The following is a 115,343-nucleotide window of genomic DNA, read 5'->3' as shown; positions in this document are numbered from 1 at the left end:
TGCTCAGGTACTTGTAATCGTTGATAACAATGAACATGTCTATCGTATGGGATACGGAGACATTGAAGCAATGAACAGGGTCTTTCAATCTCCAATCACCGTTCAACACAAATCAGGTCTTCGTGTGGGATTACTGGTGGTTGATAACAGGGCCTGGAGTTTTACGCCAACAGCGCTCTATATTGAACAGGAAACGCAATCCGACCAAACACCGAATGCTATTCGTATTGACCGTATTTTCGATTTGAAGAAAAAGCTGGATGGTGTGCTCCCTGATCCCTTTGATTCCACTGTACTTCCGGTGGGTGCAACCGATTCAGATGCAAAAAACGAACTCGCTTCCATCGCCGATCATATCAATGCATCACCCGTGCAGGAACAGGACCTCAAGAACGTTCAACAAAGCCTTGAACAAGCGCCACCCCTGCCCTTTAATGTTTGCAGGCAGGTACAGGTTTTTCAACCTTATATACAATATGTGCAAATATCTCTGACAGGCTGTGCCATTAACAGAAAACGGATTAATATTCCTGGAAAAATTCAAAATATCGGCAGTTCAAGTCTCTTACAAGAACGCCTGAATACCACAGTTGATCTCATTGATAAAAACAGCAAATTGTCATCAAAGTCCATTGAAGAATCATTAAAGAACATTCGTGATACCTACACCCAATCTCTGGGTGACCCCTGGGGACGAGTTGTATTACGGTCCAAAAAGCATTTACTCGAAGAAAAGTTATCAGAACTGGAACAAAAAATAAAAGAATTTAAAGGCCGGGTCCGCAATGAACTTGAAACCGAATTAAAGAGGTCCTTTGACGAGATCATCAATTATTATGCACCTATCATCATGAATGATCCTCCGGCTGCTTTTAAAGTACAAATCATTCAAGAAATAAACTTAGAGACTGCAAAAAAATATGTTTCGACAGTACTCGAAAAAACATTTCCAAAAGCAGATTCACTCATATCTGATATGAAACTGCAAGTCCAATACAGAGATGTGACTTATGAAACCCTGAATCAAAATAAATTTGCAAAAGCGCTGCAAAAAGCATATCCGATTATCAATTGGGAGAAACCATTCAATGAATTTCAGGCATTGCCGCAAACAACCCAACAAGCAAGTTTTCTGGACAAAACGGACAAATCCTAAATGAACTATGACGGCAAACACAACATCTCGCTTCCCGGCTGGGTTGAAAATCCATATAAAATTACCGGAGGTTTGGATTTACTCGGCTTGCGAAAATCCAGTGCAGGCGATTGGTAATCACTATTTAAACGGAATTACCACAATCAGCCCGCAAATCCGATATTTATCGCTTCGGGCCTGGATCCTCAAAAAGTATATCGATTTAAAATTAAAAGCATCTTTGAGATCCATGCAGGAATTTGCAGCCAGGATTGAAGCCGCGCTTGTGATGGGGACTATACTGAACAACAATAATACTATGCAATTAGTAGGCTCTGAAAAAGCACACCAATTGCTTAAAGACTCAAATGGTACGGTATCCCTGGAAAAATTAGTCAATCAAATCGCGTTCAGCCTTTATGCAAGTCCTGCTGAGCAATTAAAAATCGGCATCACTGATCCTGAAAGCGGTCTTCCCGGTCTGTCCAAAGAACGCGGTATTCCCCTAGCAGAGAGTATTGAAAATAAATTGGTGCAAACTGCTTTTTATGATAAACTTGTACACAATCCCGATATTGATAAAGCAGGAGTGGATGAACTTAAAGAGTTTGCCCAAATACTTGATATCCACCATATCCCCGCTGATGAAAAAGAGCTGTTGATTAACTGTATAATTCCCGGAATACCGCAAATTGATGAAATCAATCGCGTGGCCACCTACACATTATTATTGCAGCTCGCTCAGGATAAAAATCAAATGCTGGAGGTTGATGATATCTTGTCAGCTTCAATGAGACCTCAAAAATATGACATGGAGCTGTTTCATAATATGAAAAACGGCTGGCTGGCCTATTTAATCCGGGACATGTTGGCCGTTGTTCATGAAAGTACATTCCGGCTGGTAACAAACATCATTCATAAAATAAAAGACAAGCAACCGCCGCATTATCGAATTGTTTTACAGGAATTATTTTCTCATCAGAACGAGCTCATTGATCAATTCGATGAATTGCATATATTGAATGATGAAAAAGATTTACAAAATTTTTCGTTTATTGAATTTGAAAAACAAATTGACAAGCAATTGACCAATAAATCATATCATGCAGGCCTGGCCCGTTGGGAGAACGGTTTGAATGAATTACAGATCATCGAGTCATCTTTACATTCAGATTTTTACAATTTGCTTTTACTGCCCGCATGTTGGGTCTTGGCAGCCAGGCGAATTGATCCCGAAACCCAAACGGATTTTAACCAACAATTGAGTATACGGGGTGGGCGCTTTGAACTAACAACCATCCTGTCAAAATTGGAACAATATCGAACTGAGAACTGGAAGCTTTTGGATGTTTGCACTGATTTGGTCACCTCAACTGTCCAACAGCATCTAAACATTGTAATGAGCCGTATGCAAAATCGTTCCGAAAATGTTGCAGTCATTTATAAAGAAAACGAATGCTGGCTGCCTGTAAATGATAAAACATTCGAGGGTGGTCGTACAGTTTCCCGTTTCAAGCAGGCCATTGGCTGGCTGCATCAATTGGGGTTAGTGGATGAGAAAGGCATAACCGGGAACGGAATAAACATTTTGCATAAAGGATTAAAATTATTAAGCGAGTATAATCCACATGAATCCAAGTAAGTTTTGCAACACAAACTACGAATCCTTCATCTTTTTGACCTATAATCTGGATTTGAATTTTTTCGAACATAAAGTGTTGTTTGATTTGAGTACAACAACAAATCACACAATGGTCCTGGCGGATGGAGAAGCTCTATTTCAATATCTGGAACAAAACAAATTTCAATCAAAAAGATTAGGAAGCAATTATTATCTATGCCGTCAATTTCCAAAGGGGTGTTTTCATTGTAAAATAATCCTAAAGTTCGGCGAAAAAGGCGGTAAACTCTGGATCGGTTCCGGCAATCTAACCCTTGGTGGCTGGGGGCTCAATGATGAACTTGCCGCCGTATGGGAATTTGATCAATCAATGGGGGGACAATTTAAAAACATATTTGATCAGATCCAAAACTATATTGACGAAGATCTGGCATTAGAATTAATCGAAAAGATGAGCAAGTATGAATGGCTATCAAAAAATGATTCAACACCTGATGCTTCTCCCATACTTATCACACCTCCCGACCGGTCACTCGCAAGCCAATTGGCAGAACGCTGGAAAACAAAACAATTTAAAAAAGCAACGATATTTACCGGATCAACGGATGTAAAGGGTGCATTTTTAGACTGGTGCAGCAAAAAGTTCGGCATAAAAGAATTTATTGTTTGTATCAATCAGGACAATTGCCAATTTGATCCGCAAGAATTTCAGAACAAGGAATATCAATTGACCCTTGCACTTTATAAAGATAAAAGATTGCACGGTAAATGTTATATATTCGAAGGATCAAATAATAGCGCAATGATTATGGGATCAGCCAATTGCTCCAAAGCAGCATGGCTACTGCCGCCTCACCAGGGCGGAAACGTCGAATCCATAGCGGTGTATGATGAACTCAATCTTAAAGATATTTCGAATATCATTGCTAAAGTCCCATCAAATACTATCGGGATCAAATCATTCAATCCTGTCAAAATCAAAGAAATGGATCAAGAAAAACATGAAAAAGATAAATTTAATAAAAATTACTATATAAAATCGTTAAACCTGAACTCAGCATATGATCGTATCGAAGCTGTTTTTTCCAAAGATCCTCCCTTGATAAGGGAAGCTTGGCTTGATATCAATACCGACAGGATTCTACCCTTTAAATATATCCAAAGTGAGAAGAAATGGCACCTGGAATTGGACCTGGATTCGGATTTCATTGGCTCCAGTCTTTTAAAAATATCATTTAAAGACAATAAAGGAGAAACATATTCGGATTCCCGCTGGATCGACCGACCGGATAGCTTGTTGTATTCAGATCATAAAAAACGCGCAAAAATTGCAATAGAGTCTTTGTCAAATGTCAATATCAATCCAGAATACAACAAAACCATAAAGCTTATCTCACAAATGTGTGAGATTTTAATAAACAGAAGCCATGATTTTCCGGAATATATGGCCCGGGAAAAATCATTACAAAAACCTGAAAATAAAGAAAAAGCCGGCATTGTAAATTCAGATGATTTGATTCGTTCTCTTTCAGAGGTATCAGGAAAACGCTCGACATTAAAAGAGTCGCATTTTTATTACTCTCCGTTATCCCAAATGATTACCCTGTTTTTCAAAAGTGACCATATTGATGATGATGATTCCGATGCCATTACAGAGGATTATGATTCCAGACATGTTGAGAAAACAAAAAACCGAAAAAAGCCAGGCAAAAAACAACAGGAGGATTTCCGCAAAAAATCGGTAAAACAAATTGACTCTTTTTTTAAAAAAATGGCAACGGAATCCTTTGCTGAAACGTGCGGCAGTATTCAATTGGTCGAGGCATCAATCTGGGTATCCGCCTTGTTTTACAAATTATATCAAAACGATAAATTTTTTCATGACTATCTTGGAGATTGGATTGTCAAAGTATTCAAAATACTTTTTTTCAATGCAAACGGACCTAACCAAACAAATGGATTGCTGGATTATGTTCAGGAACGATATAAAGAAAGAGATCTATCCAATATCTATGGGGAAGGGTCACTCTACTTTGCGTTATTTCTGCTTTTGAAATTAGATATCTGGAAAAACCATAGAGATATAATCCTCAGGGCAATCCTTCTCAATACTTTGAAAAATAAAGCCTCAATATACAAAAATTTGAAACCGAGGATCATTCATTACTATATCCAAAATCTGGACATAGAAAATCTGGAGGAATGGATACAAAAAGCGATTGAAATAAACAACGTGTATATTGATTTTAAAAAATATTTTGATCAAAACTATGACCAATTAATTGCGAGCCAAAAGTCAATACATTTCCAAATCGGTGATCTGGTCTATTACAACCATCCGGGATTTGGCATCGTTGAAAAACCATCTGATAAAAAATATGAAAATAATAAAGCCTATTGTTTTCTGTTTTCAAAAGGCATATGTGTAAAAGCATTATTGGATCGTTTTTGTATCCTGAATGAGGGGTTTTTCGAAAACAATAAAAAGATTTTTGATTATGTTGTCAAGTTGCGAGAATTATAAATTATTTGTTCTCTGTGTTAATGACTCCATTCATAAAACATAAAAAACAAACTCGTTATTATGAAAGGATTAAAATTAAAGCGTGCGATTATCACACGTTTACCATCTTGTTCAAAACACCACCGAGTCAAGTCATATGAAATAGTAACTCACATTTTTTTGTTGCATTTTTATACTATATATGGTATATTTACATGTCAAAGCTGGAGAAAACCCTCGCAAAGTGGGCATCAAAACCGAGAGAAGTGAACAAGAAAGAAATTTTTAGTGTTCTCAAACGTTACAATTTCGAAATTGATCAAAAACGGGGATCGCACGTCGTGGTACGTCATCGTTGCTTAATCAATCAAAAGAATTTTGGCGCCGAGGGTGAATTTACGGTACCGGTGAAAAGCGGCCAGGTCGTCAAAGGTCGCTATCTGAAACAGATCCTAAAAGCGATTTCCCTGATCGAGGAGGAAGGTGAATGAAAAAACTTGACTATTATATGAATCTGAATTATCCCATAGAAATACAAAAAATCCCGGAGGACCAGGGCGGCGGATATCAGGCCTGCATTCCGTTACTGGGCAAATATGCATTTTTAGGAGACGGTGAAACCGTTGAAGAAGCGCTTGAAAATCTGAACGAGACAAAAGAATATTTATTCAACCGGTATCTGGAACGCGGCATTAAAATTCCCGAGCCGGTAACGGAAGAAGAAAAAGAATACTCGGGCCGGTTTGTCCTGCGCATCCCCAATGAACTGCACCGCAGTCTGGCGTTGGAGGCGAAGAAAAACGATTCCACGCTGAATCAGTTTTGTCTGTATTTGTTGACCCGCAAATCCTATTTGAACACCATACAGGAAGAAGTCAAACTCATACATCAACAGGTCACGGATATATTCAATCATATCAAGGAAATCAGCTACGACGTGGAGCAACTCAGCTGGCCCCAACATGAAAAATGCGCGAATGTGGTGGACATGAACCATTACGAATATCCCCAATGCGGATGAGGACTGCTATGCCAAACATCTCACCGGAACATTATCGCAAAACCCTTGAAACCATAGAACTTCTGAACATCAGCTGCATTAAAATGAGCGCCCATATCTCTCATGAACTTTTGACGCCACAGATGAATATATCCATCCGCGACCAGGCTTCGTTTGAAAATATCGATCAGGGGTTCAAGGTTGAAAACAAGTACACCCTGACCTCGAAAAACAATGAAAAGAAAACAGCGATCAAAATTGAATGCGTTTATCTGATCACATTCAAATCCAGCAAAGATATTGACGAGGATTTTTTCGATATTTACAAAACCCACAGCCTGCCGCTGAACGTCTGGCCGTTCTTCCGCGAATATGTGAATTCTTTGACCTCGCGGATGAATATTCAGCCGCTGACGCTGCCGTTGATGAAGCGGTAGTAGGGGGAGATTTTCGGGGCGAGACTGATAACCCCATACTCCTGACTTAAAGACGGTTTTTTGAATACGTATTATCTCTTATGCAATGGAATAGATGTATATTTTTTAATATATTTCAATTTGAGCATAGGTTGTATAAAGTAAGAAGAAAGAAAAAGCCAGAAATGTTAAGCCATTCTGAAAAAATTTGAAAAATAACTTGCATTTGGATGACAAAATTGCTTTATTCAAATACCGGGGTTTATACGACAAGCGGAGCGGTAAAACAAAAAATTGAGAATTGGGTAAATCCCGCAAACGAGTTTATAATTTTTTTAAAATGAACAAAACATTTGGGTTCCCTGCAAGGGGTAAAATAAAACATGCAAGAATCCAACGACCTTTATATTTTACTCGCTATACTGGGTGGAATTGTATTGATGATCATTTTCACCCGGATCATTAATGCACATTCTCAGATCAAATACCAGTTCAAACCGATTACCCTTTCCAGAACACTGTATACGGTTCTGTGCCTTTTACTCTTTATAGCAACCGTCTATGTGGATGATCAAACAGCTTCTCTATCCGATAACCCGGCAACCTGGACAGGGCTTTTAGCCATGACCATGTCGATTGCCTTATTGATCTATCTCTGCATAAAGGCCCATATTCTTCTTGGGGTACCCTCTTTTGTCCTTTTACTCGGGTGGGGATTTTTATCCACAGCGGGTTTGGTTTTTGTGTTGGCGTATTTGATTTATCGGATGATGGGAAGGGATGTGGAGGAATGACTAAAACATTTTAAGAGGATTATTATGTCTAGAACAAAAAACATTAATCTTTTAATTTTATTCTTTACAATAATTTCAAGTCTGTTACCAGCTTTTTGCTATGAACAAAATGCTGTTATTTTTAATAAAAGCAAAAATCTTTGGGTATGGCACACAATCAAGGATGTGTATATTTATTGGTTGGATACCGAAAAAGCCAGCTATTATAATATATATTGGAAAGAAATTGAATCTGATAAATGGAGTAAAATAAATAAACAATTTATTACTCAAACACAATTTACACTTAATATTTCAAGTATTAACAGCAATTTAATTGATATTCGTGTACAGGCATTAACAAAAGAAAATACAATCTTGATAAATTATATAATTAAAAACATTGAAATCGATTTAGGATCAAAGGAAAGTCTAAAAAAGCAAAAACTTACTGAATATTCAAAAAATTATGTAACATCAAATGATGACTTTTTAAATTATCAATCAATGAGTATTAGTGACATTCAATATTTTCTGGAAAATGTTGTGAATGGAGGGAGTTTTCTATCAGATTTTAAAACAGAAGATATTGATGGTGTAGTTAGAAGTGCTGCTGAAATAATTTTTAACGCATCTCAAAATTATCACAGTTATGACATAACACCTGATAAAATTAATCCTCAAGTTATAATTACTACTCTTCAAAAAGAACAATCCTTGATCTACATGAATTCTAAACCTGATGATAGAGTATTATTAAAGGCAATGGGTTATGAAGATCCAAGTTTCTATGGATTTGCACAACAAATAAATGCTGGAACATGGCAATTAAGAAAAAACTGGCAGGAAATTGAAACATTCGGACAAAAAATTGGATGGGGAGTTGATATTACAAAACTTTCTGAAGATGGTATATTTGTAACACCAACAAATATTGCAACTGCAGACTTGTATGTTTATACTCCATATGTCGGAGCTACCTGGGGAGGCAGTTATGGTGGCAATTATCTTTACTCTTATATTTTTTATAATTCATTTAATTTTGGGAGTTCTGCACAAATACCTACCGTAGAAACTAAACCTGCATCGGCGATTATTAAAACCGCTGCTATTCTCAATGCCAAAATCACAGATAATGGCAGCTCAAATATAACTGAAAGAAGATTTGATTGGGGAACAAGTGAAAACGATAATAATTGGAGTTCAGATAATTGGGTATCAGACGATCCTAGCTCAAGTTATTATGGTGATATTAATGTGTCTGGCGATTTATTTTGGTTTAATCTCTCAAATCTCAATCCTGGAACTCAATACTATTTTCGTGCATGGGCAAAAAATAACAGTGGATGGGCAGAGGGTGAAATACTAAGCTTTGAAACTATTGCATCAATAAAGCCAGTGTTATTATATCCTAATAATAACAGCCATCAATCCTGCAAAATTACTTTCGAATGGGAACCAGTACCTAATGCCTCAAATTACAAAATATACATCAAAGCACCAGGATGGACAAGTTTTGAATCTGGTTCTTCTAATGGCAATACAAGCTACGACTATCATCCTAAGGATGAGGGTGAATTCCAATGGAAAGTCAAAGCCTACGTAAACGGAGAATGGTCGGATTATTCTGAAGAATGGACTTTTTATTTTGATGGTTTGAATGCCCCCGAATTAGAATTTCCAAATAACAATTCTAATATCTCGGAAACTCAACCCACATTTCAATGGAATTCAGTTTCCTGTGCAGAAAACTATCTATTTGAGATAGCAAAAGATATTAATTTTAGTAATAAAGTAAAAACTCAATATGACATTTTAAATACATATTTTCAAATCGACGAGAGTCTGAATCCAGGGAATACCTATTATTGGCGCGTCCGTTCAGGTAAACCCATAGGTAATTGGTCAGATATTTTTAGTTTTTCCATTGAGCAAGAAGAATATGTTACTGTACCCAATCGTCCAAGCGGCCCCTCAACCGCCAAAGTCGGACAACCCCTGTCCTTCTCAACCGGTGGTTCCAGCAGCAATCTGGAAAATCCAGTCGAGTATCAATATAAATGGGGGGATGGGAATACATCTTCCTGGGGTGCGTCTTCCCGCAATCATTCGTATAACAGCTCCGGAAGCTTTCAAATTCAGTCAAGAGCCCGTTCCCAGGTCAATACAAACGTGGTTTCTGACTGGTCGAGTGCAAAAACCGTATCCATATCATATTGCAATCTAACCATCGCCGTTAATCCGGCCGGCAGTGGAACGGTTGCCAAATCACCTGACAAGACAAATTTTGAATACAATGAATCCGTAACACTCCAGGCCTTTGGTGCCCAAGGATATCAATTTGACCACTGGGGTGGCGATTTAAGCGGGGCTGAAAACTTTGAAACCGTAATCATGGATCAGGATAAACAAGTGACAGCCTATTTTGATGAAACCATGGAAACAGTTTCCACCCCCTCAACACCGACAGGTCCATCCACCGGTGAGGTCGGAGAAAGCCTGTCATTTTCTACAGGCGGTGCGGCAAGCAATTTAGACCATAGTGTAGAATATCAATTCGACTGGCATAATGGAACTCTTTCGAGTTGGGGTTCTTCGACGCGGTCTCATAGCTTCACCAGCCCGGGAAGCAAAACCGTCAAAGCCCGTGCCAGGAGTCAGCATAATACCAGTGTGGTGTCTAATTGGTCGAATACAATAACAGTGCAAATCAGTCAAAATGATTATATCACATTAATCCAACCCAATGGTGGAGAATCCTGGCAAGTCGGACAGCAAAAATTGATCGAATGGGAATCAAGCGGAACGAGCGGTACAGTCAAAATACAATATTCTACAAATGCGGGTGCAAACTGGTCAATTATTACATCAAGCACATCGGATGACGGGCAATACCGCTGGACGATTCCCAATACACCTTCAACAAACTGCCTTGTAAAACTATCAGACACTGATGGTAGTCCTGTAGCGGAGAGCAGTGAATATTTTGAAATCACCTCAGAACCTGCTATTTCAATCACTAGTCCCAATGGTGGTGAAACCTGGCAGGTTAAAAGTCAGCATTCTATCAGATGGGATTCAGAAGGAACAAGCGGGGCGGTCACAATACTATATTCGACAAATTCTGGAACAAGTTGGCATACTATTGTATCAGGCACATCCGATGACGGGCAATATCTATGGACTGTTCCTAACGAACCATCATCCAACTGTCTGATTAAAATATCTGATTATGATGGTTTTCCTATTGATCAAAGTGACCACTATTTCACGATTACATCGGCGCAGGAAGATCCGGAAATTTCCCGATCGCCGCAAACGTTGAATAACACCTGTATTGTGGGTCATAACGCTCTGGATCAAAGCTTTGAGATCTCGAATTCAGGCGGCGGTACGCTGTCCTATAGCATCCGTGATAATTGTTCCTGGTTATCCTGCACTCCCAATTCAGGCGTATTGGCAAGTGAAAGCGACATCATTACCATTCATTATACTACGTCCGATTTGTCGCCGGGAAATTACAGTGCTGTTATTACCATAAAAGATTCAAATGCGTCCAATAGTCCTCAGACTGTATCCGTTTCGTTGACCGCACGACCAAAACCTGAAACAAATATAATCACTAATCTGTCACCAGGCACTTATATTGCTGACTCTTTGGATGAAGGAGATCCATATTACATTGACCGCGACTATACTATTTCGAACATTCCCGCAGCCTTTGAAAAATTGCTTTGGATTCAAACAGCGAATGATGACAAGGAAGAAACATCGAATCCGTTTATTTCATTTGATGCCAGTCGTGATGTTACTGTCTATATAGCCTATGATGGCCGGGCAATCAGCAAACCAAGCTGGATTACACAGCAATTCTCCAATACAGGTCAAAGCATCGGTGTTTCGGAAGTTAAAGTGGAACGCTTGTATCTATGGGAAAAGGAGTTTCAAAGCGGTACTATTCAACTTGGCGGAAACAAAGCCTCGGGGGCTGTCTTTGATGGTACACATATCAGCAATTATGTGGTGCTTATCAAAGCCAGAGAACTTGATCCGCCCGATATCGCTGTTTCACCATCAAGTTATCATTTTGGGATTGTCAAAGTTAATGAAACAAAAGATCATTCATTTTCAATTCATAACACGGGTGAAAAATCTTTAAATATTTCCAGCGTTTCAATCGATGGAAATCAATCTGACCAATTCTCCATAAAAGAGGGGGCTGGTTCTTTTAGCATTAATCCGGATTACACTCATGAATTAATTATTTCATTTCGTCCGCAAACAGCCGGTGAAAAAACTGCATATCTCAAAATTTACAGCAATGATCCGGATGAAAATCCCAAAGTACTGACTCTTGTTGGAACCGGAGAGGCTGAACCACCGGAGATTTCCATTAGCAGATATGAAATAAATTTTGGAGAGCTTGCAATCGAGGAATCCAGAACAGAAATGCTCTCTATTCTGAATGCCGGTGGCTCAACACTAAATGTAACAAGCCTATCAATCTCGGGCGATCACTCGGATCAATTCAAGTTTTTCAATAATCATGCCAGTTTCTCACTATCTGTCAATGAATCACATGATTTGCACATCCAGTTTTCTCCGACATCAGCCGGTGAAAAACATGCCATACTGAATATCGTCAGTGACGATCCGGACGAAAGTAAGGAAGAAATTGCATTAATTGGCAACGGTATTGAGTATGTTCCCGAGGTTCATGTTGTTCCTACGGCCTGCCAGTTTGATAATACAGCGATTGGCAGTTCTCAATTCAGCGCTATTCACATCCTGAACAGCGGTAAAGCACTACTCACCGTTTCAAAATCACAAATAACAGGAGCGGATTCAAGTCAGTTTTTTATTCAAAGCGGGGCAGCTCCATTCAATCTGGAACAGGACTCCACTCATACTATGAACATTGGATTTTCGCCCACCTCAGCGGGTGATAAAACGGCATTATTAAATCTGGCATGCAATGATCCGGATCATTCACAGATCAATATTCCTTTACAAGGCAGTATTGCTACCTCTGTGGAATTTATTCAATTTAATGCAGAACAAGTTGGCGAACATGTTAAATTACTCTGGACAACCCGTTCGGAATCGAACAATGCCGGATTTGATATCCAGAGAGCAAATGATAAAAAAGGTGGAGATTGGGAAAAGCTCGCCTTTATAAAAGGCAATGGAACCTCTAATAGCATGATTGTGTATGAATATATGGACGAAACTATCAGTGAACCCGGTGAATATATATATCGTTTGAAACAAATCAATCTGGATGCTTCTTTTTCCTATTCGCCTGTTACATCGCTCCGGGTAAATCCACCCGCAACTTTTGCACTGCATCAGAACTACCCCAATCCATTTAATCCGGGCACGATCATAACATACCATCTAACAAAAGCAACTCATGTGCGACTAGAAGTCTATAATATCCTGGGTGAAAAAGTAGCAACACTTGTAGACGAATATCAAAAACCCGGTTTTTACAGGCAGGAATTTAATGCAGAGCAATTGCAGGCCGGCATTTATGTCTACAAAATAAAAGCTGGAGAGTTTACCCAGATGTGCAAAATGACATTGTTGAAATAAATACAATCAAGAATAATAAGGAGAGCATTCATCGAATTAGTCAGTCACTACCTTTTACTGTTTATAATGCTGAAAAGAGTATTTTAATTTCTGGTATCCAAAGCTTTAAATAATATCAAAATACCATGGATGGTTTAATCTGATCGTATCACTTTACCGGATAAGTAACATTTTCTTTGTTTCTATAAAATTATTTCTGAGCTTTAATTTGTAATAATAAATACCACTCGGAATATTATCCGAATGAAAATTCACTGAATATATACCCGTCTCTTGAAATTTTTCTACTAATGTTTGAACTTCTCTTCCAAGTAAATCATATACTTCCAAAGTAACGAAACCTGGATTTGATATTGTATATGAAATTACGGTCGAACTGTTAAATGGATTCGGATAGTTTTGATATAAAGAATATTTAGATGGGGCCATAGTAGAACTTTTAGTAACTTCAGTTATTTCGCTATATAAGGTCTGAACCTCTCCGTCTGACAAAGCTCGCTTGTAGATTCGAATATCGTCAATAGAGCCGCAAAAAAAGTTAGTATATCCATCTAATTTTCTATATGCTCCTATCACTGTTTCAAAATATACGTCAGGGGTATTAAAACCAGGCGAAGATTCGAATATTTCTACTAATTGACCGTTTATGTAAGCCCTTAGTATGCCTAGACTATCTTTTGAAACCGTTATTAAGTTCCAAGCATTATTAATTCTCTCATCAGTTATTAAAATCTGATTAAAATTCTCGCGATATCTAACATGGTATTGAACTTGATAGGAATCATATATAAATAATAAATACTGACCAAAAGGCCATATTCCAGAGTTAGCAGATGAGAAAATTGTTCCTCTATAACCTATAATGGTATCAACCTTGATCCATGTTGAAATAGTCTGTTCTTGTTCGTGATCAAAATCTAGGTTTTGGTCAAGTTTAATATAATCGTCCAGACCATCAAACTTAAAAGCGAAATCCGCATTGCCAAATCTGTCGGTCGTCAAAGTAGCACCATACACAGAACCATCATTATCGTGTCCACTTTCGTCATTAGCATTGCCATTAAAAGGATAATAAGCAACAAGATCAGAATTAATATTTGTGTGTTCGACAATAATTATGGTTGAAAGTTCTTGTACTTTCCATAAAGCATTGCCAAAATCAGATTTATTAGCTTTGAATCCTTGCCCTGTGCGATATCCTGGGTCATTTAGATATATATGATTATCATCATAACCATAAACAGTTATCCAATGGCTAAAATATTCTGTTACATCATCTCTGTAATACATTGGAGCCACAAGACAAATACAAGGTTTCCCTTGGTCTAGTGCATTTTGAATATTATTTATGCCTGTTCCATCATTTAGACAATCATATCCTGTAAGAGTACGTGATTCTATACCCTCAAATGAAAGAGCATTCTGAATTTGGGCAGTTTTGGCCCCTGGAACAGACCAATCTGAATTCTCAAACCAAGTTGAATCACCGTGGTGTCCGTTACCTTGACAATAATTCCACCTCGCATAGCAATGGACATCCGGGTAATCAATTGAGATGACTTCATGATAAGTAGTAGTAATTCCTCTATTTTTTAAGTAATTAATTACCATTGCAGCTGAGGCGGGCCCACAATTATGATTTGTGTAGTCTGGATAGCCTTGAAATTGATACAGCCACCAATCTGTATTTGAATTACTATAATCTGGACATGGGATCTCTACTTGGCCTATAACTATACTCGTTGCACCGAATTTAAAGAATAAAAATGCTAATAGAACAAATGACCTCATAAGTTTTTTCATATCCTGACCTCCTCACATTAGAACAGTTAAGCTTTATACCACATAACCAGTAAGTATAAAGTTTCTGATGAGAATTCAAAAGAAACTATTCAAAATAGTTTATAAAATCAATAAAAATATTTGCTTTTTTCAAATAAATTTTTTCCGCTTGAGTGCTAAATAGATCGTTTAGCACTTCAAATTTAATGATAAACGAAAACAGGGGTGCTAAACATACCGGAATCCATCAGAAAACATTGCCTTGAATATTTAAAAAATAATAAAATAACAGTTGATAAAATCCCGTCTTTTCTAAAGTGGCTGCGATATTACCTCGTTTTTTGCGGTAAATATTCACAACATGCTAAAAATAAATCCAATATTCTTGCATTTATTTGCTTTATGGTTGTGGTTTGCGTTTAAGCAAAGCTATCAATCTACGCGTACATAATTTTGATTTTGACAATGGAACACTCACCGTATTTGGCAAAGGCCGCAAGTTTAGAAAAGTCCTATTGCCCAAAAAAATTATACCGGATCTGCAGGAGCATCTGCGTCGCGTCAAAGAACTGCACAAACATGACCTGTCGAAAAATTATGCCGGCGTATTTATGCCCGATCAAATGGAACGAAAATACAAAAACAGCGCCAAAGAACTGGCCCGGCAGTTCTTTCTTCCCGCCAAGCAGTTAACCCGCATTCCGGACACGGAAACTTGCCGTCGTTATCATTTGCATGAAACGCATGTTTACCCCGTGAGATAGGTTGTATTGATTACAAATGAGATCAAAAAGTTTACGTTTAAAAAAAATATATTCAGAAAAAGGAAATGCTTACTTATCTCATGGGGTAAAGCTTTGCAACGCACTTGCTCAAAGCCGGATATGACATCCGCACCGTTCAGGAGCTTTTAGGACACAGTGATGTGCGAACCACCATGATCTATACAAAAATGCTGGAATGCCCACATCCCAAAGAGATCATCAGCCCACTCGATATGAATCCTGACAATCCCTGGTCATCAAAAACCTGACATATCAAAGAACGTCATTCATCTATGAGCAAAACATGTCAACTATTTTACCTGCTTGAGCTTTACTAAAAAAATTAGAATTATTTTCATTTCCCGTATTTTTCCCACACATTTCCCAATAATGTTGCAACCATAATAAACTATTGTTAAATAAAGCTATGCCGCCCCCCATTAAAATAGATTAAAATAACGCGGATGCTGCACTGCAAAAAAATCACTCCGAAACTCTGCGGGAATGGGACATTACTATGGATTCCGGCACTGCTGTATTTTGCATCTGCTGTGCGATGAAAACGGGCTGTAAAAAGACAAACGGGCCGAGCTGAATAAATTAGGCGGGAGGAAACCCTCGCAGCAGGAGCCCCCTTGTTTATCCATACATGATCATTTTCCCCGTGACATTACGTATAAACACTCTTGTTCATTACGTATTCTTTTGAATAATTTGATATGCGGGATGGAGTACAGAGTCGGGGCGTGGGGTATAGAGGCCGTGTAAAGGGAGACAAGAAACAAAGTTTCTTGTGCAATGGGTTCCCAAATGAAATTTGGGAACCAGTGAGACCAGTGAGAGTATCAGGGGGCTATAATTTGTGAAAATCAAAAAGGAGATCCATTCTGAATCTCCTTTTTACTCTAGTAGCGCGGGCAGGATTTGAACCTGCGTCCGCCGGTTGGAGGACTTGTCCGCCAACCGGCGGATATGAGCCCAACGAGCTATTTTGATCGCGCTAAAGGCCTGTGGCAGATTGGCCTGGCTGGCCTTTTTAACCGTTTTATGTTGTAAAGATACTGTTGAATAAGGTCACTGATTCAACAGTTTTTTGAATCGTCTTTAGAAATCTTGCCACATGATAGCTGTAGATGGTAATGGTACGTTCGCTGTAATTGAATAACGACAATTCAATCTTTAATTTTTCTACGAGCCTTGACATGATAATCCTCCTTTGATGTGTGATTGTTAAGAGTTAGGTAATTCAATCTAAATCAGAAAGAGGTTTATAGCAAAATGTATTCAGTTGTCAAAGAACGATTTTTTATCTTTTATGCTACCGCGAAGCGGAGATGCATAAAACCGCAGGGTCAGAGATAAAGATGAAACAAAAATTCTATCCGATAATTATACTGCTTTTTGTTTGTGTGGCTGCAGGCATTTATTGTGCACCCGAAAAGCCAATTGCCGTCCCAAGGACTGCAATGGGGGAATACGCATGGCGGAATCCGTAATTGTCAGGCATCCGGATAATGATTACAAATGAGATTATGTGACCGGCACGGTTTTGCGATGATTTGAGGAATTCTGGCTATTGACCGGAGAACGTAAATATTTCAAGTATATCAAATCCAGTGTTGATTTTTCGGTAAACCCGGACGGCTCGATCGATGATTATGATCTTGATGATTACAATATCGATGAAATCAATGAGGGCCGCATGCTTTTGTTTCTGTACAAGGAAAGCAATGATGAAAAATACAAAAAAGCCGCAGACCTGCTGTACACACAATTGAAAGAGCAGTCGCGTACCTCGGAGGGCGGATTCTGGCATAAAAAAAATATCCGTACCAGATGTGGCTGGACGGTCTGTATATGGGCGAGCCGTTTTACGCGGAATATGGGAAATTGTTCAAAAACCCGAAATATACGATGATGTCGTGCTGCAATTCAAATTATCGGAAACACATACCCGCGATCCCTGGACAGGCCTGTTATATCACGGCTGGGATGAAAAAAGACCCGGAAATGGGCAGATGCCAAAACCGGCCAATCCTCAGAGTTCTGGGCGCGCGCGATGGGATGGTATGCCATAGCGCTGGTGGATGTCATAGAAATCCTTCCCAGAGAGTACGAGCAGCGTGAAGAGCTGATTGATATTTTGGCCCGACTGGCCGAGGCCATTAAAAAAACTCAGGATAAAGAAAGCGGAGCCTGGTGGCAGATCATGGACAAACCAAAGGAACCGGGGAATTATCTCGAAACTTCCGCTTCCTGTATGTTCACCTATGCCCTGGCCAAAGGTGTGAGAAAAAAGGATATCTGGACGACTCTTTTCACCAGGTGGCAGACCAGGCTTATAAAGGAATTATCGAGCAGTTTGTCAGTGAAAATCCTGACGGAACACTAAATTTGAATCAAATCTGTCGATCAGCCGGACTGAGCTACGGCCTAGATGGATCTTTTAATTATTATGTCAATGAAGAGGTTGTTAGCAATGACGGCAAAGGTGTCGGGCCGTTCATTACAGCAAGTGTTGAAATTCACAAGCTTATGCCTTGATCGAAGCAAGGAGGTGTGCTTTTGATATTTCAGGATTAAATCTTTTATGGCAATTTTCTAAATACATTAAAGTTTGTAGAATGATAGTTTGAACCTTGGAAAAAACAAGCGACTGGACTTGGCAAATTTTTTAAAAAAGGAAAAATGTCGTCCCCGAATGTTTTTATCGGGGACCCACCCGTTTTCAATTGCTGAATGATACTCATCTTGTTCAAAGTTCACTTTAATTTTACCAGACTGTTTAAATACTTTTCCAAATTGGTGTACCCATCACCATTGAAATCACCGTTGCGGTCTTTGGGATTGTTAATATCCAATCCGTTCTCTTGCTCCCAAACATCTGGCATGCCGTCATGATCTGTGTCCGCAAGCGCATTTTTGGATCGAAGCACGGGCCAACCGCCGACTTGCGTTTGAGAATCGATAATTCCTGTGTGCTCTCCCCAGATGCCTCCGAATTGTGCCGTTCCGGACCTGACCTCTTCGACAATGCGGCGATCCACTGCATCGCGTTTTGGTAAAGTGGCTCCCGCTTGAGCCAACACCAATTGAAAGGCTTCTTCAGCGTTTTGTTGTATAATAGCAGGCGCAGGGAAGGAATGATCAACCCGAATCGAATTTAAATTTTTGCCTTGAACACCCCCGGACCAGTTGTTCATTGTGATTTCTGGAAATCCAAATATATAATTATCAGCAATATACCATTTGCCCAGGTTATCCCAGGGTTCAACAATGCGGAATTTCAATGAATCCTCTTTTGTGGCAGGACCTGCCTTGTAATAGTTGGCGACCAAATTCTGCTGTCCTTGTTCGCCACCATAGCCACTGTTAAATCCCCAATTATAAATCACATTGTTTCTAAAGTCAACCAATTCTCTTTCCGGTTTTCCATGATAGCGGCTTCCGTGAAAACGCGGATTTCGGCTGGTATGATGCGCCAGAAGATTGTGATGAAATGACGCGCCCATACCGCCCCAGATGCCGCCATAGCCATGATCGCCTTTGTGATGCGAGGAATGGTGGAGGCTTTCACTGATCATGCACCACTGCATTGTGGCGTTCACATTGTCACGCACGGTGGCCACTTCATCATTGCCCCAACTGAAAGAGCAGTGATCGATCATGATATCTTTTTGAAAAATCGCAGAGAGCGCGTCTCCTTCTTTCTGCTTTTCATCACCAGGTCTAAAACGTAAGTAACGCACAATTACATTGTCCGCATTTATGTTTACTTGATAATTCTTGATACAAATGCCGTCTCCAGGAGCTGTTTGCCCGGCAATGGTCAGGTCGCCGTTTTCAATAATGAGTTCGGATTCCAGGGGGATCGTTCCAGAGATACAGAAGACAATGATTCGCGGACCAACTTTTTGAGCGGCCGCCCGAAAACTTCCTGGACCCGAAGCGTTTAAATTCGTAACCTCGATCACTCGTCCACCACGGCCACCGGAAGTATACTGGCCAAATCCCTCAGCGCCCGGGAATGAGAGTTGTTGTCCATTGAGTATGATTGCTCCGATGAAAACGAGGGTAATTGCTATCAAAGGGGAATTTAATTTATTGTTAAATACCATTTATCGTTACATCCTCCAAATGTAAATCAGTCACATGATTCAGTAAATTGCCTTCAATAAGAATGTTCTTGCATTGATAAAACTGAATAAATTTGGGCCTCAGATAGTGATTATTTCCAAAAATCCTTTGTTCAACCGCAATACCCTTTTCAGCCATTTCAAACAAACTGTCACGATCCTGTCGTTGGCATGGCATTCCCTCTTTCCACCCGTATAATGTCTTACCAGCCCACGGCCACCATGCTGTGCTGTCTGAGTTTCCATCTAAAATGCCTTCTCCGCTGATTGCGATATTTTCCTGATTGTGGGCATATATAAAAGGAGAAAAGTTCATCAACTCAACACCTTCAAACCGTGTAAACACCACAGGCAGATATTTATTGATATCTTGGTGAAATAATACCGTCGCGCCTTTTTCAATATGTAAATTGACATTGCTTTTCAAATGAATGGCGCCTGTTAAAAAGACATCAGCAGGAATACGTACTCGGCCCCCACCCGCAACATGACAAGCATTTATAGCTTTACGGAATGCTTCCGTACAATCAGTAACGCCATCTCCTTGAGCGCCAAAATCAAAGATTACGAATTCCTGATTGGGAAATTCAGGGGCAACGATTTGATTCAAGATGGCGGGAAGTTGATGCCAACCTGCCCTGGAATCAGGCGGCGCCTGACAGGAAATAATAATGACACCGAATAATACAAAAAGCAAAAGCAGGCGAAAATTAAAGAGACCGGATTCCTTTTTCATAGAATTTATCCTTGATTGTACTGGCAAATACAGGTTCAAAATTTTCTTTGCGACTCATAGAGTTCAACAACCTGGCGTATATAAAAAACCTGAGAGTGTCCAATAAACGGCACTCCCAGGCTTGGTCATTTTGGACAAAGAAAGAACATGCAACTTATTTGATTAGCATCATCTTTTTAACACTTGTAAAATCACCACATACCAATTTGTAAAAATAAACGCCATTGGAAAGTGATGATGCGTCAAAATTGAATTCATGATATCCGGCATCCAATCTTTCATTGATCAGAGTGGCAACATGTTGTCCCAGCATATTGTATACGCTTAAAGTTGCCATATCTGATTTAGGCAGATTAAAGCTGATTTTCGTTGATGGATTGAATGGATTTGGATAATTATTTTTCAGTATGAATTGTTCCGGCATGGATCTTGAGTCTTTTACGGAAACGGTAATATCGCTTTCCCATTCAGCTTTTTTATCCGGGAACCAGTTCAGATCACCTGCCGGATAATCGTTTTCTGCGCCTGTATAGGCAGCCGATCCTGTGGCATAGGAACAGTCGAATGTGTCGCGATAATAAACCAGTGTTTGACGGTCCATATCATCCGTGGTCTTGTCAAAATTATCCGTGACTTTGGACTTGTTGCCGCCATTTGGATCTTCATACCAGCGCATTAAATTGGTCATCATATCGGGTATATCGGAAAGTTGAATGTCGATTTGTGTAAAAGCATCCGCGGCAGCAGCGCCTAATTTGCCTTTAATGTGATCCGACAGCCGAGGCGCCGGACCAAAATCAAAGTCATCCAGGAAAGCCTGACCCGAATCACTGATAGCAAAGTAGTTATTGCTGATATCCCACTGGGTGACATCATTGGGAGCACTGAAAATCCAGGTAATCTTGTTGTTGCCGTTTGCATAAACTTCACCGGTGTTGGCCCATTCAGCCGCACGGGAAGCATCTGTGGAATCTTCACCCAGGCCAAAGGCATCGATAAACAAATTGTTGGTGATTTGCATGGAAGCGCCTACATTACCGAGAGAAAGCAGGCCATGATAGCCCATGCCATTCACGATGGTATTGTGATTAATACGCCCTTTATGAATCAGGCCGGTACCTTCGAGAGGATCTCCCCAATTGTAATGACGAACCACTCGGTCCTGATAATTGACAAACGTATTGTTTTCCATGATAAATTCAACGATTTCGCTTTCGCGCAAATCAATCCCTTTGCCGGCGCCCAAATTAGAGGTGAGCAAATATCCAAGATCCGCGAAGATACAATTGGTCACACTGACAGTCACCGCGTTCTTGTTGACTCGCATGACCTGACCTCTGACACTTTTGAAAATACAACCGTCCAAGAAGAAAGAGGCACCTTCAACATCATTTCTAAGCAGACCGCCCTGAATGTTGTCCAATTTTTCCGGTTCATACTCATAATAACCAGAGATAGCGATATTTGTTAGTTCAAGATCGCCACCTTGTGTACGAATGAAATATCCGGGAGGACGTTCAGGATTATCACCTGTGCCTGTTTCCCACATATAAACTTCCGGCAATGGGCCGTCGCCATCCTGAGCGCGCAAACGAAGGGTTTCGCCGGGTTGTGCCATCCTCAGAGTAGCATTGACAAGATAAACCTCACCTCTTTGCAGTTCGTAGACACGATTTGGCAGTAAACCACCGGTGGCCGTTGTGTCGGCAACAATCTGCTCGTTGAGAAAGGTGCCTGCGCTGCCGTCGGATGGTTCAAGCACAACCACATCCTGTGCGAACAAAGATGCGGATACCATGAGCATAAAAATGATAATCATTTTGCCGTTTTGCATTTCAATTTCCTCCAGTTAATGAATAAAACCTTTTCAGTGTTTTGTAATGAACTCTCAGATCTCCTTTTTTTTAATGAATAAAATAATTTATGTGTTTTTTAATTTTATTCCTCCTTTCCCTTTATTGATTAGTGCCTGGTTTATTTTCTTTTGGATTAAAAATCAATCACTGTTTATAATTCCGCAATGACCCCCAAATCGATGGTCCTTCCGTATCTCTCACTGTTGCTGAACTTTCGAAGATCATATTCGCCATATTTACGATCAATGGCATCTTCAAAATTCGTGAGATTGTTCACATTGAAAAATACTGAAAAACTGTCATTAATACGCTGTCTTAATGCGATATCCACACGTGTGAACGCCAGGTTGATCCTGTAATCTTTGGACACGATGGAATTGTTGTATTCCGCCTGATGGAAAACAGACACCCGGCCTGAAAAACCGCCGATATCATACCCCAAAGCAATATTGTAAAAGAATTCAGGCTGACCTTCCAGCTTGGTCATCGTTTCTTTTAAAGAATTAGAATATTTCCATACGCCGCCAATGGGCCCTGGAGGATCGACAAAAACTGAATCCAATTGCGGCACATAAAGCTGGGTTTCCGAACGGACTGCAGATGCATTATAAGACAGTACGATGCCGCTGAGATAGCTCGGCAAAAAATGGAAATTAATCTGATGTTCAAACTCAACGCCCCACACTTTGGTGGGTTTATTGGAATTGTAAGGAATCGACAAATCATAAGATACATTGCCCATATTGCTCTTCCAGTTGCTGCCAAAGAATTGCAGCGCATCTTCACCCGATGTGCCGAATTGACTTAGCATATGGTACATGTTTTCAATTTCCTTGTAATAGGCTGACAGGGAGACCAGACCCAGATTATTTTGATAGACAGAAGTATTAATTTCATAATTCCAGGCTTTGGCTGTTTTTAAATTGATATTCCCGACCTGCACATTAAAGGGAGATCCCATCACGGCGCCTCTTCCACCCACATATCGGTCGATACGCATGTTAAAATCCGGCCTGGCCAATGCTTTATAAGAAGCCAGCCGAATTTTTAAATAATCCGTGGGTTCATAGGCCAAATGAAAATTGGGCAGGAGAACCAATTGGTCAGCTGTGGATGTGGTGTCAAACAACACGTTTTCAGCCAGTGGAAATCCGCCGACTCTGGATTTCATATAGTACCCCAGATAGTCGTTATTCTCATACTCGGACCGCAATCCACTGGTAAACGTAACTTGCGGCCCCAGTTTCAGGGTGTTCATGATATAAAAAGCATTCACTTTTTCTTCAATATCATAATCATTCACGCGAGTAAGCGGATTGCCCCATACTTCTTTCCGGTTGCCTGTGGGATCGACACCGTTTTTATTGAGTTCATGCCACTGTTTCAAGCGTTTTTTATCCACGATTGGTGATAATTTATAATCATCGTAAACATCCCTTGTTTCGACATCCGAGAAAAAATGTTCCAGCGGCATGGCTCCGCCATTCGCTCCGGCATTGAACCAGTCTTCAAAGTAAGTTCCGGTAAAATCCTTTGGCCTGACACTTCCATCCGGCGCTAACTCGTCAAACTTCCATTGTCCATCCAGATAATAGGGCGAGAAATCTTCCGATGTTTTATTGGTGCGCTTTCTGTTTTTGAATTTTGCGCCGACTTTTAGCTCACCGGTGATATTGTTTGAGAACCTGTACGATTTGGCAATATTAATGAAAGAGGTGAGTTCCTTTTCAACGTTATCCTGATTCCGGTAATATCCCCAGGCTTGCCAGGCTTCAGTAAAATTATTTCTTGCGAGAGGAATCACTTTATTCGGAACATCATCATAGTCATAAACGAGAGGATACGGGGCCTGCATGCCGTTAATCTCATAAAATATCAATTGATAATCAAACGGATAATCGGATTTTGACTCTGCGTAGGAGACACCCCAATTGATGTCCAGTCCCAAAAGATGATTGTCCCCGTGAATCGAACTGTTAAAGGTATTGATATTCTGCTCACGCTGGCGGTAATCATACGTGGTTTGATCTCCGTTCAACGGATAATCTTTGCGATGCGTCAAATAATCTCTTTGGGTGCCGCCATACACATTATTAAATCTTATCGAACCGCCATCCGGTGTATTGACATCCAATAACAGACTCAGGCCATTTCGCGAACGGATTTCATCGACATATTGGACATCAAAATTTTCCATCACGATTTCCTGAAGCGGTTCTTCCCATCGGGAACCGCTGACACGAATGCTCTCATTGCTTCTGATTTTTTTATCGAGATTGCCTGACAACTGAACACCGAGTATGTCATTAAAAAAACGTTCCCCGTAACGAAATGAAAGATCATATTGATTTGCGGAATTCGTTAATTCATTATAATTTCCTTTAATAGTGGTTCTTAAAAGCCGTTCTTCCGGCGCCTTTTTTGTCACCAGGTTAATGGTTCCGGATAAAGCGTCGCCATCCATATCCGGCGTAACGGCTTTGTAGAGTTCGATACCGGCCAGAGAGCTCTGGGAAAGGGTGCTTAAATCCACGCCCCGGCTGTTCTCTTCTGTCGAGGGGATACGTACACCATCGACCGTGACCGGGGAAAATTTTGCCTGCATCCCTCGAATCAGGACCATGTTCGCTTCCCCGCCGCTTCTCTGCAATGATATCCCCGGCAACCGGCCAATCGCTTCAGCGGCATTGGCATCCGGGAGCTCCTGAATTTTTTCTTCGGAAATAACATTGATAATAGTATTCGAAGTGATCTGCTGGTTGATGGCCGCCACCTGACCTTCAGCCTGTGCCGTCACGGTCACCATTTGTCCCTGAATTGTTTCATACGTCAGTTCAGCATTGAGCACAGCGGTCTGATTCTGCTGAATCTGAACGGTGTAAGACTTGGTTAAATAGCCAATATAAGACACCTTTACCTGATAGGTTCCGGGAGGAATGTTGGTGACGCGATACTCCCCGTCTATATCCGCAGCGGCGCCAAAAGCCATACCCTCAAAATAGACATTGGCCCCGGGCAACACGCTTTCCGATGACGAATCAATCACAACGCCCTTTAAAGTGCCCTGTCCAAATATTAATCCAGTACAAAAAAACATAACTGCGACCATAATGGAACAAGAAAGAAATCGGTTCATAGGATCACCTCAAAATAAATTGAAATAGTTTGAGACTATTAAATTCGAGTTCAATATAAATGCCATTTATTCACAATTAAAGTTAAAAACGGTGAAAAACTGTTTTCGACATTAATCAACATTACTCAACATTGGTGTCACGCAATTTCCAGGTATTTGAACCGCTGGAGTTTCTGCCGGAGGTGACGCAGCACATACCGAATAAGGGGCAGCATTTGATCCGCAATTATAGCTGGTATTCGAATATGAAAGGGGGATAACTTTTTGATTTGGCCGGCAATTTTGATGATTTTGAGACGAATCGTATTGAAATCAGCTGTGGCAAAACTGGTATTTTTCAGATGTCATTTTCTGAAATAATGCAGAAGCATATATGCCAAATTGAAAAAAATCAATCTGAATTGATTAACCATAATAAAATGACTTGATGTACGATCACTGCGAAGCTGTCTTTTGTGTTCTTTGATTGGATGTTCGGGAACGAATCTGCCACCCATTCTGATGAAACCTGCCGGTCATTACTGTCAAAATCGGTGATCAATGGTGGATGGCGCGAAAATTAATATCCGCGCCCACTTTTGGACAAGTGGATATTCGGGATTGGGGACAGAGTCGGGGCGTCAGGGCGCGTGCGAAAGGAGACAATAAACAAAGTTTTTTGTGCAATGGGGAAAATACGATTTGCGAACCAATAGACCGGGCAGCTAGACGGTCTGCTATTGCTATTTCAAAAAGGTAAAAAAAGATCGCCCCGGATATCGATCCGGGGTGCACAAGGAACCGGGACATCTGTCCGCTCGCAACACATATTGCTCATACCCCTCTCGTGTGATTCGCGGCTGAATCCCGGAATTCAAAACAGGATTTCGTAGTACAACTGCTTTTTGTTGTGCTGCGAATGTTCGGGGCAGGTGCTGGACGGGCAACCGGGCTCTCCGGGCAGGCCCTGCACGGCAGCATCACGGATGATGCTCTCCAAACCAGACCTCGTCGTACAATTCCCCGATTGTGCGACGAGTGGTCGCGGCAAATTCCTGAAAAAGGCTGCATCCTGCCCCTCCCATTTGTCGCACAGCAGGCGAGCTGTACGACAAAGATCCGGAAAAGTCGTAGCTTGATATATACACAGAATATAACACAGCAATTGGCGGGGCCGGCTTATAAAATAGAACTCGGGTCCACGTCCACAGCAATGCTGACGTTGGACCGGCGCTGATTTTTATGAAACGTCTCCAGTCCGGTTTTCAGGGACTGTTTCATGATGCGTCCGGACGCGTCTTTTTCCTTTTCTCCCATAAGCAGGATCTGCCAGCGATAGTTGTTCTGAATCCTGGACAGCGGCGCCGGCGCCGGACCCAGCATACGGAAAGACTCGTGCGCTGGTATATATTCTGCAACTCGAACAGCGGTTTGCTCGACTTTGGCCTCGTCTTCACCGCGGAACAGGACGTTGATCACGCGGCTATAGGGCGGGTAATTGAGTTTACGACGGTCAAATAATTCGGATTTGAAAAAATTGTCGTAATCGTGTTTTTTGGCATATTGCAGACTGTAATGATCCGGGGAAAATGTCTGGATGATCACTTGACCCAGTTTGTCCTTGCGTCCGGCCCGTCCCGCCACCTGGGTTAAAAGCTGAAACGTGCGTTCAGCCGAGCGGAAATCGGGGAACAGCAGCTCGGTGTCTGCTGAAATCACTCCGACCAGCGTGACATTGGGAAAATCCAGTCCTTTGGCTACCATCTGGGTGCCGAGCAGGATGGGATATTGTCCGGACGCGAATCGCGCCAGCACCTTGTCATGCGCCCGGCGGCCGCGTGTGGTGTCCACGTCCATACGCAGACAGTCGACGCCCGGAAACAGGGTGTGCAGCTCCTCTTCCACGCGCTGCGTGCCGATGCCGCGCAGAAACACGTCGGTGCCGTTGCATTCGGGACAGGTGTCCGGCGACTTGCGAGTATAGCCGCAGTAATGGCATTTCAGCAGCTGGCCGCGAAGATGGTACGTCAGAGTAATGTCGCAGTGTTCGCATTTGGCCAGGTAGCCGCAGTCTTTGCATTTGAACAAAGTGGCGAATCCGCGCCGGTTCAGGAAGAGAATAATCTGTTCGCCCTTGTTCAGTTTTTCTTCAATTTTTTCACGCAGCATACGGGAAAAAATAATCGGATCGGTGCGGCCGATGATGCGCGGTTCGCGTTTCATATCCACAATGCGCACCTCGGGCATGGGCACATTGTCGATGCGCTGCGGCAGTTGCAGCAGATTATATTTTCCGGAATGCACATTATAATACGATTCCACGGACGGTGTGGCGGAGCCGAGCAAGCACACCGCGTTTTCAAGCACCGCCCGCATCACCGCCACATCGCGGGCATGATAGCGCGGCGACTGATCGGTCTGTTTGTACGACGGTTCATGCTCTTCATCGATCACAATGAGTCCCACGTTGCGCAGCGGCGCAAAAATTGCCGAACGCGGTCCGATCACCACAGTATGTTCGCCTTCCCAGGTTTTGCGCCAGGAATCGTAGCGTTCGCCGGCGGACATTCGGCTGTGAAACACGGCCACCTTGTCGCCGAAATGGGCGCGAAAACGCCGAACCGTCTGGGGTGTCAGGGCGATCTCGGGCACCATCACGATGGCGGTCTTGCCCTTCTTTAGCGCGTGATGCAGGGCTTCAATGTAAACCTGGGTCTTGCCGCTTCCGGTGACGCCGTAAAGCAGTAGAGTCTGAAACGATCCGGTGTCCAGGGCTGATTTCAGAGTGCTTAGACTCTGCTGTTGGTCTGAATTCAGAGTCAGGTCGACCGGCTTTTCTACCTGCATTTGGTCGTAATAATCGCGCAGTACTTCGCGTTTTTCTTCGCTGATATATCCTTTTTCAAGCAAAGATTTGAGGCTGGACCGGTTGACACCTGTCGCCTGATACAGATCGCTGCGCGCCAGTTCATGTACCTCCATGGCCATCAGGCATTCCAGCACCTGCGCCTGTTTTGGCGCCTGGCTATGAAGATCATGTATGATCCCGCCCATATCATCGTAGGAAATATCGGATGAAAGTTTAACAATGACTTCATATTTGATGCGCGCTTTGGGTCCGGGCAGAGACAGTTCCATGCGCACCAGCCCCTTCTGGCGCAGGGTTTTCAGCGGTGAATAAATACTGATTCCCATGGCTTTTTCCAGACGGCGGACTGACATGGAATTTTGTGCAGCGAGACGCAGGATGATTTCCGCCTGCCGGGGCGCGCGCGGCTGCAGGAATTCAGCCAGCTCATCCGGTTTGGGATGCGTCAAACGGATCAGACGTTCCGAGTCGATATTGATTCCCGGCGGCAGCGCCGCTTTCAACGCTTCGCCCCAGCCGCAAAGATAATAATCCGCGATCCATTTGGCAGTCTGCAGCACCGCCGGAGTGAACAGCGGCACAGGGTCCAGCACTTCCTCGATTTCTTTGAGTTTTGTTTTCGGAACATCAGTTGTATCCACACGGTCAATGACAAAGCCGGTGGTCTTGCGGGGTCCAAACGGGCACAGCACACGCACGCCCGGCAATGCATCCTCGTAAAAACGTTCCGGAACGATATAGGTAAAAGCGCGCTGAACCGCGACAGGAAACACAACCTGAGCGAAGGGTTTTGGGGTGTTGTTCGGCATGACTTAACTTAGCGGTTTGCAGGGGAAATAACAATAAAAAGTTCAGGCGATTTTAATCCGAATACTGCGCATGTCTGTACACTCAAACTTTCAATTTGAAATCGTGCGGATTTTTTATACATTTAAGAGATGAATTGAGGTGAATAACGATTCGCTTGATTTGAAAACATGTAAGAGGAGAAAACCTGATTATGAAAAAGCTTTTGCTAACCGGATTAATGGTAGCGCTGTTTGCAGCTGCCTGTACGGAAGAAAAGAAAACAACACCCGCCACAGAGTCAGATGAAGCGGTACAGGCGGACAGCGTTCAGACGGCATCGGACTCTCCCTGTGAGCCGGTATCTCAGGCCGTAATTGACAGTATCCAACAAGAGGCCCAGGAAACCAAGGTGGAACAGGTCGCACAAGATGAATATGCGATTCTGGAAACCAGTATGGGAGATATTGTTGTAGAGTTTTTCCCGGATGTGGCCCCGCAGCACAGCCGGTCGTTCAAGCGCCTGGCAACAATCGGCTTTTTCGACTGTACTTATTTTCACCGGGTCATTGAGGATTTTGTTATACAGGGCGGTGATATTATGACCCGTGATGACTCGCCTCTTAATGACGGCACCGGTGGTCCGGGATACAATATTCCTGCTGAATTCAATGACATTCCGCATGACCTTGGCGTGCTCTCCATGGCGCGCAGCCGTGATCCCAACAGCGCCGGCAGCCAGTTTTTCATCTGTCTGTCCCGGGAACGCACCAAACCGCTGGACGGCAAATACACGGTGTTCGGTAAAGTGGTCAAGGGACTGGATGTGGTGCAGGAGATCGGCAGCGTGGAAGTGAAAGAAAATCCCGCAACCGGCGAGCCGTCTTTTCCTGTGGAACCCGTCTATCTTTATAGAGTTTACATGATAAACAAAACTGATCTGTAAAAAAAACAGGGTTTCGCATGAAGAACTATCTTGTATCTTTCTGTCTGCTGTTGATCGCAGGTGCTACCGCTGTTTCCGCTTCTGAAAAAGTCTGGATTTTTTTCGAGGACAAAGGGCCGGCTTTGAAAAAGAGCGGGTGGACGCGGGTGGCAGCTGAATTGTCAGAGCGGGCCAAATCCCGCCGGGCCAAGGTCACTCCGACCGGCAGACGGCTGGTGGATCAAACCGATCGTCCGGTGTATCAGCCGTATTTGAACAAACTGACCGAGTTTGATATCCAGCCCGTAGTGGTTTCCCGCTGGCTGAACGCGGCCAGCGTCCGGGTTTCACCGGAACAGAAACAAAAACTGCTTTCTGAAACATTTATTTCTCATATTCAGCCGGTTCTGCGCGGCCGCCGCAAACCGGTCGCCGCAAAACCGTTGTCCAAATCTCTGAAATCGATGCGTACATTGTACGAATACGGTCCCTCGTTGACCCAGAATGAACTCATCAACGTGCCGGAAACTCATACACTCGGATTGACAGGCAAAGATGTGCTGATCGGGGTGTTTGATTCAGGATTTAAAACCGATTTGCCGGTGTTTGAACATCTGAATATTGTAGACACCCGTGATTTTATTTACGGGGATAATATTGTAGAAAATGAATCTGTGGATGTATCCAGTCAGCACAATCACGGCACGTCGGTGCTGTCGCTGATCGGCGGGTTTCACGAAAACTGGCTGATCGCCCCTGCGTTTGAAGCTTCATTCCTGCTGGCCAAGACGGAAGATATAAAAAGCGAAACCGAGGTTGAAGAAGATTTTTGGATTGCAGCGGCTGAATGGGCCGAGCAGCAGGGCGCAGATATTATTACCACCAGTCTCGGCTATATTGACTGGTACGAACCCTCTGATGCGGACGGGGATACGGCGCCCATTACCCGGGCTGCAGATCTGGCCGTGAAAAAAGGAATTGTTGTGATTGCCTCGGCGGGCAATGAAGGTAACGATCCCTGGACGATCGTTACCCCGCCTGCGGACGGCGACAGCGTGATTGCCGTCGGTGCTGTTGACCTGAACGGAATGATTGCCGGATTCAGCTCAAGAGGTCCGACCGCGGACGGGCGTATCAAACCGGATGTGGTGGCCATGGGATCGAACTGCACTCTGGTGAGAGCGAGCGGCGCCTATTCGAACAACGGCTCCGGAACCAGTTACGCCGCGCCTCAGGTCGCTGCAGCCGTTGCGTTAATTTTGCAGGCGCATCCGGAACTGACGCCCATGCAGGTTCGTCAGGCCCTGGTGACCACAGCCGACCGGTTTACCCGGCCGGATAATATTTACGGATTTGGATTGATTGATGTGCTCAAAGCTGTCAAAGCCTTTGGGCCTGTTGCGGGATTGCCGGATACCACGTCATTTGTCAGTCAATACCCGAATCCTTTTTATCCCTTTCAGCACGGAAGCGCAAAATTTATGATTGACGCCAAATCACAAATACCGGTTACGATTGATATACACAATATTCTGGGTCAAAAAATTGCATCCTTACATGAACCCGGTGTGCTCGGAGCAGGCCAGGTTTTGATGTGGACACCTGAGCGTACGCCTGCCAATGGTATTTATATTTACCGGGTCAAACTGGGCGATCAGACATCCACTGGAAAATTTACAGTATTAAGAAAGCAAAGGTGAGTATTCTGCTAAAACGACCAATTGGTTTGGCCCTCGGGGGAGGCGGGGCAAGAGGGTTTGCACATCTCGGGGTGTTGCGGGTTCTGGAGCGCGAAAAGATACCTATCGATCGAATCGTGGGCACCAGCATGGGAGCAATTGTCGGCGCCATGTACGCGCAGTCCGGTTCCATTGAAAACGTGATATCCAATTTTCAGCAATATCTGGAGCAAAACAGATCCGACCCCCCGGCCCGGAAAGAAAAAAAGAATAAAAAAAGCGAATCACAGCGCTGGTTTGACACTCTCGCCACCCGGTTCCGGGACCAGGTGCTGCTGGGCAAGGGGTCCAAAAAGACTCATCTGGATCCCGAAGATATGATATTTGCTCTGGAAATTTTGCTGCGGGAACAGCCGATCGAAGAAACCCGGATTCCCTTCGCGGCCGTGGCCACCGATGTATTGACCGGCGATGAAGTGATACTCAGTAGCGGACCCATAACATCTGCGGTTGCAGCCAGTTCTGCACTGCCCGGTGTGCTGCCGCCTGTGGAATATGAAGGCAAACTGCTGATTGACGGAGCGGCAACCTCTTCCGTACCTGTACGTGCCGCCAAAAAGTTAATCAAACACAAAAAAATTATTGCCTCTGATGTATCCGCAGAGCTGTCCGAAAAGCCCCGACTGGACAACGCCGTCGATATCGTCATGCGCAATTCCCGAATCACATCAAAGTACTACCGGGATGAACTCGTCAAAGAAGCAGATGTCCTGATACAGCCGCAGGTGGGTAATTTTCACTGGTCTCACTTTGATCACTTGCAGGAATTTATCCGACAGGGTGAAAAAGCAGCGGAAATAAAACTTTCCGAAATCCGTCGCGCTGCACGCTGGTTCTGATATTTTTTATTTTTGATTTGAATATGATAAAAAAGCTGACGTTTGAAGAAATACAGGAAAAACAACCCGACCTGGAGCGTTTACGCACCCTGGAGCGCTGTCCGGTCGTCGTGATTGCGGATAATATACGCAGTCTGCATAACGTCGGAGCTTTGTTCCGCACCAGCGATGCGGTGCGTCTGCAGCATCTGTATTTGTGCGGAATCACCGGACAACCACCGCGCGATGAAATTCGAAAAACAAGTCTGGGCGCCGAGGAATCCGTTCCCTGGAGTTATGTCCCTGATGCGAATCCGCTTATTGCCACGTTGAAACAGCAGGGATATCAGATTGTTGCCCTTGAACATACGAATTCAAGCTGTGATTTCCGCCGGCCGATTTATCGGTTCCCGGTCTGCCTGTTGATCGGTCACGAATATCAGGGCGTGGGGCAATCCCTGCTGGACAAAGCCGATGCCGCGGTTGAAATCCCCATGCACGGCATAAAGCAGTCCCTGAATGTTTCCGTTGCGTATGGGGTGATGATCTATGAGCTTTTAAGACAATATGAACAACTATCGGATATACATGAATATGATTAATTTATGGAATCGATTTAAATCTTTGAATAGTCTGCAAAAACGGGGCATCATCTATATAAGCATTGCGTTGTTGATGATGGCCGGAGAATTAATACTGTGTTCAGCGCCGCGCACCCTTGTGCTCATGCTGTGGGGCGGTGTATTGGGTATTGGGATTCTGGTGTTTACAGGTTTTCGGAGCCGTCGAAAATGAAATTTTTGCGGGTATTATATATCGGATGGGTTGTGGTCTCCGCTGCGAGCGCTGATGGTCTGCATCCGGAAAAACCGACCCAGAATTCGCCCTCTCTCTTTCTTTCTGAACCTCTTTCGAACCCTGTCAATGTACTCCATTATGATGTTCATCTCGCAATTTTCCCGGAACAACAAAGCATATCCGCAAGAGTTGAACTTGAATTGAAACGCACTGATGATAACAGTGAAAACTTTACACTTGATCTGCTCGAGTTACATGTCGATTCCGTTCATCTGAACGGACAGCCGGCTCCCTTTGAACAAACATCGGAACATGTCATTATTCCGTTTTCAGGCGAGACCGAGTTTAAAACCACAGTGTTTTATCACGGCCACCCAGGAAATGACGGAAGCGGCGGTTTCTTTTTCAAAGACAGCGTGATTTATAGTTACGGGGAGGGGTTGAATTCAAATCCTCCGTCCATGCTTCGGTATTGGGTGCCTTCGAATGATATTCCTTCGGACAAAGCGACGTTGGACATGACGGTTACCGTTCCCCGGCCGTTTGATCTGGTGGCCAATGGTGAACTGATTTCAATCACAGAATACGATAGTACCCGAACCTTTCACTGGTACGAAGACGATCCGATTGCAAGCTATCTCATTGCGTTCGCCGCTGCCGACTATGATACATTGAAAACAACCTATACGTCTCTGGACGGACGTGAGATTCCTCTGAAATTTTATATTCTTCCGGGATTTGCACAAGCTGCGCAAACCGACTGGCAGAATATAGGGGATATGATGCGTATTTTTGAAACTCGTTTTGGCCTCTATCCATTCGAACAGTACAGCATGGTGCAGGTTCCTCACAGAGGAGCTATGGAACATCAGAGTATGACCACTTATTCTTCGTCATTAATTACCGGAGATTTGCGTTATGAATATGTAATTGCACATGAACTGGCGCATCAATGGTGGGGAGATTGGGTTACTTTGTCTGACTGGCGGGAAATCTGGCTCAACGAGGGGTTCGCCTCTTACAGTGAAGTGATCTTTATTGAAGATTTTTACGGGCAGCGGTCCAAAAATGAGCATTTGCAGCGGCAGTTTACGCTTTATAAACGCGAAACCCTGCAGCGCGGGCATTTTTCCATTTATGATCCGGAATTTATGTGGGGCGGTACGGTTTATAATAAAGGATCCTGGGTGCTGCACCGGCTGCGCTGGCACACCGGCGATGAGCGATTTTTTCAAATCCTGAAAACCTACGCTTGCCGCTATGCTTTTGACAACGCAACGGTTTTCGGATTCCGATCAGTGGCTGAACAAATTTACGGCCGGTCTCTGGATGATTTTTTCTCAACCTGGCTATGGGGTGCCGGATATCCGCAGCTGCGGATTGCCTGGGATTACCAAACAAGCGGAAATGCTTATAGGACGCAAATTGAAACCGATCAGCTGTTGTTTGATGTGTTCCCGCACCCGTTTCCGCTTGAAATTGAATGGACGTTTCCGCATCGGACTCTGCGCGACACATTGTTTTTTACCCATAAACAACATATTTTCGAACGGCGTTTTGAGGCCCGGCCCGTGAAATTGACTATTGACCCGGATCAGGCGTTGCCTGGCGAATTTGACATGATTTCTGAGCCGCTTCCGTTCGGCTTTGAGCATGAATTATCCGGTTTGGCTCCGATTTATCCCACCCCGGCCCGGCTGGGTCAGAACGTGTATGTGAACTATCATGTTTCCAGCAGAAAAGAGCCGCTGCCGGTAGAGGTTTCGGTGTATAATGTATTGGGCGAACGTATCAGAACTCTGGTTAACCGGCTGCATCTGAGCGATGTGTATAAAATATCCTGGGATGGAACCGCCGGCGATGGCGCTCTGGTGTCCAGCGGACTGTATATCTTAAAGATGCAGGCCGGAGATCGGACACTAAGCCGCAAATTTATCCTTGTAAATCCGTAAATAAAGGAGCCCTGTCATGACAAAAATGGACTGGTTGGGATTAATCGCCTCCTATTTGTATGCATTTGGTATTCTGGCATTATTTGAAAATGTGGGAAAAAAATATCAGTTGCCTCAATTTTTCACCCGAAAACTGACGCATCTTTTTGCCGGATTGTGGACCTGGGGAGTGTTGATGTTGTTTGAGAACAAACTGCCCGGTTTGATTCCGTATGCAAGTTTTATTATTCTCAATTATCTGTTTTACAGAAAGCAAACCTACGGCCATATGGATTCAAAGGAAGATTCTCCGGGTACGGTTTATTTTGCTGTTTCCATTACCCTGTGCATGGCGTTCCTGTGGAACCCCCATGGACCGGCCGATCATGTGTCTATCGCTATGGCGGGCATCATGGCCATGACCCTGGGAGATGCAATGGCAGCGTTAATAGGACGTTACATGGGCAAGCACAGCTTTACATGTTTTAATGCCACAAAAACGCTTGAAGGGTCTGCGGCTATGCTGGTGTTCAGCGCCATTGGGATCTTCATATCGCTTTGGGTGATTCCGGGCTCACCGATTGCGCCGGATGCACCGGTGTTTTCGTTTTCAACCCTGCTCGTCGCGACCGGTGTCGGAGCGGTCGTCGCAACTGTGATCGAAGCCGTTTCTTTGAAAGGATTGGATAATCTGACCGTCCCTTTGGCGACGGCTGCGTTGTTGTACCTTTTATGGGTTTAAAAACAAGGCCGGACTCAAGTCCGGCCTTGCACGGGTTCAGGATTTGGTGTATTCTTCCCAGGTGCTTAGAACCTCGCGTGTCCGGTTGGGCCGGGAAGGTCCGACCAGCCCCTTTTCTTCCATAGCCTCAAGCAGATGATTGACACGGGTGCGTCCCACACCTAATGCTTTTTGCAGGCGTGTTACCGATGCACTCTGTTCTTTGAGCACCGATTCGACTGCTTTGTCATACAACGGATCAGCTTGCTCTGTTTTTGTCACCTCTTGGGTATCCGGTTTGGCTTGTTCAGGTTCTTTGGGTGATGGTGCCGGTTGGGTTTTGCCTGATTTGGGGCGCGGCCGGATGATGAAAAGAACCAGGGCAATTAAAATAAGTAGAATACCAATGATCAAGGTCCACCAGCTGTTCCGGTGTAACTGCTTTATCTCCTGTTCACGCTCCGCTAATTTTTGTTGTTGTGCATTCAGACTGTCTTGACGTGCGGCAAGCTTTTGTTGCTGAGCATCAAGCTTTTTAGCCCTCTGCTCAAGCGTTTGTTTGCGTTGTTCCAATTCTTCTATTTTGGCTTGCAGGGCCACAGAATCCTGTACAGGCTGTTTTATAATCTTTTGTTCTTCCCGGGCTTTTTGTTGTTTTTTTTCAACAGCCGGGGTCCGGCCTGGTTCCTGTTCAGCGCAAAATACTGTGAATACAAGTAAAAGCGCAAAAAATCGTAAAACTTTCATACATCCTCCTTAATCGACTGCAAAATTGATACTATGTTTCTATTTATAGGTGCGTGAATATTAATAACTATAACTTTAATAATAAAAACAACAATTACCAAGGAAATATTCAAAGAATCAGCGGAATTTTACCATGAACAGGACTCTGATAGCCGGTTTTTTGTTATTTTACTCTTTATGCTTTGCGACCGTTGCAGACGGACAATCGTTATTAACCTGGGATCGTGTGAAACAGGATACCAGCGATCTATCTAAAGACACCCCGCTGTATTATCAGGTTTATCGTAAATCATTTCCGGGGTTTGTTCCTGCGGCTGAAAATTTTATCGGGGCTACGCTGGATACCGTATTTCAATTGACAGATTTGGATACAAGCCGCAGCTGGTACTACAAAGTCACCTGCACGGACAGCTGGGGAAACCGCTCCGGTTATGAGAGTTCTGTTTCCAAACTACCATATATCACCACTGGGGTACGCGTGTTTTTGCAAGGCGTCATAACGGGTCAGGACAGCATGCAAACAACGCTTTCTTCAAATCAGCTTTTACCCGCTGATTCGCCGTACACCGATGCTCCGCGGAATCTCGATTCGCACCCGGATCATATTGTCGATTGGATCAAAATCGGAATTTCAGGATTCTTTAAACGCGACACCGCGCGCACTGCATTCATTTTTGCTCAGATCGGACGGCCGCGTTGTGGAACCTGACGGTTACACAACCCAAATCGGCTTGCCGAATGTGCTGTCCGGAGAGTATTATCTGCATGTGTTTCACCGCAATCATAAACACATTATATCCTCGGCAAAGTTAACAATGAACAGTTTATCTGATTCTGTCTATGATTTTACAGTCTCTTCAGACAGGTATTACAATGAACAGGGTTGCGTGTCGGTGGGATCAGAGAGATGGGCGCAGCAAGCCGGAGACCTGGATCATGATCATGATGTTGATCTGGATGATTTTTTAATATGGTATAATCAGGCAAAAAATGGATTATCAGGATACAGAATATCAGATATAAATGGCGACGGGATGGTCACAACCCGCGATTATCAATACTGGTACAATGCGTTTTACAGGAATTCACCGGAACATGGCTTTTAAACTGCCCCAGGTATGCCGGGAACTGGAGGTCTGGGTGGAAACAGTGATCAGCTCGCCGTATTCGCTGACCGTGCCGTTCGAATGAACGATCTCGAGTTTATAATAAAAAGTATTCCCCTGACTCTTGAAAATTTTATCGTCCACATAGGTGTAAGTGTGTTCGCCTCGATCATTGTATTCTGCAGCAACCTTGTCAATTTCTTCAAAACTCGTTTTGTCGAGGCTGCGCAGGATATTGTATTCCTTAACGTTATATTCACTCTTTACCGTCCATTCCAGTTCAACCTGATTCAAACTGGTATTGGCCTTGAAATTATCAATAACCGCTCCGGAAAAAACGGTTCCGGTGACGATAAAAAGTGCTATTACTGTAAATCCTGCTCTTTTCATATCCTTAAAAACCCTTTCCTATGATCATATTATATTAAACTATCGTCTAAAAATCAAGTCTTTTTTTCAAAAATGTGATCAATCCCTGATAAACCGCGTCAGCCATTTGTCGGGTTGTTGTTTTATCAGCCAGTTTGATCTCTTGATTCGGATTGGTTAAAAAGTCACCTTCAAGCAGAGATACAAGAAAATCCGGAGCTCCGGTCAAAAAATACATATTATAGATTTCTCCATAGGGATGAAAACCAATGTCCAGCATTTCAGAAAAAATACTGGAGCACAACGCTTCGTTCTGATACAGTGAGAAATAGGTACTGGTACCCTGAACGCGGGTCGGATCGCTGCCGGCACCCACCGCATTGTTGTGCAACGATAAAAAGAACAATGCATCTGAAGCGCGCGCCATATTCAGACGCTCACGCAGGGAAACGGTTGTGTCATTGCTGCGTGTCAGGACAACCTTGGCGCCATTGTCCATCAGTTTTTCAGTGAGCTGTAACGCCCAAAGCAGGTTGATATCTTTTTCTGTGAACCCATAAGGTGATACCGCGCCTTGTTCATCACCGCCGTGTCCCGGATCAACCGCGACGGTGAGTCCGGCTAACGGATGCTGCGGATCGACTGTCGGAGTTCGGCGTATCCTGAATCGCAGTACATTGCCCTCATAGAACGCCTGATATCCCCATAAGTATTCCTGATTCAGGGTTACTGTACATTCACAGACATGGCTGTACGGATGAGAAAAAGACACGCGCTTGACGATATCGGTTTGCGCCAACCGGTACCAGTGCGAAGCCTTGTGGGCGCCGTACAGGGTGAGCACCACTTTAACGGGCCGATCATCCGATTCAAGTTGAAAAGGAACAGCCTGTTCAACCGACAGGCGCAATTCGATCCAATCCCGGGTAATGCGGAGTGTCGGCGCTGATACTGCTGTCCGCGGAAGCGGCGTGCCGGACGGGAGCAGGGTGACATCGTCGCAGGAAATATAAGCCGTTTGCGCGGGTGACAGTTTGATTTTGTAACGATTGTTGATGCGTCCCGTGATATGCAAATGCACTCCGCCGCTGCAGCGGGTTAACGGGGAATAGCTGGCCGATGCAGTGTGTAAAAGCGATTCATGCCGGGTCTGACCGATGACCGGAGTGGTGTCGGATAAAATAATCAATTGACCCGCTGCGGCTGCTGTACGTTTTGTTTTTTTTGTTTCAAGTGTATATTTGATTCCAAGTGGCCGGTGCGGCGGCAGATTCTTCAGCGTTACGTCTGCGTGGTATATGCCGCGGATTCCGCCGGTTTGCGAGGTCGGCAATTCAAGCATGGGAATATTGCCATTCATTTTCTCTATCCTGCATGCGGCATTTGCTCCCGGACTGCCTTTAAACTCGAGAGGGATCATATCACCATTGACCGCCCAGATGTTGTCACGGGGAGTCAGGGTTTCGTGCTCAATGGTGAGCGGCATAGTTGGCGATGTTTTCAAATCCGGCTGCCGATAGACGTACAGAATATTTTGGTCACTTTGCAATCCCAGATAAGCCTGAATGATGATTTGATTCAAGTGATCCTGAAGCGCAACCCGGGTTACAAATGAACCCTGAGGAAAGACCGATACTTTTTGGTCGTTGACAAATACCCGGGCGCCGGAAGGCACCCGGCCGGTAATCCGGAGTTGATCGACGCTGAACGTATCATATCTTGCCGGAAAAGTGATATTCAGGTTCAGGCTGGTGTCCGACGGAGCCGCAGTCAGGACAGCAGAATAGAACAATATAAAGAGATACAGCTGTTTTAATTGGATCATAAGTTTTTCCTGTGGTTATAATTCTTTCCTCAACATACAAAATTTTATGATTTATGCAAGCATGTTTTGTCTGCATATGCTAATAATTTTCATGAAATGATTTATTCAATGGCGGGAACGTAACAAATGAATAAAGTTACCGTATAGTGTAGTGAAAAACATGAGAACCGTGAACAAATGCGGGAGGATGACTTTGAAACGAAAAAGACGGACAAGATGGGTTGTCTGGAGCGTGACGATACTGGCAGTTGCAGCTTCTGCATATATTTTCTGCTCCGGCGGCAAAAATGAAGAACAAGGGCGAAAAACGGTAAAAGTTGAACGCAAAACCATCATAGACAAGGCTCTGGCCGTAGGCGCGATAGAGCCGGTTGATGAAATTGCCGTGAAATCCAAAGTCTCGGGTGTCGTTGGAAAGCTTTATGTAGAAGAAGGCGACTTTGTGGAAAAAGGCTTCGTTGTCATGGATGTTCGCCCGAACCCCACTCCCCTGGAACTTGCGCGCACCAAACGCAATGTCGAAATGGCCGGGATCGAGAAAGAGCAATTGTTAAAAGAGCTCAAGCGTAAAAAACAGATGAAAGAAAAAGGTTTGATGTCCGATCAGGAATACGAAGAGATCAAACAGCGATATGACCAGGCAGCGCTACAGTATCAAATCAACAAAGAGCAGCTGGACCTGATTGAAAAAGGCAAAGTGCGAATTGATGATCGTGATATTGAAACCGTGGTAAAAGCTCCGATTACCGGATTTATTCTGGAACGTCTGGTTAACCAAGGCGATCCGGTGGTTCCGTTAACTTCCTATCAGGCCGGCACACCTCTGCTCAGCATGGCCAATATGTCCAATCTGGTGTTCAAGGGAACGGTCGATGAAATTGATGTCGGCAAGATCAGCGAAGGTATGCCTTGTCAGCTGAAAATCGGTGCATTGCCGGGACAACAGGTTGATGGTCATGTTAAACTGATTTCCTTAAAAGCGGAAAAAAAGGACAATACCACGGTGTTTCCGGTTGAAATTGCCATTGACGACACGCACGGTGCACAGCTGCGAGCGGGATTTTCCGCCAACGCCGATATTATTATCGCGCAAAAAGACAGCGTTTTGTCGGTTCCGGAACGGGTTGTGACATTTGAGAATGATTCGGCCTACGTGATGATACCCAGGGGTCAGGAAGAGTCGGAAAAGGTGTTCATTGAAACCGGCCTCAGTGATGCCATTCAAATTGAAGTGACCTCCGGTCTTGAAGAAGGTCAAAAAATATTGGAAAAAGAACCCAAAGAAATCATTTAGGATCAAACACATGGCTCAATTTCGTGATACCTTACGGGAAGTTTTACTCTACCTGCGCCAATACAAAGCCCGTACATTGATGACGATGTTCGGCCTGATATGGGGGACACTGACGGTGGTTTTTTTGCTTTCTTTTGGTGTCGGAGTGGAAAAGTCAATGAAAAAGAATATGCACGGTATGGGTGAAGGAATCGCCATCTTGTGGCCGGGCACCACCACCAAAGTGTTCAAAGGCTATAACCGCGGCCGTTCCATACGCTTTCGCCCCGATGATGTCGAATATCTCAGAACTCAGGTTCGTGCGTTTAAAGCCATCAGTCCGGAATATATTAATTACAACACACCTGTTCGTGTGGGCGAAACGGTGAACAAGACAGCGATCACCGGTATCACACCCGAATACGGACCCATGCGCAATGTGATTGCTCAAAAGGGCGGACGCTGGCTCAATCAACCGGATTTGGACGAACGCCGGCGCGTGGCGTTTATCGGATATGAACTGCGCGACCTGTTGTTCGGCAAAGGCGCCGATGCGGTAAACAAACAAATCTATATTTATGACACACCGTTTCTGGTGATTGGCGTGCTCAAGGAAAAAACGCAGCCTTCCAGTTACGGGGTGCGTGACCACAGTCGGGTGTTTATTCCCATTACCACACATGAATCGTTATTGGGTCGACGCTATTTAAATGATATTGTCTATCAGGTCAAAGATCCCACACGCTCCAAGCAGGTTCAGGATAAAAATTTATGAGGCGTTCGGCAAACGCTTTAAATTCGATCCGTCGGATCAGAACGCTCTGGGTATCTGGGATACGACGGACCAGGATAAATTTATCCATTTTTTCAGTCTCGGATTCAAAATTTTTCTGGGAGTGCTGGGTTCGCTCACCCTGATGGTCGGCGGTATCGGACTCGCCAATATCATGTATGTGGTGGTTAAAGAACGGACGCGGGAAATCGGTATCAAGCGTTCGATCGGCGCGCGCCGCAAACAAATTATGACCCAGTTTCTCGTCGAGACCTTTTTTATTATCGGTATCGGTGCGGCTATCGGGTTTGCCCTGGCGCTCGTTTTGATTAAACTCGTCAGCATGCTGCCCATAGAGGAGTATGTGGGACACCCCGAAGTGTCATGGACTGTTTTATTGACGTCCGTATCGATTTTGGCTCTGGTTGGTTTTCTGGCCGGATTTTTCCCGGCGCGCAAAGCATCGCGGCTGGATGTGGTTGAATGCTTGCGTTATTAGATGATAAACTTTTGGAAGACATATGAACAGCTTGATCATGTTAAAAGAATTTTTTGCCGACATTAAGCAGCAAAAGCTGCGGGCATTTTTGACAACCCTGGCCATTATCTGGGGTACTTTTTCCATTATTTTATTAATGGCGTTTGGAAAAGGGCTGGGGTTCAGAATGCGGGAAAGTTTTTTGAATGCCGGTGATATGATTATCAGGATTTACGGCGGACAAACCACACAAAAATATAAAGGCCTGCCGGTGGGCCGTCGTATTCGGCTGGTGGAAGAGGATATGTGGCTGTTAAAAAAATCGATCCCGGAAATTGACGGTGTCAGCTGTCAACACAACCGGGGCGTGCATTTGCGCAACGGTGATAAAGCCGCACGCACACATATGGAAGGCGTGTTTCCTGAATTCGAGTGGCTGCGCCGGATGCCGCCCGCCTTTGGAGGCCGTTTTATCAATCGGAATGATGTGGTCGAACGCAGACGCGTTGTGTTTCTCGGCGGCGAGATTGCCGGAGAACTGTTCGGACGACCCAATCCGGTGGGAGAAACGGTCCAGGTGGACGGACTGCCGTTTACGATTATCGGCACTATGCCGAAAAAGACGCAGACGTCTATGAACAACGGTCCGGATGACCGGCGCGCCATTATCCCGTTCAGCACCTTTGAAAGCATTTACGGCTATCATTACATCAGTGAATTGATTGTCCATCCGGTGACTCCCAAGGATGCCGAGTATGTGGAACAGCGCGTTCGCGAGATTCTTGGAAAAAAGTACAAGTTTGACCCCTCGGACAAACACGCTGTGCCCATGTGGAATTTTGTCGAGCAGGAAAAACAATCGTCCAAGGTGTTTACGGGCTTGAATATTTTTCTCGGCTTTATCGGCGCCATGACCCTGGTCATCGCCGGCGTTGGAGTCGCCAATATTATGTATGTGGTGGTCAAGGAACGTACCCGGGAAATCGGCGTCAAACGCGCCATCGGCGCCAAGCGCCAGCATATTTTGTCCCAATTTATTTTCGAGTCCCTGCTGTTTGCCCTGATTGGCGGTGGTGTGGGGCTGCTGCTCGCTGCCGGTATCATCAAACTGGTGCGTATGATTCCGTCCGGAGCTGACGGGCCGATGCAGTTTCTCGGCAATCCCGTCATGTCTCCGGTGATCGTATTGATCACCATCAGTCTTTTGGCTGTCATTGGTTTGCTGGCCGGATTTTTCCCCGCCCGAAAAGCGGCCCATGTAGAACCGGTCGAAGCGCTTCGTTACGAGTAAACCTCCCAAACCGGAATAGTCGATTTGCTCCCGGCTGTTCCGGTTGTTCCCCAATAAAAAAAGGGTGTACCAGAGTATACCCTTTTTTATTGTTACACAGAATTTTTAAGCGTCAGCGGCTGCTAAACAGCATCTATATATCTGTTCACAGCTTTTGCAACCAGCCGGCCCTGATAAATGGCCTGAACCACCAGTGAAGCTCCCATCACGGTGTCACCGCCGGCAAAGACGCCGGCATTCGAACTCATATAGTTCGAGTCGACCACCACATTGCCGCGTGCATCTGTTTCCAGATTCCAGTCTTTAACAAGAGGGCCGGGATCCAGATGCAGAAATCCCATAGCCAGCAGGACCAGATCTGCCTTGAGTTCAAAGCCACTTCCTTTTTTCTCCTGCATCTGCCATTTGCCGTTATCATTTAGAGTCCAGTCCAGTTCCACGCCGCGCAATGCGGAAACCTGTTTGTCGCCTTTGAGTTCTTTGGTCAGCAGGCTCCATTTGCGTTCACATCCTTCCTCGTGAGAAGAAGAGGTGCGCAGGATGTTCGGCCATTCGGGCCACGGATTACGCTCGGTCCGCGTCAAGGGCGGTTTGGGCAAAAGTTCGATCTGGGTCACGGATTGGGCGCCCTGGCGAATGCTGGTCCCGACACAATCGGACCCGGTATCGCCGCCGCCGATCACCACCACTTGTTTTCCGTTTGCCGATATTTCCGGGCGTTTTAAGGATTCGCCGCTGACTCGACGGTTCTGCTGCGCAAGAAATTCCATGGCAAAGTGCACACCGTCGAGATCGCGTCCCGGAACATCAAGGTCCCGCGGAATTGTCGCGCCGGCGGTGATCACAATCGCGTCATAAATTCGGCTTAGATAGCGAGCGGATATATCGCGACCGGCCTCCACCTCTGTCTCAAATTTCACCCCTTCTTTTTGCATTTGCTCCATACGCCGATCGATCAGCCATTTTTCCAGCTTGAAATCCGGGATACCGTAACGCAAGAGACCGCCGATCTTTGCATCGCGCTCCATCAGGACAACCTCATGACCGCTTCGAGCCAGCTGCTGGGCAGCAGCCAGTCCCGCCGGGCCGGATCCGATCACCGCCACTCGTTTGCCTGTTTTCTGAACCGGTAGTTCAGGCTGAATCCATCCTTGTTCAAATCCGCGTTCAATGATTTGCAGTTCGATCTGCTTAATACTGACCGGCGGCTGATTAATGCCCAGGGTACAGGCGGTTTCACACGGAGCCGGACACACCCGGCCGGTGAATTCCGGAAAATTATTCGTTGAATGCAGAACCTCGAGAGCCTGCTTCCATTGCCCCCGGTAGACGAGATCATTAAAATCAGGAATCCGGTTTTCCACCGGACAACCGTAGGAATGACAGGAGGGAACACCGCAGTCCATGCAGCGGGCCGCCTGTACGGTCAGTTTTTCCAGAGGCAGACAACTCGTAAACTCTTTGTATGATTTAATTCGCTGATGCACCAGCTGTTTGGGCGCCTCTTCGCGTTTGTATTCAAGAAATCCAGTTGCTTTAGCCATCAAACACCTCCTCAGTAGCCGCCACAGCGTCTCGTTCGGTTTCTTCGTGTACCCGCATGCGTTCCAATACCTTTTTATAATCTATGGGCATCACCTTGACGAAAAGCGGAAGTTGCGCTTCCCAGTTGTCCAGGATGAATTTTGCCCGTGCGCTGTTTGTATAGTTGTAATGATTCTGAATTAAATTCCACAATTGCTCCCGGTCGGTCTGGTTCCAGACGCTTTCCAGATCGACCATGTCCAGGTTGCAGCGTGTGTCGAACATTTCGGTTTCGTCGTACACATAGGCGATACCGCCGCTCATACCGGCGGCAAAGTTATTGCCGGTTTTACCCAGAATAACCGCCACACCACCGGTCATATATTCGCAGCCGTGATCGCCGACGCCTTCGACCACCCCGACCGCGCCGCTGTTTCGAACCATAAAGCGTTCGCCGGCCATACCGTTTACATACACTTTACCGCCGGTGGCGCCGTACAGGAGCACGTTTCCAACGATGATGTTTTCATGCGGATCAAAGCCGGCGTTTTCCGGCGGAACCACCACAATGCGGCCGCCGGACATGGACTTGCCCATGTAATCATTGACGTCGCCCTTTAGCATGATATTGACACCCGGCGCCAGAAAAGCCGCGAAACTCTGTCCGGCGGAACCGTTAAAATTGATCGTCATGGGATTTTTCTCCAGTCCGCGCGGACCCAGGTGTTTTACAATATGTCCGGACAGCTCGCGCGCAGACGGTCCGGTGTATGTTCCGGATCGGTATGCTGATGTTGATGCGTTCGCCGTTTTTGATCGCCGGTTCGCTTTGTTTAATCAGTTCCTGATCCAGCTCTTCATAGGGATTGGCTTCCTGTTCACGTATTTTGTGTCGTGAAACACTGTCATCCACTGTATAATCCAGCAATGGATTCAGATCCAGAGTTTTGGCTTTCCAATGCGTTTTGACAGCTTTATAATTCAGCTTGTCAACCCGGCCCACCATGTCCTCAACCGTCCGGAATCCCAGCATGGCCATATGTTCTCTGAACTCCTGAGCAATGAATCGCAGAAAGCGTTCGACGTAATCAGCGCTGCCGCCGAAACGTTCACGCAGGCGTGGATCCTGTGTGGCCACGCCGACCGGACAGGTGTTCAGATGGCATTTGCGCATCATCACACAACCCAGACAGATCAGCATGGACGTGCCGAATCCGTACTCTTCAGCGCCAAGCAGGGTGGCGATCGCCAGATCTCGCCCGGTTTTCAGCTGACCGTCCGTCTGGATGCGGATGCGGTCGCGTAAATGGTTGTTCATGAGGGACTGGTGGGTTTCCGCAACCCCCAGTTCCCAGGGAAGTCCGGCGTGCTTGATCGCAGTGAGCGGTGAGGCGCCGGTGCCGCCGTCGTGACCGGAGATCAGCACTGTATCCGCTTTTGCCTTGGCAACTCCCGAGGCAATGGTCCCGACACCGACTTCAGAGACCAGTTTGACAGAGACATTCGCGTTCGGATTCACCGCTTTTAAATCAAAGATCAATTGGGCCAGATCCTCAATGGAATAGATATCGTGATGCGGCGGTGGTGAGATCAATGTCACGCCCGGCGTGGTGTGCCGCACGCGTGCAATTTCTTCATTCACCTTGTGTCCCGGCAGCTGGCCGCCTTCCCCCGGCTTGGCGCCCTGGGCCATTTTGATTTGAAGCTCGTCCGCGTTCATCACATATTCCGTGGTCACACCGAAGCGCCCGGATGCGATTTGTTTGATGCGCGATCGTTTGCTGTCGCCGTTGGACAGCGGGATGTAGCGCGCCGGGTCCTCGCCGCCTTCGCCCGAGTTGCTGCGCGCTCCCAAACGGTTCATGGCAACGGCAATGGCCTCATGCGCTTCCTTGCTGATCGATCCGTAGGACATGGCGGCGCCTACAAACCGTTGTGTGATGGACTCGACCGGCTCTACCTCTTCAATCGGAATGGGTTTGCTTTTTTTAAAGCTCAGTAAACTGCGCAGCAGGGTCATGGATGCGGCTTGATTGTCAAGATAACTGCTGTATTCTTTGAACAGGTTATAATCGTTTAAACGCGTCGACATCTGCAGTTTGTAAATCGCTTCCGTGGTCCACATGTGCTGTTCGCTGTTTTTGCGGATGTGGTATACACCGCCGGGATTCAAAAGACTTGGTATTTTACCCTTTTCGGGAAATGCGATCCGATAGCGGCGTTTCACCTCTTCAGCAATTTCCTCCAAACCGATACCGCCGATCCGGCTCGCTGTTTTGCAAAAATACTGATCAATGACCTGCCGGTTCAGACCGACTGCTTCGTATATCTGTGATCCGAAAAAGCTGTGCAGGGTAGAGATACCCATGCGGCTCATGGTTTTTAAAAGACCCTTTTTCACCGCAACGATATAATTATCCATAGCCACTTCGGCTGTCGGCACATGTTCCAGCCAGCCGCCGGAGGCCAGTTCCTTGATGGAAGCCATGGTTACATAGGGACAGATCGCGTCGGTTCCAAAGGCAATTAACAATGCAAAATGCATCACTTCTCTCACTTCACCGGTTTCCACAACAATTCCGGCAGAGGTACGCAGTCCCTGCTTGATTAGATAATGGTGCAGACCGGATGCGGCCAGCAAAACCGGAATCGGGGCGCGCTCCACAGACATATTACGGTCCGTAAGAATGATCAGAGTAGAACCGTTTTTAATGGCTTCCTCGGCTTGTCTGAAAATACCGTCAAGCGCGGCGTTTAAAGACTTTCCGCCGCCCTCCAGGGAATAGAGCATATCGATTTCCGTGGTCTGGATGTACGGATTGTCCTGTTGCCGGATTCTGGAAAGATCGCTCGAGGTCAACACCGGATGCTGCAGTTTCAAACCGCGGTAATGTTCGGGGGTTTCTTGCAAAAAATTTTTTTCCCGGCCTACAAAACTCTCCAGTGACATGACCAGTTCTTCGCGGTACGGATCGATCGGCGGATTGGTCACCTGAGCGAACAGCTGTTTGAAATAATTAAACAGCAGCTGGGGCTGTTCGGACAATACCGCGAGCGACGCATCATTCCCCATCGATCCGACAGCTTCCTGTCCGCGAACCGCCATGGGGGAAATAATCATTCGCATTTCTTCATCTGTATAATTGAATGCCAGCTGCAGCTGACGCAGTTTTTCGGTATCGATATGCGGCACCCGAGACGGAGCAAAAAGACCGCGCAGTTCGATATGGTTTTGTTTCACCCAGCGACGATACGGCTTTTGTCTGGAAATTTTTGCCTTGATCTCATTGTCCGGAACGATGCGTTTTTGTTTGAGATCGACCAGAAACATTTTGCCCGGTTGAAGTCGTCCGCGCATCATAATGCGCTCCGGTTCAAACTCAAGTACACCGGTTTCGGACGCCATAACCACAATACCGTCTTTGGTTACCGTATACCGGGCCGGGCGCAGACCGTTCCGGTCCAGGGTGGCGCCGATATAACGGCCGTCAGTGAACGCAATGGCGGCCGGTCCGTCCCATGGTTCCATTAACGCAGAATGATATTCATAAAACGCGCGCTTGTCTTCACTCATACGAATCTTGGGACCATGCGCTTCCGGGATCATCATCATCATGGCATGCGGCAGGGAACGACCCGCATGCACCAAAAGTTCGAATGCATTGTCAAAAACGGCGGAATCACTGCCGTCCTCCGCGATAACCGGTTTCAGATGCTCAATGTCGTCTCCAAACAGCTCGGACTGTATTTTGGCTTCGCGCGAGCGCATACGGTTGATATTGCCGCGCAGGGTGTTGATTTCACCGTTGTGAGCCAGCCAGCGGAACGGTTGCGCGAGTTTCCAGGTCGGAAGCGTGTTGGTGCTGTAACGCTGATGCACCAGAGCAAATGCGGACTTTAACAGTTTGCTGTTCACATCTTTATAGAATTCGGTCAATTGAGTGCCCGTGATCAGTCCTTTATAGACAATCACCCGGCTGGACAACGAGACAATATAAAAGTGGCTGGTGTCTACCTGCTCCCAGCTTTGAATTTTCTTTTCCGAAATGCGCCGGATTACGTACAGCGTCTGTTCAAAGCTGTCATCGTTGGCATTTTTTTTGATAAACACCTGCTCAATGACAGGCTGGGTGGATTGCGCCAATTGACCCAGACCGCTCCCGTCCACCGGTACGGTCCTCCACCCCAGTACGGTACAACCCTTGTCGGTTGCGGCTTTTTCAATGATGGACCGGCAGTCCTGCCGCAGACCACTGTCCGTGGGAAGAAAAATCATCCCGGCTGCATAGTCGCCCGCTTCCGGCAGACTGAATCCCAGTTTGGCCTCTTGGGAACGGAAAAATTCATGCGGCAGCTGGAACAGCAATCCGGCCCCGTCACCTGTTCCCTTGTCCCCGCCGATGGCTCCGCGGTGTTCAAGATGTTTCAGGATATTGATTCCGTCCAGTACGATATTGTGATGGGGTTTGGCATCCAGGTGCGCGATAAATCCGACACCGCAATTATCGTGTTCAAATTGGCGCTGGTATAATGCAAAGTCCGGTGATTCACCGGCTGCATTTCGTTTTACGGGTATAGCGTGTTTGGTTTTTGGCATAGGCTCTGTCCTTTTATTTCAATCCCGTTTGCAGACAATTCTTTGATTGGGTACGGTTTGCCCTTTATAGAATCAAAGTTTTACCAGGAATTTACGTCAGACGGGACGCAAAACATTCAATCGCATGCGGAAAGAATAACAGTAAACGGTCTGTTTCGCAGTTAAATGACGATCCATTGTATCATGGGATTCATTTAATCTGCAAATAAAATGCCAGTCATGCTTTACCATTTGAATTTAAGGGTACTGTTATTATTAGACTTGGTTGAATATGAACGACGCGGTGTAAAGGTGTTTACTTGAAAGATACAAATATGTGTTAAAAAATAATAAAAAATACAAAAAAGAAAGATTAAAATGATTCAATTTTGTGGGATGGTTTGAGGGTAAATCGAGTAAATATCACATGCTTTCTCTTGTTTTATAGTGAATTAAGCTAACTTGATCCTTTCCGACAACTTTGTCTGTAAATATTACAAAAATGAAGGCATAAAGTCCATAAAACAACAATAATGTATGTATAAAATTTGTAAAATTTAGGCCTGGAATATTTTTCCGGCTTTTTTTTGTTACTCTATTGGTTTTAACAAAAGGAGAAAACTATGACAAACAGAAGATCATTTATTAAAAATTCGGCTCTGGCAGCGGGAGCCGCGGTTGCCGCCACCGGACTCTGGGGTGACGAGAGTTTTGCCGGTACTCCGGCAACCAATGAACAAGGCGAATATGTGCTGCCGCCGCTGCCGTATGATTATGATGCGCTGGAACCTGTTATTGATGAGCAGACCATGCGCTTGCATCATGATAAACATCATGCTGGCTATGTCAGGGGGCTGAATGCAGCGTTAAAGGCATTGGAAAAAGCCCGTCAAAATTCTGATTATAGTCTGGTCCAGCATTACACGGGCAAAGCCGCTTTTGCCGGGTCCGGTCATATTCTGCATGCGATTTTCTGGAGCAATATGAGTCCAGAGGGCGGCGGCCAGCCCGCAGGTGAACTGGCTGCAAAAATTGATTCTGATTTTGGCAGTTTTGAAACATTCAAACAGCAATATATTGCAGCTGCTTCAACTGTTGAAGGAAGCGGCTGGGGTGTTCTTGCCTTTGAACCGCTGGGTCAGAAGCTTGTGGTGCTTCAGGCTGAAAAACATCAAAATTTAACCCAGTGGGGTGTCGTACCCTTGTTGGTGATTGATGTATGGGAGCACGCCTATTATCTGAATTATCAAAACCGGCGTTCAGAATACGTTGAAAATTTCTTTAAAATCATCAATTGGGATAACGTACAAAAGCGGTATAAACACGCCGTGTCCTGATCATTCTAAAAAATGCACCCGCTTCCGGGTGCATTTTTTATTCCATTTCTACAAAAATTTTCTTACCTTGATCATTGGAAAAAAATGCTATTAACAGGAATCTGGTTATGAAAGCTTCGGTTATTATACCGTCCTATGATCAAAAACATGTCATATTTGACGCCCTGACCTCTGTCATGCGTCAGAGAACCTCGTTTGAATATGAAGTTATTGTAGTCGAGTCCACCGGAGATGATACGGCTGATTTGATAGAGGAGCGTTTCCCCGAGATCCGTGTGATTCGGCTGCCGCAGCGTGCCTTTCCCGGCACTGCCCGCAATCAAGCCATCAAGGTAGCCCGGGGTGACTATCTGGCGTTCACAGATACGGATTGTATTGTGCATCCGGATTGGCTGGAACAGTTGCTCATGAGCCATGAACGCGGTTATCCGGTGATCGGCGGCATGGTTAAAAACGGCACTCCCGGTGATATTCTGGGGACTTGCGATTATCTGCTCGAATTCAGTGATTTGATCAAACCCAAAGAGACCCTTGACAATACTCATTTTGGAACCTGTAATCTCTCATTCAGCCGGGATGTGTTCAGCGAGCACGGTTTGTTCATTGATCAGGTCAAGGGCAGTGACAGTTTATACTGCCGACAAATCGAGCGCAAGGGCCTTGCGCTCTTTTATCAACCGGAAGCTGTGATATGGCACAAAAACCGGACCAATCTGAAAAAAATTATGCGCAATCAGTATGAACTGGGTTACGGCGCTGCGATCAATCGACACCGCTATCATCTAAAGGGAAAAGTGTTTGTCAATGTCCCGTGGCTCATCCCATTTTTGCCCGGCGTTCGCATACTTGCGATCGGTAAACGACTTTTGAAAAATAATTTGATGTTATTCGCACAATTTTGTCTGTTGTTTCCGCTGATTCTGACAGCGCTGCTGGTGTACACAGCAGGTTTTATAAAAGGACGCGAGTTTGCATTACGAGGATAAATACTATGAAGGATAATAATAACGCAGGGGTTACAAATTCAAAAATAAAGTTTTGTGATCTGTCCTGCGAATATGCCGAGTTTCCGTCTGAAGAAAATATTGACGGCGCAAAAAGCTGCCGGACGTTTGCAGCCCTGTATTGCACAAAACTGAATCGGCTGGTCACAAAAAATGCCCCTTGTGCGGTGTTGTTTGGAGCCCGCCGTCCAAAGTCATCAATATAACAACACCACCACAGGGATATCCCTGCGGTGGATGTAATCAGTCTTCTTTAACATATCCTTCACGCTGTGCGTATTTTTCCAAAATACGCTGTAACATGCGTCTGCCGCGGAACAACCGGGACATGACCGTGCCGCTGGGCCGGTCGATGATTTCAGCAATTTCCTTGTAGGAAAAACCTTCTACATCCGCGAGCAATACAACCATACGAAAATCATCCGACAGCTGTGACAAGGCAGACGTAATCTCATCATCAAACAGTTCCTTATACTTGTCCTTGTCAAAATCATCCCACTCGCCGACATCTTCATCGGCATCCGAGTTTTTGTCTTCCAGTCCGTATTCAACTTTTTCCAGCTGGACTTGTTGCGGGGTCCGGACTTTTTTTCTGTATCGGTTGATAAATGTATTCGTCAGGATTTTGAATATCCAGGCTTTGAAATTGGTGCCTTTTTCAAATTTGTCAAAGAATCGATAGGCTCGAAGATATGTATCCTGTACAAGGTCTTCAGCTTCCTGGGTATTATGCGTATACCGCAGTGCGGTGCTGTAAAGAGAATCCATGTGTTCGAATGCAATCTCTTCGAACGCCTGTTTTTGTCTTTGACTTTCATTCATCATCATCATCCTCCCAAAGACTCTACTCTCTGCTGCCACTAATCAGGGCGCGAGTCAAATAGTCTATTCATCGGCAATAGATCAGCCTGTTATTCTCCTTCGCCTGCGGGAGCTCTTCTCTGGCCCAATTGTGCATCCAGCATCAACAAGCCCTGTCCGGACGTTCCGATACGGTCCAGTTTGTCCAGAATGCTGTTCATCGTCGCTTCTTCTTCAACCTGTTCAGTGACATACCAGTCGAGAAACGTCTTGGTGGCGTGGTCGTTCTCTTTCAGCGCCAGATCAATTAGTGAATGGATTCGACCGGTGACGTATTTTTCATGTTCAAAAGATAGCGTAAATATCTCTTTGACATCTTTGAACTCGGCTTTTGGTTTTTCGATGGCATCCAGGATAACACGGCCGCCCTGCTCATTGACATAGCCGTAAAATTTCATGGCATGTTCAACTTCTTCCTGAGCCTGGGCCTTCATAAAGTTGGCCATGCCGTCCAGACCGTCCGCTTCCAGAAAAGATGCCATGGATAAATAGAGATATGATGAATATAATTCTTTATTAATTTGTTCGTTTATTGCTTTTTCCATCTCTTTTGAGATCATGAGGGGTCTCCTTTGTTGTTCACGACAATAGAGTTGCTAAAAGATAATTATTATTTATTAATTTGCAAATCTTTATTTATTTGATTCAGAAAAATATTAAAAGATTCAAAATTATTGAAAAAAACGCGTCTGACCGCTTGAAGATTTTGCTTTTTTCGCGCCAAGATCGTATATTTACAGAAAAAACGACAATGGTTGTGTGAATAAATTTAAAACGATAATCCTTTCTTTGATCTGGCTCTGTATCCTGTGTCTTGAACTGATTGTATGGAACGTAACCATACGTAGCGGGCTTTTTAGTGTCAATGCAGTGACGGATATGGGCGCCAGCTTGCTTTCCGATGTGATCTGGATTCCTGTGGCGCTGCTGCTTCCGTTCATTGCGGTTGGGCTGATCAGTAAACAGCGTCCGATCCCGGTCAAAATGCTTCTGTATGCGCTTGCTGTTTGCATTGCGCTGGCCGGCCTCTTGTACCTGCCGACATTTTTCAGATACCTGTTTGTTTTACTGATTTTATATTTCGTCATTCTCTTGTATTCTGCATACAGGGAAAGTCTATCCGTTCATCATTTATTTTATACGCTGGTGGTGCTGTGTTTGGTTTATCATTATAATACTCAGCTGCTTCCTCCTGTCAAACCGGATGCAAAAGCACCTCAGAATCTAAGAGTGATGAGCTGGAATATCGGTATGGATGCAGAGCGGATGGAATCCGAGCAAATGGTCGGGTTTATCAGGCGAGAAAATCCGGATATAATCTGCATCCAGGAATTTCAAACCGGGCAGCGTCGTGTATTCGTTGACCAATTATCCGATCAATATCCCTATCAGAAATGGTCAAGACGTGTGTCGGATTATGGTGGCGGCGCCATTTTGTCCCGTCTCCCGTTTCTTCATTCCGAGCTGGTGAGCATTAATTCAGAGTACGACCCGGACAGCCCGATCACCATTACGCATGCCTCGGTCAGCTGGCGTGACAAACAAATTGATGTGTATAATTGCCATTTACATCACAGTGCCAATTATCTCCTCGAACAGTTTATGGGCAAACGGGACTTTAAGTTGTATAATCATGACGCTCAAACCGGTTACATGCGTCACCGCGACGAGGCTCGTCAGCTGGCTTCCAGGTTATTTCCGGTGGAGCGGCCCTTAATTGTCACCGGGGATTTTAACGATACCCCCAACAGTTGGGTCTATCAATTGTATTCAAAATATTTAAAGAATAGTTTTGCGTCCGCCGGGTGGGGGTTGGGAACTACTTTTGCAGAATATCGTATAACCGACAAAGTGCCTGTACCCGTCAAAGCGGAAAAAATCAACATTTTGCGTATTGACCATATTTTTTATTCTCATGATTTTCAGGCTTTTGAAACGCAAGTATACAATACGGTTGAATCCGGGCATAAACCCCAAATTGTGACTCTGGTGCCTTTGTTTTAAGCTGTCGGTAGTGAGGGGTACAAATATTTTACAATTTTTTCAGGCCAACGGCATACTATGTGCTATGTGATATGACTCTATTATCTCTTTTTGAATGCGATTAATTGACTGGAGCCTAAAATGGCAAACAAATTATTATTATTATTAATATTATTATCACCGTCTCTGCTTGCCGCCCAGGTTTCCATCGGCGGCGGCAAAGGATTGATGCGGATTTACGAAGCGGATGCCATCGAGTATGGCCGGTTTTACACAAGTTCGGTTTTTCAGGGCTATGCTACGCAGCTGAATACAGAGTCATCTCTCAGCGAATTGTATACCTGGCACCTGGGTTTTTCTCTCGGTCTGCCTTATGCAACCGAAGTTTTTCTTCATGTGATCCCGTATCATGATGATCAGAGGCATATTTTTGCACCTCCCGGAGATACAAAAATCGGTTTAAAGCATACCCTGGCGCAGCCAACCCCTTTATTTTCTCTGGCTGCCGCAGGGTATCTGGAGGCTCCAACAGCCGCAATCCACCCGATTCCCTTTGAACCGTATAGCGAAGACGGACTGGGATGGGCGATGCTTACAGCGGCTTCCTTTAATTTTAAAGAATCCAATTTGAATATACCGCTTAAATTGAGTTTGAATTTGGGCTATAAGGATCATAATATAAGCAATGATGTGTTTGCCGGCATCACGGATCAATTGATAGGCGGACTGGCTGTCAAATACGCTGTGAAAAAAGTATTGATTTACAGTGAACTGAGCGGCGAATATTTTTTCAATAAAACAGACCTGCCCGCATCTTATAACTCGGTTCGATATACCCAGGGTGTAAAATTTTATGGACCTTACCAGATTCTCTTTGATGTGGCCGGGGATATTGATCTTTCGCAGTCTAAACGGAAAGCCGGCAATCAGTCACATCGGTTTTACGAAGATTATGCAGACTGGCGAATTATGTTTGGAATGACCTATTCTTTTCATTTATTTTATAAAAAAAACATCCAGGAACTGGAACGCGAACAGCTCAAAGAACAAAATATCAACGAAATTCGGCGGCAGCGGCAGGACATCAACAAAGAACTTGAAGAATATCGCAAAAAACTGGAAAAAGAAAAGGAAAAAGATCTCCCGTTTTAATGCAGAGGGTGTCATTTTAGGGCATGAAAAAGAGAATAAACATTAGGGTTGCAGTGTATTGCCTGGTTTTCCTGACCGGCGTGGTTGAATTGCAGGCTCAGGAAACACAACAGGCTCAGGTGGAAAAAGTATCGAACAAGATGTTTTTTCAGGCCCTGCAGCTTTATAAAGAAATGAAATTCTGGGATTGCGCACGTGAACTTTCCATTCTACTCGATTTTAATCCGGGTTATTCACAGATGGATCATGCTCTGTTGATGCTGGGCAATTGTCTGTATGAAGTGAATCTGCATGAAGGCGCAGAACGGATTTACAAGTTTATGCTGCGAAAACATGTAAAAAGTGAGTATTTGCCGGAAGCCATTCTCGGTATCGAACGAATTCACTATGACCGGGGCAATTATCGTTCCTGTATCGAATATTTTAAAATTCTGCGTCGATCCAATCCGGCTCAACGCATACTCAATTACGCTGGTTATTATGCCGGTCTGGCCTATTATCATCTGGGAGATTATCCCGCCTGCAATGAAACGCTGGAGCTGGCGAATTCAACGAGCCCCTATTATGAACATACGCTTTATACCCGGGGCGTCTCTTTGCTGCAAATGAAAAATATCGAGCAAGCACTCGAAATATTGCGCGTCCTCTCGGAAATGCCACCCACTGATGACGAACGCCAGTCTATTCTGGATGAGACCCATCTTACCCTGGGTTATGTCTATTATGAAATGGGGTACTTTAAGGATGCTCTGTCTCATTTTCGGACGGTCAGTCCCAGTAGCAGCAAGCACCCTGATGCCCTGCTCGCGGCAGGATGGACAGAGGCCAATCAAAAAAACTGGAACAAAGCCGCTTCCCTGTTGACGCTCCTGTACAATAATTATGAAAACAGCCCTCAGACCAGCGAGTGCCTTTTTCTGCTGGGACGCTGTTATTTGAAACTGGGGAAATATGACAATGCCGTTGAAATCTATGAATATCTCATTGAACATCATCAGGACTTGCAGTCATCCGCGCACCGGGATTCCCTGCAGAAGGAGCTGCTGTTTGAGAAACAGCGGATCCAGAAACGCAAAATGGAGCTGCTGTCCCTGGAATCCAAGCTGGTCAAATCAATTTATAATCAGTCCGAAAATTCTTACAGTCCGTTTGAACAGCGGAAAGGCAACATGACCAGCACCCATTTTCAGTTGTTTCGCGATATTGAACGTGAGCGCAAGGAAATGAACCGCCTGGAGCAGGAAATCGATCAGCTAAAACAGCAAAGCCGACCGGTTAAGAGTGAACATAACTGGATTGCCTATGCAGAGTATGGTATCACCCGGGCCAAATTTCTGAAACGTCAAACATTACGGCACCAACAATAATTATGATCAAATTCGTGACCCGACATCGTTTCACCCTTTTAGTATGCTGTCTGTTCTCCGGCGGTTTTCTGTATGCTCAGGAGAGCGGGGTGGTCAATGCCATGATTGAGGAGGCGGGAGGTGATCCGAGTCATCTGGAGCAGATCATTAACGAACACGAAACGTTAATTGAAAAATATCCGGACGGGGCGTTCGTCCCGACCGTGATGTATCAACTGGCTGAACTGTATTCAGAACGCTCCAGGTGGCTGTACGAGCAGGAAATGCAAAATTATGAACGCAAACTTGAGCAATACGACCGTGGTGAGCGAAACACTGAACCAGATATGCCCGTCAGACGCATTGAAAAAACAGTCTACTATTGTCAGACTCTGTTGGACTCGTTTCCGGACATTGCGTTCGCCGACCGTGTTATGTATACACTCGGCATTACCTTTCTTCAGGGCGGCAACCCGCAAAAGGCGCAGGAGACGTTTTCACAGCTGGTGCAACAGTTTAAAGGATCCGATTTGGCGCTTGAAGCCCGGTTCCGGATCGGCGAGTATTATTTCAATAAACGTGATTTTAAAAATGCCATTGTGCATTATAAAAACCTGCTGCAGCAATGGGATAATCCGTATTTTGACATGGCCTTGTATAAATTGGGGTGGTCGTATTATAACCTGGAGCGTTATCCGGATGCCATCAGTTCATTTTTGACGCTCATTCAGGATCTGGAGATGCTGGAGCGGGTGGAATCTCAGGAATTAAACGTACCCAAGACAGATCTTCGTTCGGAAGCCATCTATTATATCGCCAGCGCGTTCACCGAGTACGCCGAGCCCTCCACAGCCGGAAACTTTTTAAAATCTTTAAAAAACCGGCCTTTTACACAGCCTATTCTACAAACCATGGCCGGTTTGTATGAACAGCGGACATTCTATCTGCGAGCGGTGCAAACCTATGAGATTATTTGTGATTTTTATCCTTATGATCCCGAGCTTTCGCAAATTTACGCCGCTATCATTCAGAATTATGAAAACGCCGGGGATATCCAACAGGCCAACCGAGTCCGCCGTTCTGCGATTGATCTTTTCGGCCCGGGCGGTGAATGGTCGAGCCATTATGCGTCGGATTCGCTGTATGAGCACGGAATGGCGGTGGCCCGAAAACACCTGGTGTATCTCGGCACCTACTACCAGTCTTTGGCCTCCCGAACCGGTGAAAAACAGAATTATCATTCAGCGATTGATCTGTACACCGAATATATCGATGCCTTTCCGGACCAGGCCAATACTGATACCCTGCATTATTATCTTGCAGACTGTCATTATCAGCTTGATGATTCTGAAAAAGCTGCGGAAATTTACAAGACGGTGGTTGACCTTTACCCGGATTCGCGCTTTCGCGAAGAAGCTGCGTTCAACCGCATTCTGGCGCGTGTAGACGCCCTGCATCAGGATGAAGAACAGCCGCCGTTCATCACACGAATCGTCAATTTTCTCGCCACACCGGACACCCTGTCCATACGGGTGTCGTATGAGTCCGATGCTCAGCTGCTTCAGGCCTGCAATGAATTTATTCTCCTGTATCCGGCCAGTGACTGGGTGGATCAGGTGTATATGAAATTCGGGGAAACTCTGGCGTCGCTCGACCAGCATTTAAAAGCAGTGCAGGTCTACAATCAAATCATACAGGAGGGCAGTTCACCGTATCTGGTGACCGCATATATGAACGCCGGACACGCTTATTTCAAGGCCAAAGAGTACAACAAGGCCGAAAAAATGTTTGATAAAGTATCGGTATCCGATTCCACGGACCGTGCCAGGCAGGCCTCTCAGATGGCGGCCTCGGCAAAATTTAAAAAAGCCGATCAGCTCAGCCGGCAGGGACATTATGTGCAGGCCGGTGATCTGCTTTTGTCCATTGCAGAAACCTCGAATGACAGTGTGTTTCAGGAACGTGCGCTTTACAATGCCGCCGTACAGTATCAGAATGCCAATCGAAAGAGCATGGCCGCCAGACTGTACGAACGCCTGCAGCGCGAGCATTCCTCCTCATCCATGGCGGACAAAGCGCTGTATCAGGCCGCTGTTCTGCATGAAGAACAAAAGGACTGGATATTGTCCGCATCCGATTTGATCCGGCTTGTGGACCGCTACCCCGATTCCCCGTTTAATGCGGAATCTTTGAAAAAAGCCGGTCTGCATTACGAAAATTCCGGAAATCTGGCTGCCGCTCAAACGGTGTATCAACGCTATGCGGAAACCTTTCCTGACCGGGTGGAGAGTGTAGAGTTTTTATACAAAAGCGGACAAATGGCGTACCAGCGGTTTCAATATCCCCGGGCGCGCCAATTGTTTCAACGGGTCATCGCGGCTTATCAAAACGGCCGGAATGCTGATATTTACTATGTGGCCGCATCTCAATTTATGCTTGGAGAGATGTTGTTTGAAGATTATAAAAAGCTCAATATAGAGCCCCCGTTAAAGACAAATCTTGAACGCAAAACCGCCAGTTTTCAGCATGTATTAGAGGCCTACACCGGAGCGGTACAATACCAGGTGGCGGAATGGACCACCGCTTCACTGCATCGGGTGGGTATGGCGTTTGAAGAACTGGTGCGGGCGTTCGAAGAATCACCGTCTCCCATGCATTTGGATGAGGAACAGCAGAAACTCTACCGGTCGAGGCTCCGGCAGTCGGCGTTTCCGTACAAGGAAAAAGCTCTGCAGGCGTTCCAAAAGAATGTGAGTCAAGCTGAAGCCAACCAGATCAACAATATCTGGGTCAAACGCAGCCGCAGCCGAATAAAAGAATTGACGCTTGAAATTAATTCACAATCTATATCCAGCAATGATCCCTGAGGCAGGTATGTACACCAGAACAATGATTGTTTTTCTGTTTATCATGATAAACGCGCTTTCGGCGCAAACGTTGACAGACAGCGCCCGGCCGGACTCGCTGTCGGCAAGTGATTCACTGGCCACACATCCGGATGTAACCCGGGATGACACGCGCCTGTTTATTGATAAAATTGAGGTCAAGGGAGAACTGGAAAAACCCCAGGCTGTTTTTTTTCTGCCGGGCCAGACGCCTGAAATTGATGATATCAACATAGAACGGTCTTTTTTTAATGAAATTTTTCGCCCGATTGATAAACAGTCGGTGGTGGAAACCAAATACATGTCCCCGGGTACACAGATCCGCCGGGATGTGATAGAATGGTAATGATTTTTAAACGCGGAGGTTTAATTTGCAAAGCATAATCAGATTTTTTTCCCAGGGCGGTCCTGTCATGTTTATCATTCTGTTCGCCCTGCTTCTGGGATTGGTCATCATTATTGAACGGTTGATCGTAATCCGGTTCAAAAATCGAATTGATTCGGATACCTTTATGAACCGGGTGGGTGAGTTGTTGAAAAACGGCGATGTTAAAGGCGCTATCCAGTACTGCAATCAGTCTTCTGCGGCCCTTCCCACTATCGCCAAAGAAGGCCTGATGGCAAGCCACAAATCCCCGAAAGATATTCAAAACGCTCTGGAAGTCGCCGCCATGGTGGAAATGCCCAAATTGGAAAAACGCACGCATTATCTGGCCATGATTGCCAATGTCGCCACACTTTTGGGCCTACTTGGAACGATTCTGGGATTGATCAACGCCTTTGCCGCGGTTGCACATGCGGACGCAGCGGATAAAGCGGCGCTTCTGACCGCAGGCATTTCGATCGCCATGAACACCACGGCGTTCGGGATCATCACCGCCATTCCCTGTTTGATCGGATATACCTTTATCCTGGAAAAAACCAATGAATTAATTGACGAGATTAACGAAAAAGTTGCAAGATTGTACGCGTTCCTGACATCGAGGAATTCATGAATCTGAAACAGACCCTGAACCGTAAGCTGCGCGGACACGTTCGCGATGCGGATGTGAATTTGACGGCGGTGATGAACATTTTCCTCATTTTGATCCCGTTTCTGCTGCTGACAGCCACGTTCGTCCGGATTGCCGTGCTGGAACTGTCTCTTCCGAACCTGGATCGCTCCGGAGAGGCCCGGGCCACATCCAGGCCGGCTCAACCGGCTGTGCTCAATATTTTATTGATCCATCCGGATCATCTGCAGATAAAAAGCCCGGATTTAAAGTTTGATCCCATCCCCCAAAAAAATGGCAGCTATGTGTGGTCTGAACTCAGGATGCAGCTGGATCAGGTTAAGGAAAAATATCCGGATATTGATGACTTTATCATCTCTCCGGAAGACAACATCGAATATCATATAATTATTACTGTTATGGATAATTGTAGGCAAGCCGGATTTCCAAATATTTCCATTTCCGGTTAGGACAGGTGAAAGCAAATGGATATTGAAAGAGACAGCACATTAAAACTGGCCACAGGCACCAAACGCCTGGGCCGAGGCACGTTCGGGTTGCGATTGACGTCCATGATCGATATGTTTACGATCCTGTTGGTCTTTTTACTGAAAAGTTACAGCGCTGAAGGCCAGATCATGACCATCACGCCGGACCTGCGCCTGCCGGAATCGACATCTCAGCAGGCGCCCACCACCATGTCGGTCATCGCCATCACCCAGGAGTGGATTCTGGTTGATGGACGGCCGCTTCAAAGACTCGACGCCGTATTATCCGGTGAAGAGCTGGTGCTTTCGTCGCTGCAGGACGAACTGCTTCGTCTGCGCGAAATGACCGAAGGCATTGGTAAAATGTCTGCAAACATGCAGGGATTCCGCGGCTCGATAGCGATACAGGGTGACCGGAATATTACATTTGATCTGCTGAAACGTATCATGCTGACATGCGGACGCGTGGGATACAACAATATGCATCTTGCCGTCCTGGAAAAAGAATGATTAACCGATTGAAATAAATGGCAAAACCGAAACACAATCATATCAAAGTTGTTATTCAGGACTCGGGAGGTGAGGTTGAACACATCCTGCGTCCGAACGATGCGTTGACGGTCGGCAGGACACCGAACAATGATGTGCTGGTGTACGATCATCGGTATCCGCGCTCGCAGTCTCTGATTCATCTGAAAAAAAATCAGTGCCATATCCTATTGCACCCGGCTATGGGCGGGCATTTGCGCTACCGGGAGTCCGAAATCTCGCTGCAAAGCCTGATTATCCAGGATATTCTGCCCAAAGAAAAGGGAATGTATCAGCTCAAAGTGGAACCCGGACATACCGGTACGCTGCAGGTGGGAGATAAACAGGTTCATTTTCAATATGCATCTGCGCCGGCCCGTACGCTTTTCTATCATGATTTTTCCTGGCGCTCGGCGGCGCGCAAAGCTCTGTTGAGCGATGGAATTTTTAAACTGTTGCTGATTCTCTTTCTGGCGTTCGAAGGCTGGTGGGTCTGGCATATCAATCATACGGAATTGCCGCCCGAAGAACCGCCGCAATCCCAACAGGCTCAAAAACGTTTTGCCCGCTTTATGATTCGTGAACAGCAGCCGGAACCGGAAACCCTTGCCAGCTCGCAAACCGGACAGCAGAGTTCCGCTGCAGCTGAGGAACAGGAAGCTGCCTCCGGAGAACAGTCCGAAGAACGGCGCTCCGGCAGACAATCAGAGTCATCCGCAGGATCCGATCAGACGGTGGAATCCGCCGGACTGCTGGGGCTCATCGGCGGTTCCGGCGCTTCCCATCAGTCCAGCCAGGCTGTAGATTTTTTAATTGATAAAGGGGTGGCTGAAAATCTGGATAAAGTCATGCAGACCCAGCGGCTGCAAACGGGCAAACGCATCGGCTCCGGTAGCGGAGACGGGACCGGAAGCGGCGGTGATATGGATGCACTTGATGAGCTGCTTGCCATGGGCGCTGCCGGTGATGTGGACGATATCATGTCATCCAATTCGGATATTGAAAGCGTAGAGCTGGAGAAAAAAGGAGAGATCAACATACAGTCTCCGCAGAGCATGCGCGGCTCTTCTCAGGCCAGAGCCGACCGCTCGGCACAAAACGTAATGTCTGTTATCAATGCCCAGCATGGCCGCATTATGTATGCGTACAACAAATACCTGCGGCAGGAGCCGTCGCTCGGCGGTAAAATCTCTCTGGATGTGACCATTGAGGCATCCGGACGGGTCAGTCAGGTACAGATTGCAGAAACGTCGATTTCCAATCAGTCTTTTATCACCGAAGTGATCGGCATTATTAAACGCCTGCGCTTCAAACCGATCACCAGCGGTTCGGTCACTGTGAATTTACCGTTTGTTTTTCATCGGCAAAGTTAAACGGGATAGCGCTTATTTGCATGAAACCTGTCGAATTTCAGGTTCAAATCATTTCAATCTCTAATGCTTCCATCACCCGGTCAATCGGATTGAAAAAACTCAGTGTATCCGATCCGGCCATGAGCAGTCCCGCCGCCCGGTTCTGTTCATCCACCAGCAGCGAACCGGAATCTCCGCCTTTTGATAGAGCCCAGGTTGCCAGCTGACCATCAAAAAATGCACGATGACGGCCATACGTGACCTCGGTTTCTGTATCGATCAGAACGATTTCCGATTGTGTTAATCCAGTGCGGCAGCCGCTTTTTTTAACCGCATCTCCGGCGGTCAGTTCCGCCGTACCCGCACAGCACCCATGTCCCTGATTTCGTCTTTCAGCATATCCTCGCTCAAAGGCCGAGCCACTGCCGCATCCACGAAATTGATTGGTTTGTTATAAACCGCTTTTAACCGGGTTTGGCAGCCAATCAGGACGGCCGGTGCGTTCAGCACGGCGGCCATGCATCTGGCAATTTTACATTCAGACGGGCTGCCCGTACTGGCGGCATCTGTTTGAAAATACAGCGGCACAAAACGCACCAGATGCGCAAGAGTATCCTCATCCGGTTCTCCGCCGTCGGCATCTCCCGGCTGCAGGATAAGGTCTCCGGGTTCCGCATTGTTGTGATCGGCCAGCACGTGATTGCAGGACAAAATCAGCCGTTCACCCGTGGCGGCATCGCGCACCACGGCGCCCAGGGTGCCGAATGCCACATTCGGATGACCGATACTGATCCCGCCTTCAGCCGGTCGCAGGCGCGTCCGGCGGCCGGACTGTGCAACCACCTGACCCGCCTGAATCACATCCGTTTCGATGCCGTTGATGCGTTTTGGAATCCGGTTGCGCCGCGACAACTCGCTCTCGCGTTGCTTGCGGCTTACCAAAATCACCAGACTGGGCTTGTCGGTTTTTTGTCCGCCGGTGTGCTTGAACCCCACTCCCATGCCTGTGATATTTTGTTTGCGGTAAAGCGCTCTGGATTTGCGTTTTAATTTTGAAATATCTTTAAATGTGGCCATTTGCACCCCTGACTGTTGCTCAATCCTGTTATTTGTCGTTTAAATGATACTCAACGCCGCCGAAAAATGCAAGGAAATTAATAAAAATATTGATTTTCAGGCTGGAAATCATAACATTAGGGTTCTGAACAAAACAAGAGAACTATAATGCCCCTACGCAAACTGACTCGAATTGTCGTTTTATTAACGCTGACTTTGATTATTCAGTTGTTCGGATTGCCGCAATTGATCACCGGTCCGCTGATCAATATGATGCTGCTCATTACGGCGTTGATTTTGGACCCCCTGAGTGGAATCCTTCTCGGAATGCTCACACCGCTGGTTGCGTTGTTTCGCGGTCAGCTGCCGCCACTGCTGGCGCCGATGGTTCCCTTTATTATTGTCGGTAATGCGATTTGGGTGGGAGTGTTTGCGCTCATTCGGCCGTCCGTCAACCGGAATTTATTGTCCTCAGTGCGAACCTGGATTGCGCTGCTGACCGCCGCACTGCTGAAAACCCTGTGGCTGTTTGCCACCGCGCGTTTTCTGCTGCCGCTGCTGCTGGGCAAACATCTACCGGACGCATTGATTGCAGCCATGTCCTTTCCCCAGTTTATCACAGCTGTTGCCGGAGGTGCCTTTGCGCTGGCGCTTTACAACCTGCTCTATTCCCGGGTTGGTCTGCGCGGATCCGGGTGATGTTTGCAAGGTTACGGCAGTACGGTGATGTCGCGTTTTGCAATTCCGACTTTATCAGAATGCTCGTCTTTAATTCTCAGACCCAGCGTATAATCACCGGGTTCTAAAGACAATGTGATGATGTTGCGCGCCTGCCCCAGTTTCCGCAGTTCAGCCTCGTCTGCCCGCGTGACCTGACAGGGCAGGCTTTGATCGGTCACCATTTCAAACTCATCATCATACACCACAACATGTTCCACATACTGAATATGTGCCGCCTTGTTCATTTCCACCCATGCCATCTGATCAACCGGAAATGAATAGGATACGGTAACACCGTTCGGGGCCGGAACTTTTTCCTCGAGTGTCACGTCCACCAGATCGAAATGGCGGTTCAGATCAAAGAAAAATCGGGGAGTAAATATATATTTTTCATAGAGATCTTTAAGCGAGATGCTGCTGCGTTCCATATCTTTTCGGGACATGCCGCGATATTTATGAATGAAAATACCCCGCCCGAAAATATTGGTTACAGACAAACGCACATAAAAGCTGATCTGATCCATGCGATTGTATTCCCAGATCTCTCCGTCCTGCACTTTTAGCCGGGTGTCCGGCGGACCGTATTTGATCAGCAGTTCGCCGCGCGCATCCCAGGGTGCATAAAAAAAGTCGTCCAGTTCATCATAATAACTGAACCGCTGATGCGCCTGAAGCACTCTGACATTGAATTCCTGCCTGGCTTCATTTTCCAGAGTGGTCAAGGTCGGATCATGATGCCGCCAGTACAGATCGATCAGGCGTTTTTGTGCCTCCATCGGTTTCTGATACAGAGTATCAAAGGCTTCATCCGATAAGACATGCCACATTCCAAACAAAGTCAATTCATGCCGGCTCCAGGTGTTTGCGTTTTTCACCAGCTGCTTGTACTGACGAAAGCGGTCTTCCGGAAAATAGACAATTTGGTCTCTGGGAGACCGGCGGTTGTTTGGTGTCGGGCGTTTGTCTGTTTCATTATTAAACTGCCGTACAAGGGCTTTCGCCTGTTCATCGCGATCCTTATATACCTTTAAAACCGGTAGCGCCCGGCGGTCCCCCTGTCTTCCCACGGCCAGTGCCGCCTCTAATCTGATATCCGGGTCCTGGTTGCGCAGGTGATTGTACAGGAACGATTGATACTCTGATTGCTCATATTGGCTTTCGGCAATCAGAATCTGGTGTTCGACGGCGTCATCGGTCCAGGGACTTTGCGGAAACGTATCAGACAGCCGGCCGAATATTTCAAATGCCTTGTCAGGGTTTCCCCGGTTTTTATAACAAAAGCCCAGCCAAAACATAACCTCTTCGGTATAGGCGCTTTCCGGGTGAGCATTGAGAATGTTCTGATATGTCTGCACCGCCTGATCCCACTGCTGATCGAAACGCTGTTTTTTTGCGGTATTCAGCATGTTTTGAACCGATGCCGGGTGCAAAGGTCCCATGCCCCCGCATAAGATGATTATCAAAATCACGAGTCTGTTTCTCATCGCGCTGCCTCTTAAATATTAGGGATATCGGAGTAACCCAGCTCATCCCGGAGCCGGTGAGTTTCATCGATCAAACCGGTTTCCCGAATCATGGCTTTTAATTCGTTAAACGTTGTCCGTATTTGTTGCGGATCCCGATTGGTTAGTTCCATGCATATCATTTCCAGTTGGTTGACAAAGCGGATAAACTGTTTGTCTGTTTCCTGCTGCAATACCGGCTGAATGCGTCTGCTTTTATCAAGCACGGAGCGGGCCAGCTGCCGGTCAAAGCTTAACACGTGTTCCGGCATCTCGACCGAACTGCGGTCCAGGGCAAGCAGAAGAATTTCGGACTCGACCAGGTATTCGCTCACCAGAGGCGTGTATGACTGCACGGAATAATCCGATTCGGCGCGCTGCGGTAGTGAATCCGGTGCATACCAGGCGCGCCCGATAAAAATGCCGATGACGACAAGCGCCGTGGCATAAACGGTTTTCCGGATCCACTGCTTTGGGTTCATGATCTGCTTCAGTGTGTCACGGAGTGGGCGATGCGCCGGAACGCGTTGCGATAATTGCCGGTTCAGTTCGCGGCCAAAGTCAGAAATCAGTGATGGCGGTAATTTTGGGTGCGGGCTTTCAGTGAGCTGCCGGTGGGCGGTCAGTATATTTGAGTGAATTTTTTGACACGCCCGGCAGGACTCGAGGTGCGTTCGCATTTCCTGTTCCTGTCCGGGATTTAGCGTCCCGTCAATATAGGATAAAATCCATTGATTGTAACGGCATGTGTTCATGTTGAGGATCCCTCAAAATAGTCTTTCATGTGCTGAAGCGCCCGGAATACATGCGTTCGCGCCGTGGCCTGGGAGCAGTTGAGTATATCTGCAATGTCTTTATAAGATTTGTCATGAAAATATTTCAACACCGTTGCGGTTCGCTGCTGTTTTGACAAGTGCTGCATGGCTTTGAAAATGCGTTTGTGCTGTTCTTTGTTCTCCTGGCGCTGTTCGTATTCCTGGGCCGGAGTTTCTGTATGAGCGTCTGATTTTAATAATTTTGTTGCGCTCAGGGGGTCGGTTTTCCGGCGTTTTTTGCGGCGCGTTTCATCCAGCGCTACATTGACAGCAATGCGGTACAGCCACGTTGAAAACCGGCTGTCCTGTTTGAACCGCGAGATGTTTTCAAACGCACGGATAAACGCTTCCTGAGCCGCGTCTTTTGCCTCATCATAATCACCCAGAACATGGTAGGTTAAAGCCAGAATAGGGGTTTGATACAGGTTCACCAGACGGTCAAAGGCCTTACGGTTGCCTTGTTTTGCTTTGATGACCCATCTATTTGCTTCTTTATCATCCGGCTTCATGACCTGTTCCATATCTGATGGACACATTATTAAGACGTTTTTCAATCAAATCTGTTTACACGATTGTTTTTCTTTATTGTCATCCCGACACAATATACGCAGAAATCTGTTTAGCTTTCAACTAAAAAGTGAATTGCAATTTAGGTGGGCAAAATACAACAGTACGTACTATGGTATGTACTGAATACGCAGCCGCTGCCTTGACTTTTTCTTTGATTCTTTCTTCCTTTTTCCTATTTTCATGATTCGCTGATCACACACGAGGCCATGATGAAATTCTTAATACTGTTTTTCATTCTCCTTGACGCCGCCCTGCTGCCGGCGCAGAATCTGTTGACCAATCCCGGATTTGAGGGTGGAATGAACGGCTGGAACGAATTGTGGACGCGCGAGCCAGGCGCCGGACAGGCCGCAATTGTCGAAAAGCATGTCTACACCGGAACACATGCGCTGCACATCGAACATTGGGGAGAAAAAGACTGGTCGTTTGAACAGTCTAAAAAAATTTCAGCCAACCCCGGAGAAATATACGACTTTTCAGCCCGGATTCTGGCGGTCCAGCTGCGGGACTGGGCGGAACTTTCCGTCATCCTATATGATGAACAGCAGAACGTCCTGAACTGGGCGCATGGGTCCCGGTATTTTGAATCCGGCGAGACTTATTCTCTGTTTTCATCGCGGTTTGTTATTCCGGAGAACGTGGCGTGCATCCGGGCCCGCTTTATCGGCGCCGGCACCTGCGAGCTTTATATTGACGAGGTATCCCTGCAGCTTCAGGGCGCCTTGCCGGATGAAATGCAGTATAGCCTGGAGAACGATCATTTAAGCGTTAACCTCACCGTTCCGTCAATGGCTTTGGATATCATCGACAAGGACATCAATCAAACCTATGAATTTTCAGGGGTGAGCGACTGGATTGTGAGCCAGGTGGATTCGGCTGCGGATTCTCTCGCCATTCATGCCACCCTGTTATCATCCGACCTCGAAGTCATGCTCTCCCTGCACCTCCGGGATAAAACCATTGCGTTCAAATGCGCCGGTGACTCTGCTGCTTTGCTTAATTACCATTATGATTTTCCCGGATTTGCAACGAGTCGGGACAACGATTACCTGGTCATCCCCTGGGCCGCGGGTATGCTGTTGCCGGTGCAGGAAGAGTTTCCGTTCTGGGAGTTCAGTCTGTATGACTGGAAAGCCACGATGGGATTTGCCGGAGTGACCAATCTGGAAAACGGTTATATGCTGTATACACAGGATCCCTGGGATACGATGATCCGCAGTTTCAAACCGCAGGACAGTAACTTTTCATCCTTACAGATGCGGCACCTGCCTGTCAAGGGCACCTTTGGGTACACTCGTCACTTTTATCTGTCTTTTTTTGCCTCCGGCGGGTATGTAAGCATGGCGCAGCGCTACCGGTCATTTGCCGAACAGCAGGGATATGTCAAACCGTTTTCCGAAAAAATGTATAACAATCCGAACGTTGCAAAACTCGAGGGGGCGGTCGATTTCTGGGCGCTGCACCCGCAGTTCCGGTCCCCGGCATTTATCGACTCGCTGCTGCTCTTTGGCATGGACCGGGGCATCATCTCGCTCGGCGGCGGCTGGAACAATGAAACCGATCTCACCGATGTTATTCAGCATATTAACAACCACGGACTTTTATCCAGCCGCTATGATATTTTTACGGACGTCTGGCCGCCGACCCACCCGGAGAAAGACTGGTACCGCACGGACGGCTATCCCGAAGATGTAATCGTCAACCGCGACGGATCGCTACGCGAGGGCTGGCTGGCGTATCTGGACGACGGCACGCCGTTTCAGGGCTATTACACCTGTTCGGCTACGCATCCCAATTACGCGCATCAGCGCCTGACGGACGATCTGGCGGAAAATTTGTATAATGCCCGGTTTATTGACGTGGAACTGGCCTCGGCACTGGTTGAGTGCTATTCAACAGTACATCCTACAACACGTCGCCAGGACGGCCGCTGCCGCGTTCAGGCGCTGAACGTGGTAAAGAACGAATTCAATCTGGTCACCGGCAGCGAAGAGGCGCGCGATTTTGCCTTTCCGGTGGTTGATTACGGCGAGGGTACCCTGTCCATTATGCCGTCGGACCATGCCGGTTACGACTGGGCCACACCGGTCACGGATCCCGGCGATGAGTTTATCGATTACAATATGAACCCGGCGCGCCGCATCCCGCTGCACGGACTGGTGTATCACGATGTGCATGTGCCCACCTGGTACACCGGTGACGGCCTGTCCAAAGTCCCCGAATACTGGCTCGACAAAGAACTGTACAATATCCTGTACGCCTCCATGCCGCTGATCATGCCGCCGTCGCCGCAGTACTGGCGGCAGCATCGCGAACGCTTTATCACCAGCATGAACCTGGTGTCCGCGGTCACGCGCTCTTGCGGATTTGCGGCTATGACCGCACACGACTTTTTGTCCGCGGACAAGCGTCTGCAGCGCACCCGAATCCGAGTAACGGTTGGCGGGTCATGGTCAATTTCAGTGATGAGCCGGTGACAACCGAGGGCCATACACTCTCTGCAAAAGGATTTTTCGCAACGAACGGCGACGAACGCGTGTACCGGATTAGATCAGAATCCGGCGCCGCACTGGCCGCAGCTGAACTCAGGGACCGGCTGTTCATTCAGCCGCAGGCATTCACGGCTGAACTGCACGGTGTGCGCACCGCCGGATCGGTATTGTTGCGCAAACGGGACTCTGATATTCTTATGACGCTTATCGGGGATCAGGCGTATGTGGATATATGTGCGGCTGAGCTGCCCTGGCCGCTTGAGAATATCCAGGTTTCCGGCGTGTATTCCAGCATATCCCCTGATGTTGAAACGCTTGCGAACGGGTATCACCGTATCTCCAAAACTGAAACTGAAATGTTTTACCGGCTGCAGGGTGACTTCAACAGCGCGGTGCAGTCGCCTGAGAATGGAAATTCTGATTTAATGTTGAACGTATCGCCGAATCCATTCAATCCGCAGACCGTTATTGGCTATATCCTGGATTCACCGCAGCACATCTCTCTGCGAATTTATAATATTCTCGGACAACAGGTTGCCATTTTGGTTGATGCCCGGCGCAGGGTCGGTGTGCACAAAGTAACCTGGGACGGCTGTGATTCGCAGGGTCATCAGCTCGGCGCCGGCTTGTATCTCGTCGAACTTGCAGCCGGAACCCGGCGGCGGACGCAGAAAATACTATTGATGAAATAAAAAGGAGGCATTATGAGATATTTGATTCCGGGAGTCATGCTGTTGGCTCAGCTCTTGTCTGCGCAAATCATAGTTGATCACCATTGCACGGATATCACACAAATACCGCAGACAGCCATCGAATCTGCAAAAGACTCTCTGCACATTGTCTACGGACACACCTCGCACGGCAGCCAGATCACCGACGGTATGCAGGGCCTGGTCGAATTTGCCAACAACGGCGGCAAGGGCCTGAATCTGGCTAAAGACATCTTTGCCTTTAACAGCGGCGGTGCGCTTGATCTCGAGCAAGGCGACGGCTATGGCGACGGGTGGATGGATCATGACTGCGGCTATTATCCGGACTGGGTCAATGAGACGCGCGAATACCTGGAACATGAATCGCATGCGGATGTGAACGTGGTCATGTGGTCCTGGTGCGGACAGGCCTCATGGTATTCAGAAGAGCAGATGAACACGCAGTACCTGCAGCCCATGACGCAGCTGCAACAGGATTATCCGCAGGTGACGTTCGTGTACATGACCGGTCACGCTGACGGCAGCGGCGAATCCGGAAATCTGCATCAGCGCAATCAACAGATTCGTCAATACTGCGAGCAGAACGGCAACGTCCTGTATGATTTTTACGATATCGAATGTTATGATCCGGACGGCGTGTATTACGGCGATCAAAATGTGGACGACGGCTGCAACTATGACGGCGGTAACTGGGCGACCGAATGGCAGAATGCGCATACCGAAGGGGTGGACTGGTACAACTGCGGCGCGGCGCATTCGCAGCCGCTGAACGCCAATCAAAAGGCCTACGCCGCCTGGTGGCTGTGGGCGCGGCTGGCAGGCTGGCACGGCTCTTCAGACGACAGCACACCGCCATCGGTTCCCCAAAGCCTGAGCGCCTCTGCGGTCAATGAAACCCGCGTGGATCTGTTCTGGGACGCCGCAGCAGATGCGGAATCCGGTATTTTGCATTATCGCGTTTATCGGCAGGACAGTCTGATTCAAACCCCAACAGACACGGCCTGTTCGGATACATCCTGTATTCCTGGTATGAGCTACGCCTACCGGGTGAGTGCGGTCAACAGCGCTGGTTTAGAATCAACTCGATCCGCTCCGGTACCGGTGACCCTGCCGTCCGATACACAAGCGCCGAGCGTGCCGGCTAATCTGATGGCGGTAGCGGTGTCATCCAGTCAGATTGATCTGACATGGAGCGCTTCTTCCGACAATACCTCAGTGACCGGCTATGTCGTGTACCGCGACGGAACCGGGATCGGACAAACAGAGGCAACAGCGTTTTCAGATACCGGACTCTCCCCGGCCACCACCTATGTCTATCAGTTGCGGGCGCACGATGCCGCGGATAACACCTCCGCTCTCTGTGGTCCCGTGAACGCAACAACACTGAATACAACACAGGAAACACACAACCTGCATCTGGAGACAACGGACGAGGTGGATGACAGCTTTATCTTTGCAGATGATCCGATGGACATTACGGCGATGAACCGTATGTAGATCAAATCGACCGGTTTGTGATCAAATTCAATCTGCCACCGCAGCTGTCCGGCCAACAGATCCTGTCCGCGAAAATCGGATTTTACGTCTGGAATCAGCAGAACTATCACCCGGGCGACATGCTGCGGATTTATTGCCTGAATCGTGACTGGGATGAGACTCATGTCACCTGGACGCAGGCTACAGATTCAGAAACATGGGACACCCCGGGCGGGGATTGCCGGTTTGATTCGCTTGTTGCTGAAATTCCGCATCAGGCTGGATCGGAGAACTGGGATCACACGTTTTATCCGGAGGCCGATATCACATCGCTGGTTCAGCAATGGACGGACGGCGCAAGGGCAAACTGCGGTCTGATGGTGATGAATGGCGGAGACACGCAAATCGGTTTCAAAGCCTCTGAATACAACGAACACCAGCGGCCGTATCTGGATATCACCTATACGGAAAAAACCGCATCGCATGTGGATGAATCGAAAACTCCCCGACAATCCATTTTGTGCAGCAATTATCCGAATCCATTCAATCCCCGCACCACCCTTTGTTTTCAGGTGCCGCGGGAACAGCTTGTGGATTTGAGCGTGTATGATATGCAAGGCCGGAAAATCCGTACGCTGGTCGCGGAAAAAATGATGCGCGGCATGCACAGAGTTATATTTGATGCTGTCGATCTGCCGAGCGGTGTTTATGTGTTTGCACTAAAGTCAGCAGAACAGCTGGTTACGGGCAAGATGCTGTTGTTGAAATAAGTCAGTTGCATTTTTTCTTTGAAATCAATTCAGGTTTATTTACATTTCTATATGCGATTAATAAGGAGTATACAAAATGAGACAGGTTGTACTTTATCAAGGAGAGGACGGCTTTTGGGTGGCAGAATGTCCAAGTCTTTCCGGATGTGTGAGTCAGGGTGAAACAAAAGAACAGGCCATTCAAAATATCAAAGAAGCGATCGAAGGTTATATTTCTGCTTTAAAAGAGGATGATCTGCCTGTGCCTGAAGAACGGTTTGAAACGATGCTCGTTGCCGTATGAGCGAATTACCAACAATATCAGGTCATGATTGCATCAAGGCATTAAAAAAAGCCGGGTTTTATTTTAAACGGCAGCATGGTAGTCATATCATTTTACGCAAAGATGATCCCTTTTCGCAGCTATTTGTTCCAAATCATAAAGTCTTAGATAGGGGAACGTTAAGGGCTATTATCAGGCAAGCTAATATGACCATTGATGATTTTGTTCATTTATTGTAACCAGGCGTACCATTGAGCCTTAACGCAGCAGCACCATAGAACCCATATCTTCAAACTCGCCTGCCTTCAACCGGTAAAAATAAACACCAGAGGGCACTATCTGTCCGCTATCATCACGCGCATCCCATTGCAGGCGGTGCTGTCCGGCCGGCATCCGGCGGTCCATCAGCGTACGAACCTGAATACCATGCACATTGTAAATATCCAGACTCACATGTTCGGCAGCGGCCAGATCAAATCGGATCATGGTGTTTGGATTGAACGGATTCGGATGATTCGGGTACAGGTGATGCTGACCCGGCAACTGTTTATCCTGAATCCCTGTTGTAAACTGAACGGTCACCGGACCGTAAAAGCGGGTCCGGCCGCTGGTGTCCACGGCTTCCAGGCGATAATACAATCTGCCCGTGTGATCCGGAATATCAATATATTCATAGGAATGCTGTTGAACCGATGAACCTTCACGAGTTGTCACAATCAATGGGTTGTTGAGTTTGACATAATCGGTTTGTGTTCCGGTGCGCCGATACAGATTATACCCCAAATGATCCACCTCGGATTCGCTGGTCCAGCGCACCCAAACGCTGTCTCCCTGCTGCTGTGCTGTGAACGAGGTCAATGTCACGCTGAGCGTGTCATCGGTGGTTAGGTACACCGCCCAGTCGCGGGTATGGTCGTACGGTGCCTGTCCGATATTGGCGGATCCGGCTGCAGACACCCAGTTGGTGGTTCCATGCTGCAGAGCGCCGCCGCTGCGCGGATCAAACCAGGCTATTTCGTACTCGCCGTCCTGCACATCCACCACAACATCGCTGTTCTGGTCGCCGTTCTTTAGAAAAATCACATAATAATAATCCGGGGCCGACTCTGCTTTCATGCCGTAATGATCCTGTCCGGAGGTAACCAGATTGTCATCGTTCTGCATCAACCAGAACGGCACCTGATCGAAAAACTCGAGCGCATACCGGCACTGGTCCCACCATAAATCGCGGCTGCGCCAGTCTTCACAGGTGAGATCGGACTCGTCATGCTGATAGCCGAAATACCATTCATTGCCGGCGCCCTGGGCCATGAACGTGCCCCAAAGGGCGTTGATACGCGCGTTGTTGTGATCCGGATCATCCGCATCCGGCACCAGCGCGTGCGAGGCATCGCCCGGTTCATCGCAGGCCACCACCCAGGGCACACCGGCAGCCGCAGAATTCTGCACCCAGTTGAGCACGTGGCTGTGAACATTGGCAAAATCACTGCGATTGGTCTGCAGGGAAAAACCCGTCAGTTTCGATGCGCTGCCCAAAAGATCGCTGGGACTGGCGCCGTTATGAATGACAATATTGTGGTGATAGGGATCGTGATCGTAAAAATACTGCGCCATATCCTTGCGCTGCTGTGTACTCTGGTTGTTGTTCTCTTCGCCCAGATTCCAGTTCAAAGCCAGATTGTGCGCATAGCGTGCAATCAGTTCGCGGTAATACAATTTGCGTTCCACACCCACAGCGCCGCCGTCGAGCAGCAGTTCGTTTTCGGTTTCCTGGGTTTTGAAATGCAGATACATTCCCTTGGACGTGCCATGGTCAAACACAATGCCCCACTGGTCCAGACGCGAACAGTCAAAACGCCGCCGGTCGTCCTGCGGCGCTGAATTGTTGTTATAATTCAAGTACGGAAACACATTTTTGTCATCGCCGCCGATGTTCATGGTCAGAAACGAAAACGCGTTCATGCCCTCCGAGGCCAGATAATTGACAGCGCCGATGATTGCTTTGCCCCTGTCGCCCTGCCAGCTGGGATCGCCGGAGGTCCAGTCGCCCAGATGCGGCGACCAGGATTTGATGCGGTTGTCGGATTCGCCGTCGGTTTTAAAACTGCCGTCAAAATCTTCAAAAGCCAAAAAGTTCTCCGGCGCGTCGGCGCCCTGTTTGAGAAAATACTCGCCGGTTTCTTCAAACTGCAGATAATGTCCGCCGACCACATTCAGCCGGCCTTTGGCGCGCAAATCCGGTGCGCTTTTGTCATTGATTCCGATGCTGAAACTTCCGGCGGCGCCGTCGATGGGTGAAACGGCCGCCCCGAAATTCGGATCATCACTGACCGCAATGTCCGTACCGGTGCAAAACGAGGCGTCGAACAGCCACTTGCCCTCGGCGTCCGGAGACAGATGCGCGCGCCATTGATCACCGGAAGACGCGCCGGTATTGGCGGCGTCGCCGTCGGCTGCAAAATAACCCGGCACCTCATAGACCTGTCCCTGCGGACCGGTAAAGGTGACATTCAACCGATAGTCCAAAAACGGATTCGGATCGCCGGTTTCAGAGAATGTCTGCGCCGAGGTGAATGTGACCGTCACGGTGTGCCATTTTTTCAGCTCGCCGCTGATCACCGCACCGCCGCTCTCGGACAGCACGCGTACCTGCACCGAATCCGCATCCTGATAATTGTCATCATCGGTCACCGTCAGGGAAAACAGATAGGTGCCGTGTTCCAGTCCGGAAGCCTCACAGGTTACGGCATCCGGCGTACCCAAAGAAGCCGTGGAAGGCCCGCTGACCTGCTGCCAGAGATAACCGGTGATCTGCCCCGACGCAACATCAGAGGATGCAGACCCGTCCAGGGTCACCGATGACTGGGGTTCTATGATCAGCTGATCGCTGCCGGCGTCAGCGACGGGAGTGCCGGGATCCACATCGACCGTCACAGTGGCTGAATCCGCGATTCCGTCATCCTCAATCCAGAGCCTGAATACATAGCTTCCTTCTACCAGACCGGAGGCTGTGCAGACAGCCTGGTCCGTGTTTGCCAGAACCGCACTGTTGGGGCCGCTGATCTGCGTCCAGTTCCAGGCATCCATCGGGTCAGTCAAAGCGGTGCTGCCGGACCCGTCCAGGGCGGCCTGATCCGTCGGCAGATAAAGCGTCTGATCCGTCCCGGCATCGGCAACCGGTCCCGGCTGGTCAATGACTGTAAAAGATATCTCAAGCGCCGTACCCTGGGTGCCGCCGGCAGCATCACTGCTGTAAGGGACGGCTTTGATGCGGTGCTCTCCCACGCCAGGTTCCGAACCCCAGGAACTGTAATCGCCCTGCGGACTGTCGCCGGCAATGCAGTAAGGCTCTACATTTTCAGTACGGTACGAGGTATTGCTGTTGTATTCGAATTTGACCGAGCCGATATCACCGGACTGATCCAGTTCTGCGCGCACGTTCAAGTTATCCGGCAATGTGGCGCGGTTGATGGTGTCGCCATCCTCAAGAGCCATGATATCCTGGTCGGTATCTGCATTGACGATTGTAAAACCGGTCACCTGCAGAGCCTGGGCAGCAACGGGAAAAACCCAAATCATGTAAATAAAAAATTTGATCATCCTATCCTCGACAAACAATGAACGGGAAAAAAAGCCGCCACAGGGAATAATGTGCAGCGCTGTCCGTGTTATTATAAAAGTTAAAGAAAAGTTTGCGCGTACTTTATCAAGTCCGCCAACCTGCTGGTTTCAAGTTTACTCAGTATATTTTGTCTGTGTGTTTTAACGGTAAATTTTGAGATGCACAGCAGATCGGCGATGTCTTGATTGGTTTTGCCATCTGCAATATAGCCGAGAATTTCTTTTTCCCGCCGTGTCAGGATTTGAAATCTGGGGTAATGAGAAGTGTAAAACTGATCCTGCTCCAGCATTTGCATCATTTGTTTTGAAAACTTGTCCAGGCATGACACCTGGAGCGTGATTGAAATCAACGAATCATCCGGTTCATATAATTTGGTGTTGGTTATAAAACATTGATACGGGCTGTTGGGATCACGGCGCACAAATTGTACAAAACTGAATATTTTGCCAGCATCATCCGATGCAGCCAGTTCGATCAGGGGTTCCATGATCTCTTGGGTGGAATGCGGATGAATGATGTTCTGCATGGCCTCGGCGCCATTTTCCAGAATTGTTTCAAAATAATCGCCATAATAATCACGCCCGACTTTGTTGATAAAATAGATCGCCATGTCCCGTTTGCGGTTCAGGTGCAGATGACAAGGGATCTCATCAGCGATCTCTTTTAATGTATAAAGATTTTTCCGGACCGAGTTGCACAAAAAGGAAACATTTTGATTCAGAGAGTACAGCATCTCCCGTTCAGTGAGAATGTGTTTCATAGCGCAGCCTTTATGGATCATTTACAAAGAAAAATACTCCCTATACCGTATTGATAATTTGACAATTAATTGTTATATATGCAAGGATAAAAAGAACCTGAACTTTGAAAGGGGAGCCGTCTATGGTTACGAAAAAAATCGGTTTGCTCATACTCTGCTTTATCACATTATCGTCCTATTCCGCATACAGCGGTGTATTAGAGCAGGATTCACTGGCGCTGGTGGCGTTGTACAACAGCACCGACGGTGACAACTGGAATAACAACAGCAACTGGCTGACCGGACCGGTTGAAACATGGCATGGAATTTGGGTCAAAGATTCAAGGGTTACAAATCTTTACATTCAAATGAATAATCTGACGGGCAGCATTCCTCCGGAAATCGGTGATCTAACTGGCCTCAGGAGCCTTGATCTGTGGCGCAATAACCTCAGCGGCCCTCTGCCGCCGGACATCGGAGAGCTCGATAATCTTACAGACCTGTCATTGTTTGACAATCAACTAAAAGGTCCACTTCCTCCGGAAATCGGTGATCTTGACAGTCTACAGGATTTGAGTTTGCACGGCAATCAGTTCTCGGGTTCTATCCCTCCCCGGATCGGTGACTTGACCCCGTTAAAAATATTAAGACTGAGCCGAAACAATTTAACTGGCAGCATCCCTGCACAAATCGGCAATCTGATCAATTTGACAAAACTGGCGTTATCCAGCAATAATCTGGAAAACGAAATACCGGAGGACCTTGAAAATCTGGTAAACTTGAAGCACTTTGATGCGGCAGGGAATGAATTGTCCGGAGAGATTCCGTCTTTTCTTGCCAACCTGGACAGTTTGGTTGATTTGGATTTGTCCCGCAATCAATTTGAAGGACCTATTCCTGCTGAACTGGGCAATCTTGTGAATCTGACCACATTGACGCTTTATGACAATGAATTAACCGGAGAGATTCCAGCTGAATTGGGGAATCTCGTAAACCTGACCTCATTATCTCTGCGCCAGGCATCGCTGACCGGTCCCATCCCGCCCGAGTTGGGCAACCTTCGCGATTGTGAACGTTTGCGTCTCAATGACAACCAGCTAAACGGACATGTGCCTGCGGAAATGGTAAACATGACAAAATTAGAGGTGTTGACCCTGAACAACAACACATTCACCGACCTTCCGGACCTGACCGGTTTGGACAGTCTGCGTCAGCTGCATATCAATCATAACCGGATAACGTTTGGTGATATTGAACCTTATCTGGGACTGGAAGAGTTTGTCTACGCGCCCCAGGACACCATCGGCACACGCAGGGACACCACAGTAGAGCTTGGTTCACGATTGGACCTGGATTTACGTGTGAACGGTGAAAACAATCTCTATCAATGGTACAAAGATGATGAAATGATTATCGGAGCGACAGATCCGGTCCTGGTGGTGGAGGCAATCGGATTTGACGATGTCGGGCAATATTCGGTTGAAATTACCAACACTCTGGTCACCGATTTGACCCTGGTTCATCAGCCGATTCATGTCGGGATAACCGGTTATGATCTGCAAGGGGATTCACTGGCCCTGGTGGCCCTGTACGACAGTACCCACGGTGAGGCATGGACCCGAAATGACAACTGGCTCAGCGGCCCGGTCGAGTCCTGGTACGGAATCACGGTCTATCAAAATCGCGTGACAAGAATAGAACTGACTGAAAATAATTTGAACGGAACACTGCCGCCGGATATTGGAAAACTGGTTAAACTTGTCAATATGGAATTAGCAGGGAATCAGTTGACCGGTTCAATTCCAAAGGAAATTGGTGATCTCACCAATTTGCATTACATCCATTTGGGACATAACAATCTCTCCGGAGACATTCCGGAAGAATTCGGAAACCTGAGCGGATTAACCCATATATACCTTTACAATAATCAATTATCCGGGGAAATTTTAAAGATGATCATAAATTTTCCGAATTTGTCATTGCTTTCAATTTCAGGCAACCAGTTTTCCGGCAAAATTCCTAAAGAAATAGGTGATTTTGAAGACCTTTATATGCTGCATTTAAACGACAATCAATTTTCCGGCCCCATACCCGCTGAAATTGGCAATCTGGAAAATTTACAGTATCTACAGCTCAACGGAAATGATCTGGACGGCACCCTTCCTGCATCGCTCGGCAATTTATCTGAATTAAAACGGTTGTCTCTAAGTGATAACAATTTATCCGGGCCTGTTCCGGTTGAATTTAATCAATTGGAATATGTGGAACGGATGTATTTGCATTACAATCAGTTGACCGACCTGCCTGACTTGAGCGGACTTGACAGTCTTGAATATCTGCGTATTCATAACAACCGATTTACGTTTGAGGATATTGAACCCAACCTTTCAGATACCTGAATTTTCCTATATTCCTCAGGACAGCGTGGGGAGTCGAAAAGACACGACCGTCTCTGCCGGGTCACGCCTGGAATTTTACGCAGAGGTCGGCGGCACGGCCAATCAATATCAATGGTACAAGGGCTATTCCGATATTTCAGGGGCTACGGATCCGACATTGGTTCTGGATCCGGTGGAACCGGATGATACCGGCGAATACAGCTGTAAAATTACAAACAGTCTTGCACCGGATCTGACGTTATATACCCGTCCGGTTTATGTCGAAATTGAAGGGTTTGGGGCGGAGGCGGATTCATTAGCCTTAGTGGCCCTCTACAACGCGACCCATGGAGATGAGTGGACCAATAATGAAAACTGGCTGTCCGGACCGGTTGACAGCTGGCATGGTATTTCAACCCATAATAGACGGGTGACTGTAATTCGTTTATACAATAATAATCTAAACGGCACTCTGCCGCCGGATATCGGCAACCTGGTAAATCTGATCAGTCTGAATCTTTCCCTTAATCAACTGACCGGTTCAATTCCCAGAGAAATCGGCAATCTTGTTCATCTGACCAATCTTTCGTTATACACCAATGATTTTTCCGGTTCTATTCCCAAAGAATTCGGTAACCTGAGCAAATTAAGGTCTTTTTCATGCTTTTCCAATAGTCTGGAAGGGGCCATCCCGCCTGAAATCGGCAATCTTGTCAATTTAAACAGTATACATCTCGGAAACAATAACCTTTCCGGTCCCATCCCGGAAGAATTCGCAAATCTGACCGAATTAAGCAGCATATACCTTTATAATAATGATTTGAGCGGTGACATACTAAACAGAATCATACATTTTGTCAACTTGTCGGCTGTTTCAATTCAGGGCAACCAATTTTCCGGCAGAATCCCCAAAGAATTATGTGATCGGGAAACGATGTATATGCTCCATTTAAACGACAATCAATTTTCCGGCCCCATACCAAACGAGATCGGCAATCTTCAGAATTTACAGTTTCTGCATCTCAACGCCAATGAATTTGACGGATCTATTCCAGCGTCGATCGGTAATCTATCCAACTTGAAACGGTTGTCTCTAAGTGATAACAATTTATCCGGGCCTGTTCCGATTGAATTTAATCAATTGGAATACGTGGAACGGATGTATTTGCATAACAATCAGTTGACCGACCTGCCTGACTTGAGCGGACTTGACAGTCTTGAATATCTGCGTGTTCATACCAACCAATTCACGTTTGAGGATATTGAACCCAACCTGTCGATACCGGAATTTTCCTATATTCCTCAGGACAGTATCGGCAGCAGGCGTGACACCACGATCAATGAGGGTGAAGCGTTAGAGTTGTCCGTCACAGTCGGAGGAAGCGCCAATCGGTACCAATGGTATAAAGATGATGCGGAAATCGATGGCGCGCAGGACAGCGTTTTTACGATTGCAGCGGTTTCCGAATCAGACGCGGGCAAGTATATTTGTCACATTACCAGCAGCACAGTCACAGACCTGACGCTGTACAGCCGGCCGGTGACCGTGAGCGTATCCACTGAATCCGGGATTGATGAACCGGAACAGATTCCGCTCGACTTTGCCCTGCAGCCCGAATTACTCCAGATCCGTTCAATCCGGTGACCACCATTCCATTTAATGTGCCAAAGCCGGAATTTGCTGCATATTTCAGTTTTCGATATGAACGGCCGCCGGGTCCAGATCCTGTTGAACGAGTCTGTTGACGCGGGGCATCATGTGACGAACTGGAACGGCACGGATGCAGCCGGTGAGCTTGTGGGCTCCGGTGTGTATTTCATCCGCATGCGGTCCGATGAATTCGAGCAGGTGCGAAAGGTTGTTTTGATGAAATAATATAAGCGAATCAACACGTTGGCAATGATAATCAGATGACCGGCGCCTTCATTAAACTGAACCTGCAAAGCATTAACACGCTATTTCTAAAAAAAGGAGGTCAATATGAGTGGATTCCGAATCGTGAAACATCTGTTTCTAGTTTTGCTTTTGAGTGCATTTTTATCAACAAGCTTATTTGCAAACGAAAATTGTGAACTGGTCGGTCATTTATCCATAGGAAGCTGCCGCGCAGTAGCAGCCGTGGACCATATCGCGTTTTTTAACAAAGGCGCAACTGTGGTTATCATGGATTTCACGAACCCCGCATCTCCCAAACTTTTGTCAGAGATTGTCACACCGGGACGGGTAAATGACATAATCACTTCAGGGGAGCATGCACTTGTCACCCATGATAATAGCCTGCAGATCATGGAGTACCGTTGCACGAGACACGCTGGTTTTTCACGCTGATCATACCGGCGGATTGCGTATTATTAGTATTTCAGATCCTGAGAATCCGGCTGAAATAGGCCAATGTCCCGTCGGCAAAGTAAAGGATGTTGCTGTACGCGGCAATTATGTCTATACAGCAACCTATGATTCGGCGGTTCAGATCATCGACATCTCGGATCCATCATTGCCGGCCAAAGCCGCTTCCTACAATCCCGGCTTTAATCGCACATACAGAATCATTCAGCATAATGATCTCGCGTTTGTGGCCTGTTATTCAAACGGTCTGTTGGTGCTGGACATCTCGGATCCGCTTCATCCGCAGGAAATCGGTCTATATGAAATTGAAAAGATTTTCAGGATTGGCTGCCTATGATCATTTTCTATACGCATCAATACACGAACAGGGTGGGCAGGTATATGACATATCTGATCCATTTGACATAAAACGTGTTGGATCATTTTCAACGCCTTCCAAAGTTCAGATCTAGCGGCACACGAGTATCGGATGTTCATTCCCGATTTGTCAACCGGTTTGTTCATTGTCGATTTTGACCAGACCCTGCATGTGAATCAGCGTACAGCCGCACACCCCGGAGCATTCAAACTTTTTCCCAATTATCCGAATCCGTTCAATCCGGAGACCACATTGCCGTTTGTTTTGCCAGACCGTATGCAGATCAGGATCACAGTCCATGATATCACCGGCCGCAGGGTGAAAACTCTTTTACAAGGATACCAACCTGCGGGGCATCACCACATCGTCTGGGACGGTACAGACCGTTCCGGCAGAAAAGCAAGCTCAGGGATTTATTTTATCCGAATACAGACGAAAGAGTGGAATCAAATGCAAAAGGTTGTGTTGGTGAAATAGCAGCAGGGCCAAATTCGAAAGATAAAATTGGGACAGGATAGAGGAAAAGCCCCTTGTTCGATGAACAAGGGGCTTGATGTTTATAACAGCTTGCGCAGCTCGTCCATGACCTTGAACGCATCCGCGATATACAGCACATCAGCTTTGCCGTGCGCCCAGCCGCAGTTGGCGTCCAGATTGATGGCGCGGCGTTCATTGATAAACCGCCATCCGACCACGTGTGGTTCTTCACCGTGACAGCAGGTTGCCAGACCTTTTTTATGACGCGGTGTCGATCCGGTCTGACCGATCTGGTTCATGTGTGTCATAAAGTGCAAAGTTTTCTGACCTTCACTCTCCATATCCACCATGGATTTGGTGCCGCCCAGTGACGCGCCGCTTTTCCTGAGTACATCCAGAATCAAATCCGCGGCCTGATCCACTTTGATACCGCCTTCGGCCTGCTGTTTGGTCCAGCCGGCGCCTGCCACCAGCAGCAGTTCCGCGTCCGGTTGGATGGTCTGTTCATCGGATTCGGGTTTGGCAATACCCTTGACTTTTGTGCGGGTCATTTGGTCGGTCACCTCCACACTGACCTGCTGCACCTCGACCTGGCCGTCAGAACCGCTGAACGGCTCAAACACGCCGGCATCCACGCCGATGATCCAGGGACGATTGGCGCGCTTGACATCGGCTTTAATACGCTGACGGTAGAACCAGCGCGTGGCGCTGATGGCGTCAGCGTCTGCGTTCAGACCTGATACGTGCGTGTCCACCACGCCGTCCAGGCGTGCGGCCAGTCCGCCCTGAATCCGCGCTGTACGCGGGGTGTGTCCGGCGACGATCACATCGGCTCCCGAGGCCTTGACCAGCGCTTCTGCCGCGGCGATATCCGTTGAATAACGCGGCGCATCAAATTCCTCTCCGGTTACAACATACACCTTTTCAGCGTCGGCGTCAGCCAGAGCATTGGCCGCATCCTGCGTGTTCGCACCCCAGAGTCCAAAGCTCACCGGTCCGAGCTGTTTTGCGGCGGTCAGCGCTTCCCGCGCCGCGTCCGGCAGTTTATTCTCTTCTGTATGGGATAAAACCAGTATTTTCATAGTAAATCCTTTTATTCTTTGATCCATTTGGCCAGTTCTTCAGCGATGTCTTTTTCCGGTTTGTTTTTGACGATCTGCGTATCGCGTTTCTGAACCGGTTGCTCGACGTTTTCGAACGACAGCGAATCATTGCTCATGTCCGCGGTCTGTGCTTTCTGCACCGCCGGCATCACCGTGCGCATATTGACCATGCCCACCTGGGGATTGTTGGGCGGTTCCGGAAGATTGCCGGTGGCCCAGCCGAGTACCGCGGGCGCGCCCGCGCATACGGAAATCTGGTGCTGTCCTCCCTGAATGCGCTCCAGAATTCGCAGCGATCCGTCATCCTGAATCGCGAGTTCGTCCACCCCCTGAAATTGATCCGTGATGCCCAGCTGCTCGCCGAGTATCTGCAAAGTCGTACCGCCGGCGCGCGACGCCGATTCCCAGCCGCCGAACAGCAGCACCCGGGACAAATCCAGGTCCGGTATGGCTTTGATCGCCTGACTGAGATGTTTCGCTGTCTGCACCGAATCGGTAAATCCGCCGGCCGGCGCATCCACGGCCACCAGATCGAACGGCACTTTTTGTGCAATGGTCATCATGACCTGCTGCAGTTTGGCTTTGGGTCCCAGACTCACCAGCCAGACCTTGCTGTCGGCGACGGTCTTGGCCAGATTCGCCGCTTCGTACAGGGCGTGTCCCGCCCAGGGATCGAGTACGTGCGGCAGCATCATCTCGTTCTTGAGTCCCGGTCCGTTCGGGGTGTCCTGGGGAACCAGTGACTGCAACGGGTCCGGCACCACACTGCCGCAGACAATGATTTGATATCCTGACATATCTATATCTCCATTCTAATTTTCAACCGAGTGCAGACCACCGGCGCCGGCCTGAAACGACACATTGGTGGTTTCTGTATCCTCGGGAACGGTTTTCACACAATTCCAGTAACAGGCGCCGCAGTGCACGCATTTTTCCCGGTCAAACACCGGCACGCCGTTTTCGCCGGGCGTGATGGCCTGACCGGAACAATTTTCAATACACAGTTTATGTTCACATGTTTTGCATATATCCGGATAAATAAAGGTCACATGATCCTTGAATCCCGCCGGAGCCTGAACCTTGCCGCCGGCAAACAGAGCATCCTGATGCGTCATCAACAGCTCGCCGTCATAGGGGATCTCGGGCCATCCGGCACGGGTCAGCACCGCATCAGCAGCAGACTGACCTTTGCGGTACGCACCGTCGCGCAGGGTGATCAATTCATCCCGAGAGATGCGGCCTTTGTAAAACGCCGACATGTCGTCCTCGCGTTCATGCGAAGCGCGCGCCGTTGCCGGATAGCGCAGTCGTCCGCCGCTGATCAGGGTCAGGCCCATCCCCAGCATACCGCGGAAAAAGCCCTTTTGGAATCCATCGCGCGAACCCGTGGCGGTTTGGGCCTGTTTGTCCATTTTGCTCTGCCTGCGTTTTTGCACATACGCGGCCTCGAGATTGTCTTTTGTTAAGGATTTTTTGTTTTTGGCCAGATCGATCACCGCCTCGGCCAGCATCGCGCCCGTGCCCCAGGCTTCGTCCACGCCGGAGTTTAAAAAGATATTGGTGCTGCCGGAGCCCTCGCCGATGCGCGCAAACCCGTCGCCGACCCAAAACGGCTCGCCGTGCTTGCCGGATTCCTGGATGGATTTGGCGCCCCAGGATTTCAGCTTGCCGCCCTTGAGGTCCGGCCACAGATACGGGTGCATCATCCAGTGCTGCAGATAGCGGTAACTGGAACGCACCGGACTGTTGAACCACGACGGCACGAAAATGCCCATGGACGCGGTATGGTCCGGATGCACATATAAAAATCCGAAAATCTCGGGCTCGGGATAACCAATGGTGTGAATCACGGTACCGGCCTCGAGTTTGGAATATATCGGCAGTTCCACCACCATTTTCATACCCACAGCCCAGTCCTTGATCTCGTGACCGTCAGGCATGCCCAGTTTTTCATTCAGTGCTGTTCCCACAGCTCCCACCGGACCGTCACCGATCACGGTCAGATCCGCGTTCACATTCATACCCGGCATGTATCCGGCATCCGGAGCGCCGTTCTTGTCCGTGCCCTGGTCCATGAGCCGGATGCCCCTGACCGCGTCACCCTCAAACAGGGCCTCACTCACCGGCGTTCCCGGCCAGATCTGCACCATACCGGTGCCCATGATCTGCTGTCCGGCCCACTGGGTAAACTGTCCCATGGAGAAAATCAAACCGCCGTCTTTTTTCATGGGGCCGGGGATATAGGGAAATTCCACCGCATTGTTTTTGAAAAACGGCAGCCAGTTGAACAGATTCAAAAACCCGTCCAGAACCTTGTGCGCGCCGCTGCGCCGACTGGCGCCGTGCGTATCTTTGAGATACACCAGTTTTTCTTTGTGAATATCCGAGGTCATCGGAATATCTTCGGGCTTGAGCTCGGGAAAGGTTCTGCGGATAGAGTCGGCTTTGGACACCACGCCGGAGACACCGAATCCGATATCGTCGGCGCGTTCGTAGCACATGATTTGCAGGGGCATACCCGGCATCTTTGCGCTTTCCAGATTCGGGGTGCCGTCTTTATTCATCAGATGCGGGGTCAGAGTGCTGAGAAATCCGGCGGTTGCCGGTCCGAATCCCACACAGGCGATATCCACATCTATAGCTTGTCGTTGCTCGTCCATAATTACTGCTCTTCAGGTTAATGATACAGCCCGGAGTCTGTACCGGGCGGAATTTGCTTAATATTCAGTTAAAGGAATACAGCGGAGCCTCCGCCTGTTAAAAAATGAATCGACTTCAAATATAGGGGTTTTTGCGTATAAATTCAAGGAGAAATGTTAGAGTAGGGAGTAAATAGTAAAAAGTAGGTAGCTTTCTTTTTACTATTTACTTTATACTACCTACTCGAAGGAAGCTCGATTCCGTTTTACAATTGTCTTAAACAGCCTGTCATATATTATATTCCGCCTGCCAATTGCGTTTTTCAACGGTTCTGATATTCTCAACGTCTTTCAAGACCCTCAGATACTGAATCAAATGCAGCAGTTCCCGGTCCCCGGGATCGCCGGTCCATTCCGTCACCGCCACCAGGTTGCCGTAATTTTTCTCCAGTTTACCCGGCGTGTCGTCAACCATGATGACCTGTTCCAGACGATACCCCTTTTTCCTGAGTTTGTGCAGGTTTTTGATCACATAGGGCTGCTGCCGCTCCGCATCGTATTTGCGCGTACAGCGTTCCGAGGCCCACAGAAATTCCAGGGGGTAATCCCCGCCGAACAATGCTTCAACCACCTGCCTGGCATAGTCCGATCCGCCCGTGGTCCATATAGACACTTTAAAGTGTTCTCTGCAGTATTGCAGAAATTCATCCACGTACGGGCGCTTGTACACGTGATACAAACTCGTTTTGAAATCCGCTTCGCGATCCAGCGGGATTTCCCGGGCATGCACCAGGGTTTCATCAATGTCGAGGACGAGGAGTTTCAAGATTACCTTTCAGGTGTATGATAATTGGAATGTACAAACTCTATGGGTAAACTGCAACCTGATCGGCGAAATGCTGAAATTGAGGATATATTTCATCTCACGATTAATGAATATCGTACCACAAATCGGGATTACAGAGGGGATCAACAACAAAACGTACTGCAGTACGTTCTGTTTTACAAGACTTTATATAATTGAATTATTTTAATTTAAGACTAATTTTTACAGACAAACCTTGCAGATTGTTGAGCGGTTACCGGTTTTATGGTGCGGTCGTGTTTCTTACACCCCCAACGCAGAGAAAAAGACAAAAATAAGGTAGACCGCGGATAAACGCCAAAAAGCCACTCTCTCTGGAATCCTCAGGTTCGTGGTTCATTCACAGGTCTAAAAAAAACGCATAATTAAAATAATGCTTTCCTCTGCTTGCTATGCGAACTCGGCGTTGAAATGTTATCTCTTTCTCTGCAGCCGCGGTGACCTCTGCGTTACAAAATCAGTTCTGCAACAAAACGAAAACCCGGTCATAGTGTATCATCGCCAGCCTAAAATGTTGATCCAAACCATATTTTATCTTGACATTCACACTTTAATTCAGTACTATTTGATTGAATATGTTTATTTTGTGATATTAAAAGCTGCATTAATCGTATAGACACCCTTTAATAAAACAGTGGAGGTATCATGAAAGTTTCAGCCCCGACCAAGATGGTTTGGTTGATTTCCCTGATCTTAGCGGCACTCGGTTTGCTATCTACCTTTATCGCCATTCCGTTTGTCAGCGTCAACGCTTTCTGGTTTGTGCTTGTCGGATATGTCCTGCTGTTTCTCGGCACTGTCCTCAAGGGTTTATAGATGTAAAACGGCGGATTCTCGAAAGAATCCGCCGTTTTTTTGCCTCGACCCTTTGCAAAACAGCAGGAATTTCTCCTGTTCCCGATTCCCCAACCACTATTCTCCAAGAAAATGCCCGGCACAACCATTGATCATTGAACCGGGCAAAATAAATATGGATATCTCAGATTTTATTACATTGCATCACATCGGATAATCCAGGGCTTCCGGAATCATCACGGTCATCAGCGCTTTGCCGGCGCGTTCTTTGGCCGGGCCGACTCCGGCGACTGCTTTTTCCGCTTCGCTCTTGAGCTGCAGGAATTCAGCGTCATCGCGGTCCGCGACCGGATAGCCGTAAAACACCTCGTTGCAGAATCGCGCGGCTTCGCCGACACTGCGCGATGCCTGAATCATACACAGGTCGCTGAAAAAGTTCACATTGCCTTCCAGACCTTCGGCCACGGACGGATGGTTTGCCCCTTCTTCCGCCAGCGTCATGACGTCGCGGATCTGGTAATAAGCCGCAGCCAGCCAGCAGAACGCGTCCGTGAGCGGAAAGGTGACGCCGTGACGGTTGCTGCTGTAAAGCTTTTGCCCGTTTTCATCCTTGCTGCTTTTGAGCGTGTTCAGTACCGACTGCCACATTTGCAGACCTTTGGCGACCGCCAGAGCGCCGGTTTCCGGACGTGTTTCGCCCACCGCTTCGAGCTTTCGCACCCAGGCATCCACATGCGCCTGGAACACGGGGGTGGCCATGGTAAAGGTCAATTGCCGCCGCTGTACGGCTTCCGGACCTTCATAAGTGGCCTCCAGCTGCGCGTCCATCCATTTCTGGCCGAGGAATCCGGGACAATCTTCGGTAATGCCATAGCCGCCCATCAGCGACACCGCTTCGCGCATCATGGTGGCGCCGACACCGGTGTTCCAGAGCTTGACCGCGGGACACAAGACGTTGGCCAACGAATCCGTGACAATATACTGCACCAGACTGTCCTGCGACAGCTCCTGATAGCGGTCGTTGCACTCACCTTTGCTGTCCCGTTCAATAAATTCAATGGCGTCTTTTTCATGATTGCGCAGTTCACGCAGCTCGGCGCGTCCGGAGATGCCCTGTTCGTCAAACCGGCGCATTTTTTCTTTTTCCAGGGGATCCAGATCATCAAACACCCTGGCGCCTTCGAATCCCATGGAGGAGGCGGCTTCGCCGGCGGCCCAGATGGCGGCAGTGCGCTGCACAGCATCGTCTTTTTGCTGAATGCCGTATTCGTAACGGGGAGAACCGGGTTCCAGTTCGCCGCCGCGGAAGCGCGTGCGCTGGTAACGGATAATCGGTTCGATTGCGGACAGCAGTTTGGCCGAGGTCATCAAACCGACGGTGACGCGCGTGCGTTTGAACACCGCATCGATCACCTGCGAGTGATTGAATTTGGGCACGATCACGCCGTCGACAATATGATATCCGCCGATAATGCGGTTCGCCGGAACTTTGGCGCTGATAATGGGATCGCGGGTGGAGGACAGCTGGTGCACCAGTTTCAACGTGGGCGCGCCGCGGTCATAGGTGCCGGGATCGGTTTCTTCCACGATGATCATACAGCTGCCCTTGATGCGCTCGTCGTCGCTTTCTACAGCCGCACAGACAAAGTTGGCAAAATCCATATTGGTGATAAAGCGGCCGCGTTTTTCCACGTGCAGCATCGGTTCTTCGCCGTCTTTCCAGTCGTCCACGCGCAGCTTGCCGCTGAGCATACCGGTTTCCACGCCCACATACGGCAGCGGCTCGGTCAGACCGAACGCGCCGCGCTTGATTTTCCGCTCCTCGCCCGGCTGCGGCGGAACGGCGCAGCCCATATATTCGGCTTTTTGTTCTTCAGTGCCGCGTTCGTGAATGGGTTCCAGCGCCAGGTTGCCGGCCAGACTGCCGGTGGCCGCGCCGCCGTCCACCCAGGACAGCTCGAATGCGGCAATGGCCAATGCCAGATTCTTGGGACCGGCAATATAACCGCCGTGTTCGGGCTCCATGAACAAGGCGGTGACACCGGAATCGTCAAAGGCGTTGAGCAGATTTTCTTTATCAGCAGTCCACTCGTGCGTGTTGCGCGCGCCGTTGGCCACCGCTGTGGCCACAGCGCCGCGCGCCACAGAGCGCACGGATTGGACGAGCATCTGCAGATCAAAACGGTCCGCGTAATGCCACATCATCGCACGTAGATCATCCCCCGGAAGCGTTCGCAAGGTTTCCATATTGTTCCTCGTATATCGTTTTCAAAATTCAAGTTTCAGGTTTACAAAATGAACAGGCCTCAAATCTACGGGTTTTCAGAACAAGAAACAAGGAGAAATGTGGATTGGGAATAGGGATGAGAGAGTGGGCGGGGTCGTGGTTATTCTGCGGCTTGCGTCTGTGGGATAGATATTTGTAAGTAAAAAGTTTCAATATTGTATTTATCAGTCGATATGATTATATCCTCGATCATATAGAATCATACTGATCATTTTTCAAGCCCTGCGAGGATGGTTTGAATAATTGTTAAAAATAGGTGTTGTTTGATCGCGCTATATTTTGTATACTAATTTCAAGAATGACAGTGAACCCAACAATGTGGTCTGTGTCATGAAAAACATCGAGTCATTTTCCTGCCCTGTCCCGCTTGACGATTATCCGCGCGTGGTCCTGGCGCACGGCGGCGGCGGCAAACTCACGCATCAACTGATCAGCCGCATGTTCCGGCCTCTGTTTTCCAATCCCGAGCCTGAACACCGAACACGACAGCGCTGTGCTGAACGCAAGCGGTCGGATTGCTTTTACCACCGATTCACATGTGGTTCATCCCCTGTTTTATCCCGGCGGGGATATCGGGTCTCTGGCGGTTTACGGCACGGTCAATGATCTGGCCATGAGTGGCGCCGTGCCCCGGTATCTGAGTCTGGCATTCATTATTGAAGAAGGTCTGGACATGAAAACCCTGTGGCGGGTGGCCAACAGCATTCGCGACGCTTGTGAGAACACCGGGGTGCACATTATCACCGGCGACACCAAAGTGGTGAACCGATCCGGCCGTGAACAACCGGAGCTCTATATCAACACCACGGGGATCGGTGAAATTACCCATGATCTGGATATCCGGCCCGCTTCCATTCAGCCGGGTGATCATATTCTGGTCAATGGCGATCTGGGGCGCCACGGTATCGCTGTTTTGGCGCAGCGGGAAGGTCTCGAGTTCGAAAGCAGCATCACCAGTGACGGCGCGCCGCTGCATGAGTTGGTGCAGCAATTAATCAATGCGGGGATTTCCCTGCATTGTCTGCGCGATCTGACGCGCGGCGGACTGGCAAGCGCCCTGGTGGAATTATCACAGACTCTGAATCACAGCTTTACACTGAGCAGACCGGGATTCCGGTGCACGCGGAGGTGCAGGCGGCCTGCGAGCTGCTGGGGTTTGATCCACTGTTCGTCGCCAACGAAGGCCGCTGCGTCATGTTTATGCCGCCGGATCAATCCAGCCGAACTCTGGACATCCTGCATCAACACCCGCTGGGACGTGAAGCGGCGCTGATCGGAAGTGTAACCGGCCCGGAACCGGCGCGTGTCATCACGAAAACCGGATACGGCGGCAGCCGCATTCTGGACATGTTCAGCGGCGAACAGTTGCCGCGGATTTGTTAAATGTGAACCCCCGACACGATCCGGGACAACAGCGGTCTTTAACCAGGTTGCCGACCCTCCCATTTGTCGCACAGCAGGGGCGTTGTAAGACAAATACTCTGCCACGCCTCTGCACGGCGGCATCGTGGATGCTGCACCCTCAATCATATAGAAAAGCAGTTCTTCCACTGCATGCAAATCAGTGGGTACAACTGGTCCGCAACAAGGGTAAGCGAATCGAAACTTGATTGGCCCTGATACGAAAAACTAACCTGGTATTGACCGATAGACAGCGGTGCATTCTCTCCTTCACTCTCTGTACGAAATGGTAAATTCCTGTAACTGGAAAAGGGCGTCAAACGAATCACCCTCAAGGGTGGCGGCAACATCGCCGTGTATAACATAGCGGTCATTTGCGCGGTTCATAGCGAAACGTCATGTCTTGAGGAGAAATATCCAGCGTCTCCAAATCAAAATCACCATTAAAGGTGAACAACACCTGGTCCCGGAATAATTAGCAATTTTTTCATTCAGAGTCTTACAAACAAACTGAATCAAAGGGCTCCGTTTCAATCTTTTTTCAGATTCGATCCGGAGCCCTTCTACGTCGGGAGGATACGGCGCTATTATGTATGGCCGAGCCTTGCTATTTTATAAAGTTGTCTGAAAAGGTTCCTCTCGCCATCCAGGGATGAATGACGACATCAACGCGACGGTTGGCGGCGCGGCCTGCTTCGGTCTCGTTGCTGGCAATCGGCTTGCTTTCGCCATACCCGATTGCTTCAACACGGGAAGCATTCAGATTAGAGTTTGCCAAAAGATATTGTTTTACCGCTGCGGCGCGCTCCCTGGATAGTTGCAAATTCTGTTCATCGCCGCCGTACGAATCTGTATTGCCCAGTACGGAAACGGTACATTCCGGGAAAGAGTTGATAGCATCGCGCACTTTGGTCAGCAACCCAAAGGATTGTTGCTCGATGGTTGCCTTGGCGGTGGGGAAATTTAGCCCAACCAGGCGGATAATGATATCGTTGCCCTCGCGCAGCATCTGTGCTTCTTCGCGACTGAATGATTCCTCCACGCCGGAAAACAGCTCGCGTGTTTTAGCTTGACTGGCGATTTGCTGCGCCAACGCAGATTTTTTTTCTGCCTCGCTGCCCAACTGTTGCTCCATTTCGACAATCCGGGCTTCGCTTCAGAGCGTTTTGCCGTTGGTACCAGTCTAAATGCTGGCTTAATTTTTCGACTTTATCCTGAGTAGCAATGACGGAAGCGATGATTTCTCCAGTGGTTTTTCCGAAACCAGCGTCGAACGAAGCGCTCAGGTTTGATTTTTCGGCAATCAGCTTCAAAGGTTTTTCCGAAGCCAACATCAGGTCTTCCCAGCTTTGATCATTATCTTTCATCTGCTCAATGACTTTTGCCAGATAGATAGCGTGTTTTGCCTCATAGTTGGCTCGCCGCGCCAAACCGCGCGCCACATCGGTATCGTAACGATTCTCATTCAGTTCTTTTTCAGCCTGATTCAAAAGCTGCCGGGCAAGTCGCAAGGTTTTGGGGGCTTGGTCTTCGACGTCAAGCTGATCTGCCTGTTTCAACAATTCCCGGGTTTTTTGCAGATAGTTGGTTTTAATGGCTTCAAGCTCGGCCTGACGATACAGTGTTTCGGCTTCACCGGCTTTCTTTTTTGCCTTATTCAGGTCTCCATCCTCGAGTTTAACAGCGGCTTCTTTGAATTTTTTTTCGGCTTCAATCCAGCGTTTAGATGAAAATTTAGCCGCTTCGGTATAGTTTGCATCCTTGCGTGCTTTTATCGAATTTGGGAAAGTTACCTCGGCAAGCTTCGTGGCGTTTATTGCTTTTTGGAAATAGGCGGTTGATTCGCGAAGATTTTTGCGAATGTCATCCAGGTTTTTTTCCTGCTCAAGATCCGCTTCAGCCTTTTGATAGCGTTGCATCGCTTCGCCAAAGTTATCGGGCGCCAGAACGTCCGCCTGGGCTTCTTTCGCTGCCTGCATCGCCGCATGAGCATCCTTAAAAAGGATGATTTTTACTTCTTGCGCTGCCAGGGCGCCCGCAGTTGCCATCAATAAAACGGCAAGGCAGCCTATTATGGCTGCACTGGCTAACTTTAATAATTTTTGTTTCTGAAACATGATTTTCTCCTTTGGATTTTTCAAGTGTATGAAAATTTTCACCGCCGCCATTTCCGCATTTAGAGTTTATTCGTGCTCAAGACGGTTTGGCGGTCCGGGTCACGATCTTTTTTCGGTCTTACCTCCTTACTGTAAAATGATTACCTATTCATAGAGCAATTAAAACAAAGCTGAGCAAACTTTCATATCCGCTCAGCTTTGCGATTGATTATAGACCAAAGAGTAAGCCAATGGTGATAACATAAAAGTTGCTTTCCAGATTACTGCTCCCCGGAATTTCCTTAAAATCGTAATCCAGAAAGACATAACGAATGTCACCGGTCAATTTTAAATTTGAACCGACGGGCAGTTCCGTACCGCCGCCAAAATGCCAGCCAAATTCCTGTTTGGTCTCGTCTTTAAGAAATGAGAATTTTTCCTGGTCATAATCCATAGTCGTGTTGTACCACCCGGCGCCAATGGCTCCATAGGCAAGGGGGGTTGGATAAATCAAACCGCTCATTATTATTGGCCAGCTCCGAATCGTCAAGGCGTCATTCGCATATTTTTCCTGACGATAGTTGATGGATGCTTCGAGACCAAGCATCGGAGTGAACTTGAATCGCCAGGCGACTCCGCCCATAAAATTACCGTCAGCATCCTGGGCTTTATAATAGCCGACCTGCGTGGCGCCGTTTTCATTCAGCGCAAAAAACTGACCCATTGAAAGACTATTTGTTATTTCAAAATTCTGAACACAATTCTTCTGTTCATTGCTCTGCCTTCTTTAGTCTCATTGCTTGCAATCGGATTTTCTTTTCCATACCGACAGTTGAAAGTCTGGAATCGGCAATACCTTTAGAAACAAGATAAGATTTAACGGTTAGGGCTCTCTCTACTGAAAGTTTCTGGTTGTATTCAGCGGAGCCGATATAATCACTATAGCCCTCAATTTCAACTTTCACATCAGGATTATCCTTCAATAGCTTTACGGCTTTATCAAGCACAGAATATGATTCCGGTAAAAGGTCTGATTTGTCGAACGCGAATTTTACACCAACCAGCACTAATCTGTCCTCAGAAATTGCGTAAATATGTTTATCAACAATAACTTCTTTGGGGATATGCTTGACAATCATATCTTCAATTCTGTTATAATCGGTCATATCTTTCATTTCCATGGGCATCTTCTGACAAGGCTCGCATTTCTTTGATGGCACGCCTTGGTTAAAGAAGAAATTGAGGCCGGCACTCAAAACCATATAAGAATCGCGTCCATTCACCTCAATTGGGGCAATCGCGCCATCAAGATCTGAATTATTTGTTTTATAATACCCAAACTCAGATACAAAGCTCCAATTGGAATTGATCTTGAATTCAGCACCAACTCCGGCATTTAATTGAGTCCCAAAGGTGTAATTATCCGATAATTTTGTTGGGTTGTCGGCTATCATTTTATAATTAGCACCGACTCCTACAAACAGATAAGGTGTAACCGGTGCGCATGGAACCAGATAATACATCAAATCAAGATCGCTTGTGATAATGTTTGTTGTTTCCTGAACCTTGTTAAGAGATGCATCGCTCCATTCTCCCTCAAGGTGGAAATAACCGCCTTTTAATCTTAATCCAACATTCTCAGAAAAATTTCGCTGAATTGAAAGATAGGCGCCGTAATTTGTATTTAAAGCGGTGATATTTGCCGAGTAATATCTGGGATAACTCAAGCCAAAACCGAATGCCCAACTATCGGTTACTGTTTGTGCCTGAGAAACACCCATGCCAATAGTCAGCATCAATGCGAGTATTATAAATAACTTTTTCATTTCATGTCTCCTTTTTTTCTAAAATACTGTTTAATTCAAAACGATTAAATTTTTCCCGATCAATTTGAGTCTATTTAACACGCTCATTTTGAAAATTCAGGGTGAGGATTTCAAATCTCCCCACCCTTACTTTTTAATAGACCTTATCGCTTATCAACAACATTGCTGTCCAATGTGATCGAGGCAACTCGCGTCAACGCCCTACCGTGCAATACCGCACCGGTAGCCAGCGTGATTGATTGATCAGCCAGGATATTTCCAACAAAGCTAGAGTTTGTTCCAAGTGTTGCTGAAGTGCCGACTGCCCAATAGACGTTTTGCCATTTTGCGCCACCGGCCAGAACAATTCTGGTTCCGGAATCCGTGACGAGAGTGGATCCCATCTTAAATATCCAGACGGCATTCGCGTTGCCACCGGCGTCAAGGGTTAAAACTCCCTGCGCTCCGCTTCCTGATATCCCGGTCGATGTCGAGTTCACATAGAGGCCGGGGGCAAGGGTCAAACCGCCCAGTTGACCCGGCAATGAGATGGCATCCAACGACCTTCCATGAGCGTCGTTATAAGCAGCAGTCAAATCAGTTTTTGCCGTACCTACTATCGGGATCAGCCGTCGTATAAAGTGTTCCGGTTACATTTTCCTCAGAAAGGCCAACAATTGTGCCGGTTGGATGCGATCCGACATCACCATAAATATGAGTAGTCACACCGGTGTTGGAGACTCCAGAGCCAGCCAGAACCGCAAAGTCACCTGCAGACCCAAGGTTTATGCCAGCCGGTCCAGATGTAAGTGATGTAAAGTTCGCTACCAATGTTCTGTTTTCACTTATAATAAACTGAAAACTTTCATTTGTTGATATGACAGTTCCGTTCTCCGTCCAGTTAGTAAATGAATATCCCGTATTCGGTGTCGCGACGACCGTTACAGAGGAGCCCGAGTTGTATGTGCCGCCACCACTTGTTGTTCCGCCTTCCGCCGGATTGGATGATAGCGTTACTGTATAAGAAATAACGGTTGAGAAACTCCATTCATAGTTATTTTCCAGAGCAGTGCCAGCTAAATCCTTTGCCCCGGTTGTAATCGTTGCTGTATATGTGGTATTCGGCTCAAGATTGCTTGACGGTGCAAAAACGGCTGTTTCGCCGGAGTAGGATACAACACCTGAAACGGGTGTTGATCCTTGCATTAAGGTAAAGGTTGCGGTGCTGATTGTTGAAGAATCCATTGTCGTGCTAAAAGTAGCAGCAATTTTCTGGTTGAGAGCCACATCTGTTTCAGCGTCAGCGGGGTCTGTAGAAATAACTGTGGGTGGGGTGACGACCGTTGATGCGCCTGTCGTAAAACTCCATTCGATAGTTATTTTCCAGAGCAGTGCCAGCTAAATCCTTTGCCCCGGTTGTAATCGTTGCTGTATATGTGGTATTCGGCTCAAGATTGCTTGACGGTGCAGCAAAGCGGCTGTTTCGCCGGAGTAGGATACAACACCTGAAACGGGTGTTGATCCTTGCATTAAGGTAAAGGTTGCGGTGCTGATTGTTGAAGATCCATTGTCGTGCTAAAAGTAGCAGCAATTTTCTGGTTGAGAGCCACATCTGTTTCAGCGTCAGCGGGGTCTGTAGAAATAACTGTGGGTGAGGTGACAACCGTTGATGCGCCTGTAGTGAAACTCCATTCATAGTTATTTTCCAGAGCAGTGCCAGCTAAATCCTTTGCCCCGGTTGTAATCGTTGCTGTATATGTGGTATTCGGCTCAAGATTGCTTGACGGTGCAAAAACGGCTGTTTCGCCGGAGTAGGATACAACACCTGAAACGGGTGTTGATCCTTGCATTAAGGTAAAGGTTGCGGTGCTGATTGTTGAAGAATCCATTGTCGTGCTAAAAGTAGCAGCAATTTTCTGGTTCAGAGGCCACATATCTGTTTCAGCGTCAGCGAGGTCTGTAGAAATGACTGTGGGTCGGGTGACAACCGTTGATGCGCCTGTAGTGAAACTCCATTCATAGTTATTTTCCAGAGCAGTGCCAGCTAAATCCTTTGCCCCGGTTGTAATCGTTGCTGTATATGTGGTATTCGGCTCAAGATTGCTTGACGGTGCAAAACGGCTGTTTCGCCGAAGTAATACAACACCTGAAACGGGTGTTGATCCTTGCATTAAGGTAAAGGTTGCGGTGCTGATTGTTGAAGAATCCATTGTCGTGCTAAAAGTAGCAGCAATTTTCTGGTTGAGAGGCACACCTGCTTCGGCTTTAGCAGGGTCTGTAAAACTTACCGTGGGTGCAGTGTCGTCTTGGACAGAAGTGATTCCAACTCTATCTTCACAGCTGGCCATTATCATGACCAGCAACAGTGGTATTAACCATAATTTTGAATATCTTTTCATGACAATCTCCTGTGCTTAGTTGTTTAATTTAATCTTTAATTCATAAATAAAACTTGTTTTGTTTGATAAACAATATCCTTCTTTTTGAAACATTTCCCTTCTTTTTTAAATATAGTATTCATTGAATCACTCGCCCAATTCACCATCAGATCATCAATGATGCTTGACCTGCCGGATCAAGTACAATAGGATGAGGGCGCCGATAATTGCGGCAATCAGCAAACCCAAAATGCCTGAACTCGAGATGTGGAACAGACCGAAAAGCCAGACTCCGATAAAGGAACCGATCACCCCAATGATCAAATCTCCCAACAAACCAAATCCTTTGCCTTTCCAGATGTGTCCGGCTATAAATCCTGCCAGCACCCCGACCGCCAAAAAAATCAGCAAGTATTCCATACTCATGGGGTATTTTCCTTAAATAAAGTGTGAATGATTCTGGTCTTCAGCGATAACATCCTGAAGAGTTGTTTGTGTATATGCGGCATAGTCAAACTCCTGCGACATCAAAGGGCTCCGTTTCAATCTTTTTTCAGATTCGATCCGGAGCCCTTCTAACGGGGAGGATACGGCGCTATTATGTATGGCCGAGCCTTGCTATTTTATAAAGTTGTCTGAAAAGGTTCCTCTCGCCATCCAGGGATGAATGACAACATCAACGCGACGGTTGGCGGCGCGGCCTGCTTCGGTCTCGTTGCTGGCAATCGGCTTGCTTTCGCCATACCCGATTGCTTCAACACGGGAAGCATTCAGATTAGAGTTTGCCAAAAGATATTGTTTTACCGCTACGGCGCGCTCCCTGGATAGTTGCAAATTCTGTTCATCGCCGCCGTACGAATCTGTATTGCCCAGTACGGAAACGGTACATTCCGGGAAGAGTTGATAGCATCGCGCACTTTGGTCAGCAACCCAAAGGATTGTTGCTCGATGGTTGCCTTGGCGGTGGGGAAATTTAGCCCAACCAGGCGGATAATGATATCGTTGCCCTCGCGCAGCATCTGTGCTTCTTCGCGACTGAATGATTCCTCCACGCCGGAAAACAGCTCGCGTGTTTTAGCTTGACTGGCGATTTGCTGCGCCAACGCAGATTTTTTTTCTGCCTCGCTGCCCAACTGTTGCTCCATTTCGACAATCCGGGCTTCGCTTAGAGCGTTTTGCCGTTGGTACCAGTCTAAATGCTGGCTTAATTTTTCGACTTTATCCTGAGTAGCAATGACGGAAGCGATGATTTCTCCAGTGGTTTTTCCGAAACCAGCGTCGAACGAAGCGCTCAGGTTTGATTTTTCGGCAATCAGCTTCAAAGGTTTTTCCGAAGCCAACATCAGGTCTTCCCAGCTTTGATCATTATCTTTCATCTGCTCAATGACTTTTGCCAGATAGATAGCGTGTTTTGCCTCATAGTTGGCTCGCCGCGCCAAACCGCGCGCCACATCGGTATCGTAACGATTCTCATTCAGTTCTTTTTCAGCCTGATTCAAAAGCTGCCGGGCAAGTCGCAAGGTTTTGGGGGCTTGGTCTTCGACGTCAAGCTGATCTGCCTGTTTCAACAATTCCCGGGTTTTTTGCAGATAGTTGGTTTTAATGGCTTCAAGCTCGGCCTGACGATACAGTGTTTCGGCTTCACCGGCTTTCTTTTTTGCCTTATTCAGGTCTCCATCCTCGAGTTTAACAGCGGCTTCTTTGAATTTTTTTTCGGCTTCAATCCAGCGTTTAGATGAAAATTTAGCCGCTTCGGTATAGTTTGCATCCTTGCGTGCTTTTATCGAATTTGGGAAAGTTACCTCGGCAAGCTTCGTGGCGTTTATTGCTTTTTGGAAATAGGCGGTTGATTCGCGAAGATTTTTGCGAATGTCATCCAGGTTTTTTTCCTGCTCAAGATCCGCTTCAGCCTTTTGATAGCGTTGCATCGCTTCGCCAAAGTTATCGGGCGCCAGAACGTCCGCCTGGGCTTCTTTCGCTGCCTGCATCGCCGCATGAGCATCCTTAAAAAGGATGATTTTTACTTCTTGCGCTGCCAGGGCGCCCGCAGTTGCCATCAATAAAACGGCAAGGCAGCCTATTATGGCTGCACTGGCTAACTTTAATAATTTTTGTTTCTGAAACATGATTGTCTCCTTTGGATTTTTCAAGTGTATGAAAATTTTCACCGCCGCCATTTCTGCATTTAGAGTTTATTCGTGCTCAAGACGGTTTGGCGGTCCGGGTCACGATCTTTTTTCGGTCTTACCTCCTTACTGTAAAATGACTACCTATTCATAGAGCAATTAAAACAAAGCTGAGCAAACTTTCATATCCGCTCAGCTTTGCGATTGATTATAGACCAAAGAGTAAGCCAATGGTGATAACATAAAAGTTGCTTTCCAGATTACTGCTCCCCGGAATTTCCTTAAAATCGTAATCCAGAAAGACATAGCGAATGTCACCGGTCAATTTTAAATTTGAACCGACGGGCAGTTCCGTACCGCCGCCAAAATGCCAGCCAAATTCCTGTGTGGTCTCGTCTTTAAGAAATGAGAATTTTTCCTGGTCATAATCCATAGTCGTGTTGTACCACCCGGCGCCAATGGCTCCATAGGCAAGGGGGGTTGGATAAATCAAACCGCTCACCATTATTGGCCAGCTCCGAACCGTCAAGGCGTCATTGGCATATTTTTCCTGACGATAGTTGATGGAGGCTTCGAGTCCAAGCATCGGAGTGAACTTGAATCGCCAGGCGACTCCACCCATAAAATTAGCATCAGCATCCTGGGCTTTATAATAGCCGACCTGCGGACCCAGACTTACGCTCTGTGCATTCACCGGGACAACCAGCGCTGTGATCAGTCCCATTAGCAGCAACATTTTCTTCCACATAAAATTACCTCCTGTTCACAAATAAATTCCAGACATGATGTTTTATTGTTTCTACTTTACGACAACTTGAAAAAGAACACGCATATTCGCCAGCGCTTCCTTTGAGAATACGTCAGCCGGTTCCTCCTCATACAATGCCGGTTTTGTTCTGCCATAACCGATTGTCGTGATTCTTTCCGGTGCAATTCCTTTTTCGATCAGATAGTCCCTGACCGCACCGGCTCTTTTTTCGCTCATTTGTTGATTGACGTCTTCCGTTCCTTTGGCAGAAGTGTATCCAGCCATACGGACATGTATTTGGGGATTTTCTTTCAATGTCCTCACATCTGCATCCAGCAAATTCTTTGCTTGCTCCGAAAGCGTAAATTGGTCAAAATCGAAATGCGTGTCACCGAAGACGACTACTTTTTCATTTTCCTTCGGCTCAAGCGCCAGCATCATGACCTTTAACTCGGACAAGCTCTTTTCAGATAATTCCGTTCTGGGGCTTTTCAAGAGCGTTAGTAAAAGAATCACTACGATTACACAGAGCACACCAACAATAACAAGAAGAATATTTTTTAACTGTTTATTACGCGTTGATCCGGAGTGTTTTGTCGTTTGCTTTTTCACCTTGGGCTTTCTGGTTTGTTTTTCCGCTTCAAGCCAGTCTACAAAATCATTTCCGTCCTTAAATCCATGTTTCTCATAGAGCTCATACGCCTTTTTTCTGATCTCCTCGTTTTCTTCATTTAACACTTTTTGCCTCATTTTGTCACCTTTTTTTTAATTATAAATAGTCGTAAATATGTGCTGCTGCCACCGGTTCACTTGAAGGTGATTAGCTCACTCCCATATCAGCAACTTCCCGCTCTGGGCGGGACGCATCCTGAGAGGTTGAGAACTAACCCTTCCATCCATTGCGACGGGCGTTCCCTTTGCAATCGATTTTGTTCTGATAGGCTTGTGTCGAAGCGCCGATGATATTGCCGTTCGGGGCAGTGCGCCGCCAACGCCAGAACCCTTCGGTGTCTTTGTAGATTTCTCATGTATCGTTCATAATGTATTCACCTCATCTTTTTTGCCTTTTCTGAGTATTTTAATTTTCTCATCATACGTTGTCAACGCATGTAATACGTGATGCCGGCGCCCACATAGTGAGACGAGTTGTCGTTGATTGCGATACCGAACTCGGTAGCCAAGTCGAGTGCATTGGACAGGCGGTACTCGATTCCAGGCACAAGGTGCAATCTCATGAATGAATCATCGATTCCCGGCGGGGCATCCTGGATCGACTCGAACGAGGCATCCAAAGCCCCGCACAACTCCAGGTTGTCGGTCACGTGCCCGCTCAACTGCGGGGTGATTTCGAACCCCATGGTGTCATAATTATTATCCTTACCGGATATCCAGTGGACACCTCCCGTCAATGAGCAATCAATGTGGGAATTATTATCTTCACCTCTGAAAATCCAGTACTCGCCATCCACGCCGATAACAGTACCTTGATCGAAGACACCTAGCTTGGCTTCGACGTCGAACTGTTCGGTGAATGCATACCCTCCACGAGCCGCAAATCCGATTTCGTTATCGGCTCCGTCCTTACCGAGTACAATAATTGGGGCAGCCACGAGCTTGAATATACCAGGCTCCATTGTCTCGGCGGACTGCAGAATACCGAGGTACTGGGCCGTAGCCGGCAGCGTAAAGCACAGGAGCACACCTGCAATAAAAACTGTTTGAAAAATTCTAGAGGTTCTCATGATACATCTCCTTATTAAATGAATGAAAATCGTTTTGTTATTTATATCAAATCCAGCCGTAAAGACAAACCGCCAAAGGGATGTGTAAAAAGAATTGATTCTTTTTGACTACCAATTTATCATCCTTATCCATGAACGATCAACCCACTGAATACCTGAATACGAAGAAAATGGACATTTTTCAACTTGTCACTACTTTTTGTAATATGTCATAGCCTCTTTTATCTCTGATTTTATTTTCCGGATCCGATTCGCGTCGGAGGGGTGTGTGCTCAGGAACTCCGGCGGTTTGGCGCCCGCGTTCTGAGACATACGCTGCCAAAATCCGATGGCGCTGTTGGGATCGTATCCTGCCATTGCCATAAAAATTAATCCAAGACGGTCTGCCTCGCTCTCCTGAAGACGGCTGTACGGCAGCACCGCGCCAAGCTGAACCCCGACGCCGAAAACCGTCATCCAAATCTGCTGGGTTTGCTCGGGTTTCTGCTGGAGCGCCATCGAGAGCGTCTGTCCGCCAAACTGGGCAAGCAGCGCCTGACTCATCCGCTCGTTGCTGTGCTTGGCCACGGCGTGAGCGATCTCGTGCGCCACCACCACGGCCAATCCGGCTTCATTTTGGGTGATCGGCAGGATTCCCGAGTACACGACTACTTTCCCCCCCGGCATGCACCAGGCGTTCACTTGCTCGTTTTCGATAAGGTTGAATTCCCACGCGAATCCATCAAGATCCTGAGATAAATTATTTTGTGCGAAATAGCCAGTCACTGCGCTTTGGATGCGATTTCCGACTCTTTTCACCAGCTTTGTCTCCGCCGAATTCGTGCTTGTCTTGTTTTCTTTCAGAAACTGGTCGTACTGGACAAAGCTCGTGGAAAGCATGTCAAAATCCGAAACGAGAGAGAGTTGACGCCTGCCGGTGAGCGGCACGAGGCTGCAAAATTGTAGTAGAAGCGCCGCAATCAAAAGGCTAAATAATCCGATTTTTAACTTTTTCATGGTTCACATCTCCTGATTGTGTGATTGATCAATAGACTATTGATTACTTTAGCTTATAACATTCCCAGCCGGAATGATTCCGTTTGTGCTTCGAGCGTCCAAAACGCGGCGGTCGGTAGAAGACGTCTACGCCCTCGCTCATTCCAGGCTGCATGGTTGCAGGACCTTCGGCGCAATCGCAGCGCTCTACAGAGACCGGATTTCGCCCTTTCAATGTGGTCAAGGTCTGATCGTAAACACTGTCAATGGACTGCACGTATTCCTGCACCCGATCCACATCATACACGGCAACAGTGACCGCTGTCTGAATATCTTCAGTCAATAGTTCGAATGCCTGGCGCGCATAGTTCTTTGCAAACCGGGGCACATCTCCATCTCGCAAACCGACATCCAACCGTTTAAATGGACAAAGATAAAAGTAGGAAAGGTGAAGATTGCCCGGCGAAGCAACGATGGTACGCGTGTAGGGAGCAAGCGCCGCAATGGTGTGAGGGGTGCCGCCGAAACACGTAGAGAGCACGAGGAGATCGAACTTTGTGGAATCACGTGTCATGCGCTTCAATCCATCGGCAAGCTCATGAACCTCGAACGTCTTTTTCGGATACGATGCATCATAACCTGTTCGGTCGAATTCAGGGATTTCATGACCAAAGTAAAAGAACAATTTCACCAATTGAGATTGCTCGCCCAGGTGAAAACGATGATAAAGCTCCGCTTCAGGATCGAAGCGGGATGATCCATGATCGCGCCAATACGATTCTTTGGCGAGCAGCCGTCCGTTCCGATAGTGATAAAATTTTCCATCACGGCGTGGAAATAACAACGTATGTCTTTTGGGTTTTTGGTGAAAAATGAACACCTCCGCTTGCGGATTTTGCACCGCTACACTTATTGCCCCAAATAGAGCCTCCTCATCTGCTCTGTGCGCACGGCCGCCGGTATCGTGATAAAGATAGTCACCATCGCCGTGGATAATAAATACCATTGAGTAGTGTGGCGGTGGCAATGCACTCTCCTTCTCCAGCGCAGTTTGCCTATGGATCAAAGGAACGGAGCTGCACGAAAACAGAAATAATACGAGCGCCACGCAACTGACGACCCCGAAAAGCATTGAGCAGGGTTGCGTGGTACTCGTGAAAGACAAGTTGTTTGAGCTATGCATGTCAATAGCCTGTAAATGTTTGCCTGGTGACAACAAGACTACAGGATGAGTATCAAAACAATGAGGATCAAGAGCGCCGATACCAAGCTGATGGTAAACTCCCAGCGTAGCCTGCTCCATATCCTGAACAACATAATCAGAGAAATTATTGAGTTGTGCATCGGCAACCCGCGCATAGCCATTAATGCCCGCGAGCTCATCTTGTTTCTCCTGAAGAGCCGCTTTGAATTGATCAATGCCAGCGCGATCTTTTTGCGAAATCAGTCCGGAACTTTCAACTCTCTCCAGCGCCCGGGACATGGTTTGCAATGATTTGTTGAGTATTTCACGTTTTTCGACCGGATCATCCGTTGCCTTTACTTTGTTTGCAGTCTCATTAAAGTACTTTTGAATATCTTCTGTCCCTCCCGCATGCCCCGCTTGAATCATTACAAACAGCATAATAATGGCTATGAAAATTATTCTTGCTTTCATGGTGTTACCTCCAAAAAGTTAAAATAAAATTAATTGATTATTTCCATCGTAACGTTATTGATTGCCCGCGCTCAAAGCGTTAGATGGATTTGCATTTTAGGCCCAAGCAGGTGCCCAAAATTTTATTGAGCGGTATAGCCTCCATCGATAACCAACTCGGCTCCAGTAATAAATTTAGACTCATCAGAAGCAAGATAGAGCACGCCATAGGCAATATCATCAGGCTCTCCGACATGACCAATGGGATGGTGACTATCAAGCTGCTCTCTGAACGCCTTGACTCCTTCTGGTGAATCTTTAGCGAGTCCCTCCACAAGTGGCGTCCATATAAAGCCCGGATGTATGGAATTGACTCTAATATGGTCCTTTGCATAAAACAGAGCATCATTCTTACTCATCAGCCGAACGGCCCCTTTGGATGCATGATAGGGCGGCAAGTCCGCAGCGCCGACGATTCCATAAATAGAAGACATGTTAATGATGCTGCCGCCACCAGATTTTTTCATGAATGGGATCGCATGTTTGGTACAAAAGAAAACACCGCTGACGTTCACATCGATGACTTTTTCCCATTCTTCTTTGGTTATTTCATGAGTAGGTTTATTCGCTCCGGCGATACCGGCGTTGTTAACAAGTATGTTTATTGAGCCAAATTCACGAGCAATATTGGAAAAAGCGCTGCTAACGCTATCCTCATTCGAGGTATCGACACGCCAGTATTTTGCAATTCCACCGAATTCCGAGATTGTGTCTACTACTTTTTGCCCCTCTTCATCCGCTATGTCGGTTACAGCGACCTTTGCTCCTTCTCTGGCCAATTGCAGACACGCTGCTCGACCAATTCCTACTGCGCCACCCGTAACAACAGCTATCTTGCCTTCTACTCTCTTCACGATCAACTCCTTTTGTTATAAAATGCCTACCCGGTCGGGCTCGCGCCGACCGCTGTAACCGATTCGTTAGGCAGTCGTTATTTCTTGTGATTTGCTGCTGCGTCACTGAAAGCAGACTTTGTCGGATTCCACACCGTCTTTGATCGACTCCCACGAGTCTTCACTTGCGTCCGCAATTTCAGCAAGCTTGTTCTTTCCACTCTCAATCTTGCCTTTTAGTGCTTCGATCTGCTTGTTCAATTCCAGATGTGCGTCAGCGCCGGCTCCAGAGGCCTTTGCCTTAAGCTTTTCTACTTTTGCTTTCCACTCGTCCAACTGAGCCTGTTTTTTCTGCTGATACAGTTCTTTCTCACTCATTGCTTTCTCTTTTCAGTATTTTATTTGTTGGCGCCGAATTCTTTTTCAGACTTTTCCCATGCATCACTGAGATTCTTGTATGCATCTGAAAACCCTTTCTTTGTATGCTCCCAGGCATCGGCAGAACTGGTTTTCAATCTGCTGTACCAATCGCCCACCTCTGTTCGTTGCTTGCGCAGCGCTTCCAGGTTAGCACGGGCGTTTTCACGAGCGTCCTTGTTCATTTGATCCCAGTTATTGTTAATACGTGTTTCCAGTGTATCGATGCGTTTATCCAGGTCGTCCAAGGCCGTTTTGGTTCTTTCAATCGCTTCTTCCCGCTGATCGGCGGTATAAGTCCCAAGCGCCTTGATTAAATCCTGCGTTTCTTGTTTGATTTGTTTTGTCGACGTTTTGTCTTTAGATAAATCTGTACAGCCTGTCACTGTTATTATGAGCATGGCGGTTAACATCCACGTCAAGACAGAATGGTTTGTTTTTGTGTATTTCATTTGTTATTACTTTCATTTTTATGTTGTGGTTTTGCGCGACGCTTCACCAGAAGCGTCGCAGTAATTCCTGCGATAAACCCTGTGGCTGCGGTTAAAAACAGCAGGATGATGCCCGGCACATCTCCGGTCAGCCAGAGAAAACGAACGTGCCAGGGCGCTTGATTCTGAGACACAACTAGCGGAAAGCGACCATCCTGCACAGAAGCAACACCAGCTTGATTAATTTCATATCTTTTCCTTCGGTTTGAACTTTCAAATGTTCATGCTGCCTGACACTAAATTGGCCGGTGCGGTGCCATTCAATTGATTGTCATCTGCCAATGCGGATAGTGGACATGGAGCCGATCACCCCAAAAGCACTCAACAGCCACAAAACCACCGCGATGATCACGACAACATTCAAGATCGTTTTGATCTTGCGATGCATTGGTATGTACTGATTAATCAACCACAAAAGAACACCGACTACGATCAGAACGATGACAACATTAATTAGTGGCATTATTGCCTCCTTTTCATGACTAATACTATCGCATCTTCTTTCATCAGCACTGGTTTAACGGATTCACTCGAACGCGAGTTGGTTCGTTTGCCGTCTTCTGCGGCTTTTTTCGATTTATTTCGCCAAAATGGCAGCTCCACGCGTCGATTTTGTTCACGACCATAGTCTGTATCATTTGAAGCGATCGGATTCAACTCGCCGAGTCCTGTCGTGGTAATCCTTGAGCCGTCAATACCCAGATTTCTTTGATAATCGGCAACGGCTTGAGCACGACGTTCGGACAACTTTTGGTTGTATTCTTCAGAGCCTTTATCATCGGTATCGCCTTCAATGAGAATGTTTGTATCCGGATATTTCTTAAGCACCTTTGCCAAACTCTCAATGTTCGTCTTTGCCGCAGGCTGCAACTCGGAAGAATCATATTCAAAGAGAATTCCGGAGTCAAACGTGATCTTGATTCCCTCACCAATTCGCTCGATTTTTGCGTTCTCGATGTCCTGTCTCATCTCTTCGGCTTGCCTTGTCCATCTGGCGAACCGATGAGCGCTCCGGCTACCGCCGACCGCCGCCCCGGTGCGGTGGCGCCAACGGCCGTGTTTCCGAGTTGCTTGTCCGATAACGCCGCCGGCAACGCCGCCGGCGCCCGCGCCGATTCGCGCCAGCCTGTTAGCGCGCTACTCAGCTCCACACGCCGTCAGTAAGAGCGATCCAACACAGAGTAGCGCTCCGATGATGACAACGTTTGGTTTTGATTTCAGTGAGTACACCTTCTTTTCAAAAACTGTGGACAGGGTTAATTCGAGCGGAAGGCCAACGGATACGGCCTCATCCATGGGCCGAAGGCCTCACTCTCTACGCCCCGCCCAATTACGTATTGTTTGAGCGGAGGTGATATCACCCGGATGCTGGTTTGTGTGACATTCTTCAGTTAACTCTCCCGGCATTCATTACAGCGTTATTCCGCCTATTGCTGAACATAGAATTCAATGCGATCGATTCTCTGCCCGGCCATCTGCGCGGTATCATTACCGGCAACGGGTTCGGTTTCACCTTTTTACCGACGGTTTTACAGGCGATTCGCCGGCGATGCCTCTTTCCGCCGCCGGTATTCGCCGCCTGTGCCCGGCGCAATGAGAGCGCCCGATTGTATTCATCGCTGCCCACACTATCCGTATGGCCGGAAATTTCCACCTGAACATCGGGATTGGCAACGAGAGCTTTATGGGCTTCCTCTAAAATATACCTGAGGAGTCCGGCGTCGAAGTGGCCTTGCTCGTAATCCAAAATCGACCCCTCGAAGAATTACTTTTTTCCCTTTCTCGAGAATAATCGTCGTTTTTGGCTTTGCAACGTCATCCTTCGAATCCAGCGGGTTCGTTTTGTTTTTCACTTCGGCGCCATCGTTTGCACCACCGCCATCGGTATCGATTTTCCGCCGAGATCGGTCTTATATTGTTCACTTTCGTCGCCGTCGCTAAACCATCACCATCCGTGTCTGCTTTCGCCGGATCGGTTTTATACTGATTCACTTCAGCGCCATCGCTCAGCCCGTCGGCATCGCTATCCCTCTTGAGCGGATCGGATTTGCCCTGTTCACCACTTCGTCGCCGTCGCTCAAGCCGTCGCCGTCGCTCTGCCGCCATTCAGTGGATCGGATTTGTGCTGCGCTTCGATTCAGGACCGTCGTTCAGGCCGTCGCCATCGCTGTCCGCCTTGAGTGGGGCGGTCTTGTACTGATTCACTTCAGCGCCGTCATTCAAGCCGTCACTATCCGTGTCTGTCTTAAGAGGATCGGTTTTGTATTTGTGCACTTCATTGCCATCGTTTAAACCATCATTATCGCTATCCGGCCTGAGCGGATTGGTTTTCCATCGATTTATTTCATCGCCATCGCTCAAGCCGTCGCCATCGGTGTCGGCCTTTTTGGGATCAGTGCCTAATTCTTTTTCAATCTTATTGGTCAGTCCATCCTTGTCTGGATCGGCATCCGCGCCTGGTCCGGCAAACACAAGTCCGAGAAGAAAACCAAAGTACCCATCATGCTTCTTATTGGTAAGACTGTTGAGGTCGGCACCCGTTCGCGTGCGTCCGTCGAGTTTATCCGTTAAGGACAAATTATATCCACCACTCACCTCCAATAACATTTGGCTGCCGAGTCTGCTCTGGATACCGACTCCAATTGGGACCATTGGTAAAAAGATCCGAGCCGCTGACGGCGATATCTTTGGTCGCGCCAAAACCACCATAAAAGAAAGGATTTAAATCCTCCAAAGAAAATGGAATGAAAAGCAATCTGTTATCGGCCATGAAGGTTTTTGTATTATAATCGCCAGGAGCGTTGAGTTCGGTGTATCCCACGCTGAGTTGACCTAAAAAAATGGGAGAAATGAGCTTGTATTGAAAATAGCCACGAGCCTGAATGACCCATTTGTCAGCGTTGCTATTATCTCCTGCGGCACCGCCCGCGGCAATGCCATAGCCCACACCGGGATTGACAAATTGTGCATTGGTTTGATTAAATCCGAAAAACAATAGAATCAACGTTGAAAATAATATTAGATGTTTCATGATAAAATTCCTTTCATCTTTTGGTTGGGTGTCCAATTTTCACAGTTGCACTGCATGACACTTGGGGTGAGCCGCAGCCCACTCCCATTTTTTTCTTCGGTTTTTGCAAAAGAATTTTTTGAGCCAGCTTTGCTTATGAATACAATAAATAACTTGAGCATATGATTCTTGACGAGTTCCTTGATTTTTCCCTTTACCTTATGAAACTTACCCTTTGCCTGGTCCTTCGTGCTGCTGTCTTTCATTGTGTTTTCCTCTTAAAATAGTGATTTCCGCATTGTGTACATTATCGATGTCAAGCTTAAGATTTGGCTCATTATAAAGGGATAGATCAAATTCAAAACGTCTTTACGCTCCTTGCCTTCGTGCTTACTTTACAATGATTTAATAACTCTCATGTTGGCCTTTGCTGCTTTTTCCTTGTAACAGTGACATGAACATTTTGTACACCTTAACCCTCGGCAATCAGAGGCCCCTGAAAGCGAGTGCGTGCCCAGATAAAAGCTAAATTTCTGATTAGCCATTTCTCAAAATCAGCCGTTTTATCAAATTGTTCAAAACGCCAATAGGACAGTTTGTAGGTTTGCTGTACCAGGCTTTCTGCTGTTTCTGTGCTTCCTGCCAATCTAATTGCTTGGCTGTACAATTTGTCCATGTGCTTTAGAGCAAGGTTCTCAAAAAGCCGGATTTCGTTGTCAGTCATTTTTCTCCTCTCCTTTTTTTTATTCCATTTTTATTGCTTTTTCCTGGATTTAATAACACAGTTGCTGTTTGCCCATCAGTTGGGCAAAACCAAAGCGATTCTCTCAAGATTCACCAACGCACCACTGTTCATAAAAATTACGGTTCCGCCCATTTTTAATACCTGTTCGATGATAAAATCCACCACATCATCGATCACTTCCCATATATTTACGTGATTTGAAATAATCAGCGAATGATCCGCTTTATGATGAATGCTGCCCTTTACATGATAATCTTCTTCCACGTACAAAGTGGAGCCGATCTTTTTTTCCGTAGACTGGCCCACGGCGTCAATTCCGGATACGACTTTTTTTGCCTTGGCTGCGGTTGCCAGATCATGCATCGCGTTTTTAGTTACGCCCGAGATTGCCTCTTTTACGATGGGCCATACAATCTTGCCCAAATCATGTAAAGACGTGGCGCTATAGTTGCCTTTAATCGTGCCGATAACTGCATCCCAATGCGTCGTCAAGACTATAAAAATGGCGAGGTTGCTCTTTTCACCGACTATCACCAATGGAAGTGGATCTTGTTGATAATAATGAGCAAAGTGCTGGTCCGTCTGGTTAAAAAATTCTCTCAGTTGGGTATTTTGGGAATCCGGGTTAGCGGCATCAATTGAAATTCCAAGTGGAAAATTCGTGTTTTGAATGTCAATGAGTTTATCTCGAAATCCCTCGAATAGCCTGCTCGTTTGATTGCTCAACAACAGGACATAATAATGAATGCTTGGTTGCATGGTATAATCTCTTATTTCGTTAAAAATTGATTATTTACTACGACGCCAATTTTTTCTTTGTATGGCACCAATTACATGCTAATCATATTCAGCCACAAAATCAATCGCCCAAAAGGTTGAAAAAGGAGCTAATTCTTTGGGATGATAAAGAGACAATTACGGGGTGGAAAATTCGTGTTTTGAATGTCAATGAGTTTATCTCGAAATCCCTCGAATAGCCTGCTCGTTTGATTGCTCAACGACAGGACATAATAATGAATGCTTGGTTGCATGGTATAATCTCTTATTTCGTTAAAAATTGATTATTTACTACGACGCCAATTTTTTCTTTGTATGGCGCCAATTACATGCTAATCATATTCAGCCACAAAACCAATCGCCCAAAAGGTTGAAAAAGGAGCTAATTCTTTGGGATGATAAAGAGACAATTACGGGTGAAGAAATATTTGACTTGAATTTCGTTATGCCGGAGAGACATATCTTTTGCGAGATTATGTTCAGAGCCCGCTCAATATGCTAAATACATACTGCAGCTACAATATTGCAACGGCACAGCTTATGAAGGGAAGCCATAAAATGATCCGGGCCTGTGTTCTGGTTTACAAGACCAAGGGAGGGGTTTTAAGTTTATTACAAACACGCTTGAATGTGTATGTCGGGCGGGATAGTTACAATAATTTCAGGAGTAAATCATTATCAGATTTATTGCTTGAGGGCAAATGCCGCTATCTGCAGGCGATTGTTAAGAGCGAGTTTTTCCAGAATATTGTGTACGTGGCTTTTGACGGTATAGGTGGCGATGTGGAGTGTGGCAGCGATTTCTTTGTTGCTCATGCCTTCCGCAATCAGATTCACCACTTCACGTTCTCGAGGCGTAAACCGGACAGAGTCGGCAGGTATGTCTTTGCCGCTCTTGACGGCTAAATCGATAATTTGTGTAAAGAGTGAATTGGTCAAAATCGGTGGAAGCACATTTTCACCCTTTATAACGGTCTTTATCGTTTCGATCCAATCGCTAAAAGGTGCGTTTTTAAGAATGAAACCGGATCCCCCGGCTTTGACAAATTCAACAATGTCAACATGATCGGGAATAATGTCCATGGCGATAATCTTTGCCGTGGGTAATTTATCCTGAAGCAGAGTCATCAGCTCCAGGCTGTTTACTTTTTCCAGTCCCAAATCCAACAGGACAACATTCGGGGGGAATCGCATATTCTTTAATTGTTCTATCGCGTCGCCATCTTCCGATCGCGCAACGACATCGAAATCATCATGCTCAGTGAGCATGGCAGCGATCCCTTCGCGCAGCAGGTTATTGTCTTCGATTAATAGAATTTGTGTTTTTTCCATGAAATCATTGTTCCTTTGGATGAAACGGCTCTGCAAAAATAACAAATTATTTTGAATTTACACAATAGAAAATTAAAATGCAATAATCAAGACAGCGGTGTCTGGTTGCTGCAATAAGAGCAGCCACCAGAATTCATTATATTCATATGAGTGCTAAAATTTAGTTTGGGTGCGCCATTCACCTGACCGATCCGGAAAATGAACATCCCTTTGATGAGGTCGGAACGGCTGTGCTTAATTTTTGAGTCCGGACGCTTTTCTACATTGGCAATTGTTATATTGACCTTGCCAATTTCTTCGGTCATGCGCTCATTGACTTTGCCAATTTCTGTAGTCAAGCGATGCTCAAACTTTTCCTCAACAAACGTCAGCATCTCTTGTTCTTCTTTATTCACATTTATCGAGTTAATGAGACTTGGCCTTTTTCTCCCAGCTTTTCTCTTGACGGTTTTTCAACTACAGAAATTTTTGACATTGTACCCTCCTTTTAATTCAAAACACACATCAATTTAATGATATTTCAGGTAAATGCAAGAAAAAAGTAAAGTCTGAAAGTCGAATGATCTTAAAAACCGAGTGTCTCCGGGCTGCATTCCGCCAGAGACAGACTGGCGGAACGATGGAATAAGGCTTTCAATAATACGATTTCAGCACACAGCGGCAGACGTTGATCCGGGAACGACAGTTTGTAGCTTTGCATTTTTTATCCCCTGTCCGGGTATTTACCTTATTTTTGTCTTTGCAAGCTTAGGTGCCGCAAGACAACGAAGGCATTACCTTATTAACTTATTTTTAATAACGTTACCGGTACTTTTCAGAAAGATTTATTTAAAAAAGGCAAACAAAATCCCCAATAATGCCCCCACCTGACCGATCCAAA

The 115,343-nt window shown here is 46.9% G+C and carries 109 protein-coding genes and 2 pseudogenes (2 of these 111 cut by a window edge); 52 read left to right on the top strand and 59 right to left on the bottom strand.

Annotation, left to right across the window (positions count from 1 at the left end; all coding sequences use genetic code 11):
* The 8 genes from U5R06_02100 to U5R06_02065 form a co-directional block, all read left to right on the top strand.
* Positions 1–1,156: the 3' portion of a hypothetical protein gene (locus U5R06_02100; protein MDZ7721632.1), read on the top strand. It extends 140 nt beyond the left edge of the window; only the last 1,156 of its 1,296 coding nucleotides appear in the window; the start codon falls outside the window, past its left edge; the stop codon is at positions 1,154–1,156.
* Positions 1,157–1,385: 229 nt separating this feature from the next.
* On the top strand, positions 1,386–2,777 hold the full coding sequence (locus U5R06_02095; GenBank protein MDZ7721631.1) for a hypothetical protein: 1,392 nt from the start codon (positions 1,386–1,388) through the stop codon (positions 2,775–2,777).
* An 85-nt stretch (positions 2,778–2,862) separates the two neighbouring features.
* On the top strand, positions 2,863–5,280 hold the full coding sequence (locus U5R06_02090; GenBank protein ID MDZ7721630.1) for a hypothetical protein: 2,418 nt from the start codon (positions 2,863–2,865) through the stop codon (positions 5,278–5,280).
* Between the two features lie 245 nt (positions 5,281–5,525).
* Positions 5,526–5,750 carry a type II toxin-antitoxin system HicA family toxin gene (locus tag U5R06_02085; protein ID MDZ7721629.1) on the top strand — a complete coding sequence of 75 codons (225 nt, stop codon included), beginning with the start codon at positions 5,526–5,528 and terminating at the stop codon, positions 5,748–5,750.
* A complete protein-coding gene (locus U5R06_02080; GenBank protein ID MDZ7721628.1) occupies positions 5,747–6,280 on the top strand; it encodes a toxin-antitoxin system HicB family antitoxin in 534 nt (177 codons plus the stop codon). Before U5R06_02085 ends, U5R06_02080 begins: the two co-directional genes overlap by 4 nt.
* A gap of 8 nt (positions 6,281–6,288) precedes the next feature.
* Complete coding sequence (locus U5R06_02075; GenBank protein MDZ7721627.1) at positions 6,289–6,696, top strand: protein-export chaperone SecB; 408 nt, start codon at positions 6,289–6,291, stop codon at positions 6,694–6,696.
* A 362-nt stretch (positions 6,697–7,058) separates the two neighbouring features.
* On the top strand, positions 7,059–7,469 hold the full coding sequence (locus tag U5R06_02070) for a hypothetical protein (protein ID MDZ7721626.1): 411 nt from the start codon (positions 7,059–7,061) through the stop codon (positions 7,467–7,469).
* Positions 7,470–7,493: 24 nt separating this feature from the next.
* On the top strand, positions 7,494–13,043 hold the full coding sequence (locus U5R06_02065) for a choice-of-anchor D domain-containing protein (protein ID MDZ7721625.1): 5,550 nt from the start codon (positions 7,494–7,496) through the stop codon (positions 13,041–13,043).
* A gap of 153 nt (positions 13,044–13,196) precedes the next feature.
* On the opposite strand, the gene U5R06_02060 is transcribed toward U5R06_02065, so the two are convergent.
* Positions 13,197–14,846: a LamG-like jellyroll fold domain-containing protein gene (locus tag U5R06_02060; protein ID MDZ7721624.1), complete on the bottom strand. Its 1,650-nt coding sequence runs from the start codon at positions 14,844–14,846 to the stop codon at positions 13,197–13,199.
* Between the two features lie 374 nt (positions 14,847–15,220).
* On the opposite strand from U5R06_02060, the gene U5R06_02055 reads away from it, so the two are divergent.
* Positions 15,221–15,589 (top strand): tyrosine-type recombinase/integrase, encoded by a 369-nt coding sequence (locus tag U5R06_02055; GenBank protein MDZ7721623.1) that lies wholly within the window; start codon positions 15,221–15,223, stop codon positions 15,587–15,589.
* Positions 15,590–15,678: 89 nt separating this feature from the next.
* Positions 15,679–15,858 (top strand): annotated as a pseudogene (locus U5R06_02050) (tyrosine-type recombinase/integrase).
* Positions 15,859–16,634: 776 nt separating this feature from the next.
* On the opposite strand, the gene U5R06_02045 reads toward U5R06_02050, so the two are convergent.
* Positions 16,635–16,793: a hypothetical protein gene (locus U5R06_02045; protein ID MDZ7721622.1), complete on the bottom strand. Its 159-nt coding sequence runs from the start codon at positions 16,791–16,793 to the stop codon at positions 16,635–16,637.
* A gap of 718 nt (positions 16,794–17,511) precedes the next feature.
* Here U5R06_02045 and U5R06_02040 point away from each other — a divergent pair.
* From U5R06_02040 to U5R06_02030, 3 genes are read left to right on the top strand one after another with little or no spacing between them, the layout of a single operon-like run.
* Positions 17,512–17,667, top strand: coding sequence for a hypothetical protein (locus U5R06_02040; protein MDZ7721621.1), 156 nt, complete (start codon positions 17,512–17,514; stop codon positions 17,665–17,667).
* Positions 17,649–17,981 carry a glycoside hydrolase family 88 protein gene (locus U5R06_02035; GenBank protein MDZ7721620.1) on the top strand — a complete coding sequence of 111 codons (333 nt, stop codon included), beginning with the start codon at positions 17,649–17,651 and terminating at the stop codon, positions 17,979–17,981. The genes U5R06_02040 and U5R06_02035 overlap by 19 nt, the downstream gene beginning before the upstream one ends.
* On the top strand, positions 17,915–18,133 hold the full coding sequence (locus U5R06_02030; protein MDZ7721619.1) for a glycoside hydrolase family 88 protein: 219 nt from the start codon (positions 17,915–17,917) through the stop codon (positions 18,131–18,133). The genes U5R06_02035 and U5R06_02030 overlap by 67 nt, the downstream gene beginning before the upstream one ends.
* 218 nt (positions 18,134–18,351) lie before the next feature.
* On the opposite strand, the gene U5R06_02025 is transcribed toward U5R06_02030, so the two are convergent.
* From U5R06_02025 to priA, 5 genes are all read right to left on the bottom strand, one after another.
* A complete protein-coding gene (locus U5R06_02025; GenBank protein ID MDZ7721618.1) occupies positions 18,352–19,707 on the bottom strand; it encodes a pectate lyase in 1,356 nt (451 codons plus the stop codon).
* Entirely contained in the window at positions 19,697–20,461 is a 765-nt protein-coding gene (locus U5R06_02020; GenBank protein MDZ7721617.1) for a glycosyl hydrolase family 28-related protein, read from the bottom strand. The genes U5R06_02025 and U5R06_02020 overlap by 11 nt, the downstream gene beginning before the upstream one ends.
* Before the next feature lie 154 nt (positions 20,462–20,615).
* Positions 20,616–22,295: a T9SS type A sorting domain-containing protein gene (locus U5R06_02015; GenBank protein ID MDZ7721616.1), complete on the bottom strand. Its 1,680-nt coding sequence runs from the start codon at positions 22,293–22,295 to the stop codon at positions 20,616–20,618.
* Between the two features lie 173 nt (positions 22,296–22,468).
* Entirely contained in the window at positions 22,469–25,414 is a 2,946-nt protein-coding gene (locus tag U5R06_02010; GenBank protein MDZ7721615.1) for a TonB-dependent receptor, read from the bottom strand.
* A 1,197-nt stretch (positions 25,415–26,611) separates the two neighbouring features.
* A complete protein-coding gene (priA, locus tag U5R06_02005; protein ID MDZ7721614.1) occupies positions 26,612–29,110 on the bottom strand; it encodes a primosomal protein N' in 2,499 nt (832 codons plus the stop codon).
* Between the two features lie 191 nt (positions 29,111–29,301).
* Here priA and U5R06_02000 point away from each other — a divergent pair, with 191 nt between their 5' ends.
* Genes U5R06_02000 through U5R06_01970 form a run of 7 tightly spaced genes read left to right on the top strand, consistent with a single transcriptional unit; the run spans position 29,302 to position 36,040 of the window.
* Entirely contained in the window at positions 29,302–30,033 is a 732-nt protein-coding gene (locus U5R06_02000) for a peptidylprolyl isomerase (protein MDZ7721613.1), read from the top strand.
* A gap of 17 nt (positions 30,034–30,050) precedes the next feature.
* Positions 30,051–31,712: a S8 family peptidase gene (locus U5R06_01995; GenBank protein MDZ7721612.1), complete on the top strand. Its 1,662-nt coding sequence runs from the start codon at positions 30,051–30,053 to the stop codon at positions 31,710–31,712.
* A gap of 26 nt (positions 31,713–31,738) precedes the next feature.
* The gene (locus U5R06_01990) at positions 31,739–32,590 is read left to right on the top strand and encodes a patatin-like phospholipase family protein (protein ID MDZ7721611.1); all 852 of its coding nucleotides are present in this window, start codon (positions 31,739–31,741) and stop codon (positions 32,588–32,590) included.
* Between the two features lie 23 nt (positions 32,591–32,613).
* A complete protein-coding gene (locus tag U5R06_01985) occupies positions 32,614–33,171 on the top strand; it encodes an RNA methyltransferase (protein ID MDZ7721610.1) in 558 nt (185 codons plus the stop codon).
* Complete coding sequence (locus U5R06_01980) at positions 33,158–33,364, top strand: hypothetical protein (GenBank protein MDZ7721609.1); 207 nt, start codon at positions 33,158–33,160, stop codon at positions 33,362–33,364. The genes U5R06_01985 and U5R06_01980 overlap by 14 nt, the downstream gene beginning before the upstream one ends.
* Positions 33,361–35,319, top strand: a complete 1,959-nt coding sequence (locus tag U5R06_01975; GenBank protein MDZ7721608.1) for a M1 family aminopeptidase — start codon at positions 33,361–33,363, stop codon at positions 35,317–35,319. The genes U5R06_01980 and U5R06_01975 overlap by 4 nt, the downstream gene beginning before the upstream one ends.
* Before the next feature lie 16 nt (positions 35,320–35,335).
* The gene (locus U5R06_01970) at positions 35,336–36,040 is read left to right on the top strand and encodes a phosphatidate cytidylyltransferase (GenBank protein ID MDZ7721607.1); all 705 of its coding nucleotides are present in this window, start codon (positions 35,336–35,338) and stop codon (positions 36,038–36,040) included.
* Positions 36,041–36,076: 36 nt separating this feature from the next.
* Here the strand turns inward: U5R06_01970 and U5R06_01965 are convergent, their stop codons facing one another.
* Positions 36,077–36,766 (bottom strand): DNA translocase FtsK, encoded by a 690-nt coding sequence (locus tag U5R06_01965; GenBank protein ID MDZ7721606.1) that lies wholly within the window; start codon positions 36,764–36,766, stop codon positions 36,077–36,079.
* A 133-nt stretch (positions 36,767–36,899) separates the two neighbouring features.
* Here U5R06_01965 and U5R06_01960 point away from each other — a divergent pair, with 133 nt between their 5' ends.
* Positions 36,900–37,475: a hypothetical protein gene (locus U5R06_01960; GenBank protein ID MDZ7721605.1), complete on the top strand. Its 576-nt coding sequence runs from the start codon at positions 36,900–36,902 to the stop codon at positions 37,473–37,475.
* A complete protein-coding gene (locus tag U5R06_01955) occupies positions 37,465–37,872 on the top strand; it encodes a hypothetical protein (protein ID MDZ7721604.1) in 408 nt (135 codons plus the stop codon). The genes U5R06_01960 and U5R06_01955 overlap by 11 nt, the downstream gene beginning before the upstream one ends.
* Here the strand turns inward: U5R06_01955 and U5R06_01950 are convergent.
* On the bottom strand, positions 37,852–38,262 hold the full coding sequence (locus U5R06_01950) for a hypothetical protein (protein ID MDZ7721603.1): 411 nt from the start codon (positions 38,260–38,262) through the stop codon (positions 37,852–37,854). The two genes, U5R06_01955 and U5R06_01950, sit on opposite strands and share 21 nt — an antisense overlap.
* A 46-nt stretch (positions 38,263–38,308) precedes the next feature.
* Positions 38,309–40,066, bottom strand: a complete 1,758-nt coding sequence (locus U5R06_01945; GenBank protein MDZ7721602.1) for an N-acetylmuramoyl-L-alanine amidase — start codon at positions 40,064–40,066, stop codon at positions 38,309–38,311.
* 193 nt (positions 40,067–40,259) lie between these two features.
* Between U5R06_01945 and U5R06_01940 the strand changes: the two genes are divergently transcribed.
* From U5R06_01940 to U5R06_01925, 4 genes are read left to right on the top strand one after another with little or no spacing between them, the layout of a single operon-like run.
* Positions 40,260–41,360 carry an efflux RND transporter periplasmic adaptor subunit gene (locus tag U5R06_01940; protein MDZ7721601.1) on the top strand — a complete coding sequence of 367 codons (1,101 nt, stop codon included), beginning with the start codon at positions 40,260–40,262 and terminating at the stop codon, positions 41,358–41,360.
* Between the two features lie 10 nt (positions 41,361–41,370).
* Positions 41,371–42,114, top strand: a complete 744-nt coding sequence (locus tag U5R06_01935; protein MDZ7721600.1) for an ABC transporter permease — start codon at positions 41,371–41,373, stop codon at positions 42,112–42,114.
* The gene (locus U5R06_01930; GenBank protein ID MDZ7721599.1) at positions 42,050–42,610 is read left to right on the top strand and encodes an FtsX-like permease family protein; all 561 of its coding nucleotides are present in this window, start codon (positions 42,050–42,052) and stop codon (positions 42,608–42,610) included. The genes U5R06_01935 and U5R06_01930 overlap by 65 nt, the downstream gene beginning before the upstream one ends.
* Before the next feature lie 22 nt (positions 42,611–42,632).
* Positions 42,633–43,880, top strand: coding sequence for an ABC transporter permease (locus tag U5R06_01925; GenBank protein MDZ7721598.1), 1,248 nt, complete (start codon positions 42,633–42,635; stop codon positions 43,878–43,880).
* A 122-nt stretch (positions 43,881–44,002) separates the two neighbouring features.
* Here U5R06_01925 and U5R06_01920 read toward each other — a convergent pair whose 3' ends face one another.
* Genes U5R06_01920 through gltB form a run of 3 tightly spaced genes read right to left on the bottom strand, consistent with a single transcriptional unit; the run spans position 44,003 to position 50,001 of the window.
* On the bottom strand, positions 44,003–45,424 hold the full coding sequence (locus tag U5R06_01920; protein ID MDZ7721597.1) for a glutamate synthase subunit beta: 1,422 nt from the start codon (positions 45,422–45,424) through the stop codon (positions 44,003–44,005).
* Complete coding sequence (locus tag U5R06_01915) at positions 45,417–46,097, bottom strand: hypothetical protein (GenBank protein ID MDZ7721596.1); 681 nt, start codon at positions 46,095–46,097, stop codon at positions 45,417–45,419. The genes U5R06_01920 and U5R06_01915 overlap by 8 nt, the downstream gene beginning before the upstream one ends.
* On the bottom strand, positions 46,081–50,001 hold the full coding sequence (gltB, locus tag U5R06_01910) for a glutamate synthase large subunit (protein ID MDZ7721595.1): 3,921 nt from the start codon (positions 49,999–50,001) through the stop codon (positions 46,081–46,083). Before gltB ends, U5R06_01915 begins: the two co-directional genes overlap by 17 nt.
* Before the next feature lie 602 nt (positions 50,002–50,603).
* On the opposite strand from gltB, the gene U5R06_01905 reads away from it, so the two are divergent.
* The 3 genes from U5R06_01905 (at position 50,604) to U5R06_01895 (ending at position 52,527) form a co-directional block, all read left to right on the top strand.
* Positions 50,604–51,317 (top strand): superoxide dismutase, encoded by a 714-nt coding sequence (locus U5R06_01905; protein ID MDZ7721594.1) that lies wholly within the window; start codon positions 50,604–50,606, stop codon positions 51,315–51,317.
* Positions 51,318–51,424: 107 nt separating this feature from the next.
* Complete coding sequence (locus U5R06_01900; protein ID MDZ7721593.1) at positions 51,425–52,303, top strand: glycosyltransferase; 879 nt, start codon at positions 51,425–51,427, stop codon at positions 52,301–52,303.
* A gap of 5 nt (positions 52,304–52,308) precedes the next feature.
* Entirely contained in the window at positions 52,309–52,527 is a 219-nt protein-coding gene (locus U5R06_01895; GenBank protein MDZ7721592.1) for a hypothetical protein, read from the top strand.
* Positions 52,528–52,564: 37 nt separating this feature from the next.
* Here U5R06_01895 and U5R06_01890 read toward each other — a convergent pair whose 3' ends face one another.
* Positions 52,565–53,143 (bottom strand): sigma-70 family RNA polymerase sigma factor, encoded by a 579-nt coding sequence (locus U5R06_01890; GenBank protein ID MDZ7721591.1) that lies wholly within the window; start codon positions 53,141–53,143, stop codon positions 52,565–52,567.
* Between the two features lie 89 nt (positions 53,144–53,232).
* Positions 53,233–53,742 carry a ferritin gene (locus U5R06_01885; protein ID MDZ7721590.1) on the bottom strand — a complete coding sequence of 170 codons (510 nt, stop codon included), beginning with the start codon at positions 53,740–53,742 and terminating at the stop codon, positions 53,233–53,235.
* Between the two features lie 199 nt (positions 53,743–53,941).
* Between U5R06_01885 and U5R06_01880 the strand changes: the two genes are divergently transcribed.
* From U5R06_01880 to U5R06_01840, 9 genes are all read left to right on the top strand, one after another.
* Positions 53,942–55,186, top strand: a complete 1,245-nt coding sequence (locus U5R06_01880; GenBank protein ID MDZ7721589.1) for an endonuclease/exonuclease/phosphatase family protein — start codon at positions 53,942–53,944, stop codon at positions 55,184–55,186.
* A 120-nt stretch (positions 55,187–55,306) separates the two neighbouring features.
* Positions 55,307–56,317, top strand: coding sequence for a hypothetical protein (locus tag U5R06_01875; protein MDZ7721588.1), 1,011 nt, complete (start codon positions 55,307–55,309; stop codon positions 56,315–56,317).
* Between the two features lie 23 nt (positions 56,318–56,340).
* Positions 56,341–57,684: a tetratricopeptide repeat protein gene (locus tag U5R06_01870; protein MDZ7721587.1), complete on the top strand. Its 1,344-nt coding sequence runs from the start codon at positions 56,341–56,343 to the stop codon at positions 57,682–57,684.
* A gap of 2 nt (positions 57,685–57,686) precedes the next feature.
* On the top strand, positions 57,687–60,530 hold the full coding sequence (locus U5R06_01865; protein ID MDZ7721586.1) for a tetratricopeptide repeat protein: 2,844 nt from the start codon (positions 57,687–57,689) through the stop codon (positions 60,528–60,530).
* A gap of 7 nt (positions 60,531–60,537) precedes the next feature.
* A complete protein-coding gene (locus U5R06_01860; protein ID MDZ7721585.1) occupies positions 60,538–60,894 on the top strand; it encodes a hypothetical protein in 357 nt (118 codons plus the stop codon).
* A gap of 25 nt (positions 60,895–60,919) precedes the next feature.
* Positions 60,920–61,543: a MotA/TolQ/ExbB proton channel family protein gene (locus U5R06_01855; protein MDZ7721584.1), complete on the top strand. Its 624-nt coding sequence runs from the start codon at positions 60,920–60,922 to the stop codon at positions 61,541–61,543.
* The gene (locus U5R06_01850; protein ID MDZ7721583.1) at positions 61,540–62,010 is read left to right on the top strand and encodes a biopolymer transporter ExbD; all 471 of its coding nucleotides are present in this window, start codon (positions 61,540–61,542) and stop codon (positions 62,008–62,010) included. Before U5R06_01855 ends, U5R06_01850 begins: the two co-directional genes overlap by 4 nt.
* 15 nt (positions 62,011–62,025) lie before the next feature.
* Positions 62,026–62,538 carry a biopolymer transporter ExbD gene (locus U5R06_01845; protein MDZ7721582.1) on the top strand — a complete coding sequence of 171 codons (513 nt, stop codon included), beginning with the start codon at positions 62,026–62,028 and terminating at the stop codon, positions 62,536–62,538.
* Positions 62,539–62,555: 17 nt separating this feature from the next.
* A complete protein-coding gene (locus tag U5R06_01840; protein MDZ7721581.1) occupies positions 62,556–63,929 on the top strand; it encodes an AgmX/PglI C-terminal domain-containing protein in 1,374 nt (457 codons plus the stop codon).
* Positions 63,930–64,253: 324 nt separating this feature from the next.
* On the opposite strand, the gene U5R06_01835 is transcribed toward U5R06_01840, so the two are convergent.
* Entirely contained in the window at positions 64,254–64,985 is a 732-nt protein-coding gene (locus U5R06_01835) for a hypothetical protein (GenBank protein ID MDZ7721580.1), read from the bottom strand.
* Positions 64,986–65,132: 147 nt separating this feature from the next.
* Here U5R06_01835 and U5R06_01830 point away from each other — a divergent pair, with 147 nt between their 5' ends.
* A complete protein-coding gene (locus U5R06_01830; GenBank protein ID MDZ7721579.1) occupies positions 65,133–65,663 on the top strand; it encodes an ECF transporter S component in 531 nt (176 codons plus the stop codon).
* An 11-nt stretch (positions 65,664–65,674) separates the two neighbouring features.
* Here the strand turns inward: U5R06_01830 and U5R06_01825 are convergent, their stop codons facing one another.
* The 3 genes from U5R06_01825 to U5R06_01815 are packed head-to-tail and all read right to left on the bottom strand — an operon-like array spanning position 65,675 to position 68,510.
* Positions 65,675–67,168 (bottom strand): tetratricopeptide repeat protein, encoded by a 1,494-nt coding sequence (locus U5R06_01825; protein MDZ7721578.1) that lies wholly within the window; start codon positions 67,166–67,168, stop codon positions 65,675–65,677.
* A gap of 11 nt (positions 67,169–67,179) precedes the next feature.
* The gene (locus tag U5R06_01820) at positions 67,180–67,941 is read right to left on the bottom strand and encodes a zf-HC2 domain-containing protein (protein MDZ7721577.1); all 762 of its coding nucleotides are present in this window, start codon (positions 67,939–67,941) and stop codon (positions 67,180–67,182) included.
* A complete protein-coding gene (locus U5R06_01815; GenBank protein ID MDZ7721576.1) occupies positions 67,938–68,510 on the bottom strand; it encodes an RNA polymerase sigma factor in 573 nt (190 codons plus the stop codon). Before U5R06_01815 ends, U5R06_01820 begins: the two co-directional genes overlap by 4 nt.
* A gap of 267 nt (positions 68,511–68,777) precedes the next feature.
* On the opposite strand from U5R06_01815, the gene U5R06_01810 reads away from it, so the two are divergent.
* The 6 genes from U5R06_01810 to U5R06_01785 all read left to right on the top strand — a co-directional run bounded on the left by U5R06_01810 (position 68,778) and on the right by U5R06_01785 (position 74,520).
* Positions 68,778–71,048: a glycoside hydrolase gene (locus U5R06_01810; GenBank protein ID MDZ7721575.1), complete on the top strand. Its 2,271-nt coding sequence runs from the start codon at positions 68,778–68,780 to the stop codon at positions 71,046–71,048.
* Positions 71,021–71,755 carry a T9SS type A sorting domain-containing protein gene (locus U5R06_01805; protein ID MDZ7721574.1) on the top strand — a complete coding sequence of 245 codons (735 nt, stop codon included), beginning with the start codon at positions 71,021–71,023 and terminating at the stop codon, positions 71,753–71,755. The genes U5R06_01810 and U5R06_01805 overlap by 28 nt, the downstream gene beginning before the upstream one ends.
* 12 nt (positions 71,756–71,767) lie before the next feature.
* Positions 71,768–73,270 (top strand): fibronectin type III domain-containing protein, encoded by a 1,503-nt coding sequence (locus tag U5R06_01800; GenBank protein ID MDZ7721573.1) that lies wholly within the window; start codon positions 71,768–71,770, stop codon positions 73,268–73,270.
* 17 nt (positions 73,271–73,287) lie between these two features.
* Positions 73,288–74,019 (top strand): DNRLRE domain-containing protein, encoded by a 732-nt coding sequence (locus tag U5R06_01795; protein MDZ7721572.1) that lies wholly within the window; start codon positions 73,288–73,290, stop codon positions 74,017–74,019.
* A gap of 76 nt (positions 74,020–74,095) precedes the next feature.
* The gene (locus U5R06_01790; protein MDZ7721571.1) at positions 74,096–74,302 is read left to right on the top strand and encodes a type II toxin-antitoxin system HicB family antitoxin; all 207 of its coding nucleotides are present in this window, start codon (positions 74,096–74,098) and stop codon (positions 74,300–74,302) included.
* Positions 74,299–74,520: a type II toxin-antitoxin system HicA family toxin gene (locus tag U5R06_01785; GenBank protein ID MDZ7721570.1), complete on the top strand. Its 222-nt coding sequence runs from the start codon at positions 74,299–74,301 to the stop codon at positions 74,518–74,520. Before U5R06_01790 ends, U5R06_01785 begins: the two co-directional genes overlap by 4 nt.
* 19 nt (positions 74,521–74,539) lie before the next feature.
* Here the strand turns inward: U5R06_01785 and U5R06_01780 are convergent, their stop codons facing one another.
* Entirely contained in the window at positions 74,540–77,881 is a 3,342-nt protein-coding gene (locus tag U5R06_01780; protein ID MDZ7721569.1) for a DUF5060 domain-containing protein, read from the bottom strand.
* A gap of 80 nt (positions 77,882–77,961) precedes the next feature.
* Positions 77,962–78,663: a LuxR C-terminal-related transcriptional regulator gene (locus U5R06_01775; protein MDZ7721568.1), complete on the bottom strand. Its 702-nt coding sequence runs from the start codon at positions 78,661–78,663 to the stop codon at positions 77,962–77,964.
* Between the two features lie 122 nt (positions 78,664–78,785).
* Here U5R06_01775 and U5R06_01770 point away from each other — a divergent pair, with 122 nt between their 5' ends.
* From U5R06_01770 to U5R06_01750, 5 genes are all read left to right on the top strand, one after another.
* The gene (locus tag U5R06_01770; GenBank protein ID MDZ7721567.1) at positions 78,786–81,041 is read left to right on the top strand and encodes a leucine-rich repeat domain-containing protein; all 2,256 of its coding nucleotides are present in this window, start codon (positions 78,786–78,788) and stop codon (positions 81,039–81,041) included.
* A gap of 25 nt (positions 81,042–81,066) precedes the next feature.
* Positions 81,067–82,665 (top strand): immunoglobulin domain-containing protein, encoded by a 1,599-nt coding sequence (locus tag U5R06_01765; GenBank protein MDZ7721566.1) that lies wholly within the window; start codon positions 81,067–81,069, stop codon positions 82,663–82,665.
* A gap of 33 nt (positions 82,666–82,698) precedes the next feature.
* Positions 82,699–82,896: a T9SS type A sorting domain-containing protein gene (locus U5R06_01760; protein MDZ7721565.1), complete on the top strand. Its 198-nt coding sequence runs from the start codon at positions 82,699–82,701 to the stop codon at positions 82,894–82,896.
* Positions 82,897–83,287: 391 nt separating this feature from the next.
* On the top strand, positions 83,288–83,704 hold the full coding sequence (locus U5R06_01755) for a hypothetical protein (GenBank protein ID MDZ7721564.1): 417 nt from the start codon (positions 83,288–83,290) through the stop codon (positions 83,702–83,704).
* A 132-nt stretch (positions 83,705–83,836) separates the two neighbouring features.
* Positions 83,837–84,202, top strand: coding sequence for a FlgD immunoglobulin-like domain containing protein (locus U5R06_01750; protein MDZ7721563.1), 366 nt, complete (start codon positions 83,837–83,839; stop codon positions 84,200–84,202).
* Positions 84,203–84,282: 80 nt separating this feature from the next.
* Here U5R06_01750 and U5R06_01745 read toward each other — a convergent pair whose 3' ends face one another.
* The 4 genes from U5R06_01745 to U5R06_01730 form a co-directional block, all read right to left on the bottom strand.
* Positions 84,283–85,284, bottom strand: coding sequence for an electron transfer flavoprotein subunit alpha (locus U5R06_01745; GenBank protein ID MDZ7721562.1), 1,002 nt, complete (start codon positions 85,282–85,284; stop codon positions 84,283–84,285).
* An 11-nt stretch (positions 85,285–85,295) separates the two neighbouring features.
* Positions 85,296–86,102 carry an electron transfer flavoprotein subunit beta gene (locus tag U5R06_01740; protein ID MDZ7721561.1) on the bottom strand — a complete coding sequence of 269 codons (807 nt, stop codon included), beginning with the start codon at positions 86,100–86,102 and terminating at the stop codon, positions 85,296–85,298.
* 15 nt (positions 86,103–86,117) lie between these two features.
* Positions 86,118–87,965, bottom strand: a complete 1,848-nt coding sequence (locus U5R06_01735; GenBank protein ID MDZ7721560.1) for a 4Fe-4S ferredoxin — start codon at positions 87,963–87,965, stop codon at positions 86,118–86,120.
* Between the two features lie 268 nt (positions 87,966–88,233).
* A complete protein-coding gene (locus U5R06_01730; GenBank protein MDZ7721559.1) occupies positions 88,234–88,770 on the bottom strand; it encodes an HAD family hydrolase in 537 nt (178 codons plus the stop codon).
* A 684-nt stretch (positions 88,771–89,454) separates the two neighbouring features.
* On the opposite strand from U5R06_01730, the gene U5R06_01725 reads away from it, so the two are divergent.
* Positions 89,455–89,625, top strand: a complete 171-nt coding sequence (locus U5R06_01725; GenBank protein ID MDZ7721558.1) for a hypothetical protein — start codon at positions 89,455–89,457, stop codon at positions 89,623–89,625.
* Between the two features lie 183 nt (positions 89,626–89,808).
* Here U5R06_01725 and U5R06_01720 read toward each other — a convergent pair whose 3' ends face one another.
* Entirely contained in the window at positions 89,809–91,851 is a 2,043-nt protein-coding gene (locus tag U5R06_01720) for an acyl-CoA dehydrogenase family protein (protein ID MDZ7721557.1), read from the bottom strand.
* A gap of 370 nt (positions 91,852–92,221) precedes the next feature.
* On the opposite strand from U5R06_01720, the pseudogene hypE reads away from it, so the two are divergent.
* Positions 92,222–93,274: pseudogene (hypE, locus tag U5R06_01715) on the top strand (hydrogenase expression/formation protein HypE).
* 625 nt (positions 93,275–93,899) lie between these two features.
* Here the strand turns inward: hypE and U5R06_01710 are convergent.
* The 33 genes from U5R06_01710 to U5R06_01550 form a co-directional block, all read right to left on the bottom strand.
* A complete protein-coding gene (locus tag U5R06_01710) occupies positions 93,900–94,427 on the bottom strand; it encodes an OmpA family protein (protein ID MDZ7721556.1) in 528 nt (175 codons plus the stop codon).
* Positions 94,357–95,409 carry a hypothetical protein gene (locus U5R06_01705; GenBank protein MDZ7721555.1) on the bottom strand — a complete coding sequence of 351 codons (1,053 nt, stop codon included), beginning with the start codon at positions 95,407–95,409 and terminating at the stop codon, positions 94,357–94,359. The genes U5R06_01710 and U5R06_01705 overlap by 71 nt, the downstream gene beginning before the upstream one ends.
* A gap of 208 nt (positions 95,410–95,617) precedes the next feature.
* The gene (locus tag U5R06_01700) at positions 95,618–96,112 is read right to left on the bottom strand and encodes an outer membrane beta-barrel protein (GenBank protein ID MDZ7721554.1); all 495 of its coding nucleotides are present in this window, start codon (positions 96,110–96,112) and stop codon (positions 95,618–95,620) included.
* A 46-nt stretch (positions 96,113–96,158) separates the two neighbouring features.
* Positions 96,159–97,214 (bottom strand): OmpA family protein, encoded by a 1,056-nt coding sequence (locus tag U5R06_01695; GenBank protein MDZ7721553.1) that lies wholly within the window; start codon positions 97,212–97,214, stop codon positions 96,159–96,161.
* A gap of 143 nt (positions 97,215–97,357) precedes the next feature.
* The gene (locus U5R06_01690; protein ID MDZ7721552.1) at positions 97,358–97,753 is read right to left on the bottom strand and encodes an ice-binding family protein; all 396 of its coding nucleotides are present in this window, start codon (positions 97,751–97,753) and stop codon (positions 97,358–97,360) included.
* A 37-nt stretch (positions 97,754–97,790) separates the two neighbouring features.
* Positions 97,791–98,567, bottom strand: coding sequence for an Ig-like domain-containing protein (locus tag U5R06_01685; protein ID MDZ7721551.1), 777 nt, complete (start codon positions 98,565–98,567; stop codon positions 97,791–97,793).
* A gap of 155 nt (positions 98,568–98,722) precedes the next feature.
* Positions 98,723–99,592: an Ig-like domain-containing protein gene (locus U5R06_01680; GenBank protein MDZ7721550.1), complete on the bottom strand. Its 870-nt coding sequence runs from the start codon at positions 99,590–99,592 to the stop codon at positions 98,723–98,725.
* Positions 99,593–99,745: 153 nt separating this feature from the next.
* Positions 99,746–99,997, bottom strand: coding sequence for a GlsB/YeaQ/YmgE family stress response membrane protein (locus U5R06_01675; protein ID MDZ7721549.1), 252 nt, complete (start codon positions 99,995–99,997; stop codon positions 99,746–99,748).
* Positions 99,998–100,189: 192 nt separating this feature from the next.
* The gene (locus tag U5R06_01670; GenBank protein MDZ7721548.1) at positions 100,190–100,405 is read right to left on the bottom strand and encodes an OmpA family protein; all 216 of its coding nucleotides are present in this window, start codon (positions 100,403–100,405) and stop codon (positions 100,190–100,192) included.
* The gene (locus U5R06_01665; GenBank protein ID MDZ7721547.1) at positions 100,378–101,697 is read right to left on the bottom strand and encodes a hypothetical protein; all 1,320 of its coding nucleotides are present in this window, start codon (positions 101,695–101,697) and stop codon (positions 100,378–100,380) included. The genes U5R06_01670 and U5R06_01665 overlap by 28 nt, the downstream gene beginning before the upstream one ends.
* A gap of 208 nt (positions 101,698–101,905) precedes the next feature.
* Positions 101,906–102,445: an outer membrane beta-barrel protein gene (locus U5R06_01660; GenBank protein MDZ7721546.1), complete on the bottom strand. Its 540-nt coding sequence runs from the start codon at positions 102,443–102,445 to the stop codon at positions 101,906–101,908.
* A gap of 51 nt (positions 102,446–102,496) precedes the next feature.
* The gene (locus U5R06_01655) at positions 102,497–103,195 is read right to left on the bottom strand and encodes an OmpA family protein (protein MDZ7721545.1); all 699 of its coding nucleotides are present in this window, start codon (positions 103,193–103,195) and stop codon (positions 102,497–102,499) included.
* Between the two features lie 133 nt (positions 103,196–103,328).
* On the bottom strand, positions 103,329–103,466 hold the full coding sequence (locus U5R06_01650) for a DUF1508 domain-containing protein (GenBank protein MDZ7721544.1): 138 nt from the start codon (positions 103,464–103,466) through the stop codon (positions 103,329–103,331).
* Between the two features lie 79 nt (positions 103,467–103,545).
* A complete protein-coding gene (locus tag U5R06_01645; GenBank protein ID MDZ7721543.1) occupies positions 103,546–104,187 on the bottom strand; it encodes a hypothetical protein in 642 nt (213 codons plus the stop codon).
* Between the two features lie 192 nt (positions 104,188–104,379).
* The gene (locus U5R06_01640; GenBank protein ID MDZ7721542.1) at positions 104,380–105,183 is read right to left on the bottom strand and encodes a M48 family metallopeptidase; all 804 of its coding nucleotides are present in this window, start codon (positions 105,181–105,183) and stop codon (positions 104,380–104,382) included.
* Between the two features lie 43 nt (positions 105,184–105,226).
* Positions 105,227–106,819, bottom strand: a complete 1,593-nt coding sequence (locus U5R06_01635; GenBank protein MDZ7721541.1) for a hypothetical protein — start codon at positions 106,817–106,819, stop codon at positions 105,227–105,229.
* Between the two features lie 122 nt (positions 106,820–106,941).
* Entirely contained in the window at positions 106,942–107,712 is a 771-nt protein-coding gene (locus U5R06_01630) for a glucose 1-dehydrogenase (GenBank protein ID MDZ7721540.1), read from the bottom strand.
* A gap of 102 nt (positions 107,713–107,814) precedes the next feature.
* Positions 107,815–108,069, bottom strand: a complete 255-nt coding sequence (locus tag U5R06_01625) for a coiled coil domain-containing protein (protein MDZ7721539.1) — start codon at positions 108,067–108,069, stop codon at positions 107,815–107,817.
* A gap of 20 nt (positions 108,070–108,089) precedes the next feature.
* Positions 108,090–108,560: a hypothetical protein gene (locus U5R06_01620; protein MDZ7721538.1), complete on the bottom strand. Its 471-nt coding sequence runs from the start codon at positions 108,558–108,560 to the stop codon at positions 108,090–108,092.
* Entirely contained in the window at positions 108,557–108,760 is a 204-nt protein-coding gene (locus tag U5R06_01615; GenBank protein ID MDZ7721537.1) for a LapA family protein, read from the bottom strand. The genes U5R06_01620 and U5R06_01615 overlap by 4 nt, the downstream gene beginning before the upstream one ends.
* Positions 108,761–108,870: 110 nt before the next feature.
* On the bottom strand, positions 108,871–109,062 hold the full coding sequence (locus tag U5R06_01610; protein MDZ7721536.1) for a Thivi_2564 family membrane protein: 192 nt from the start codon (positions 109,060–109,062) through the stop codon (positions 108,871–108,873).
* Positions 109,062–109,568: an OmpA family protein gene (locus U5R06_01605; GenBank protein ID MDZ7721535.1), complete on the bottom strand. Its 507-nt coding sequence runs from the start codon at positions 109,566–109,568 to the stop codon at positions 109,062–109,064. The genes U5R06_01610 and U5R06_01605 overlap by 1 nt, the downstream gene beginning before the upstream one ends.
* Positions 109,569–109,986: 418 nt before the next feature.
* Positions 109,987–110,253 carry a hypothetical protein gene (locus tag U5R06_01600; GenBank protein MDZ7721534.1) on the bottom strand — a complete coding sequence of 89 codons (267 nt, stop codon included), beginning with the start codon at positions 110,251–110,253 and terminating at the stop codon, positions 109,987–109,989.
* Positions 110,254–110,414: 161 nt separating this feature from the next.
* A complete protein-coding gene (locus U5R06_01595; protein ID MDZ7721533.1) occupies positions 110,415–110,705 on the bottom strand; it encodes a hypothetical protein in 291 nt (96 codons plus the stop codon).
* Positions 110,706–111,176, bottom strand: coding sequence for a hypothetical protein (locus tag U5R06_01590; protein MDZ7721532.1), 471 nt, complete (start codon positions 111,174–111,176; stop codon positions 110,706–110,708).
* 1 nt (position 111,177) lies between these two features.
* A complete protein-coding gene (locus tag U5R06_01585) occupies positions 111,178–111,630 on the bottom strand; it encodes a hypothetical protein (GenBank protein MDZ7721531.1) in 453 nt (150 codons plus the stop codon).
* Positions 111,627–111,875 (bottom strand): hypothetical protein, encoded by a 249-nt coding sequence (locus tag U5R06_01580; protein ID MDZ7721530.1) that lies wholly within the window; start codon positions 111,873–111,875, stop codon positions 111,627–111,629. Before U5R06_01580 ends, U5R06_01585 begins: the two co-directional genes overlap by 4 nt.
* A 206-nt stretch (positions 111,876–112,081) precedes the next feature.
* Positions 112,082–112,333 (bottom strand): hypothetical protein, encoded by a 252-nt coding sequence (locus U5R06_01575; protein MDZ7721529.1) that lies wholly within the window; start codon positions 112,331–112,333, stop codon positions 112,082–112,084.
* 75 nt (positions 112,334–112,408) lie between these two features.
* Positions 112,409–113,113: a hypothetical protein gene (locus U5R06_01570; protein ID MDZ7721528.1), complete on the bottom strand. Its 705-nt coding sequence runs from the start codon at positions 113,111–113,113 to the stop codon at positions 112,409–112,411.
* 702 nt (positions 113,114–113,815) lie between these two features.
* Positions 113,816–114,463, bottom strand: coding sequence for a response regulator transcription factor (locus U5R06_01565; protein ID MDZ7721527.1), 648 nt, complete (start codon positions 114,461–114,463; stop codon positions 113,816–113,818).
* A gap of 86 nt (positions 114,464–114,549) precedes the next feature.
* Positions 114,550–114,858, bottom strand: coding sequence for a hypothetical protein (locus U5R06_01560; protein MDZ7721526.1), 309 nt, complete (start codon positions 114,856–114,858; stop codon positions 114,550–114,552).
* A 170-nt stretch (positions 114,859–115,028) separates the two neighbouring features.
* Positions 115,029–115,163, bottom strand: coding sequence for a hypothetical protein (locus U5R06_01555; GenBank protein MDZ7721525.1), 135 nt, complete (start codon positions 115,161–115,163; stop codon positions 115,029–115,031).
* Positions 115,164–115,287: 124 nt separating this feature from the next.
* Positions 115,288–115,343 carry the 3' end of a hypothetical protein gene (locus tag U5R06_01550; GenBank protein ID MDZ7721524.1) on the bottom strand. 331 nt of this gene lie beyond the right edge of the window, so the window shows 56 of its 387 coding nt (coding positions 332–387); its start codon lies off the right edge, out of view — the gene reads right to left on this strand; the stop codon is at positions 115,288–115,290.

The sequence above is a fragment of the candidate division KSB1 bacterium genome, assembly GCA_034521575.1.
Classification (GTDB): Bacteria; Zhuqueibacterota; Zhuqueibacteria; order Residuimicrobiales; family Krinioviventaceae; genus JAXHMJ01.
Note: the sequence above shows the minus strand (reverse complement) of the source record. Positions and strands in the feature narration are given on the sequence as shown.

Excerpts from the sequence above, each read along its gene's own strand:
- U5R06_02095 (MDZ7721631.1), top strand. The coding sequence starts at position 1,386 with ATGCAGGAATTTGCAGCCAGGATTGAAGCCGCGCTTGTGATGGGGACT.
- U5R06_02080 (MDZ7721628.1), top strand. The coding sequence starts at position 5,747 with ATGAAAAAACTTGACTATTATATGAATCTGAATTATCCCATAGAAATA.
- U5R06_02075 (MDZ7721627.1), top strand. The coding sequence starts at position 6,289 with ATGCCAAACATCTCACCGGAACATTATCGCAAAACCCTTGAAACCATA.
- U5R06_02070 (MDZ7721626.1), top strand. The coding sequence starts at position 7,059 with ATGCAAGAATCCAACGACCTTTATATTTTACTCGCTATACTGGGTGGA.
- U5R06_02065 (MDZ7721625.1), top strand. The coding sequence starts at position 7,494 with ATGTCTAGAACAAAAAACATTAATCTTTTAATTTTATTCTTTACAATA.
- U5R06_02060 (MDZ7721624.1), bottom strand. The coding sequence starts at position 14,846 with ATGAAAAAACTTATGAGGTCATTTGTTCTATTAGCATTTTTATTCTTT.
- U5R06_02045 (MDZ7721622.1), bottom strand. The coding sequence starts at position 16,793 with ATGTCAAGGCTCGTAGAAAAATTAAAGATTGAATTGTCGTTATTCAAT.
- U5R06_02035 (MDZ7721620.1), top strand. The coding sequence starts at position 17,649 with ATGGGATGGTATGCCATAGCGCTGGTGGATGTCATAGAAATCCTTCCC.
- U5R06_02025 (MDZ7721618.1), bottom strand. The coding sequence starts at position 19,707 with ATGGTATTTAACAATAAATTAAATTCCCCTTTGATAGCAATTACCCTC.
- U5R06_02020 (MDZ7721617.1), bottom strand. The coding sequence starts at position 20,461 with ATGAAAAAGGAATCCGGTCTCTTTAATTTTCGCCTGCTTTTGCTTTTT.
- U5R06_02015 (MDZ7721616.1), bottom strand. The coding sequence starts at position 22,295 with ATGCAAAACGGCAAAATGATTATCATTTTTATGCTCATGGTATCCGCA.
- U5R06_02010 (MDZ7721615.1), bottom strand. The coding sequence starts at position 25,414 with ATGTTTTTTTGTACTGGATTAATATTTGGACAGGGCACTTTAAAGGGC.
- priA (MDZ7721614.1), bottom strand. The coding sequence starts at position 29,110 with ATGCCGAACAACACCCCAAAACCCTTCGCTCAGGTTGTGTTTCCTGTC.
- U5R06_02000 (MDZ7721613.1), top strand. The coding sequence starts at position 29,302 with ATGAAAAAGCTTTTGCTAACCGGATTAATGGTAGCGCTGTTTGCAGCT.
- U5R06_01995 (MDZ7721612.1), top strand. The coding sequence starts at position 30,051 with ATGAAGAACTATCTTGTATCTTTCTGTCTGCTGTTGATCGCAGGTGCT.
- U5R06_01985 (MDZ7721610.1), top strand. The coding sequence starts at position 32,614 with ATGATAAAAAAGCTGACGTTTGAAGAAATACAGGAAAAACAACCCGAC.
- U5R06_01980 (MDZ7721609.1), top strand. The coding sequence starts at position 33,158 with ATGAATATGATTAATTTATGGAATCGATTTAAATCTTTGAATAGTCTG.
- U5R06_01975 (MDZ7721608.1), top strand. The coding sequence starts at position 33,361 with ATGAAATTTTTGCGGGTATTATATATCGGATGGGTTGTGGTCTCCGCT.
- U5R06_01970 (MDZ7721607.1), top strand. The coding sequence starts at position 35,336 with ATGACAAAAATGGACTGGTTGGGATTAATCGCCTCCTATTTGTATGCA.
- U5R06_01965 (MDZ7721606.1), bottom strand. The coding sequence starts at position 36,766 with ATGAAAGTTTTACGATTTTTTGCGCTTTTACTTGTATTCACAGTATTT.
- U5R06_01960 (MDZ7721605.1), top strand. The coding sequence starts at position 36,900 with ATGAACAGGACTCTGATAGCCGGTTTTTTGTTATTTTACTCTTTATGC.
- U5R06_01950 (MDZ7721603.1), bottom strand. The coding sequence starts at position 38,262 with ATGAAAAGAGCAGGATTTACAGTAATAGCACTTTTTATCGTCACCGGA.
- U5R06_01945 (MDZ7721602.1), bottom strand. The coding sequence starts at position 40,066 with ATGATCCAATTAAAACAGCTGTATCTCTTTATATTGTTCTATTCTGCT.
- U5R06_01935 (MDZ7721600.1), top strand. The coding sequence starts at position 41,371 with ATGGCTCAATTTCGTGATACCTTACGGGAAGTTTTACTCTACCTGCGC.
- U5R06_01930 (MDZ7721599.1), top strand. The coding sequence starts at position 42,050 with ATGATATTGTCTATCAGGTCAAAGATCCCACACGCTCCAAGCAGGTTC.
- U5R06_01925 (MDZ7721598.1), top strand. The coding sequence starts at position 42,633 with ATGAACAGCTTGATCATGTTAAAAGAATTTTTTGCCGACATTAAGCAG.
- U5R06_01920 (MDZ7721597.1), bottom strand. The coding sequence starts at position 45,424 with ATGGCTAAAGCAACTGGATTTCTTGAATACAAACGCGAAGAGGCGCCC.
- U5R06_01915 (MDZ7721596.1), bottom strand. The coding sequence starts at position 46,097 with ATGACGATCAATTTTAACGGTTCCGCCGGACAGAGTTTCGCGGCTTTT.
- gltB (MDZ7721595.1), bottom strand. The coding sequence starts at position 50,001 with ATGCCAAAAACCAAACACGCTATACCCGTAAAACGAAATGCAGCCGGT.
- U5R06_01905 (MDZ7721594.1), top strand. The coding sequence starts at position 50,604 with ATGACAAACAGAAGATCATTTATTAAAAATTCGGCTCTGGCAGCGGGA.
- U5R06_01900 (MDZ7721593.1), top strand. The coding sequence starts at position 51,425 with ATGAAAGCTTCGGTTATTATACCGTCCTATGATCAAAAACATGTCATA.
- U5R06_01895 (MDZ7721592.1), top strand. The coding sequence starts at position 52,309 with ATGAAGGATAATAATAACGCAGGGGTTACAAATTCAAAAATAAAGTTT.
- U5R06_01890 (MDZ7721591.1), bottom strand. The coding sequence starts at position 53,143 with ATGAATGAAAGTCAAAGACAAAAACAGGCGTTCGAAGAGATTGCATTC.
- U5R06_01885 (MDZ7721590.1), bottom strand. The coding sequence starts at position 53,742 with ATGATCTCAAAAGAGATGGAAAAAGCAATAAACGAACAAATTAATAAA.
- U5R06_01875 (MDZ7721588.1), top strand. The coding sequence starts at position 55,307 with ATGGCAAACAAATTATTATTATTATTAATATTATTATCACCGTCTCTG.
- U5R06_01870 (MDZ7721587.1), top strand. The coding sequence starts at position 56,341 with ATGAAAAAGAGAATAAACATTAGGGTTGCAGTGTATTGCCTGGTTTTC.
- U5R06_01865 (MDZ7721586.1), top strand. The coding sequence starts at position 57,687 with ATGATCAAATTCGTGACCCGACATCGTTTCACCCTTTTAGTATGCTGT.
- U5R06_01860 (MDZ7721585.1), top strand. The coding sequence starts at position 60,538 with ATGTACACCAGAACAATGATTGTTTTTCTGTTTATCATGATAAACGCG.
- U5R06_01850 (MDZ7721583.1), top strand. The coding sequence starts at position 61,540 with ATGAATCTGAAACAGACCCTGAACCGTAAGCTGCGCGGACACGTTCGC.
- U5R06_01845 (MDZ7721582.1), top strand. The coding sequence starts at position 62,026 with ATGGATATTGAAAGAGACAGCACATTAAAACTGGCCACAGGCACCAAA.
- U5R06_01840 (MDZ7721581.1), top strand. The coding sequence starts at position 62,556 with ATGGCAAAACCGAAACACAATCATATCAAAGTTGTTATTCAGGACTCG.
- U5R06_01835 (MDZ7721580.1), bottom strand. The coding sequence starts at position 64,985 with ATGGCCACATTTAAAGATATTTCAAAATTAAAACGCAAATCCAGAGCG.
- U5R06_01830 (MDZ7721579.1), top strand. The coding sequence starts at position 65,133 with ATGCCCCTACGCAAACTGACTCGAATTGTCGTTTTATTAACGCTGACT.
- U5R06_01825 (MDZ7721578.1), bottom strand. The coding sequence starts at position 67,168 with ATGAGAAACAGACTCGTGATTTTGATAATCATCTTATGCGGGGGCATG.
- U5R06_01820 (MDZ7721577.1), bottom strand. The coding sequence starts at position 67,941 with ATGAACACATGCCGTTACAATCAATGGATTTTATCCTATATTGACGGG.
- U5R06_01815 (MDZ7721576.1), bottom strand. The coding sequence starts at position 68,510 with ATGAAGCCGGATGATAAAGAAGCAAATAGATGGGTCATCAAAGCAAAA.
- U5R06_01810 (MDZ7721575.1), top strand. The coding sequence starts at position 68,778 with ATGATGAAATTCTTAATACTGTTTTTCATTCTCCTTGACGCCGCCCTG.
- U5R06_01805 (MDZ7721574.1), top strand. The coding sequence starts at position 71,021 with ATGGTCAATTTCAGTGATGAGCCGGTGACAACCGAGGGCCATACACTC.
- U5R06_01800 (MDZ7721573.1), top strand. The coding sequence starts at position 71,768 with ATGAGATATTTGATTCCGGGAGTCATGCTGTTGGCTCAGCTCTTGTCT.
- U5R06_01790 (MDZ7721571.1), top strand. The coding sequence starts at position 74,096 with ATGAGACAGGTTGTACTTTATCAAGGAGAGGACGGCTTTTGGGTGGCA.
- U5R06_01785 (MDZ7721570.1), top strand. The coding sequence starts at position 74,299 with ATGAGCGAATTACCAACAATATCAGGTCATGATTGCATCAAGGCATTA.
- U5R06_01780 (MDZ7721569.1), bottom strand. The coding sequence starts at position 77,881 with ATGATCAAATTTTTTATTTACATGATTTGGGTTTTTCCCGTTGCTGCC.
- U5R06_01775 (MDZ7721568.1), bottom strand. The coding sequence starts at position 78,663 with ATGAAACACATTCTCACTGAACGGGAGATGCTGTACTCTCTGAATCAA.
- U5R06_01770 (MDZ7721567.1), top strand. The coding sequence starts at position 78,786 with ATGGTTACGAAAAAAATCGGTTTGCTCATACTCTGCTTTATCACATTA.
- U5R06_01755 (MDZ7721564.1), top strand. The coding sequence starts at position 83,288 with ATGATAATAGCCTGCAGATCATGGAGTACCGTTGCACGAGACACGCTG.
- U5R06_01750 (MDZ7721563.1), top strand. The coding sequence starts at position 83,837 with ATGTTCATTCCCGATTTGTCAACCGGTTTGTTCATTGTCGATTTTGAC.
- U5R06_01745 (MDZ7721562.1), bottom strand. The coding sequence starts at position 85,284 with ATGAAAATACTGGTTTTATCCCATACAGAAGAGAATAAACTGCCGGAC.
- U5R06_01740 (MDZ7721561.1), bottom strand. The coding sequence starts at position 86,102 with ATGTCAGGATATCAAATCATTGTCTGCGGCAGTGTGGTGCCGGACCCG.
- U5R06_01735 (MDZ7721560.1), bottom strand. The coding sequence starts at position 87,965 with ATGGACGAGCAACGACAAGCTATAGATGTGGATATCGCCTGTGTGGGA.
- U5R06_01725 (MDZ7721558.1), top strand. The coding sequence starts at position 89,455 with ATGAAAGTTTCAGCCCCGACCAAGATGGTTTGGTTGATTTCCCTGATC.
- U5R06_01720 (MDZ7721557.1), bottom strand. The coding sequence starts at position 91,851 with ATGGAAACCTTGCGAACGCTTCCGGGGGATGATCTACGTGCGATGATG.
- U5R06_01710 (MDZ7721556.1), bottom strand. The coding sequence starts at position 94,427 with ATGGAGCAACAGTTGGGCAGCGAGGCAGAAAAAAAATCTGCGTTGGCG.
- U5R06_01705 (MDZ7721555.1), bottom strand. The coding sequence starts at position 95,409 with ATGTTTCAGAAACAAAAATTATTAAAGTTAGCCAGTGCAGCCATAATA.
- U5R06_01700 (MDZ7721554.1), bottom strand. The coding sequence starts at position 96,112 with ATGGGTCAGTTTTTTGCGCTGAATGAAAACGGCGCCACGCAGGTCGGC.
- U5R06_01695 (MDZ7721553.1), bottom strand. The coding sequence starts at position 97,214 with ATGAAAAAGTTATTTATAATACTCGCATTGATGCTGACTATTGGCATG.
- U5R06_01680 (MDZ7721550.1), bottom strand. The coding sequence starts at position 99,592 with ATGAAAAGATATTCAAAATTATGGTTAATACCACTGTTGCTGGTCATG.
- U5R06_01675 (MDZ7721549.1), bottom strand. The coding sequence starts at position 99,997 with ATGAGTATGGAATACTTGCTGATTTTTTTGGCGGTCGGGGTGCTGGCA.
- U5R06_01665 (MDZ7721547.1), bottom strand. The coding sequence starts at position 101,697 with ATGTTTCAGAAACAAAAATTATTAAAGTTAGCCAGTGCAGCCATAATA.
- U5R06_01660 (MDZ7721546.1), bottom strand. The coding sequence starts at position 102,445 with ATGTGGAAGAAAATGTTGCTGCTAATGGGACTGATCACAGCGCTGGTT.
- U5R06_01655 (MDZ7721545.1), bottom strand. The coding sequence starts at position 103,195 with ATGAGGCAAAAAGTGTTAAATGAAGAAAACGAGGAGATCAGAAAAAAG.
- U5R06_01645 (MDZ7721543.1), bottom strand. The coding sequence starts at position 104,187 with ATGAGAACCTCTAGAATTTTTCAAACAGTTTTTATTGCAGGTGTGCTC.
- U5R06_01640 (MDZ7721542.1), bottom strand. The coding sequence starts at position 105,183 with ATGAAAAAGTTAAAAATCGGATTATTTAGCCTTTTGATTGCGGCGCTT.
- U5R06_01635 (MDZ7721541.1), bottom strand. The coding sequence starts at position 106,819 with ATGAAAGCAAGAATAATTTTCATAGCCATTATTATGCTGTTTGTAATG.
- U5R06_01625 (MDZ7721539.1), bottom strand. The coding sequence starts at position 108,069 with ATGAGTGAGAAAGAACTGTATCAGCAGAAAAAACAGGCTCAGTTGGAC.
- U5R06_01620 (MDZ7721538.1), bottom strand. The coding sequence starts at position 108,560 with ATGAAATACACAAAAACAAACCATTCTGTCTTGACGTGGATGTTAACC.
- U5R06_01610 (MDZ7721536.1), bottom strand. The coding sequence starts at position 109,062 with ATGCCACTAATTAATGTTGTCATCGTTCTGATCGTAGTCGGTGTTCTT.
- U5R06_01605 (MDZ7721535.1), bottom strand. The coding sequence starts at position 109,568 with ATGAGACAGGACATCGAGAACGCAAAAATCGAGCGAATTGGTGAGGGA.
- U5R06_01595 (MDZ7721533.1), bottom strand. The coding sequence starts at position 110,705 with ATGGCGGCAGAGCGACGGCGACGGCTTGAGCGACGGCGACGAAGTGGT.
- U5R06_01585 (MDZ7721531.1), bottom strand. The coding sequence starts at position 111,630 with ATGAAACATCTAATATTATTTTCAACGTTGATTCTATTGTTTTTCGGA.
- U5R06_01580 (MDZ7721530.1), bottom strand. The coding sequence starts at position 111,875 with ATGAAAGACAGCAGCACGAAGGACCAGGCAAAGGGTAAGTTTCATAAG.
- U5R06_01575 (MDZ7721529.1), bottom strand. The coding sequence starts at position 112,333 with ATGACTGACAACGAAATCCGGCTTTTTGAGAACCTTGCTCTAAAGCAC.
- U5R06_01570 (MDZ7721528.1), bottom strand. The coding sequence starts at position 113,113 with ATGCAACCAAGCATTCATTATTATGTCCTGTTGTTGAGCAATCAAACG.
- U5R06_01565 (MDZ7721527.1), bottom strand. The coding sequence starts at position 114,463 with ATGGAAAAAACACAAATTCTATTAATCGAAGACAATAACCTGCTGCGC.
- U5R06_01555 (MDZ7721525.1), bottom strand. The coding sequence starts at position 115,163 with ATGCAAAGCTACAAACTGTCGTTCCCGGATCAACGTCTGCCGCTGTGT.